Raw genomic sequence first — 115,343 nt, forward strand, 5'->3', positions numbered from 1 at the left:
GCAGCTTATCTCACAAATATCCATCTGCTGAAAACAAATGCCAATACAAAAAGCGAAGCAACTTGTTGGCTACATCGTCGTAAAACCATTAAGAGAAAAGTAAAACAGACAGAAAAAAGCCAAGTGTGCGCCTATGGGGGTCAGCAACAACACTTGGCTTGTTTATAAGAAAGCTTGTGGTCAGCTCAACTGGTGAGCATCAATTCTGGATAATTCCTTAAGGTTTTACCGCAAAGAATCGTCCTTGTAGTGGCGACATCAGAATCTGATATTGACCATTGCTCGGAGTAATTTTTTCATTCGTGAGCAAATCCACCAACTCACCAGTACCAACACTCTCCTGAGTAAGAGTAACGCTTCTAGCGCTCTCTAAGGTATTTAGCGCAAACAAGACTTTGTCCGAACCAGATTGTTTCAAGTCCACATAACTGCCGTTACTCGCAACTAAATTCGTGCGTGACCCCTGATAAAGTGCAGGATGCGCATCGCGCATTGTCATCAGCGATGTCACATAAGATTTGAGATCGGCTTGGTTTGCATCAAGCGTCGCCGTCACGCCTTCAATTTTCGCACTGCTGCGCGCAACGTGATCATCGCACAAACCTTGAATGGCGCAGGTGCTGTTGTCTTCTTTTGCGGCAAAACCATCCACTTGATCCCCGATTTCATCACCGTAGTACAACGTGATTGGCCCGGTGTACGCCGCTTGGAAAGCAAACGCGGCTTTATGGCGTAACCAATATTCTGCATCATTCACATCCGCCAAGTTTCCGCGCTGTAACAAGTCACCAAAGCGCACTAAATCATGGTTGCCGATCATCAAATTCGGCTGCGCATGTGTTGGATATTGGTTGTGTGTGCTGTAGCCGTTGTCTAACCAATCCGCACCGCGACCACCCACGCCGCTCTCATTCACGGCCAAAGTTTCAACGATGCGATATCGCATAGGGAAGTCAAACGCAGAGCACAATGCTGGATCGCTGTTCGATCCATACGCCTCATTCGCGATTTCAGACTCCCCTTTCCAAATCTCTGCCACCATATAGCCCAACGGATTCACTTGTTCGCCTTTGCTATTGGTGTACGTCACACTTTGTGAGGCTTCATCGACGGCTTTACGAAGTTGTGTCCAAGCGTCTGTCGGAACTTGATAGGCTTGATCTAAACGCCAGCCGTCAATCTTCAGTTCTTTGATCCAATAGGTTGCCACTTCTTTGTAGAAATCGAGACTGGCCGGGTAATCAACGGGATTGCTCGATCCCGATGGCAACAAACCGGAGGGAGATGGTTTGATCAAACCATCTTTGTGATGACCAAATACACCATCAAAAAACACGTATAAGCCGCGTTTGTGTGCTTCCTCGACCAAGGTTCTCGCCGTTTCTAAATCACCAAAACGTGGATCAATGGTGAAGTAATCCGTTGCAAAGTAGCCCGTGGCATCCAGACGATCGGCCCAGTGTTCTTGGCCCACTATCGCTTCCGATTCAAAAACTGGCGTCAACCAAATCGCGTTCATCCCTAAATCTTGGATGTAATCGAGTGAATCAATCACTCCTTGCAAATCGCCGTTATGATGGCTGGTGCCATAACCTGTACCGTGACCAATGCTCGCATCACCATCCACAAAACTCTCTACCATGATTTGATAAGTACGAAGTTGGTTACTTTGCGCCATGACATTGGCTTGGCAAGCATAACTGGTATCCGGTAGCGGAGTGCTGCTATTAGTGTCGCCACCACCAGAAGAATTACACGCAGATAAAGCACCAATCACACTTAACGCAAGCAACGATCGAGACAGGCGATGGTTACGTAGGATATTACGCATTTTATTCTCCCTAACTTACTCAAATAAACTACGGAAATTTGAGTAATAAAATTAACCCCGACATGTGTTTCATGCAGGGGTTAATAAATAAAAATAGATTTTAAATAACTGAATGGAATATTATTGGCACTTATTTACCATGACATGAACAGGTTTGCCTTTTCCTTCAAACTGAAGACTCCATACATATTTACCATCTTCTTTAATATCAACCGAAGTATCCGTACCGTAACCACCAAATGTTAATGGTGTTAATTCACCAACGTTCATTCTATTACCTTTTGCGGTAAATTGTGGGAACCACAACTCGGTCGCGTACTGCATTTTGTAGGAGCCTACTTTTTCTTGAACCACGGCTTGGTAGAAATTATTCCCTTTGTAGGTGTATTGACGCTGAGGCACGTGTTTCCAATCGGAATCCGCAAACGTACCCACCACAAATAGTGGTTTAGAAATAGGACCTTTCGCTGTGCTATCTGGGTTGTCACACGCTTTCATGAAAGCAACCACTTCGTCTTGAGACATATTAACAACAGGCTCTGCGGCCGCTTCTGGTTCTGCAGTCGATTGACAACCCACTAAGGCAGCAAGTAGAGCAGCAGCAAGAGAGGTCTTCATCATGTTCATTTCACGTAATTCCTTTTTAGTATATCCAAAGTAAAATAAACTCAACGGTTAAAAGAAGTATTAATCGTTATTAAAATGGAAATATCAAACGACAAATAAATATCGTCAGATTGTGAATTTAAATCACTTCGAGAAGTTTGTTTATTTCCTAAGTACAAAAAATAAATTAGGAACTGCCATTAATTATTGATCCAACCTATATAAAAAACAAAGTAATAAAAATAATTATGTGAATAAGGTAACTCTATGTAGGGGTATTTTTATTAGTTTATTTTCTATGAAAAAGGTCAGCATTTCGCTGACCTTTTTTTATCTGATTATTTTCTATTTACGGCTTTCACAAACACTTGTTGTGCACCTTCAATACCTAGCTCTTTTGCTTCATCAAGCAAAGTGAGCGCTTTCGGAATATCATTCGCTGCGACTGCCGCTTCAATTGAGCTGTAGTAGTAGCTAGTAAGGTCCGTACCTTGGGGAATGTTGTCGTTTTTCGCAACAATCTTAGTATTCACAATATCATTCGCGGATACCGAAAAGCGGAACTGACCGAGTGGGCTATGTTTCGCTAGAGGGTCTGCAATATCTGGCGGCTGAGTGTGACGCGCCATGGCGAAGGCTTTTGCAGGGTGTAAAACTTGTGTACTTCCTTTTAGATCGGCGGAAGTCGTGTAAACCAACACATGCAGATCGTTACCTGTCATGTCTGGAATCACATTGAGATCAAGTACGAATTTATCGTTGTCCAACAGTTTTGCTGGTTCGTACTTAAACTTTGAAAAATCTGCTTGGTAAATGGTTTCTCCTGCCGAGTTCATCACTGCGACATTAGGAGCATAAAATTGAAGTTCTTTACTTACGAATGTCTCTAATTTGATATCGAGACTGCCACGGTTACCTGGAAGAGCAAACGCTGCAATAGCGCCAGCACTGTTACCATCCAACAACATTTGGCTTTTATCAGTCAAAGCGAATTCAGTAACCACAGGCACGTTAAGCGGTACCCATTGAATATCACCCGATTGCGTGATCACTTGTTGCTGACCTTTTGGACTCATCTCTACTTGTTCTACAGACGCACAACCAGTAGCCAACATGCCCAGCAGTACGGGAGCAAGCCATTTTTTCATTACTGTCTACCTCGACTCTTTATTGTTTTTTAAATAAATACAGCCAGATAAGTTCTGGCTGTATCATTCTAGGACAATTTAGGACTTAGTGGTTAGATGATTACCACCAAGCTTCAGCTTGTACACCGAATTGGAACGTATCGTCTGAACGACCGTTGTCAAATGTGTTTGAGTTGTCTTCTTTGTCAGCCGTTAGGTAAGAAGCGTAAACACGGATTTCAGGACGAGCCCAGAAGCTAGAACCAGCAGACCATGCTTGAGCAACAGTTAGCTTACCGTATTTGTTTTCTTCGCCGTCGTTATCGTCGATAGCGTAACCAGCTTCGAAAATAGTTTTGTGGTTGTCATCCCATTTGTACATTGGACGAACAACAACAGACATTGTTTCCCACTTGTCTTGGCCAGCCCACATGTCTTCACCAACACCGTACACTAACTGGTGACCCATTTCCCAGCTGTCGCCCATGCCGATTACACCCCAGTTGATTAGGCGGTAACCAGATGCACCGTTGTCAGCTTCTGCGCCGTACCAGCTACCGTCGCCGTAGAATGCCATTGTTTTAGAGTAACCTTCAGTACCGTACTGAAGCACTGTTTTGTTGAAACCAGCGTCTAAACCTTGAGTCAATTCAGCTGTGAACATTACGCCGTTTTTCGCATCTTTAGTGCCGTTTGGCGCAGCGTCAGTTTCGTTAAGAATTGCGTAGTTCAAGCCCATTTCTAGAGAACCGTTGTCCCATAGAGGAAGACCTGCGTAACGTACGTCTAGAGTGTTTACGTTTGTTGCGCCACCATCGTTGCCTGGGTCTGCGATATCGCCGCGGTCGTTACGAACCCAAGCGAAAGAAACTTTACCAGGACCAGCTTCGATACCTTCAACACCCGCGCCCGCGCCAGAGATGTTCCAGTAGTAGAAGTCAGAGATATGAATGTCGTGACGTTGGTAGTAGCGTTTACCTGCCCAAAGCGTTGCTTCAGGAGCAAAGTTTAGTAGGCCTTTAGCTTGAACGTTGAACTGACGTAGTGCGAATTGTGCATCGTCTACACATTTCACTTCGCCGTTATCCAAACCACAGTTAGCAGAAGTGCTTTCCCAGTCGTTTGAACCGTTAGAAGTCATTGCAACCATAGAGTCTACGTAGAACGTTTTGCCGTTGTTGTTGTAAACTTCTTTACCTAGTTGAATCTCGCCGTAGATATCGCTTTCATTACCTAGACGACCGATCTTGTTCTTTTCGAATGTTAATTGTTGACCACCGTCAGCGTTCACGCCAACGCCAGCACGCATGTAACCGTGGAAATCCACTGCGAATGCAGAACCAGCAGCTAAAGTTGCAGCTACAGCAGCAGCAATTGCACTTACTTTTTTCATTCTTAACTCCATTAAGGGTATTTATAATTCTGTCTTCCCTGCTCACTCTTTTAGGTGAATATAGGCAGTAAAAACACACCTAAAGAAAGAGAGGTAAGATGGGAACGAATCCCCGTTTGTTTCAACAGTTGTGAGATTACCCGAGGCGTACAAGGATGACTTCCTCCGCCCCAAACTAATTTAAGGGGGATGAGAAGGGAGTAGAAAATTTACCGAATGGTGTTTTTTCGAGTCAGATCACCAATCTAGGGAGGAATTAGTAAGTTTGTTCGGTTTTGAGCCGCTACAAAGTGATAGCCATTTCATATTTTTGACTCTAAGCCGTCACATAAAGTAATTAAATTACACGAATATTTTTATATTTAGGGTGGTTGACCTTAGTAAGACAAAGTTTTTAACTTATAGTTTCCTAAAGGTAGCAATAAATATTAAATAAAGTATCTCCGATGACACGACTTCTCTCTCGCCCCTACCCCCTGGGCGCAACATTGAATAAAGAAGGCTGTAACTTCTCTATTCATGCTCCGGGCGTAAAAGACATTCAACTGGCATTGTTTGCAGACGATGGCAGCTACGAGCTTCACGGTTTACCGAATGAATACGCTGGCATACGTCATACTTTTATTCCAGATATTAAGCCAGGGCAAAAATACGGTTATCTTGTCTCCCACAAGGACGAGCCACTGTTAATTTCTGATCCGTACGCAAAATCAATAGATAAAGCCCTCCACTATCATCCTCCCTACTCTCCAGCCAAAAGTTTCGATATGCCGAAGTGCGTCGTTATCGAAGATGATTTTGACTGGCAAAACACCGATCACCCGCGTATACCCAGAGAAGAGATGGTGTTGTTTGAGACGCACGTCAAAGGGCTTACCCAACGCCATCCTGAGGTTGAGGACAAGCTGAAGGGGCGCTATTTAGGTCTTGCATCACCTGAAATGCTGGCCTTTTACAAACAGCAAAACATCAACACGCTGCAATTGCTACCTGTCGCAGCATGCATGCATGAGCCTCACCTACTAGAGATGGAAAAGGTCAATTATTGGGGATACAACCCTTATCTCTTTATGGTGCCCGATCCGCGCTACGCAGAACAAGACGCCGTTACGGAATTAAAAACAACAATTCGCGAATTGCATAAAAACGGCATCGAAGTGATTCTCGACGTGGTTTACAACCACACTGCTGAAGGTGGTGAAGGGCCTACAATTTTCAACCTGAAAGCCCTCGACTCCTGTTTTTACATCAAACATGGCAACCACTTCGCCAATTACACTGGCTGCGGAAATACAGTGGATCTCACCTACCAACCAGCCTTAAACCTTGTGATGGATACATTGCGCTACTGGGTTAGCGAATTTAAAGTCGATGGCTTCCGTTTTGACTTGGCTGCAACGTTAGGTCGACAGGGCGATGATTACAACCCAGAAGCAGCTTTCTTTAAAGCCGTTGCGCAAGACCCAATTTTGCGTGAAACCAAATTGATTGCCGAGCCTTGGGATATTGGTCCAAATGGCTACCAAGTGGGTAACTTTCCATTTGGTTGGAACGAATGTAATGACAAACTGCGTGATATTTCTCGCAGTTTTTGGCGCGGTGATCAAGGCTATTTAAAAGAGTTTGCCACTCGATTAATGGGCTCTCGTGACATTTATAGTGCAGCGAACTGGCCATACAAACTCACCGTAAATTACATCACGTATCACGATGGCTTCACACTGCAAGATTTAGTGTCTTACAAGCACAAACATAACGAAGCCAATGGCGAAGAAAATCGCGACGGTCACGGCGACAATCGTTCAGAAAACTACGGTGTTGAAGGCGAGACCGAAAATCTGATGATCATCGCCACGCGTGAGAAGCAAAAACGCAACCTTATTGCTAGCTTGCTGTTTGCCTTCGGTATCCCACACATTCTCACTGCTGATGTTCTGTCTCACACCCAAGGCGGTAACAATAATGCCTATTGCCAAGACAACGAAACCAGTTGGCTGAACTGGGAAGAGACAGAACGTAAGCAACATTTCAAAGCATGGATGTCACAAATGGTCGCCAACCGAAATCAATACATGGTGCCATTTATCCGAGCTTTCAGTGGCGAAAACCGCAATAACAACCGCATTTTCTGGCGCCGAACAGACGGTCGCTTAATGGAGCACGATGATTGGAACCGTTTAAGCTCTGTCGCACTTCACCTTGGTATCGGTAAAGAAGGACAAGAGTTGGTCTACCTCATCAACCAAACTAACGCCACAGCGCGCTTTAAGCTCCCCAATGAGCGAAAGCAAGAATGGGTGACGATCTGTGATACAAACGTACGTAACCTCAACCCAGGACATGCTGAAGGCGAAGTCTTGCTGTCACCCACCTCGATGGTGATTTTGCACTATCAACCAAACCAAAGCACACCAAAAGGTGAGCAAACGCATAGCTAAGTTATAAACGCTCCAAAAAAGGAAAGCCGATGCATCTCAGTGCTTCGGCTTTTTTGTTGGTTAGATTTGCCTAACTCATTATTCGCAAGGCGGCGCTAGGTGAATCAAAGCTAACCCACCCAGTGACGTCTCACGGTATTTCTTGTTCATGTCTTTGCCCGTTTGGTACATGGTTTCAATTACCTTATCCAACGAGATCAAACATTTACTGTTACGCTTTAATGCCATGCGAGATGCATTGATCGCTTTCATTGCGCCCATTGCATTACGCTCAATACACGGTACTTGCACTAAGCCACCTATTGGGTCACAGGTCATGCCTAGTGAGTGCTCCATGGCAATCTCAGCCGCAATACAAATTTGCTCATTGCTGCCACCACGTAGCGCGGTCAAGCCAGCTGCCGCCATAGAGGAAGATACACCGACTTCGCCCTGACAACCCACTTCGGCACCCGAGATAGACGCATTGGTTTTGTACAAGATGCCAATCGCACCGGATACAGCAAGGAAGTCTTTAAGCTGTTTAGTATCGAGCTCTTTGATGAAGCGATGGTAGTACATCAATACCGCCGGAATCACACCCGCCGCACCATTAGTTGGCGACGTTACGACTTGTCCACCAGCCGCGTTTTCTTCACTCACAGCAAAAGCAAACAGGTTAATCCAATCCATGATTTCCATCGGATCGTTTTCGATTGCTGCATTTGCTTCAAGCTTCTTCAGCAAGTTTGGCGCACGGCGGGTCACGTTCAAGCCGCCATCCAAGATACCTTCTGTCTCGAAACCGCGCTCCATGCAACGCGTCATCACACGCCAGATCTGCTCTGCGCGTTGATTGATGGCTTCCATATCCTGAAACGCTTGTTCGTTTTTCAGAATCATGCCGCCAAGGCTCATGCCATTCTTCTCTGCCTGTGCCAACATTTCGTCCGCACTGGAGAATGGGAACTCAACTTCTACGGGCGCAGTCGCGCTGCCATTTTGCAGTTCATCCGCCGTTGCGATGAAACCGCCACCGATAGAGTAGTAAGTTTCAAACCCAACCTGATTGCCGTGCGCATCTAACGCAGTAATCGTCATTCCATTCTCATGCAGAGGAAGGTTCTCTTCATGGAACAACATGTCCGTTTTGTAGTTGAATTCGATTTCATGACGGCCATCGACAGACATCATGCCCTCTTCAATCGCCTTGCGCATCGCTTTGTTCGCAGAAGCGATTTTGATGGTATCTGGTTTGTTACCCAACAGACCCAAAATGGTTGCACGGTCAGTATGGTGACCAATCCCCGTTAACGAGAGTGAGCCGTATAAATCGACTTGAATACGAACCACTTTTGCCAAGTTCGATTCAATCAAACGAGTGAAGTGGTAACCCGCGATCATTGGACCATTGGTGTGAGAGCTAGAAGGACCCACACCAATCTTGTAAATATCAAAGATGGACAGCATAAACTTACCTATTACGACAATGCAGCATAAAGCCAATCAGGGAGAACCATACAAGCAGCGATGGTCGCCACAGCGAACACCAACAGCCCATAATGGCTTGCGGTTGGCTTTGCAAAAAGATGTTTTTGATTATTGATAAAGATTTGTTGCTCGGCAGTCACAGCGCCCCAACGACGGCTCACTAACACACCAAACAAAAGGAAGACGAACGTACCAATTGGCGCGAACCACGGCCAAGCCACGTCGAGATACATCGCAGTAAACACCGCAATCACACTCATGATACTGCCAACGATCACGCCTTTCTCATTGGCTTTCACCCAGAATAAACCAAGCACGAATGAACCCAAACGGATACCAACAAAGATAGAAGTCAGACTAGCGATGGTTTTGAGTACCGATTCATTCGATACCGCCAGAAGAGCTGGCACTACCACCATAGCCGCAGCGAGCAAACTCATCTTTCTTGCGACTTTTTCGTAGTGCTCATCATCGGCACTCTTGCGAACGAAACGCTTGTAGATATCGAACGTTGCGACGGTCGCCATTGAGTTGTAGGTAGAATCCAAGGTCGACATTGCGGCCGCCGCCAATGCGGAAATGATCAAACCAACGACGATTGGGTTAGTGTGGTTGAAGACGAAATCCAAAATCACTTCGTTGCTGTTTTCAAACGATTGATCTTGATAGAAAACACTCAAAAGAACACCGAGTACCGCGAAGAATAAGTACACAAAAAATGCACCGTAACCACACAACAGCATCGACTTCTGCGCCGTCTTTTCACATCTCGTCGCTAACGTGCGTTGGATGATCAATTGGTTGGTGCCGTACACACTCAAATGCAAAAAACTCACGGCAACCACGCCAGCCCAGAGTGTGGTATCTACGCCTAAATCAAAGTCTAAGTTGATGATATTCAGGTGATTACGAGAAAGGTAATCTGCCGCATTAATCTCTGTCATTAGAATGGCAAAGATAGCGATGCTGCCTGCTACCAATACTGCAGATTGCAACATATCGGTCCAGATAACCGTGGAAATTCCGCCCGCATAGGTATAGCAAGCGGTGAAAATACTAATGTAGATAATGGCTTCAGAAATACTGATAGGCAGAACTTGCACTAAGATCAGCGCCACGGCATACAAAATCACACCCGCAGAGATACATTGAACCACAATGAACACAATCGAGTTGATGGTTCTTGCATACACCCCAAAGCGGTGCTCAAGGTATTCATAAATCGAAGTCAAGCCCAGCTTATAGAAGACAGGCACAAAGAAAATGACGGTGAAAAAGATAACGATGGGATAGTTAAGGTGAATACTCATCGCTTCCATGCCAGAGCTATAAACCCAACCAGGCATCCCTACAAACGTCATCGCACTAATGTAAGTCGCAAGTATCGAAACACCCGCCGTAAACCAGCCAAATTGCTTTCCACCCGTAGAAAAGTCGCCACCATTGCTGTAGCGCTTATTCACTAAATAGCTGATTAATATGGTGATTAACACGTATAACGCAATCACCACAAAACTTGAGTACGTAACCATTTCAGGGTTTCCATAATTCTGGGTGCTAATTATTTGTGCTTGGATATTACTTTAAAAAAGCATATCTAAACGATAATCCCGCCATAACTGTGACTATAATCACCAATATAGACGGTTATATATTCAAAAATGCCAAAAAGACCGATTTAATGAGACTCCCATCACTAAAAACCACTAATTGGGTACGCATTCATTTTAAAATTGATATTGATCACGGATCTAATGACCTTAAAAAAACTATGATTCACCACGACACGAAATCGAAGATGATCCCAATAAGATCGTGTTCTTTAAGTTTGAATAGCAACAAATCCTAAGTGAAATAGAGGTTTATCGGTCATGAATGCCAAAAGACACATGAGCGAAGTTCCTATGATTCAAAGGGTAGCTGCCTATCTAGCGATACTGGTTGGTTACTTTTTCTATTGTTATAACTTTGTAATTATTGACTACGTACGCCCATACATCGTTGAAGCGTATGATGGTATTAGCCTGTCAGACACTGCCCAGTTCTATACATGGCAGTCGGTTGGTGCACTTATCGGTGCATTGAGCTGTGCTTGGTTCGCAACAAAATTTGGTAAGAAATCCACTCTTATTACCATCACAGCCCTAAACGGTGGCGCAACGATCATCAATATGATGTTCACCGACTACACAACATGGGCAGCAATGCGTTTCATCATTGGTTTGTCACTGGGTGGTTACTTCACCGTGGCAGTAAGCCTAATGATCGGCCTATTTACGCCAACGGTACGTGGTAAGTTGACGGCATTCGCGTCTTCTATGTTCTCTGTAGCACTGATGGTAATGGGTGCGTATGCAGCATTTATTGCAAGCATCGATGCACCATGGGAAAGCCTAATGCTTGTCGGTGGTATCCCACCATTGGCAGCCGCTGTTGTCATGATCTTTGTACTACCTAGCGACAGCAAAGTAATCGCTTACGGTGAAGAAGAGCAAGCAAAAGCAGAAGAATCAGATGCACCAGCGAAAAAAGGCTCTTGGGGCGAAATGCTAAGCAAGCCTTACCGTAAGATCACACTAACGTGTCTATTACTGGCTGGCCTTAACTTCTACGGTTTCCAATTCTTTGGTGGCTTCGTAACCACTTACCTACGTGATGTACGTATGTTCGACGGTGCAACCATCGGTCTCATCTTCTCTATCTCAGCATTTGGTTCACTGTTTGGTGCGTGGTTCTGGGGTTGGGTAGCTGACAAATTCGGTCGTAAGGTGAACGCATTTGGCTTCATCCTAGCGGGCATCATGGTTTCAATCTTCTTTGTTGCACCTGGCGACATGGTGATTGGCGGCCTAAACATGCTGGCTCTACTTGGTCTGATTTACAACTTCGGTCTGTCTTCTTCAGCGGTATGGGGTGGTTACTTCTCAGAACTGTTCCCAGCACACCTACGTAGCTACGGCGCAGCGCTATTCCACGGCGGTCGTATCCTCGGTATGTGGGCACCAATGGTACTTATCTTCATCCAAGAGCGTACCGACCTACAAACCGCAATGTGGGGTTCACCAATCGTATGGATCCTTGCTGGTCTTCTATGGCTATCACTGCCAGAGACACTAAAAGGCGGCGTGTTCAATAAGAGCAAAAAAGCCGAAGCAGCAAAAGCGTAACTGAATTTCAAAAACTCCGGCTGGCTCCCCGGCCGGATGAAAAAACTTAATTTCGAGTCCTGTTCCCAAAGCCGACTCGACAGCAAATAAGAGAGTTTATTATGTCTAAATATCGAGAAGCGAAACACGTTGTACGTGAATACTTCAGCGCAATGGAAAACGCAACTCACGAGAACGTGGCAGAAGTACTAAAAGCACACACTTCAGAAGATTACCTATGGCGTGGTGTTTACCCATTCCGTGAGCAACAAGGCGCTCAAGCAGCGGCTGACGTTTTCTGGGCTCCTTTGATGAAATCAATGACTCGCATGCAGCGTCGTCAAGACATCTTCATCGGTGGTGAGAACGAAGTAACATCAGGTGAAATCTGGGTAATGAGCATGGGTCACTTCATGGGTCTATTCGACGCTGAATACCTAGGCATGCGCCCAACTGGCAAGATCATGAACATCCGTTACGCAGAATTTAACTGTGTTGAAAACGGCAAGATCACTAAGACTGGCCTATTCCTAGACCTTCTAGGTGCAATGGACCAAGCGGGTTGTTACCCACTACCACCATCAACAGGTAAGCACTTCGTATACCCTGGTCCTCGTAACCACGACGGCCTACTGTTCGAAGACGCAGCACCAGAAGAAGGCGTAGCAACACTAGCACTAGTGAACAAGATGGTTGATGACCTATCTGCACTAAACGACAGCGGCGCTATGGGTTGCCCACCAGAAGTTCTTGAAAAGAGCTGGTCTAAAGACATGATCTGGTACGGTCCATGTGGTATCGGTGCGTCTTACACAATCCCTCGTTACCAACAGCAGCACCAATTGCCGTTCCGTAACAACCTGAAAGACAAGAAGTTTAATGGCCACGTATGTCGTTTCGCAGAAGGTAACTTCTCTTGTTTCTTCGGCTGGCCAAACCTATCTAACACGCCAATCGGTGGTTTCCTAGGTATGACAGGTGGTGAAGTACGTGCAGACATGCAAGTGGTTGACGTTTACTACCGTGACGGCGACAAGCTATCTGAGAACTGGGTACTGATCGACCTACCTTACTGGCTAAAACAGCAAGGTCTAGACGTATTCGAGCGTACTCAACAGATCCTAAACCCTTCTCTATAAGAAGTCCTAGGGGCGGATTGTCAACCCGCCTTTATGTTGCCTGAATCCCCTCTCGGTTCAGGCGACATGCTCCCAACTCGTGCCTCAAGGATGGGGCACAACCTCAAGATAGAACCCTTATTCAAAACGGGCATGAACGCACGGTGGCTTTCTGCGCCCTGAATAATGAGATTGATGATGAAAAAGTCGACCCTTTCTGCAGTGATTTTAGCAGCGCTTACTTCTAGCTCAGCCTTTGCTGCACACACTTTTGTTAATGACGCTGGCGACAGCCTAACCATCGATGGCCGTTTCGATCTTCGCTACCAAGACCGTGGCGGTGATGACAACGGCGAATGGAACAGCGGCAGCTCACGTTTCGGTTTGAAAGGCCAAATGGGTCTGGATAACGGCTGGACTGGTTTCGGTCACGCGGAATGGGGCTACAACTCTGGCGCGAACGGTGACAACATTTACGACCGCTTGCTATACGCAGGTGTTGATCACGAAAAATACGGCAAGATTGCTGCAGGTACTAAGCAGTGGTCTACCTTCTACGACGTAGCATGGTACACCGATTTAGGTCGTGTATTCGGTACTCGTGGCTCAGGTGTTTATAACCTAGCTGACTGGGGTATCGCATCCGGCGCGGGTCGTGCAGAAAACTCAATTACGTACCGTAATTCAATCAATGAAAAAGTGAGCTACGGCTTTACTTACCAAACCACGCGTGAAGGTGTTGCTCTAGCAAATAATGCGACAGCCTCACTGAAAAACGGCATAGGTGCGTCTATCACTTACAAACCCGTTGATGGCGTAACACTGGGTGCGGCTTACCATCAAAATGAAGTTGCGGATCTAGACGCAAGCGTGGTTGGCGTAGAAAACGGCGACAACATGCGCATCATGCTATTGGGCGCAAACTACAGCAACGGTGGCTTCTACGCGGGTGCGACTTTCCACGTTGGCGAAAACTGGGAAGCAGTGAGCCAAGGCGGTACGGACGTAATGTTCGATACCCTAGGTGGCGAAATCTACACTTACTACCACTTCGATAACGGCCTACGCCCAACGTTGAACTACAACTACATGGAAGATCGCGGTGACGAGACACAAGGCTACGAGCGTAACTTGCTGATTCCTGGTCTTGAATACCACTTCCAGAAGAACAAATTCCTAGTTTGGACTGAATACCAGTTCGACCTAGGTAAAGATCAGTACGATGGCAGCAAATTCGAAAACCGTGATGATCAATTCGCGGCAGGTATTCGCTACTACTTCTGATAATACTCATCGCTCACCACCTATACCCAAGTAACCTTAAGGTGGTGAGTGATGAAGTTCTTATCAACACTAAGCAAAGTTATCTTGAAGCCAAGTAGTCATCACTTCACTAATAATTAAAGGCTGCTCAAGCGTAGATAGATGCCCACACTCAGGGATAACATGAAGTGTGACGTTTGGGATGCATCTCTCCATGAGCAGATGATTGTCTAGCGGACAAAGCTTATCTTCTTTACCTGTTATCACCAACGTAGGAGCTTGAATGTCCGCCAATAAAGGTCGAGCATCCGGGCGAGTTGCTAACGCTTTAGCATGTGCTTCAAATGCCTCCAAACCTACATTAACCGCCATGCCTTCGATACGCTCAGTTAACGCTTTGTCTTGCAAACGGCTTGGATGAATCAGCACAGGCATCAGAGTGTCAGCTGTAATGCGTTCAAACTCACCACTTAACGCACGGCTAACCAGTGCATCACGCTTTTGTGTCACCTCTGGCTTTTCATCTGCTGCATTGGTATCCATGAGGATCAAGCCTTTGACTCTGTTTGGCGCTTGACGGTACACCTCAAAGGCAAGAATCCCACCCATTGATAAGCCCCCCAAGACAAACTCCCGCGGTGCGTCTTGCAACACTCTATGCGCCAGCTGTTCCATTGACGGCAATGAAGCCAGCGTCGGGCATGTAGGCTCAACCCAACTTGGCAACGCTCGGTTGATATCCTCAAACAATGTGCCATCACAAAGTAGTCCGGGTAGCCAAACTAACGAGGTGGGTTGCGTCATTTTATTCTCCTGCCAGCGGCTTTGGTTGATCAGAGCCAAGAATGCAATACGTCAAACTATTACCACGCAAGTTCGTCAGTGAGTATGACGCACCTTCTGGAACATTCAGCACATCACCGCGCGTTAAAACAACACTCGCTTGTTCGCCTTGATGCGTGAGGACCACTTCAGTATCGCCATCAAAGTTGATAAGCACTTGTTTTTCTTCTCGCCAGTGTTGAGGAATCGAGCCACCTTCAGAAAGCTCATAAGCCATGATGCTCACTTCATCTTCACTCTTTACTTGGAAGTCATAACTCGCCAAAGGATGACCCGTTAAGGCGTATTGTTTCACGCTGCTTCCGCCGAAATCGCCTTTGATTTCACGATAATCTTTTTGCAGAGCGACAAATGGCATCATCTCTTCTGCGGTGTAGGTATCGAAGGTCGCGAGCTCTTCTTCGGTAAGCAGCGGCATCAATTCTGATTCTTGTGGCACCGGGTCGCCATTAATAGTGTCCACGAGTGTGCCATCGGCTTTGAGGTATAAACCATAACCTTGACTGTCTTTAATAACGTTTGGATGCCAAATAACGCCGCCACCTGAATCGTCGCCGCCAAGTACCGAGAACATAAAGCCGTAATCGCGGCCAACCACTTCAAATCCACGGAAGAGATTGGTTGGAATCGAGATGACGTCACCGTGAGACAACACCGCCTCATGCTCTCCATCGTTCCCCCAATAAAAACGGAACTGACCTTTGAACACCAAGAAAAGCTCGGCGGTACGATGAGAGTGCAACGAATTTTTGATGCCCGGCGGTTGGCCTGCGGCACCAATGTTAAAGCCCGCCGTATCGCGAATATGAACATGTTGACGACTGCTTTCTGCCACCCCAGCACCGATAATGCAGAAGTTATCTTTCAGATCACTGCCTGGCGTGCGCGCATCAATAAACGCACTCGTACCCGGAATCAGTTCCATGTAGCGGACCAGATTATTATTCATTTTAGATTGTAGAGTCATTGTAAATCCTTGTTGTCCTTGTTTGGACCTAGCCTTTGAATTGTTAGTTACAAACCGAAAGTGTGTTACAGACCTAAAGGTCGCCCACCATCAACCGCGATGGTATTGCCTGTCGAGAAGGTCAGAAGATCTGCCGCGGCGTACACGGCTTGAGCGACTTCTTCATCATTGGCTAAACGCTTAAGCGGTGTGGATTGTTCTTGTTGATTACGCCATGCGTCATCCAAGCCTTTGACAAACTCAGTGTCGACAAGCCCTGGAGCAACAGCCAGAACTCGAACCTCGGGAGACAGAGCGCGAGCTAAAGAACGGGTCATGTTTTCTGCGGCAGATTTACTCGCGCAATAAGCAATGTTACTGCCCATCGCAGTCTGTGCCGCGATAGAAGTAATGTTCACCACACAACCATTGGCTTGCTTGAGCCAAGGCTCAAACGCTCGAACCATGGCAAAAGGCGCACGGACGTTCACTTGGAAAATTTGGTCAAACAGCTGGTCATCTAAACTTTGCAAATCAGAGTGCGCGACGAATTTCGTCATCCCCGCACAGTTGACCAACAAATCCAGCTTGTCGCTTATTTCACTGACTTGATGTTTAAGCTGTTCAATCGCACTAGAATCTGCCACGTTCAATTTGAATGCTAGATGCTCGTTACGTGGCAGCGAGGAAAGCACATCCTCGGCCGCTTTCTGATTACTGTTGTAAGTCAGAATTACGCGATATCCCGATTCAGCTAGCTTGCGACAAATGGCGGCACCCAGTCCGCCACTGCCGCCTGTGACTAAGGCAAGTTTCGACATATTACGCCTCTTCCACTTTGCCTTTGTAACGGCGCACACGAATATCCGCTTGCTCTTTGTGGCCAGCAAAACCTTCTAGTGCACACAAGCGAGAGCAGTACTCACCGACTTTTAGGGATGCCGCTTCCGTTACACGCTGGTAAGTACAAGTCTTAATGAACTTACCTACCCAAAGACCACCGGTGTATCGCGCCGCTTTCTTCGTTGGCAGTGTATGGTTGGTACCAATACATTTATCGCCGTAAGAAACGTTGGTTTCACGACCTAGGAATAAGGCACCGTAGTTGGTCATGTTATCCAGGAAGTACTTAGGATCTTCCGTCATCACTTGAACGTGTTCAGAAGCGATATCGTCTGCCACTTCCACCATTTCTTCGTAGCTATCGCATACGATCACTTGCCCGTAATCTGCCCACGCTTTACCCGCAACTTCCGCCGTTGGGAGAATGGTTAACTGACGTTCAATCTCTTTGATGGTCTCTTGTGCAAATGTCTCGCTGTTAGTCAACAAGACAGCTGGAGAGTTGTAACCGTGCTCGGCCTGACCAAGCAAGTCCGCCGCTGCCAATTCCGGGTCACAGCCTTTCTCATCGGCAATGACTAGGGTTTCCGTTGGGCCTGCAAACAAATCGATACCGACGCGACCAAACAACTGACGTTTTGCCTCTGCTACAAATGCGTTACCCGGCCCTACAATCATATCGACCGGTGCAATAGTCTCCGTCCCCAGAGCCATTGCACCTACCGCCTGAACACCACCGAAGCAATAGATTTCATCCGCACCCGCCATTGCCATCGCAGCGACAATCGCCACATTCGGCTGGCCATTAAACGGTGGCGCACAAGCAATAACACGTTTTACGCCCGCGACTTTCGCCGTCAGTACACTCATGTGAGCGGATGCAACCAATGGGTATTTACCGCCAGGGATGTAACAACCCACGCTGTTTACTGGAATATTCTTATGCCCCAGTACCACACCAGGCATGGTTTCTACTTCGACGTCTTTCATTGAGTCACGTTGAATTTGAGCAAAGTTTCGAACTTGTTGCTGAGCGAACTCGATATCATGACGAGTCGATTCATCAAGCGCATCCACACAGGCTTGGATTTGCTCTTCTGACAGGCGGAATTGCTCCGGCGACCAGTTATCAAACTTTTCAGACAACTCACGTACAGCGCTATCACCTTTCGATTCAATATCAGCAAGAATGTTTTCAACAATCTGACGCACTTTTGCGTCGTTTGATGCTGATGCTTCTTCAGTGATTCCGTTTTTTAAAATGCGTGCCATTGGTTTTCTCCTTGAACATTGAGGCTGACGAACGGTTATTTTTATGCTTTTGGATACGAATGCAAAATCAGATTAAACACTTAATTAACATTTGACAAGTTAAGTCAACAAACCACAAAAACCACCCTTAAGCCTTTGTATTAATTAATTTAAACAAATAAAAGCAAGTAATAAGGACCTTGATTGAGTTTAATTTTTAATCAAAAATGAGTTTTAGATCACATCATTTTTACTCATCATTTACATTTCTCCGTGTTAGTTTTTGCATACCTTTGCAAAGGAGATAATCATGAGCAATTTTAAGCAACGTCTGACTAAAGAAACGCTATTAGGTACATTTGTTAAAACCCCTCACCCTCACATTATCGAGGTATTGGCACTGGCAGAGTTGCCTTTTGTGGTACTGGATGCAGAGCACGCACCTTTCGATCGTTCCTCGCTTGATCTGTGCATCATGGCGGCCAGAGCGAATGACCTCGCGTGCGTGGTACGAGTACAAGACAGCGCTCCTTCAACCATTTTGAACGCGCTTGACTGTGGCGCGGCGGGTGTACAAATTCCCCATGTTTGTACTGCTGAGCAAGCGACGCAACTGGCGAAAATCTGCCATTACGGCGAAGGTGGCCGAGGGTATGCTGGTTCCAGTCGAGCAGCGCAATACGCCACTAAGCCCATGGTTGAACACTTAAAAGACAGCCGTGCGAATACGATTGTCATTGCACAAATTGAAGACCCTCAAGGGGTCGAAAATGTTGAAGCGATTGCCAATGTTGAAGGTATTGATGCGCTCTTCATTGGCCAAGTTGATCTCACTGTCGCTTATGGTACTGATAGCGTTCATGATGAGAAAGTCGCACAAGCAAGTATGCGAGTAATCGAAGCGGCCAGAGCCGCCAATAAACCTGTTGGCATGTTTGTCGCAACGGCTCAACAAGCTCGGGAATGGCGTGAACTCGGCGTTAGCTTCTTTTGTGTTGGGTCTGAACACAAAATGATCATTGATGCCTTCAAACAAGAGAGAAATGTGATGAATTCTTGAGTTTTCTCTGATATTTACGCCTTATCAATGTAATGCTCTAGACACAGAAATCCCCTAGCCCATACACTCAGCACGTATGAGCAGGTTCAATGGCCTTAAATAAGGAGTATCACCATTAAAGCGAAAGTAACTTCGATCGACGTCGCGAAGATGCTCGGCGTCTCTCAATCGACGGTATCTAGAGCATTCAGCCCGACTGCGAGTATTAGCGAGAAGAAACGCAAAATGGTGATGGATGCCGCAGCTAAGCTCGGATACACACCGAATGCCATCGCCCGAGGTCTGATTTCGAATCGTTCAGGCTTAGTGGCGATTGCGTTAGATAGCGAATCAAACCCAATGTACGACATGCAATCTCGTGCTTTGGCTGTCGAAATTCAAAAGCGTGGCGGACAAGTTGTGCTTTGCCCTATCGACAAGGACGACCTCGATCTCGCCATTTCACGCGCCATTGAATACCAAGTGGACGGACTCGTTATCGCCACCAGCCGTTTAACTTCACGCGCGTTTGCCCAATGCGAAAAGTTTGGCGTTCATTTAAGCTTGATCAACCGCTACGCCGAGGGTATTAATGCCAACAGCTCTGGTATTGATAACCGCTTGGCGGGCCAACAAGCAGCCGAGTATTTAACGCAGAAAGGCGCAAAACAGTGTGCTTATATCAGTGGCGATGCTGGCTCCATGACCAGTGAAGAGCGTTGGCTGGGTTTCTCTTCAAAATTGCAAGAACTCGGCTCCCCGTCACCAACCTTTATCCAAGCCAAGTACAGCTTTGAAGCAGGCTTAGAAGCGGCGAAAGCGATCTTGTCGCACACTAGCAAACCCGATGCAATTTTTTGTGCAAACGACATCCTCGCCATGGGTGTGATGGATGGCTTGCGACAAGCCGGAGCAAAGATCCCCCAAGACTTCTCTGTGATGGGTGTAGATAACATTCCGATGTCTGCATGGCCGAGCTATGATTTGACCACCATTGCTCAACCAGTCGACAAAATTGTTAAACGAGCGGTTGAAGACTTGATGAATCGAATCAACGGCAACCTGGATGCAACTGGCGAATACCTTTTCGAGCAAGGCACCTTGATCGAACGTAGTAGCACCATTTAATAAATCCATTTTTATTCATTCTTCATAAAACAAAATGCCTTGCTTTCGAGTAAGGCATTTTCTGTGATCACGATTAAATTTTCACCAATCGTTATTTAATACCTCATCAATTCATCAATCTTGTTATTGACTTGTTACTTTAATGTTTTATTTTGGATTCGTATGCAAAATGGATATGAATTGCTCAACTAATTTATAAAAACATAAAAAGTTGTGTGACTTGCCGACGAATGCCCATGGCAGGTCATACCAGAAACAAGGAAGAACGATGAAGAAAGCAATCCTTACTTCACTTACCGCACTGGGGCTTGCATTTAGCAGTATGAATACGTTTGCAACCAGTGTTATTCGTCTTGCTCATGACAGTCAAGAAACCTCTCCCGTACACAAAGCAATGCTCTATTTCGAACAAGAAGTGGAAGCTCGCTCAAACGGTGAGATAGAAGTTGAAATCTATCCGGCAAGACAACTAGGCGATGTGCGTGAGACGACTGAACTCGTGCAGCAAGGCAACTTACAAATGACGTTTGGTGCGTCAGTTTTACTCTCTCCCTACGTCCCAGAGTTTAACGTGCTCGACGTGTTCTACCTTTTTGATAGCGAAGAGCAAGCACACAAAGCGCTCGACAGTGAGAAGATCGGACAACCATTGTTGAATGCTATGGAATCAAAAGGCTTTCATGGACTTGGCTTTATGGAGGTCGGCTTTCGTAGCGTAACCAACAACAAACAGCCAATTGATAGTATTGAGGATCTGAAAGGGCTAAAGATTCGCTCGGCATCTAACCCCACTCAAATAAGCGCGTGGAAATCTATTGGTACTGCACCAACACCTCTGTCTTGGGGAGAAATTTTCACCTCGTTACAACAAGGCCTGATTAACGCTCAAGAAAGTGCTATCTACTCTATTTATGCCGAACGTTTTTACGAGGCACAAAAGTACCTCTCTTTAACTAACCATATATACACCAACTACGTGTTGTTCATGAACAAATCGTTTTGGGATTCACTGCCGGCCGCACAACAAGCGCTGATCAGTGAAGTAAGCAAAGAAACCATCGTAAAACAGCGTGAGCTCGCCGCTAAGCAAAACCAAGAAGTAATCAAAGAGCTCGAAGCAAAAGGCATGACGGTTAACATCGTCCCAGACGAGGTACGCAGCATCATGAAAGAGAAAATGAATGCGGCCGTGTACCAGGACTTGCGCAGTAAAACGGGTAAAGACTTGTTTGACAACGTGATGGCCGAGATAGAACGCCTATAACTCCCACTCTTTTTCACGATCTGGCAACAGGTCGTGCTTTCTCGTTTTGGAGGTGAACATGAAGTGGTTTCGCTTACTAGGCAAATACCTAGAACCAACCCTTATCGTTATCGCGATCTCAACGATGACAACTTTACTGTGCTTGCAAATCGCCCTACGCCTGTTCGATGCAACGATCGCGTGGGCTGAAGAGCTGGCTCGTTATTTATTCGTATGGGCGATGTACCTGAGTATCAGCTATTGTATCCGAGATGATCGGCACATCCGCATTCGTGTGTTCATCGATAAACTTCCGGGCAATTGGACGCAATTCAGTTTGATTGTTTCTGATCTTATCTACCTTGCCTTTAGTGCAACTGTCGCCTGGTTTGGATTTAAGGTTATAAACCGCAGCCTGCAACTCGGTCAGATTGCACCCGCAATGGAAATTCCTATTGCGTGTTTGTATGCCTCTGTTTTAGTTTGCGCACTATTAAGCTGCGCGCGCCTAGTGACAAGCATTTATCAACGTGTGAACGCGTGCTCCACCAGCAATGAACGAGTTCGCTTTTCTCGCCAACGCTATCGCCATATCAAAGCAAAGTATCGTACTTCTAACCGACTATTGGAGTTTAACGCATGACGTCTGCACTTTTGTTTGGCAGCTTTGGTCTGCTTCTGCTCATTGGCGTTCCGGTCGGTATTGCTCTGGCGGCAGCCAGTATGGTCGCGATATTAAGCCTGCCATTCCTTAACATCGAGTTTTTAGTACAAGGCTTGGTGACAGGGCTCGACTCCTTCCCTCTCCTCGCCGTCGTTCTTTTTACCTTAGCAGGTAACCTTATGAGCCAAGGAGGGATCTCAAAACGATTATTGCATGTGGCGGAGGTCTTCTTTGGCCACTTTACTGGCGGGCTTGGTATCGTGGCCATTGTGGCGTGTATGTTCTTCGCATCCATCTCTGGAACAGGGTCTGCCACTGTTGCCGCTATCGGCCTGACGATGATTCCTTCGATGGTGAAGAAAGGCTACGACCGCAGCTTTGCAGGTGCTTTAATCGCGTCCTCCGGCGGAATTGGCGTCATTATTCCACCCTCTGTGGTGATGATCGTCTACGCGATCACTGCTGAAGTCTCCGTCACTAAGATGTTCATGGCGGGCATCATTCCTGGCTTGGTCGTCGGTATGGTTTTGATCGGCTATTGTCTAATTGTCTCAAAATTGCGGGGCTACACAGGTAACGAGCGCAAAGCGACCTGGGCAGAGCGTCTTGATGCGCTAAAAGAAGCCAGTTGGGCAATGCTACTCCCCGTGATCATTCTCGGCGGTATCTATTCCGGTATCTTCACACCTACCGAATCAGCCGCCATTGGTGTGCTCTATGGCTTATTCTTTGGCATGTTTGTTTATAAAGAGCTCAAACCAGCGCAAGTTGTGAAAATCATTCTAGAGTCGTCACTGTTAGTTGGCGCAGTACTCGTCATTGTGGGTGCGTCCGTGACGTTTGGCCGCATATTGACCCTAGAACGTCTACCGACCGAGATTGCTCAGTTCATTCTATCGATTACTGAAAACAAACTTCTGATACTGCTTTGCATCAATGTCCTGTTGTTGCTTGTCGGTACCTTTATGGAAACGCTGGCAGCCATTGTTATTCTCACGCCAATTCTGTTACCCATTACGTCAGCACTCGGCATGGATCCCGTTCATTTTGGGATCGTGATGATCGTGAACTTGGCCATTGGCTTTGTTACGCCTCCTCTGGGTGCCAACCTGTTTATGGCAAGTCAGGTAGGCAAAGTACCGATAGAGTCGCTCTCTAAAGCCATCATGGGTTGGATTGGTGCAATGATAGTGGCCTTGATGTTGATTACCTTCATCCCTGCCATCTCGCTATCATTACCTGCGCTTTTATCCTGATCGTTGCACTCATAGAGCGCTTATGACTGTTATAGCCACTAGATAAACACCTTTCTAGTGGCTTATTCGTTATCTACTTCCGATTTAATAAAAAAGCCTTTAAGCATTCGTATGCAAAGGGAAAATCTGAAAGATATTAGGATAATTGACACCAAAATAGCTGAATATTAGCGATAAAGTCTATTTGGGTGCCTTGATCTGCATGATTATCAGTTTTGGCTTAATCATTTGTTTCCATTCAAACAGATCAAAATAAATTAAGCGATTAAAAAACAATAAGATACTAGAAAATTCATACAAAAAACTTTGACCTCCTTTCTTATTAACACGTCTCGATAAGAGATAGCTTCCATCTCGCCTGTACTTTTTTAGTTTATTTTCCGCTCAATTGTTAAAAATCTGATCATCAGCACGCTATTTAAACAACCGAAAAACAATCCGTTGACAAAATGGCAACATGATATATTTTGAATACGTAATCAAAACATAATTATTCAATTACGGAGGTGATTTATGGCCATGGTTGGCTTCGATGAAAAGTGGCGTGATTTTCCCGACTACATTCTTGGTATCACAAAAGAGATTTGGGAAGACCGAGGTTTAAACACCTTAGAACACTACTACTCTCCCGACATTGTTGTGCGTACTCCACTCTCTATCGTTCAAGGAAACGAAGGGGTGATCAGTGCAACAATGGCGACACTGGCCGAGTTTCCCGATCGCACGCTATATGGCGAAGACGTCATTTGGTCAGGCACCCCGGAACAAGGCATGCTTTCTTCTCATCGAATCATCTCTACTGCAACACACAGTGGCAACGGCTTCTACGGGCAAGCCTCGAACCGCAAAATTCGTTTCCGTATTATCGCAGATTGCCACGCTATCAATAACCAAATCAATGACGAATGGTTGGTTCGCGATCAAGCCGATATCGCGAAACAACTGGGTATGACGTCAGAAGAGTTTGCACGCCAACAAATCGAATTTGAAGGTGGCGTGGAATCAAGCCCATTTCCGTTCACACCTGAAGTCGACATTCCTGGACCTTATTTGGGCGTAGGCAACGACAACGAATATGGTCAGCGATACGAAGCAATTCTCAGAAGCCTTATGAATGCCGAGTTCTCTATAGTACCGAAAGAGTACGACCGCGCTTGCATCGGCGAATACAGTGGCGGTCAAACTGCCCTATCACACTCGGAAGTCGATCATTTTTGGATGGCACTTCGTGCGTCTTTCCCAAATGCTCAATTTACCGTTCACCATCGTATTGGCCGAGATGACGACATGATGTCACCACGCGCGGCAATTCGATGGTCTTTGCACGGTAAGCATGAGGGATACGGGATGTTTGGTAAGCCTTCAGGAAAAGAGGTTTACATCATGGGGATCAGCCACGCTGAGTTTGGCCCTTGGGGTCTTCGTCGCGAATTCACTTTGTTTGACGAGACCGCAATCTGGAAGCAAATCCTGCTACAACAAGGCTAACGGCTGACTAAACACTATTTATTAAAATCACAGACAGTAAGGAAGCAACATGTCACTCAACATCATCGAACAGTTCTACCAGAACTACTTCAAAGCCGCAGACATCGAGCAAAAACAGGCCGCTCTGCAAACTTTGAACCCTGACGTAAAATGGTGCGTGGCGCACCCTGTGAACGATCTTAATGGCCCAGATGCAACCCACGAATCTTTCCTCTCACCACTTGTGAATGCTTTGCCTGACGCCGAGCGCCGACCAATAATTGTGATGCACGGCGAATACGAAGGCCGCACTTGGTACAACTCTACCGGCTACTTTATCGGTACATTTGAACAACCACTGTTTGGCATCCCAGCAACAGGGAAAACACTCTACTTGCGTTACACCGAAATGGTGTGTGTGGAGAACGACCAAATCACCGAATCATACATGATTCCAGACTTCATCGATGCGATGAATCAAGCAGGCTGCAACCCTCTTCGTAAAAGCTTAGGTCACGATGGCTTGGTTCCTTCTCCTGCAACTTCTAACGGTATTCAACAATCTATTGTGTCTTTGGAAGAAAGTGAAAAGAGCGCCCAGCTGGTTGAAGATATGCTGTCTTGCTTGGGTCGTTTTGATGGCAAAGATCTTTTCTCGATGGATTTAGAAAACTACTGGCACAATGACTTCATGTGGTACGGCCCTGCTGGTATTGGTACTACACGCGGTATCAAAGGTTTCCGTAACCACCATCAAGCGCCATTTGTGTTTGCCTTCCCTGACCGAAGTGTCGATATTGAGGTCAATTTTTTGGCCAAAAATGACTACGTATCCACAGGTGGTTGGCCACATATGCATGGTACTCACACTGGTCACAGTGGATGGCTCGGTCTTGCCCCAACCGGAAAACACATCGAACTTCGCGTTATGGACATTTGGCGACGCGAAGGCGATTTACTGAAAGAAAACTGGGTGGCGATCGACATCGTTCATATCCTGCTGCAACTTGGCTATGACGTGTTTGCACAAATGAAAGAACAGTTAGAAGGACCTAATTATGCATGAGTTTGGCGCACTTAACTGGAGCATCCTTGGTGGATACATAGCCCTAACGCTAGTATTGGGTGCGGTGATTGGTAAGCGAGTAACTTCAGCTAGCCAATTCGCCTTGGGTGATAAGAACATCCCTTGGTGGGCGATCGGTATTTCAGTCGTTTGTACTTACGTCAGTGCCATGTCGTTCCTTGGCGGGCCAGCTTGGTCTTACAAAGAAGGCCTGTCGGTTATCGCGATTCACCTCAATTATCCGCTGGTGATCTTCTTCATCGTGGCTGTGTTTATGCCGTTTTTCTACAACAACGGTTTAACCTCTATCTACGAGTATCAAGAACGACGCTTCGGTAAGGCTTCACGACTGACTTTGTCGTTTATCTTCCTTATCAAACAAGCATTGAGCTCGGCAGCCGTACTCTACGCGACAGCAATGATTTTAGAGTTCATTACTGGTATCGACGTGATGTACTGCATCATGATCGTCACTGCAATTGCCCTCATCTACACCGTAATGGGCGGTATAGCGGCTGTCATTTGGACCGATGTTATTCAAGCAGTAATCTTATTTATTGGCGCATTCATCATCATCGAAGCCGTGTGGAATGGCATGCCTGCCCCGATGACGGAGGTCATGGCAGAACTCAAAGCGAAAGGAATGACAGATGCCCTACAAACAAGTTTTGACCTAAGCCAAGTAACGACGGTATGGGCCGGCGTTATCGCAATGACGATGTTCCACACCACCGTGTATGGCGGTAACCAGATGATGGTACAACGCTGTATGGCCGCGAAAAACATGGGCGATGCGAAAAAGGCAATGTTGATGATGGGCTACGTGGCCTTCTTTATTTACTTTGTCTTTATCTTGCTTGGCGTCCTGTTCAACGCTTATTACGACGGTAAAGAGTTTGAAAACGGCAATACCATCATTCTTCATTATGCGAGTGAATATGGAATGCCAGGCTTGATGGGCATCATTGCCGCAGCGATTCTGGCGGCAAGTATGTCGAGTCTCGATTCCGCATTTAACTCAATGGCGACCGTTTCTGTGGCTGACTTTTACAAACGCTTCTACAAGCAAAACGAGTCGGAAGAGCATTACTTGAAGGTATCGCGTTTCTTCACGGTGGCGTGGGCGATTTTGGTCATCATTCCAGCGATCATGTTTGCCACCAGCACAGGCTCGGTACTGGAAGTGCTGAGTAAGGCAGGCTCTTACTTTGTCGGTGCAAGCTTCTGTATGTTTGTCCTTGGGTTCTACTCAAAACACATTACGGAAAAAGGCTTGTTGATTGGCGTTGCTGCTAGCTTCTTGGTGATTTGGTATGTAGCCGTTGCGACCGATATTGCGTGGCCTTGGTATTGCGTGATTGGCGTCCTTGTGAATGCCGTTGTCGCTTACATTGCTAGCCTTCTCCTGACGGGTAAACAAGATGAAATGCATCTTTACACAGTGAAAGGCCAGCAAGCGGAATATGCTCGTCTAAATAAACCAATCAAGGAAGATGGTTGGTATGTCGTTCCCGGCAAAATCGATGCTCCATGTTATGGCTTACTAGTGATGTTTGTATTCTCGATCGTGATGCTTTGGGGGATCAACGCGTTTACCGACAACGCTCCTATGCTGATTAACTTTATGCGTGGCTGCTCTATTCTTGTCGCTACCGCTTGCATCGGATACATGGGGTATTCACTCCTCTCCCCAAAACGTAAAGTTGCAGTCAAACAAGCAAATTAATGTTCTTTACGTAGATACTGTACGTCCAACAAACGGACAGTATCTACGCTCTAGATCTAGTGCTAGCTCAAAGCAAACCAAATGGGTTAACCCACATTTTGCTTTTTAACACTCCAAAGCCATTATTCTACTTAGGATACCCCGTCAGAACATTTATGAATACGTACCTATTTATGCTAGTCTTATGACCTCAATTACTGGCAACTAAGTTTTATTCATGAAATCAATTAAACACGTAGTCACATCAAAAGATGTGGCAAAGATGGCAGGCGTCTCTCAATCTACTGTATCGCGCGTGTTTGTTCCGGGTAGCTCAGTATCCGAAAAGACCAAGCAAAAAGTCTTTGAAGCGGCTAAAGCCCTTAACTACCGCCCTAACGCCTTTGCACGTAGCCTGACCACAAACGAATCGAAATTGATAGGTTTGGTGTTTCCTGATGCGGATTACCCTATCCATATGAAAACACTGCAATTAATTTCCAGTGAGTTACAGAAAAAAGGTTATTCTGCCGTATTGATTCCATGGCAAGTGGATGAAGAAGAGGGCCACTCAATCCCAAATATCTTCCAGTATCGCGTCGATGGTGTCATTGCTGCTTCCGCAACCTTCAATAAGTCCCTTTATGAAGAATGTGAAGAGTTTAATATCCCAATTGTTCAATACGCACGAGTTGTTGAAGGTACTAGGAGTAGCTACGTTATCAGTGACAACTACGAAGCAGGCCAACAAGCTGCGCAACTTCTGCACAAAAGTGGCGTGAAGAACGCGGTTTATTTGACGGGAGAAGTGCCAACCTTTACGAATGACGAACGTCAAAGCGGCTTCTGCTCTGAATTTGAAGACCTAACCGGCAAGACGCCACGCATCATTGAAGCCAGCTATGACTACGCGAGCTCACTTGATAAAGTCCGTGCCATACTGGCAGACAAAAATCGGCCTGAAGCGGTGTTCTGTGCAACCGATAACCTTGCGATGGCGGTCATGGATATCGCCCGTATAGAATGCGGGTTGAGGATTCCTCAGGACTTACAAGTCATTGGTTTTGATAATATTCCTCAGACAGAATGGTTAAGCTATCAATTAACCACGTTCCGCCAGGATTTCCGTCGCCTCGCTCGCGAGTGCGTGAAGATCATTGTTGATCAAATTAATACGAAAAACGGCAGCCTAGTAAAAATGATGGTGCCAGTGAAGTTAATCGAGCGCCAGACAACAAAAGCTTAAATAGCTATAGCCAGCCATTCGGTTGGCTTTTTTATTTGCCTCTGACTCCCAAACGGCTCATTTAGTGTTGTAAGCATTAATGAACCCATGTATATTTATGAGCCATTACACTATATGAACCAAACAAAAAGAGGCTCATAATCCTTATGACCACGTATCTTTACACTCGTTATTCGCCAAAAAATCGAGCTTACCAAGAGCACCTTAATACTCTAAAAGCTTTTGCGCCCGAAGCTCAGCATTTTGAGGATAAGGTTCGTGGTTGCATGCCTCCAACCGAGAGAGAGGCATTCTTACGACTGCTCGATTCCGTCAGAGCTGGGGATACGATTGTGCTCTGGTGGCTGACCGCATTTGGTCGCGACTTTAGTCAAGCATTGAACACGATAAAAATGCTACTCGATAAAGGGGTAACATTGAAAACTGCATGTGAATCAATAACTTTTGAGCCAGGTTCTGTTCAGACTCAAACACTACTCACAGTGTTATCTGGATATGGGAAAGTGCAGACTGAACATCGCCTGTTTGCCGCAGAGCAAGGGCGACAGGCCATTAAAGAGCAGCCAGAATTATGGAAACAGAAGTTTCGCGGCCGCCCCGCAAACAAAACCAAACACCAACAGATCGCAACGTTACTGCTAGAAGGCTACACATTGCAAAACGTAGCAGAGCAATGCGAAGTCAGTCTATCGACTGTGAAGCGGGTCAAAGCAAAGCTAAATGAAGTGGATGACGAAGGCGGCTTAAGCTCACGACGCCAAAAAGGTTGTTTGAATGGAGACCAGTCATGAGTCGCCCAATCAACTTTCATACTATACTACTCGCCTGTCTTATTATTAGCGTTGGCCAGTTGAGCATGGGGCTAGTTATGCCCTCTTTGCCATGGATAGCAAAAGACTTTTCCATCTCCCTCGACCAAGCTCAACTGCTTGTGAGTATTTATTTGCTCGGCTTCGGCCCCTCTCAATTTATCTACGGGCCAGTGTCAGATGCTTTAGGACGAAAAAGAGTATTACTTACCGGTTTACTCATCGCGATGTCTGGTCTGCTGATAATTATTTTCTTCAGTGACACATTTACAGGGATGGTGATGGGGCGCTTTTTACAAGGGTTAGGTACAGGATGCTGCGCGGTACTCGCGAGGGCGTCGACTCGAGATAGATTTAGCGGGGATGAACTCCCAGTGGCAATGTCTTACATCGCCATGGCGGCTTCAATCACGCCACTTATTGCACCTGTGATTGGCGGCTTTATCAACTTCCACTTCGGTTGGAGTATGGTGTTTATTTCTCTGTTGGGCTATGTCTCGCTGGCTTGGGTAATCATCGCCTTTAAGTTCACAGAAACCATCACAAAACGTTCTGTCATTCCGTCACCCCGAAAAATGTTACTCCAATACAAGAGCTTACTTACGTCTCGTTACTTTATGAGTTTCGCCAGTATCAGTTGGTTAAACTTCAGCTTAATGATTACGACAGTCTCTGTGATGCCATTTATCATGCAAGATCAAATTGGCATGACCTCCGCTCAATACGCGATGTGGGCGCTCATTCCCGCTTTGGGTATGTTATGTGGTACCACGATTTGTAACCGAGTAAGGCCAATTATTGGCAATAAAAAAATGCTGCTCTGCACCCCATTTCTTCACCTCGCTGCCGCAATATGGTTATTTTTCTGTCCTGTTGAGCCTCTATTTCTGATGCTAGGACAGCTATTAATGATCTTGGGTAATGGTATTGCCCTACCTTGTGCACAAGCGATGGTAATGCAACCTTATAAAAAGCAAGCAGGTGCCGCAGCGGCAATGTCTGGTGGTGGACAAATGGTCGTCTCCTCATTGGTCAGCTTAACTCTGGTGCAGCTTGGATTGAGTCAAGCATGGCATCTAGCGATCGTTATCGTAATATTTGCATCGCTTACCTTCACCAACATTCAACGTGGCTTCAGTGCAGAGCAACCTTCAGAACGATAACAAAAAACATACTATTGTCCTTATAGTTACGACAAATCGTATAAACTTAAATTTAGGAAAAGTTGGCGGATACTAACATGATGTTGCATTTAAGAATGGGCGCCTTAACACTCGCCACATTGATATCCGCTGGCACTGATGCGAGCGCCAACGAGAACTGGCAGTTCGAGAGTGACAAGAATGGAATCACAATTTACTCCCGAGAACATAGTGACGGTTTAGTTGAGATCCGTGCCCGGATGTTCACACCCACCAGCTATGGTGCATTTTTAACGCTACTGGAAGACAGTGACAATATCCCGAACTGGATTGACAATGCCAGTCATAGCCGGGTTTTAAATCAGATATCGGCCACCGAGAACATCGTTTACACCCAGTTTAAAGCACCATGGCCTGCCAAAAATCGGGATATGGTCACCTACTCAAAGTACTGGGTCGATGAGCTGGGATTCACGATAGAAATCAAAAGCGCACCTGACTCATATCTTGCTGAACAAAATGGTTATGTTCGAATTCGCTCGGTTGATGCGACTTGGGAGTTACAAAAACTCACAAACGATACAACACTCGTGGAATACAAGGCGTTTGCTGACCCCGGAGGTCTATTGCCAAACTGGCTGATCAACAAACTCTCAAAAGAAAGTGCATGGGCGACATTTAGTAATTTAAGAAAAGAGTTACCTGAATATCAGCAATACTCTCATCCTCAAATAGATGAGTAAGCGTCGCTCTTCCCACTCGCTTTTTAATACGGTACATAATAACAAAAGGCGGCTTCAAGCCGCCTTTTTCTACGCAATGTGTTACTGCTGTGCAACCGTTACAGGTTTAGTTGCACCGCGGTAATCAAACTCAAAACCAATACCTTGGTCTGTCACGTCCATCGTCATACCACCAACAAGCTCGCCTTGTAAGCTTTTGACAACATCATCCGGAACCGGCTCCCCTGTGATTGACGACGCACTCTCTAACACTTCCAAAATACGCTCTGAATCAAAATCAAAGCTGAACAAGCCATTTGGAGAAAGTGATTGCGCCATCACTTCTTTGCTTGCTTCCGCAGCACTATCACCACTGTAAAGGGTGAAATGGTTTTCGTTTAGACGAGCAAACACGTCCACCTTCATGCCAGTATGCATTTCTAATAGGTCACTGACATTAACAGGTTGGTTATCCGGTTGAATTTGCAATTGAGCAAGTTCAGGAACGAACATTTGCGCAGTTTGAATAAGCATCATTGGATCATTGGCAGAAAGAGACAACATACCATCTAGCTGGCTAAATACTTCACCATGCTGAGCATTAGTATCTACTTTGATATCAAACATTTGCAGGCTTAACCCTTTAAGGCCATTAACCATGCCTGACCCCATGCTTACAGCGGCTGCTGGATTCTGGCCGCCCATCTCTTGCTGCATTTGTGTCAATAAAGAGCATTGATATTGAGGCTGGGTCAAGTCAGCCCAAATCTGACCAATCGATGGCGCTAGAGTATTAATGTCTAAACCAAGCGCCATACTAAAGAAACTCTTATCACTTTTAGACTCAGCCAATACACCACGAATCGACTTGAGCGCATCTAGAATCACTTTATTGTTGGACTCAACAACAAAAGAACCTTTAATGAACGCCTGATCGCCTTTCATCTTGTATTCTGCAAACGCGACGGACTGAGGCCAGTTTTCTGCAACTTGAGTAAGCTCAGTATGGCAGGCTGGTGAACGCATTTCCTCAATCGTTGGTTCAGGATCTATTGCATCCAACGTGCTGATTTGACGAGCAAACATATTGCCATCTTTCGTCGTCAAACCTTTAATCACTTCGCGATGATCAAAGTAACCAAAAGAGTTGTTGTTTTCACCGTATTTGGCTTGCAACGCCTCAAGGCGTCCACTGTCAGCAATATTTTGACTTGGTGCTTCAAGCCCTAATGCCATTTTAATCGGGTTTTGAACGCCCAGTTGCGGAACATCAACCGTTAACGTAAGCACGTTATCAACCACGGCTACAACCAAGCCAATACCGTCCTGCGGGTCAATTGAATCAGTCATCTCGTAACGACGATACTCGACTTCACCAAGCTTAACCAACTCATGCTTAGCGCCGCTCATCTGCTCTTCATGATCCAGTGTTTTCCATAACGCGGCAGGGTCTTCAATATCCACTTTGTACACCGGTACCATACCAATTGTGTACAACACAGGATTAATGTTTTCCCCGGTGCCCAAATAAGCTTTTAATGTTTCTGGCGACGCAGCACTCTCTAGGTATCCATCGAATAAGTTAACTGCAAACTGCTGTTGTGGAGACAGTGGTTCATCGGCAAAAAGTTCTGCAATCGAGCCTTGATTCGCCGTACCGAATGCGTTCATGTATTTATAATGGTTAAAAGGTTCTGTCTGATACGTCACCATAAGTGAATCTGCAGGAACTTGCGTTAACAGTGAGCCTGCATCACTCGCGGTAGTATTGTTTTGGTACAGGTAGCCAGCGCCCCCTGCTGCTGCGACCACTGCTGTAGCCAATAGTAGTTTTTTCACGACCAACTCCGTTGTCATAGTTATGTGTTCCTAAACGAAATGTAACGCTTAGGTTTAAAGCCAATGAATAGTGCTTTATATCAACCGCTATCATAAACAAGTTATCGATGTAATGAATGTCGGTTTGATAAATTATCCAACATTTATAAGGCAAACCGTGAAGTAAGTTGAATTGCGTGCGGATGCTATTGGCAATATTCACAATCCAATTTCTCGGATAACCGCCTTAAAAATCATAATATTCAGTTAAATGAAGCGATTTGGAGTAATTACGACCAAAATCAGCAGAATATTAAATCTTTATTGAGTCTTTTATCTAATATCTGAAAACGCCTCACGACCTGACACTTCTTTCCAATTTGCCTCTGGCGGTCCCTACTCGTTTTCCTTACATTCCTACTAACTCAGTGACGAGACGTATACCAAATACGAGCAATAGAAGACGATGAAAGACCAGTTGACGATCTCTATATCAACTATCAATGGCTCAAGACATTGGTACTTCAGTAAAAGGATGCAACGCAACATAAAAACGTTTTTCGTTTTTTTTGTTGTTGCTCTGGCCGCGACCGTAATCTTAATTCATCACTTGTACACTCGCGTTGATAATGCAGCGTTAAAACAAGCTGAATTGACAGAGCATTCACGCACCATGGGTGAAGAGCTCAGCACACTGAAAACACTTAAATCAGAGCTAGAAAATGACCTTTCAGAACGGGAAGAACGGGTACAACTTGTTTCGGAACGTTTGGGTGAATTAGAGAAAGTGCTTGGGGTTGGAGAACATACCTCGACAAATAACTTGGATGCTAGGCTCGATGCAGCGGCGATAACCTCAAACGTTCGCATGGTGTTATTAAACCAAATACCAAGTGGCTCTCCAGTCGGCAACGTACGACTATCTTCCGGATTCGGTAAGCGTATCCATCCGGTGACAAAAGTTGCCAAGATGCATCGTGGGCTCGATTTTGCCGTAAATATCGGCACCAAAATTTATGCCCCTGCCGATGGGGTAGTGGAAGTCACCCGCCGCAGTAATAAAGGCTCTGGTAACTTCCTCAGGCTGCAACATTCTTTCGGTTTTTCGAGTTCTTATTCGCACTTGAAAGCGTTCAAAGTAAAAAGTGGTCAGTTCGTCAAAAAAGGGCAGCTGATTGCAATTTCCGGCAACAGTGGGCTCTCTTCTGGCCCTCACCTGCATTACGAGGTGCGATTTGTTGGGCGAGCACTGAATCCGAAACCATTTGTCGATTGGAGCCTTAATGATTTCGAAGACATTTTTACTAAGGAGCGAAGAATACGATGGGAATCTTTAATCAAAACAGTGGAACAACGAGTAGCTCAGCAGCTTCAACTCTCATCGCCAAAGGCTGTTCTCTTAGCGGAGAACTCAAAGTAGAAAACGATGTCCAGATTGATGGCATCGTCGATGGTCAAATTAACGTGGAAGGCACTCTCGTTGTCGCAGAAAGCGGGCGAGTAAACGGTGAAATTTACGCTAAACAGCTGATCATTAACGGCATGATGGACGGAAACTGTCACGCAGAACACATTCAAGTGCTTGCCAAGGGACGCGTAAGCGGTAGGATCTGGAGCAATAACCTCAGCATTGAACCTGGTGGCAAATTCTTTGGTGAAGCAGCCGAATTACCTGAAAAGGAAGTGGTAACGTTAAAGGGTAAGGCTCAAGACAGTGCGATCACAAAAGAAAACAACACCAACAATGAAAAGCGACTTGCGCGTAAATCAGCATAAAACGCTTTGATTAAAGTGCTTAAAAAAGACGGCTTTCACGCCGTCTTTTTTATTACTATTGCCACGATTTTCGTCAGAAACTACGTGATTATTCAGCCGGATTTAAAACCATCACCGAGCGTTTTGCTTGTGGACCAAAAGCTGATTTTGCATGCGCTTTCACTTCATCTAACGTCACACTCTTAGCCACTTTCTCAACGTCAAGCAACACATCGACGCCGTAATCATGCACCAAATAACGAGTATATGCCCATGATCTCTGTGCTGGATTGTCATCCAATCCTTGCATCGCGACTGCCAGTTGTTTCGCGGCCGTATCCACTTCTTTTTGGGTAATATTTGACGCTAAACCATCAAACACTTTGCCCAGTTTACTCTCTAAAAGTGCCACCTCTTCGGGCTCGACTTGAGACTCCAAGAGCCAATCAGAGATGGGTTCGCGATCTTGTGTCATGGTGTAAATGCTCGGGCTGTAATCAAGGCTAGACTCTTCTCGCACAATATCCAAAACACGTGCATTACTAATACGTTGCAAAATATCTTCGATAACCGTGTCTCTTGCCGTACGTTGGTAATCGCTCGTATTAGTCAAACGCATTACATACAACGATGAAGGTTCATGCCCATCCGCAACCACAGTTCGCTCCGGTACTTCCGGGTTAAACGCAACGTGATAATCAATCGAACGACTCGGTTTCATTTCGATAGAGGCCACATATTTACGCAAAAGTGGTGTAATTTCTTCCGGCTCTACGTTTGCAACAATAACCATCTTAAAACCATCATTGGTTTTGAAAAGTTGCTCATGCACCGCTAGTATCTGCTCGGAAGTCACTTGTTCAACATCATCACTGGACACTATACGATGACGACTACCCGGCAAATAAGAATTGCCGTTTGCTTTTTGAATCAGTTTTCCCATCGGTGATTCAAAAAAAGCGCCGCTCTGCTGTTTAAACTCTTGCTTCGCTGCCGCCATCTGGCGCTCGTCGACTTTAATCTCCGTCGCTAGGTTGTATAGTCCATTCAAAGCATCAGTTAGGTGCGTATTTGGCGCCGTAATTTGCGCTCCGTGACTGGTCGCATCAAGCATCGCGCCAAGCGCAATGTTGTTTTTGCGTAAGTAGCTATCTAGCTCTGAACCAGAAAATGCCCCTAACCCACTGCGTATTGCCGTTGTTGCTGCGATTTCATAAGCGGCATACAACGTCGGATCAACAGCGGCTTTACCACCTTGACTCGCATAATAAATATACGCTCGACCACCCGCTTTAGTATCTTTTTGGAACCACACTTCGACACCGTTTGATAGCGTATAGACTTGAAAACCACCCGCTTCCTGACGCATGCTCGTGATGCTGCCTTCCTGGGTAGGCTTTAAGAATCCATCCACTTTGTCATACATCTCTAACGGTTTTTCGCCAGTTTGAAGATAGGCACTGTTTAGAGCGGCAAATACACCATTGAACTGTTCTGACGTTTCGCTTTTCCCCAAACCAATAAAAAAGCTTGGCTGCTGAGATAACAAGGCATCCAATTGTGTGTTAATGCTCTCTAAATTCTCGTTGTTGATGAATTCTGCCAAACTCTGGGCATAATTCTCTTTTGATTGGCTGACACTGTCTTGTCCAATTTGAAAAACACGTGCTTCTGCGTAACTGTTTGGCTTACGCTGACTCCAATCTGAATCAATATTTGCAAGTTCACCTTGCCAATTTGACATAACGCTATCTAACTCGGATTGAGTCGCACCATAATCTCTCAACGACGCCAAGGTACGAATGAAAGTCTGGTGCATTTGTTCGCGGCGATCTGGTGCAAACGAAATCCCTGCCGACATCATACGCTGATAGTTAGAGTAATAGGGCTCTGCATAAGCGTATTGAAAAGGTTCAGCGGCATCACTGAGTACACGGATCAAACGCTGTTGAATGAGTTGTGTTGCGACTTCATCACGCCACACTTCATGTTGTTGCTCAATCGTCGTACCGCCACTTAGACCACGCTCAATCACTAAATGAAGACTTGGTGATTCCATCGTGTTACTTGGCAAGATTCTGTTTTCGTTGTTCACTCGAATATCACGGCGCTTCTCTATTACCGTATCCGAGGTACTTTCCCAGTTCGAGAACTTGCTTTTGATAATCTTGGACAGTGAATCTATGTCGATATTACCGGTCACAATCAACTCGGCATTTTGTGGCTGGTACCACTTGTCGTAAAACGCCTTTAACTTACTCGAGGAAGCGTTTTGAATCGCTTCGCGAGTACCAATTGGGTCATGCTCACCATACATAGTGCCTTCAATCGAGGCTTGGTAAGCATGCATAGAAAAGGACTTATCATCCGGATTAGCACGTCGCCATTCCCCGAGAATCACCCCTTTTTCTTTCTCTACTTGCTCAGGAGCAAACTCAAGTCCGTTACCGATATCTCTCATCCACTTCAGGGCATCTTCTAGCTTCGTATTATTCGCAAGGTCAAGTTGGTAAGACGTTTGCTGATAACTGGTAAAAGCGTTGATATCAGCGCCAAAGCTACCACCAGATTGCTCGAAAAGTTTGACAACGTCGTTACCGGTAAAATGCTCACTACCATTAAACGCCATATGCTCAACAAAGTGAGCGTAACCCTTTTGAGAAGATGTTTCTTGGAATGAGCCGATGTTCATCACCAAACGGACCGAGACTTCTTGGTCTTCTGTTGGATAAAGATGGTATTTCATACCGTTCGATAACTGGTCCACGTGCCAGTTGGCGTCAGGTTGAATCGGCGTCGACTGTTGTATCAGAGCACACCCTGACACTAATAACGCGGGGACTAACAATATACTGCGCATAACGATTGCCCATAACAATGATTAAGCTAATCAATATATATCCGGTGCTATAACCTTCACATTTTTAATGGATTATCAGACACGCAAATGTGATAAAGATCACCATTTATTGAAATCAATTCTCATTTACAAAAATCGACAAATCCTTACTTTACAAATACATAATTAATATCGTTCCAAATCCTTTTGCTTATTTGATGTAAAACTCAAATTCGCGACATGGAGTCAGTATTTATTTTGAGCAATAAAATATAATTATTGAACAGATTCGAATCTGACTTTCTGCTGCATATTCAACAGCGCAGAGAGCACTGATGAGAATAAAAACACAACAACTATTATTCAAAGATCTATTATTCGCTTTATGTTCAAAAATCTATCATTAAAAAACAAACTGGCAATCTCTGCCAGTGCCGCCATCATTCTCGGGGGAGTGCTGGTAGAGGGGCTGTCTTTTCGAGATTCATTAAACAGGCTCGATGTCGAAGTCGCACAGCGACTAGAAAGCACTAGCGCATCTTACAATCAATACGTAAAGGACTGGCTACTCTCTAAAGAGCGCGCACTGACTTCACTCTCTTCTGATTCAGAGAAACGTTCTCTGGTTACGCATTTGAAACAAGTCCGAGACTCTGGCGCGTTCGATAACGTTTTCCTCGCTTACCCGGACGGGTCACAAGACAACGCTAATGGGGTGGTTTTGCCACCAGGTAATAACGATCCTCGTAAGTGGGGTTGGTATACCAATGCAATCGCCAACCCATCGAAAGTCTTTATGGATAACCCGACCGTTGCTGCTGCAACTGGTGCGAATGTGGTGTCGCTCGGTAAAGCCCTGCAATTGCATGGTCAAACCGTCGTTCTGGGTGCTGACGTAGAGATCGGTGATATCCTGAACAGTCTGAACCAAGTGATCCTACCGGGTGAAGGTTATATGTTTATTGCCAATGAACAGGGCAATATTTTCACTCATAACAACGGTAAACTGCTGAATCAACCGGTTAGCAAGCTAGGCCTCAACAACAACGACATTACGTCAGCCGCACGTTCAGGTACAGAACGTCGCGTCTCTATTAACGGCATCGAATATGTGATTTACGCGCGCCACATAGAGGGTACCAAACTCACAACGGTCACAGTGTTAGATCAAAACTCGTTGGTTGCCCCACTTTACGATGCAGTTTGGGATCAAATCATCGCAACCACTATCGTCGTCGTTATCTGTGTGGCTTTGTTTAACCTGCTATGTAACATCTTGTTCCGTCCGCTCTACAATGTTTCGAATGCGCTTGCGCAAATCGCCAACGGTAGCGGCGACCTAACTCAACGCATCAAAGTAGAAAACCGTGACGAAGTTGGTGAGCTGGCTGAAAACTTCAACCAGTTCGTTGAAAGTTTGCAGCAACTTATTGGTCACATTCGTCACCAAGCGGAAGAACTGAGCCAACAATCGGAGCTGAGCACGAATCGCGCGAATCAATCGGTTTCTGATCTGAACCATCAGCAACAAGAAATCACTATGGTGGCGACCGCTGTGACCGAAATGGCATCGGCAACGCAAGAGATTGCAGCACATGCAGAGCAGACGGCTAAAGCCGCTCAAGACTCTTCAGCGAGCACACAAAATGGTCATGAGTTGGTGATCAATTCCAAATCGTCCATCAATAATTTGTCTTCTGAAGTCAACCAAGCGAGCGTTGTCATCGGCGAGCTCAACCAGCACGCGCAAGACATCTCAACCGTACTATCAACGATTCGAGACATCGCAGAACAAACCAACTTACTGGCTCTGAATGCGGCGATTGAAGCGGCGCGTGCAGGTGAACAAGGTCGCGGTTTTGCCGTTGTTGCAGACGAGGTTCGCGTACTATCACAACGCACACACACCTCAACCGAAGAGATTCGCTCGACGATCGAGACTTTGCAGCAAACCACACAACGCGCTGTGACCATCATGGATACAAGCTCTCAACTTGCCCAAGGTTCGGTGGAAGATGCCGATCGCGCAGCACTGGCTCTGGATGAAATCAACGCGGCCGTTGCGTTGATCAGCGATATGGCAACGCAAATTGCAACCGCAGCCGAAGAGCAAACGCACGTAACCAATGAAATCACGCAAAACGTCACGTCAATTAAAGATGTGACCGATCACTTGGTGGTTGGTGCCGAAGAATCGATGAATCAATCTGCTGAGCTGAAATCACAAGCCGAGGATCTCAACTCGAAAGTAGCGACGTTTAAACTGGCTTAAACGCCACGTTAGGAACGCACTTAAAAACAACAAACCCCGCTAGCAAATGTATAACTAGCGGGGTTTATTTTTATGGCTCGACGCTTTTATTGCAGATAGCTTTCGAAAGACGTAAGACCTACACCGCCACACACATCGGCGTGCCTGAGATTGGGTCGTTAAATACTCTCGCTTGTAAATCAAACACCGATGCCAACATACCTTCTGTCAGTACCTCTTGCGGTGTTCCCTGCGTGACTAACTGACCTTTTTCCAACACCACCAAATGATCGCAATAACGGCACGCTTGGTTTAGATCGTGCAGTACTACCACCACAGTTTTGCCTTTGTCGTTCATCTGCCTCATGAGTTTCATCAGCTCAACTTGGTGAGAAAGATCCAAGTAAGTGGTTGGCTCATCAAGCATCACTACGTCGGTATCTTGCGCCATTACCATCGCAATCCACGCTCTTTGCCTTTGACCGCCAGACAGCGATTCAACTGGCTTGTCAGCAAACTCAATCACGCCAGTATCTTGCATTGCTTGCTCGACTAAGGTCTTGTCTTGTTGACTTAACCGGCCCCAATGAGAGAGATAAGGCGAGCGGCCATATTCGACCAGTTTTCTGACGGTAATACCTTCAGGACTGACAAGAATCTGCGGCAGCAAAGACAACGAACGCGCCAAGCGTTTATCACCGTAGCTGTTTAGTGGTTTGTCGCCATACAACACTTGGCCAGAAGCTGGTTTATTGATGCGTACCAAGGTTTTTAATAGTGTCGACTTACCGCAACCATTTGGGCCAACAAGCGCGGTAATTTTACCTTGAGGAATCGACAAAGAGAGATCTGGAATGATGGTCTGTTTGCCGTACGCGACGGATAAGTTCTGCGTTCGTAACATGCTTACCAACCTCTATAACGATACAAAAGAAAAATGAAATATGGTGCGCCAATAACAGATGTCAGCACTCCCGCTGGTAGCTCAATTGGTGGCTGTAAGCCTCTCGCTAAACCATCGGCGCAAATCACCAACAAAGCGCCAAGGGTTGCAGCGGCTGGAATCAACAACTTGTGGTTGTGGCCAAACAGCAAACGCGCAAGATGCGGCGCAAGCAGGCCAACAAAGCTGATCGTGCCTGCCACAGACACACTGATACTCGCCAATAGCACGGCAGCAATCAACGCAAGAATTTGGATCTGTCTTGGTTTCGTGCCAAGTGTAGTGGCGCTTTCTTCTCCCAGTCCCATAACATCTAGCCGCCAAGCCAGCCAAAACGCCAATGGTAGTAGCAGCAATAGAGCACTCCAAATAAACGGCACTTGTTGCCAATTTCGTCCCCACAAACTGCCGGTTAGCCATACCATCGCCGTGTTGATTTCGATAGGGTGCACAATCAGAAGAAAATCGATACCGCTGGCTAAAAATGCGCTGACAGCAACACCAATCAGCGCCAAACGTGCTGGTGTTGGTTTCGACCAGTAAGCCAGCACAGCAATAAAGCCAGCAGCAAGCAAGCCTCCCGCCATGGCGACCATCGGCAACATTGCCACTGGCGCATTCGGATACAGCACCAAACAAGCGGTAGCGGCCAGTCCTGCTCCGGCGCTTATCCCCATTAAATCTGGTGAGGCAAGTGGATTACGGATGACGCCTTGAACTAAAACGCCTGACAGCCCCAACCCAGCGCCCACGCCAATGGCGAGCAACATTCTCGGTAATCGATATTGGTGAATCACAAAGTCCGAGTCAGAGAAAGAAAACAGTAATGCAAAAACCTGTTGAGCCGACATGTTCGCCGCACCAACAAACAGCGTGAGAGAAGACGCAATCAGCAACAATCCAACTAATGCAAACAGTTTGGTTTGATTCATCATGATGATTTCCTCATTGCAATCGCGATAAAGCAAGGTGTGCCCAACAGCGCGGTAATCACGCCCACTGGCGTTTCAGCCGGAAAAGCAATCGCTCGTGATAAAGCATCTGACCACGTCACCAATGCCGCGCCACACAAGGCGGAAACCGGAATGAGAATGTGATAGTTGTGACCAACAATCGGGCGTACCAAGTGCGGCACTAACAACCCGACAAAGCCAATTGGCCCAGCAATCGCTACGCTAGTTCCTGCCAACAGCACAACCGCTAAACCACTGATAAATCGCGTAAGACGAATGTTACCACCTAGCCCAACAGCAACTTCGTCCCCCAACGCGAGTAAATTTAAGTTTCGCGCTAAGCCCATGGCGAGCACCAAACCTAAAGTCGCAAAAGGCCACAGTTGCTGCCACTGTTCAGAATCTACCGCGGAGAGTGAACCCGTTAACCAATGCAACACGCTGTAAGCCATGTCATCCGCCAAAATTACCGACGCACGAGTTAACCCTATCAGCAGTGCACTGATGGCAATGCCCGCTAGCACTAAACGCAATGGGTGAGAACGCGCGGAAAAAAAACCGCCCAACAACATGACCGCACCACCACTTAGTAGCGCGCCGAGTACTGCGTTGATGATTGGGTTCAATTGACTAAAGAATGGTACGCCGATGGACGCCAAGGCCATAAAACACGCCGCACCGGCATTAATGCCGAGAATGGATGGCGACGCCAAAGGGTTACGAGTTAATCCTTGCATCAGCACTCCGGATACCGCAAGCGAAGCGCCAATTAATAACCCAGCATAGGCACGAGGCGCACGCAACGTCGCGAGGATTTGATGCAGCATATTGCCCTCATCAAACGCAAACCAATAGCTTGTCAGGTCATTAACGCTCAAAGAAAAGTTAGACCAGCCAATCATTGAGGCGGTATAGCCTGACAGCGTACACAACGCCATAGCACAGACAAACAAGCTCGCTTTCCAATGCGGTTTTCTAACCGAAGTCGGGCTTTCTGAGATTATCGACGCACTCATGAGCGCTCCAATAACGCTTCAAGATTACGGGCAATTTCTTCCGCAGCCAACATGCCGCGATTTAACGACCACAGCTCAGGAGAGACCTCAACAAGTTGCTGTTTTTTCGCAGCGGTTAGCAGCTTAAATAATGGGGTTTTGCGCCACTCATCCACAATATTTGGTTGAGAGTAAAGTCCAACTAACAACCAATCAGGGTTGGTTTTTAGTAAAAGTTCGAAACTGGTTGGGATATACGCTTTTTGCTCAGATGGAGCCAGCGGGCTTTGGATGCCCAGCGTACTCAAAACGCCCCCAGCGTAAGAAACCGGGCTATGCAGCCACATCCCTTTGTCAGAAACCACACCAAACTGAATGGTTTCTTGTGTCGCAAAATGCTGTTTGAACTCCGCCATTGTCTGTTTGTGCTGCTCAATTCGTTGTGTCATTTTCGCTTGTTTGCCAATTGCCACGCCGATTTTGTGTGCGGATTCGAGATTTTCTTGATATGTCTCACCACGGCTTTTTAGCAGCAAGGTTGGCGCAATTCGCTGCAAATCTTGATAAATCGCACGATGACGTTCTGCATCAGCAATGATCAAATCCGGCTTGAGCACCGCAATCGCCTCTAAACTCGGTTGTGAGCGCATGCCGACCGATTGCCAAGGTTCAATCTTGGCTCGAACAGCAGGGATAACTCGTGTGGCATCGTTGTCATCGGCAACGCCTACCGGTGAGACATCGACTGCCGCTAATGCATCGACAAACGAAAATTCTAAAACCACAATACGTTGAGGTATCGCTTCTAGCTCAAAAGTGCCTTGCTCATCTTGCACGCTACGCACCTGAGCACTTGCGGAAAATGACATAAAAACTGAGCTCAACAGCATCAGCAAAACGGTTGAAAAGTGTTTGATCGTAAATTGTTTTTTATTTTTCATCTTGCTTTTTTCCAGTGCTAAGTGTTTTCCAGTACCTAAGATCGGCAAAGTCGCCAAGGTAAATTGGCGACTTTTCTTTTCAAACTCGGTGAACGAAACGCTTAAAACTGATAGTTCAGATCCAGTGTGTAAGAGCGTCCCGGAGCTGGGTACCGACCAACTGGGCTTGTATCAATCCCGCGGAAGTAATACTCCTCGTCAAACAAGTTGTTCACCGCAACATTCATGCGTAACTTGCCTTTGTCGTCTTTGTATAAATCCGTCCCCAAATTGAAATTCCACACCATGTAAGATGGTACTTTACCCGTTGCGCCTGTTGCATCTTCGGCACTGGTGTTGGCGTTATCGGTATACGAGTCACTGAAGTAGAAGCCCGATAGCGTGGTGTCCATGCCGTAAAATGCGTAGGTTGCATCCCAACCAAGCTGATGCTTAGAGGTGTAAGGCAGTTGATTACCTTTATTCGCGCCTTCTTCTTCAAGCGTAGCGTCTAGATAGTTGTAGCTTGCGCCTAAACTCAGTGCAGGTAGTGCTTCAGGCACGTAACGAGCAGAAAGCTCTATGCCTTGGTGAAGTGTTTTTCCGATGTTATCGAAGGTCTGCGTTGAACTTTGCCATTGCAATTGATCCTCAAAGTCGATGCGATAAAGTGCAGCGTTAAAGCTGGTCGCATCTTGGGTGTAACGCGCGCCGACTTCGTAGTTCCAAGCCAGTTCGCTACCTTCTTCACCCAAACCTCGGATGTAGGCAATTTGTGGCGCACGAAGTGATTTTTGCGCGTTCGCATACGTCACCCACTGGTCAGTTAAGTTGTATGCCACCGTCAAACCTGGCAACCATTCCGTCACGGTGTTGTCTGCCGTTTGTTTTTTACCACGATCGGTAAACGTCATTCGAACCGACTCAACACGCAACCCAGGCGTTACCTTCAATGTATCATTGAACAAACCAATTTCGTTGCTAACGTATCCAGCAAACGCGTCCGTATCTAAATGCCAATCACGCGGAACGCTGGTTGCACCACCGGCGATTGGAGTCTGAGTGAGTTTGTAGTCGATGTCTTCGTTAACATAACGGGTACCCACGATCCAGTTTTGAGTAACGGATTTACCTTCGCCAAAGTACATCGCCATTTTTGGCTCTATACCATACACGGTAAATTCACGTGGAGAGGTACGAACGTCCGTCGCTGGCAGAGCCGGATCCGCCCAATGGCCACCCGCGCTGTTAAAGCCCCACTTGAAAAGACGCTCTGACTTATGGCCAAACGTTAGCACTTCTAGCTCAGCACTGTCGGCAAATGGCAAATCGTGGATGTACTTAACACTCCAGCGCGTCGACTTACCTTCATAATCATCGTAAGGACGTTTCGATTGGTGACGATCTTGCTCGTAATCTTGTGGCGAAAGTGCGCCCGGCATTTGCGTTTCAGCATCGTAACGTTGCAGGAATGCTTGAATCTCTTGAGTGTCACTCAGTAGCCACTGTGCTTTGGCTTGGAAGTTCTTCACGTCCGTATCGGAATTTTCACGGAAGCTTTCACCTTTTAGGAAGTTACCTTCCAACTGTAGTGCAAATGTGTCGCTTAACCAGCCGCCCGTGCGTAGGTAAAAATCATTCAGCGGCGCATCACCGCCATCAAACACGGTAAGGCGGTTACTGATTTCAGTTTGCCACGTGTGTGGAATCGGTTTGGTCACTAAGTTGATCACACCACCGACGTTGTTTGGGCCGTACTGTACTGCAGCACCACCGCGTACAATGTCAATACGATCAAGCATCGACAGTGTTGCTGGGAAGATAGACTGACCAGTGTGACCATATGGCGCAAGTGTTAGCGGTACACCATCCATCAAGAACTGAGCATGACCACTACGGCTTGCTTTCAAACCACGTACGGAAATGTTGGGCAATACGCCCGTTCCGCTTTCATCCTGAACTTTAATACCCGGCACGCGCTGTAGCGCGTTATCAATCGAGCCTGCGGCGGTTTTCTCGATTTGATCGCGGGTAATGACGGTACGAGCACCTGGGTACTCTTTGACGTCTTCAATTTCAGATTTACCAATCACGCTACCAGTGACAACGACGGTTTCCATCGCGGTAGTTTGTTCTGTTTTAGCAGGAGCGGCAACCGCGCTCATGGATGTGGCAGAAGCGATTGCAATCGCAAGCACACTGTAAGTGGTAGACAAACCAGCACGTACACGCACTTTACCATCCAAATTCTGGTAAGACATTAAGATCTCCTTTGCGAGAAATTGAGCCTCGGGCAGAATACATCCCGTAAGCTCTCGGGGCTAAACATCCTCAATATGAGGTAAAAATTGGCTAACAGGCGCTAACTACGCACAAAAAGCCTAGAACTGATATCCGTAGCTGAGCATAAACTCGGCTGGTGCGCCGTAGCCAATCTGGTTTAAGCCAGACGTGCCGTTTGTTGCGCCAAGAATGTATTTCTCATCCAAAATGTTGTAAGCGTTCGCTTGGATTTTATGACGACCAGTGGTGTACGCCGCCATCAAATCCACCGTTGTGTAATCGCCAAGTGCGACAGCTTCGTCGTTACCTGCGTAACGGTCGCCCACGTACTTCACACCACCGCCTAAACGCCAGTTGTCATCCAATTGGTAAGTGCTCCAAAGAGAGAACAAGTGGTCTGATACATCGTTCGGCTTTTTGCCTGTGGCTTTGTCTTCCGCGTCCAAGTAGCTGTAACCCACAGAGATGTCCCACTGTTTGGTGATTTGACCGCGAGCCTCTAATTCAATACCTTGGTGACGCACTTCAATTTTATCGATCACATCGCCGTCCACGTTAGTTTGTGGTTGCTCTTGATCAATCTGGAACAGTGCCGCATTCAACATTAATGCGTTATCCAAAAGGTACGCTTTCGCACCCACCTCTTTTAAGTCGGTGTGGAAGAATTCCGCCAATTTTGGATTGATGTAGATACCAGCGTACGGTAACTGCCAAGAGCGCGCTAAACTGGCGTATACGGATGTGTCGGAATTGATGCGGTATACCAAACCAGCACGGTAGCTGACTTTGTCATCATCCAATTTTTCCTTATCTGAGCCCGCTTTTTGTTGTTCTAGCTCCATCGAGTCGTAACGCACGTTACCGATCAAAGAAAGGTCACCCCACGTATAGACGTCTTGCACATACAAACCTGTCGTGGTGGTGGTATTGTCACGAAATGGCTTAAAGCCCGGATCAGGCGTTGGACCAACGACTGGGTCGTAGATATTTTGCGGAGGAAGCGTTTTGTCACTTGCCAACGTTAGGTCGATATCGATCTGGTTGAAATCTGCACCCACCATCAATTGATTGTCCCTGGTTTCCCAAACCAACTCAGATTGTAAAGTGGTCGTAGTACGTGGATCGTAACCAAAGTTGTTAACGGTTTGAGACACTTCATTACCCGTCACTTTGCCCTGACGCGTGCCTTTTTGCTCAAGTTCGATATGGTTGAACGCCGCTCGGTTGTTCCATACCCATTGATCATTCAGACGCCATTCGTAATCCACCGCAATACGGAGACTGTCTGACTCCTGATAGTCGTTTGTGCCGCCAAAGTAAGTGCTTACTGGCAAATCAACTGGCTTGCCATTTTTTGATGGCACACCACGATACGGCACTAGTTCTTGATGGGCGTATTCCACGTCAATATCAATGGTGTGACCTTCCGCTGGTAACACACGAATGGTCGGTGCAATGAAGAAATCGTTTGAATCAACATGATCAACGTACGAGTCGGCTTGACGGTATTCCAAGTTAATACGCCCGTTGACCTTATCTGTAAACGCCATTGAGCTGTCGACCTGACCAACATACTGGTTGTTGCTGCCTACACTACCGTTTACGTGAGTAAAATTCTCACCGTTAGCGCGTTTCGTCACCAAGTTGATGATGCCCCCAGCCGAACCACGGCCATACAAAGCACCCGCAGGGCCTTTCACAATTTCAACGCGTTCAACGTTCGCTAAGCTGCGGTAAGACTGCAACGTACCGTCATCTCGCAAGCCATCACGGTACATATCGTTGAGTGAATCAAAACCACGTATCATGAACTGATCGCGGCTGCCTTCGCCCAAGGTGTTATTGACCCCGGCTACCCCATCTAGCGCATCCACTAAGCGCACCGCGCCTCGGTCTTGCATTTCTGTTTTCGTTACTACGGATACCGCTTGTGGCACATCAAGCCATTCCACATCGGTTTTGGTGCCTGATTGAGGCATGTGTTCAGCATAACCTTCGTACTGATGACCGAAGACTTGAATCGTTTCAGTTGCTGATGGGGTTGAGTTCGTCTCTTCTGAAGCCACTGCGCTTGGTGCTACTAATGAAGAACCAATCGCGACCGCCAAGGGGGTCAGGGTCAATAATTTATTCATTCCATAATTCCGTTTAGTTGTTATAAAGCCAACGGATGGAAATAAGAACAAATATTATTTCTATTTGCAATATTAATTTTATGCTCTATATTTATTTACCCTAAAAACACAACTAACAACAAAAAAACCAAATATCATAACAATAAATACTAAAACTTCTGCCCTCCGTCTCGAGAGAGGCACATTGGAAGACGACCGTGAGCGACTTTATCAACGTTAGAAGAAAATGTTAGAAAATTAGGAAAGCTCATGAAATCTACGATGATTATCGTAAGTCATGTCGTTAACGATGCAGTCACTCACGGCTTTGTGCCTGCAGCTAAAGCGATGGACCTTCACGTCGTTCTTATCACCGACCATAAGCTCAGCCATTTAGAGTTGGCGAGTCATGATAGTCACTTTAATCCGGATACCATTCTAGAATGTGATGTCTTCAACCCATTAGAACTCATCGAAACCATCACGGAGCATGAATTAAAGCCAGACGCTATTTTCAGCAATAGTGATCACTTACAAACTTCCACCGCCATCTGCGCGCAATTTTTTGGCCTCCCATCCAAAGATTGGTCTGTCACGTTAAAGGCCAAAAACAAACACTTAACTCGACAAGTGTTAAATGAAAAATCCTTACCCAACACACAAAGCTGTTTGCTGCATCGCCATTCGAATGTGGCATTAGGCATGGCCTTCCCTGTCGTAGCAAAACCCAAAGAAGGCGTGGCAAGTTTAGATGTACAGCGCTGTGACTCCCAAAGCGAGCTCGATGCTTACTGCGAGGCGTTTTGGCAAAAGCACCCAAACGCCGCCATTCTGGTGGAGCAGTTTCTTCAAGGACCGTTGGTTACGCTCGAAACTTTAGGAGACGGTAACCAACTTATCGCCGTGGGCGGTTTTGATGTGTCGCTCTCTGAGCCGCCTTACTTTATCGAAACCGCCGCAGACTGGAACGGACCAAACGGCATTGCTCACCGAGAAGCTTGCTTGGCTCAACTGAAAGCGTTCGGCGTTGGTTTTGGAGTTTGCCACAGCGAATTTATTATTACGGAAAATGGCCCGGTTCTGGTGGAAATTAACTACCGCAGTATTGGAGATGGCCGCGAATTCTTGCTCAACAATCTCGCTCCCTTCGGTTGGTTTAGCACGATTTTGGGTCTGCATCTGGGTCGAAGATTGGACGGCGATTACCAAATTCATGGGTCAGCGCACGTGCACTACGTAGTTGCGGAACACAGTGGTGTTATTGACGGAGGTTCGACGTCGTTCATCCAACACGATGACGATATCATCACCCAGCAACAGGTACTAAAAACCGCTGGAGAACACTTCCAACAGAGTTATTCCAATAAGGATTATCTCGCCCGAATTTCGATTGTCTCACCATCAGGGCGAAATCTCGACCAAGCGCTGCAGAACGCGCTTAGCAATTTCGATCTAGCTCCGACTCGTGAGGTGGCAGCATGAATGACAACGCTTTGTATCTAACGCAACGATTGATCGACACTTGCTTGCGCGAAGACATGTTTGGCATTTTGTCGAAGGCCAAGTTCAGTAGAGACGCGCCAAAAGGGGTAATTGTTCCTCAAGACGAGCAAGTCTGGCTGATATTTGCCAACTCTGATTTCACGTTGTATTTACCTGTTGCGCCAACGTATTACATGCAGCACTGGCGCTACGGTCACGCCAATGACGAAACACCACCAGGTTGGTGGGTGGAGAAAAATGGCCAAGTCGAGCATCAACAGCATTACAAAGAGTGGATTGCGCTACTAACGACACTGGCGCACGAGAGCTCTCACGAGTTGCTGGCGGGATACCTTCAAGAACTGGAATGTGCAGAGAAACACAAAGCGCTGTGTGACCAAGCGTTTCATCATCATGCAGACCACATTTCTCAACCAATATCCGAGCTTGGTTCTTGGCATCAAAAACTGCTGCTAGCCGACCAGATCGCTTCTTACCTTGACCATCCGTACTATCCAACTGCGCGGGCGAAGTTTGGCCTGAGCGATGAAGACCTTGCTAAGTACGCGCCCGAGTTCGCACAAAGCTTTGCTCTGCATTGGATTGCGATTGAAAAATCACTGGTAACATTAACCAGCGGACAACCTGATTGCTGGCCAACCATGGAGCAAGTGGGGCTTCCTGCTGATTTTGCACTGAGCCACGTTCTGTTCCCTGCACATCCGCTCACCCTGCGATCTTTAGAAGCCTTACCCGAAGGTGTGATAGAAGCGCCTTTAACGTATCTAGACGTGACGCCGACGCTTTCCGTTCGTACTGTGGTCGTCAACGAGGCACCGCACATTCACATCAAGGTTCCGCTGATCATGCGATCGCTAGGCACGAAAAATATTCGCTTAATCAAGCCTTCAACACTGTATGACGGCCACTGGTTTGAACGCCTACTCAGCCACCTTGAACAAACGGACGCCGATTTAAACAGTCGCTTGTTCCATTGCAACGAAAAACACGGTGGACACATCGGCGAGGATAAAACCTTCGCGTACATCGTACGTGAGTACCCACTTACTCATTGCGAAGACAAAGCGTTAGTTCCGGTTGCAGCACTAGCAAGCCCAATGCCTGACGACCGCTTGTTCTTAGAACATTTGGCAGAACATTACTATCAACAAGATACGCTGGCGTGGTTCCAAGATTACGTCGATCTATTATTCCAAGTGCACCTCACCTTGTGGCTTCGTTATGGCATCGCATTGGAGTCCAACCAGCAAAACGCCATCATTGCATTTGATCAACAGGGCAAAATGACGCTCGCGATGAAAGACAACGACGCGGCGCGAATTTGGCCAGAGCGCTTCCACTTTGCAACAGAGCATGCAGCCCAAAAACACGGCGCAAAACTACTTCCAGTGGATTGCGATGAACTGCTCGACCAACGCATCAAAGTCGACAATGAATTGGCGCTCGGTCAGATGTTTACCACCATCACACTGCAACTGGATATCGCAGCGATTGTAGAATCTATGGCAGCGAAGGGCATTGCCTCTTCAGCATCGCTTTACGCCATCGTGGCCAAAAGCATTGCAGAGCAACTCAACCGATTGGAAGGCGAAGGGTTAGAGACAAAACTGGCACGCGAGTTACTGCAAGAGGCGCCTGATTTGTACGCCAAGTACTTGTTGAGCTCTGGCAGTTTGCTCTCGAAAGAAGCCTCCGGCGCGAGTGACATCAATAAGTTCTATGGTTTGTCGGCTCCGAACTTCTTGCTGCTTTCTAACGAAGAAGCGCAACGCGCCTACTTAGAAGCCATCAAAAAAAGCGTACGTTAAACGATTATGACCAAACTCATCTACAGTGTGTTGTTGTGCCACTTTATCGCTGCGTTTGCCGCGTTAGGTATGCCGCTATTTCTACCCGTCGTGTTGCCAACGTTAGGCGCAAGCATTGATGCGGACTGGGCAGGGGTATTGTTTATCCTACCTACGTTTTGTACTGCGTTGGCGGCGCGATTTTGGGGCAACTTTGCCGATCGCTACGGTCGCCGCCTCTCACTCTTGCGTGCGCAACTTGGCCTTGCAGCAGGGTTTGCGCTGTGCGGCTTGGCAGACAACCTCGCCATGTTTGTGTTTGGTCTTATTGTTCAAGGAACCTTTGGCGGCACCATGGCCGCCTCGAACAGCTACTTATCTAGTCAAATTAAAGAAGCCAAAACACTCGGCAAGTCACTCAATAAAACCCAACTATCTGCTCGCTTGGCGCTGATCGTTGCGCCCATTGGGCTCGGCTGGAGCTTGTCAGAGACCAACCCGCTCAACGCGTACCTGTGGTTATGCGTTTTGCCTTTAATTGCTATGGGCATCACGCTAACACTGCCAGCGGATAAACCCGCCGACCAAAACCTCGAAAAGCCAAACTCAGAACCTCAGCAAGAAAAACCGGTTGCACAGAAAAACGCAATGCATGCCATTCGTTGGATCTTCTTTGCTCAATTCGGGTTTGCGTTTTCTATGGTGGTGACCTTTCCTTACTTCTCGCCGTTTGTGCAGCAATATGGCATCACTAACCACGCATGGATCGGTTTTTTGTACGCACTGCCGCATGGCGTCTATCTGTTGCTGGCAGGAAAAATTCACGTGTTGTCAGATGGGTTGAATCGCCATCAACCGCTGCGCACGTTGTGGCTTGGGTTTGCATTGCTTGCCGTGAGCTCTGCCTTGCATTTGATTGCGTCCGAAACCGCACTCATTGCTGCGAGAATTATCTTCGGCATCGCGATGGTGTGTTGTTATCACGGATTGCATCAGCATCTTGCGAGCAATCTGGATCGCAAACTCAGTGGCAAAGTATTTTCTCGCTTTGATGCCATGTCCAAATGGGGTGGCGTGGCAGCGGGATTTTGCGCTTCTTTCATTTCTAGCTTGGGGCTACTTGAGGTTCCTTTCCTACTTTCTGCGATAGTCAGCGTAATCACCTTGATCGCGCTGGTTCTCCACTCAAAATTTGGAAATCAACATGTTACAAACTCAATCCTCTCAGACTAGCGAGTTGCGCGCACATGAGGTGCAGCTCAACCGTGAGAAAGCCCAACTCAACACGATAATGGGTGTTCTTAATTGTTACTTACGTGAATTTGCGCTACCGAATCAACAAGTGGAATGGCACTACCAATCGACATCGCTACCCCAAACGTTAAAACGCAACTATCCCGCTAAACAGCGGATAGCCGTTCATCTTTCTCAACAAAATGGCGTGCTGGTTTTGCCGATTCACTACGCGAGCAAACTGGGCAAAATCAAATTGGCAGAACTGCCTTGGGCGAAAATGCCGGGATCTGGTTGGGCGAAATTGGATGCCACGCAAACTCTTACGCTTTTGCTTAACTATCTCAAGCAGGTATTGGCGATCCCGTTTAACCATGAGCTGATCGAACAACTAGAAAATAGCGTGCTGGTTACCGAGCAGTTTCTCAACGTCGCGCCCAAATCGCATCACAACGAATTTATCGCTTCGGAACAATCTCTGATTTGGGGGCATACTTTCCATCCGACCCCGAAAAGTCGTTCGGGCGTCACCATGGATGATCTCTTGGCGTTTTCTCCAGAAGTCGGCGCGCAAGTCCCGTTGTACTGGTTTGAAGTGGATACGTCCTTACTTGATGTGCTGAGTTCCGACGGAGAAGCTAACCCTGCGCAGCGCATGCTACAACGGCTCGCGCCACAACACGCCACCAGCAATGGGAAGACCCTCTACCCTTGTCATCCTTGGGAAAGCTACACCATTTTGAGTAACCCAAGCGTGAAGCGCGCCATTGAACAAGGCAAGATCACGCCACTGGGTTTAGGTGGTGAAAAGATGCAGCCGACCTCTTCAGTTCGTACCCTCTACCACCCTGACATGGACTGGTTTGCGAAATTCTCCATCAACGTACGATTAACCAATTGCGTGCGCAAAAACGCGTGGTACGAACTCGACAGCGCCGTGCAACTCACGTCGATTCTCAAACCAATTAGAGAAAACGAACAGCTGCACAACCCCGTATTTAAAGTGATGACAGAGCCTTACGCCACCACGTTGAATCTAGAAAGTGTCGCTGAGCACAACTGGGACGACAACACCAAAGCACGCGAATCGTTTGGGATTTTGTATCGCGAAAATTTCTCGCTGAGCGAAGTCGACATCTTGAAACCAACCCTCGCTGGCGCTCTGTTTGCTTACGATAATAACGGCAACAGTCGCATTGCTCAACGCCTTAAAAACAAAGCGCGTACTACGCAAAATCGCTATTCCGACATCGCGACACTTTGGTTTGAACGCTATTTGCATTGCCTGATCCCGGGCGTATTTAATTACTACTTCAAACACGGGGTGGCGTTTGAGCCGCATTTGCAAAACACCCTGATTGGCTTTGAGCAAGAGATGCCGTGTTGTGTTTGGATTCGTGATTTGGAAGGCACTAAATTACTGCCGGAGTTCTGGCCAGCAGAAACATTAACTGACTTGTCTGAACGCGCACGACAATCGGTTTACTACAGTCGCGAACAAGGCTGGAATCGCATCGGATACTGCACCTTTATCAACAACATCAGCGAAGCGATTTTCTTCATCGCAGAAGGTGATGAGCCACTAGAGCAAACGCTGTGGAATGCGGTGCAAAGTGCCATTGTGCATTGGCAATCAGTGAATGGAAAACAACCGGAACTAGAAACGTTGCTAAATGGCGGTCACTTCCCAAGCAAAAATAATTTCACCACGCGTTTGATGCAAAAAGCCGATAAGGAGTCGGGCTATACCCAAGTCGCCGCGCCTTGGCAGCAACACGAAAAAGGATCGCAACATGTCTAATTCACTCTCTCTACCGACACACGTTTGCCAACAAGTTCACACGCTCGCACGGCAGCAAAGTCAACCCTTGTGCGCGTACGTGTATGACCTAAGCGCCTTAGAAGAACACATCAAACAACTGCGTCACGTTTTGCCGAAAAATGTCGAGCTATTTTACGCAGCTAAAGCCAATCCATCGGGCCCGATTCTCAAAACGCTCGCGCCGTATGTCGATGGTTTTGAAGCGGCATCTGGCGGGGAGTTGGCACACCTCCACCAGCAACAACTCGATAAACCATTGATCTTCGGTGGCCCAGGAAAAATGCCAAGTGAATTGCAACAAGCGATTGAACTTGATGTCGATGCGATTCACGTCGAAAGCCTCACTGAGCTGCAACGCATTGGTGCGCTAACCGAGCGCCTCAACCGCCCTGCTTCGATCTTTTTGCGTATGAACATCGATATTGGCGACATCACGCTCAGCAAGTTGGCAATGGGCGGCAAGCCGACTCCGTTTGGCTTGGACGAGTCCGAACTGAGCAATGCTTTGATGTTGCTGCGCGATTTCCCGCAAGTGTCACTCAAAGGCTTCCATTTTCACTTGATGTCGCATCAGCTTGATGTTGAACGCCACTTAGCGTTAATGCAGCGCTATTTCCAAGTCGTGAAGGCGTGGCAGCAGGAGTTCGAACTCGGTGAGCTAATGATCAACTTGGGCGGCGGCATGGGCATTAACTACCAAAACCCTGAGCAACACTTTCCGTGGATGGAGTTTTGCGACAAGTTGGAATTCCTCATCGCCAAAGAGCAAGCACAAGACTGGACACTGCGTTTTGAATGCGGACGTTTCATCACGGCGGCATGCGGTTATTACGTGATGGAAGTACTGGATATTAAGCAAAATCTTGGCGAAAACTTTGTCATCGCACGCGGGGGAACTCACCACTTCCGCACGCCAGCAGCGCAGAGTCATGACCATCCATTCGTCATCCTGAAAAGCGAGCAACACCATGAGATTTCTCACCCAATTCAGCATGCACAAGCGACCTTTGTCGGCCAGCTTTGTACGCCCAAAGATGTGCTGGCACGCAATCAACACGTCGCCCATGTCGATATTGGTGATTATGTTGTGTTTACCTTAGCAGGCGCCTATGCGTGGAACATCTCCCATCAAAACTTCTTGATGCATGAACCGCCGATCTTCCACTATTTTTAAACGGCATACTTCGCTTCATTCAAGCCCCAATCATTGGGGCTTTTTTATTCTTCAACATAACAAGCAGCCCTAATACTGCACCCTACTTCGCCGCCGCGTGGGTTAAATTGCCCAGCACGCCGCTGATTTTGTTCAATACCTCGTCACAGCCTTCAATATGATGGCGCTGCTTTAAATACATCGGATCGTTGTAAGCTAACCACGTTTTGCCTTCAGCATCTTCATACACCAACACTTTTTGGGGTAAATCGAGCGCCACCTCCTGCGCACAGATCATCAGTGGTGTGCCCACTTTAGGGTTTCCAAACACGATAACTTCAGTTGGTCGCAACGTCATATCGACTTTCGTGGCATTCTCTTGATGGTTAATGCGCGCAAAGACGTTCAACCCTTTTTCTTGCGCGATAGCGACAAATTTATCCGCCGTATCTTTTGCTGAATGTGTGCTCGCAACGGTTACCACGCCCTCACCAGCCAACGCACTCAATGACGTCAACGCCACGACCAACCCGATGATTACTTTTTTCATTTGTCGTCCCTTCCTCTCTCTGAGTCGAAAACTAGATATAGAAAAACCAAGTGTAGGAAAACTATAGAAGTCAGATTCCGCTATCGCGAATTGCACTCTACCCACTCAAGAGTCGACCGTGTAACACGGATAAATTGATTCAGATTAATAAAGCATTAACTAGCCGAGCATCAAAAGCGTGAAATACGTAACATTTGCAGCCTATTTTAGTAAGAAAGAGAAAAGTAGTGACACGCGATCAATTTGAGTTATTAGCACCCGGTGGTGATTTAGATTCCATCAAAGCCGCCATTGCCGCTGGCGCCGATGCAATTTACTGTGGGCTCGACCGCTTCAATGCTCGTAACCGAGCGACCAACCTCACCTTAGATAACTTAAATGGCGTGTTAACGTTGGCCCATCAGCACAGCTGTAAGATTTTCCTAACGTTGAATGTGCTGATTTTAGAAAGTGAAATTCCAGCGATTGTTCGCTTGCTCAGCCAACTGAACACCACCAAAATCGATGGCGTGATCGTACAAGATCTCGGTCTGGCCTACATTCTCAAACATCACTTTCCCGATTTGGATGTGCACGCTTCAACGCAACTGAACACGCATAACGAAGGCCAAATCCTCTTTCTCAACCAGCTCACCGCAAGCCGAGTAAACTTATCTCGCGAACTTAACATCAGTGAGATAAAACATCTGGCGCAATTTGGTCGCGAGCACAACGTAATGATGGAAGTGTTTGTCCACGGCTCATACTGCATCGGATTCTCCGGAATTTGCTACATCAGTTCCGCTCGCAATGGCGCATCAGGTAACCGTGGACGCTGTAGCCAACCTTGTCGCGAACAGTACGAAACGACCAAAACAGGCAACAACTACCCACTCAATATGAAAGACAACTCCGCCTTTGGGGACTTGGAAGCGCTTGCCGATGCTGGCGTGTATTCATTAAAAGTGGAAGGGCGAATCAAGAAATCGCACTACGTCTATACCGTGGTCGACAATTGGCGCCAGCAAATCGATCGCTTGTGCGAGGGTTTGGAACTCTCTGAAGACACCACAGAGTTATACACGGTGTTCAACCGTGATTTCTCCAACGCATTTTTGCAAGGTGATTTCGGCAAGGCGATGTACATCGACAACCCGCGCGACCATGCTGTAAAGCATTTTTCGAAGGTTTACCAATGCCAGTCTGCTGATGATGTACAAGCGGTGAAAAAGAAACTCTACGATGACAAAACCGCGATCATTGAGAAAGTGGCAGAGCAAACTAAGTCGTTCGATGTCACTTCAACACAAGTATCCGGCAGCAGCTTGAAAGGGTCGATTGATGTGCCAACTCTGCCAACGTTACCTCAACCAGAACCTCGCCAAGGTGCGCCAAAATTATCGGTTCTGATCTCGTCAGCACAAGAAGCCATGCTGTGCGAATACCACGACGTTGATGTTTACTATCAATTGCCAATGGGATTGTCTGGTGAACTGAGCGCGATGATTGAATTGTTCCAAGCCAACCCAATGCTCAAACCTTGGTTCCCAGCCATTTTGATTGGCGAAGACTACCACGCCGCGCGCGTATTTTTGGAAACCATCCAACCTGAGTTGTTGATCACCAACCACTCAGGTGTCGGCATGATCGCAAAAGAGCTCGGCTTAGGCTGGGTGGCAGGCCCACAACTGAACACGGTGAACTCATACGCGTTTAAATGCCTTCAAGACGAGTTCGCGGCAAGTGGCGCGTTTGTTTCTAACGAGCTGAATATGAAGCAGGTGCGTCACATAAAGCGTCCGAAAAACATGCGCAGCTTCTACAGCATTTATCACCCGAACACTCTACTCACGAGCCGCCAATGTTTGTTTCAACAAACCGAAGGATGCCGTAAGGTGAAGGTCAACAAAAGTTGTTTGAAACGCTGTGACAAACGCACGTCTATCATCAACTTAAAAGACAATCCTTACTTGGTGCAAAAACAAAAAGGCAGCCACAATTCAATCTACAGCGAGCACAACATCTTAAACCTGCAAGTGCTGCACGATCTGCCGCAATTGTTTACCGATGTGTTGATCGATCTGCGTGATATCCAGACCGAAACGAAAGTCTCAGCAAGCAAACCTGAGTTGATTGACGCGTTCTTAGCTCTACTTGAAGAACACAGCGAACAAACCGTCCAAACGCTGAATGCCATGATTCAACCAACAGCCAACGCGCAGTATTTAAAGGGGTTGTAGGAGTTACTTGAAAGTTAAACAACGCATCGACTCTCAACATATCTTGAACACACACAGTGCACTGACTACAATAGCGCACTTTTTACGGAATTTAGGTCACACAAAATGACAGACACAGCTAAACCAGCTCTACCAGATCGCCTAGCGGGTAACCCACGTAGCCCATTCTTCATCAAAGAATGCTTCGAGCACCAAATCGGTATTCGTATCAACGGCCAAGAGCGTACTGACGTAGAAGAATACTGCATCAGCGAAGGTTGGGTAAAAATTGCTTCTCCTAAAGCAAAAGACCGTTTCGGTAACCCAATGCTAATCAAACTTAAAGGCGAAGTTGAAGCGTACTACGTGTAAGCTGACCACGCTGAATGTATTTGAAAGCTCGAGTTTGACTCGGGCTTTTTTAATGCCTGTCATATCCCTCCTCATTTAATCTCTTCCCTCTTCTTTTCAGTACAAGTTATTAAGAAATCGATGTAAATCGCTGTTTTTATCTGATTGTTGTCTAAAGTTTCTAAAGAACGAACAGCAATAAGCATTGCCAAAAGAAACGACACCTTTTGAATACAGGGAGAGGAAATGGAAAGCCCACTTGTCACACTCAAACACGCCAGCAAAAGCTTTGTCGATGGCAAAGAGACACATCGCGTGTTGGAAGGCGTCGACTTCACGTTGAACACAGGAGCGAGTGTTGCGCTGACGGGCGCAAGTGGCAGCGGCAAAAGTACTTTGCTCAATGTCATCGCTGGCTTTGAGCCGCTTTCCGATGGTGAGTTGTGGTTAGATGGCGATAACACGGCGGCTTGGAAAGACCCACAATGGAGCCGATTTCGACATCAAAAACTCGGTGTTATCTTCCAGCAATTCAATCTATTAACGCCGCTCAACGTGCAGCAAAACATCGCCTTCCCTCTGCATTTGAATCAACAGAAATGGAACGACTGGTGCGATTATTTGGTCGAGACTCTAGGTATCAGCCAACTTCTCGACAGGCATGTTTCTGCCCTTTCCGGAGGTCAACAACAACGAGTCGCGATTGCGCGCGCATTGGCACACAAACCTAAGCTTCTACTCGCCGATGAACCCACAGGTAACCTCGACCAAAAAGCAGGCTTGGAAGTGATGAAACTACTCAGTGAAATCACCACCCAAGGCAATACCGCCGTGCTCTTGGTGACCCACAGCCATGAATGCGCTGAATTTATGAAAGCACGGCTGCGATTGGATAACAGTCAGCTACAGAACAGCCATCAAGTAAACAAACATGAGCTTCACCATGAAGCAAACTAAGCCATCAAACAACAGATTCACTCATACTCGACTCGCCCTGAATCTGTTTGCAGCGCACTATCGGCAGGCGCCACTGCAAGCCGCCGCGATTCTGATCGGTATCGTGTTGGCTGTGACCTTATTCGTTGCGGTGCAAGCCATCAACCTCAATGCCAAACGAAGTTATGCGGAATCTACCGAGCAGCTTAGCGCACAAGCTCAGAACTTAATTATTCCACCAGCAGGGCAAAACTATCTGCCCGAGTCTCTTTATTTCACCCTTAGACAAAACGGGCTCAGTGCAGCACTACCTGTAATCGAAGGGCGAGTGAGAGACGAACAAGGGCGTCGCTGGTCAGTGCAAGGTAGTGAGTTGATTGCCGCAATTTCCTCACGTTCGCGCTATTCGTCAGAAAACCAACAAAACGTGTCTTTGTTCGACAGTGCTTTACCTTTACCTGAGCTTTTGGCCGGTAAGCCGATCGTGATGATGAGCCAATCTCAACATCAAAACTTAGGGGAAGTAGAAACCCTAACTCTGGATGACATTCCAACCCAAGTGGTGGTGCTACCAGACGAATGGCAGTTAGGTAGCCGAATGTTGATGGACATTGGCTTTGCCCAGCAACTGCTCAATAAACAAGGGCAGCTCAGTTACATTGCAGTTTTCCATTCGGGTGATAAAGGGGATAAAGACACGCAGGCAAATTGGCAGAAGCTGATTAGCGATCAAGGGCAATGGATTTCCAATAACCAAAGTACAGACCTTGGTTCGCTGACCGACAGCTTTCACCTCAACCTCACCGCAATGAGCTTACTCGCGTTTTTAGTCGGGCTGTTCATCGCTTACAACGGCGTAAAGTACAGCTTGCTGAAACGCAATCGGCTGTTAGTGCAAATTCAACAAGCGGGTGTTGCGCCGAGCATTGTGTTCTCTGCGCTGTTAGTTGAGCTCACTCTTCTCGTTACCATCGGCGCTTCCCTCGGTTTTGTATTGGGCATGCAGCTTAGCCACTGGTTACATCCGACCGTGGCACTGACTCTAAAGCAACTTTATGGCGCGACACTGCTGCCCGGAACTTGGCAGTGGCAATGGTGGGCACAAGCATTGCTACTCACGTTAGTCGCCACCCTGTTGGCATGTTGGCAGCACTTTAAACAGCGAGTGCGCCAGCCGCTTTCCTCTCATGGCGGATTTTATCAAGCGCCGGAAGCCTCTAACGAAAACCAATTGTTCGTGATAGGTGCTTCGTTGACGGCTCTCGCACTCGCAGGGTTATGGTTGAGTGAGCATCACCGCTTCACCATGGCGTGGCTCGGCGTGCTTGTGGTGTCGATTCCTTTATATCTACCCAAAACACTCAGCGTCTTAGCCAATTGGTGTGAAAAACGCACCAATTCCGGTTTGATGCAGTATCTTTTTGCTGAGTTGCGCGAGCTGATTTCTCCGCTTTCTCTCGCCATGATGGCACTGCTACTCGCCGTTACAGCCAATATGGGGATGAATACGTTAGTGGGCAGTTTTGAATCCACCTTAAAACAGTGGTTAGAACAAAGGCTACACGCCGATATTTACGTCAGCCCTGCCCAAGGAGAAATCGCTGATGTAGAGCGCGCGTTAGGGCAGTTCAATAATGTTGAGACCGTCTACAAGCAATACTACGTCGACGATAACCTGCAAGGCTTACCGATTTTGCTTGGTACCAAAGACAAAGACACCTTAGAACAAACCATGGTGTTCAAATCGCATTTGGAGAACTTCTGGTCACGCTTTTACCAAGGTGAGTTGGTCGCTATCAGTGAACCAACCGCGGTCAAACTGGGTTTATCACTGGGTAGCGCGCTCACGCTTGATGCCGTTCCAAATAAGAACCTGCTTGTGGGTGCGGTATTCCACGATTACGGCTCACCCAACGGTGAAGTGTTATTGGCACCCAAATTATGGCAAGAGAGTGGCTTTACCGACCTGCCAACAAGCCTTGGCATTAAAGTATCAGGAGACCCACAAATCGTATACGAGCAACTGCGCGAGCAATTGAATCTGCATCCAAGTCAGCTCTACGATCAGGCGCAAATCAAATCCATCGCGTTGGATATTTTCTCGCAGACCTTCGCCATTACACGCGCACTCAACGGCGTGACGTTGATGGTCGCGGTGATTGGTTTGTTCAGTGCTTGTTTTATGTTGCTCGACGCGCGCAAAGCCGCCATTGCAAGGCTGTATGCACTTGGCGTCAGCCGTCGTAAATTAATGACCATGGTGGTCGGGCAGATCGTCGCTTTGGTCAGTTTTACGCTGGTCATTGCCCTGCCCCTCGGTGCGATGGTGGGTTATGTACTGACAGACATCGTCACCTTACGAGCTTTTGGTTGGAGCTTAAATTATCTGTGGAATTGGAGTGATGCGCTGAGCATTGCGGCAATCACCATCTTGGTGGCAGTGATCGCAACCTTGATTCCGCTGTGGCGATTGGTCAGTAAGCCTGTCGTCTCCAGTTTGCAAAGCGAGGTCTTGTGATGGTTCGATTGGCAAGCAAGCTTACTCTACTCATAAGCAGCTTATTCCTATTCGGTTGTGAAGATGCGCAGCAACAAAATATGGGAACTTTTCTGGGCAGTGGAGATATGCAAAGCGAAAGCAACCTATTCACACCCGTAGAAAAAGGGGTTGAACTCACCTTTCCTACCGTTCATCAAGCGCACCCAAACTTTCGTCATGAATGGTGGTACTTAACCGCTAACTTAATTGATGAAGAAGGCAACCCACTTGGCGTTCAATGGACACAATTTCGCTTTGCTGCTGCGCCGCCAACGGGCGAAGATGACGTGAAGAAAACCGAGTGGCAAACTCAGCAAATCTACATGGCGCACAGCGCAGTCACGACAACCGACAAACACTATGCAGATGAAAAATGGTCACGCGCTCAAGCGTCCTTAGCCGGCGTCGATAGCTCTCCATTTCGTGTTTACCTCGATGATTGGCAGTGGACCTCTTCAACCAACGACCTCTTCCCTGCCACGCTAAATGCCAATTCAGAGCAGTTTGGCTACTCACTAAAACTGACCAGCAGCGCACCTTATCAAAAGCAAGGCGAGCAAGGTTACAGCACCAAAAGTGCCGATGGTCAGGTGGCTTCGTATTACTACAGCCAACCGTTTATTGATGTCTCCGGTGAAGTCACCATCGACGGCGAAACTCATCAAGTGTCGGGTGAAGGCTGGATAGATCGAGAGTGGAGCTCGCAATTCTTACTCGACTCACAACAAGGCTGGGACTGGTTTGCTCTGAGGTTGAGTGACAAAACCAGCTTGGTGGTGTTCCAGTTGCGGGATTCCAAAACCGGACAAGCTAGTTACGCCAGCGCAAAGCTGATGCAGCAAGATGGCTCTGGCATCGCCATTTCTCAAAAAGACATTCGCTTAATAGCAACCAAGCAAACAGAAATCCAAGGGCGAAAGTATCCAACCCAGTGGCAAGTGTCGATTCCAAATCAGCAAATTGAGCTTACCGTTTCTGCTCTCAACCCGAACGCGAAAATGCCGCTTTCGGTACCTTATTGGGAAGGCCCAGTACGTATTGAGGGCTCTCATTCTGGGACTGGTTACATGGAGCTAACGGGGTATTGAAATGTTGAGCGGGAGCCCCAATTATTCTACTAGAACAAATACTGGCAACCAAGTCATACACTGATTGAAAGGAAATATGATGAACCCAATTATCGCCTTGCTGAAAGAGAACAACATCAGCGATGAGCAAATCAACGAGATTTTTCAGACTCTGACGCAAAACCCTCTAGCGGCAATGGCAACAATCAGCCAACTAGGTTTGCCACAAGACAAGCTACAAATGCTGATGGCGCAAGTGATGCAAAACCCTGCGCTAATCAAAGAAGCCGTAGACGAGTTGGGATTGGATTTCTCAAAGGTTGAAGAAGCAAAAGAGAAGCTTCAAAGCCAAAACCAAGGCAACTAAGTCTTAGCCATTTAGCGCTGAATATAGAAAAGGCCGTTAACCCGAGCATGTGGGTTAACGGCCTTTTTTGTTCGCTACGTTGTTGTTAGCTACTTTTTTGTCGGCTAATTATTAGCGATTTAAAGACGCGAATTGCTCTGCGGTCATACCGTAGTAGAGCTTGTCGTCAAAGCCTTGCTCTAGTTTATAGTAGTCTTTCTGACGGCCTTCTTGAGTAAAACCATTTTTCTCTAACGTCTTGTAAGAACCAGCATTAGAAGCGTAGCAATCGGCACTGACTTTATGGGCGTTTAACTCAGTAAATCCAATCTCGGTCATCATTTGGCAAGCGCGAGTCGCGACGCCTTTGCCCCATGCGCAAGTAGGTAACTGATAACCCACTTCGTAGTTGCCAGTTAAGAACATCACTGCGGTCACCGCACACATTCCCATGTACTGACCTTGCTGGTCACGAATCACGAACGTTGGGCTATCTGACCAAACACCGTCTTTAATCGCTTGTGCCGTATTTTCAATAATAGGGCCAAAGAAGCCTTCATACAGGTTGTTATCAGCAGGTGCGAAGAACAGATACTGATTGACCTTATCGTCGTTCAGCATCTCGATAATATCTTGTAGATCAGAGCCTTGAATCAGTTGGATAGTCAACGATTCATTAAATGGAATGGCTTCGCCTTGTTTTAGTTTTTGATATGACATGTGTTACCTCGTTATCTGCTGAAAATAGTAGCCCAGCGGATAAGAGAAAAATTGGATTTTTGCGACAACTTTCGGGCTGATTAGCAATGTATTACGACTCAAAATCGCCATAGATATCGATGGTTAAGTCACGTTTTTTCAGGTATTTGCTCGGCGTTTTTCTTAGCTGATGTTTGAGGGTACGAATCAAATGCGATTGGTCACTGAAACCAAATTGTTGTGAGAAACTCGCCCAATCAATCGCTTCTTGTTGCTTGTAGAGAGTCAAAATCATCTGCTCCAGACGCGCCATTTGTTGATACTGCTTAACGCTCAACCCCACCACTTGTTTGAAACTGCGCTCAAGCGTTCTGCGAGAACAGGCGCACTGTTTGGCTATCTCATCAATATCCATCGCTAACTCAGGTGAACGTAGCGCTTGAGCGTCCATCACGGATACCGCTTTTTGTGACGCCAAAAACGGTTTGGTACGGCAAGGTTCGATATCTAACGCATCTAAATGTTGTTTGATGTAGTTCAGCAAACATTGCGATGAACCTTGCAACTCTAACTGCCATAAGCCTTGTTGAAAGCGCTCATCAAACGCCGCGTTAAGCCAATCAAACCATTCGCATTGGTTAATTGCACTAACTTGGGATGCATCACTAAACCGTGATTCAATGGCATAAAAACCCTCTGGGCGAAAGGTGATACCAATACGCTTGATGGGAGCCGTATCTTCCAACAACAGTAAATGTTCGTTAGCCATTAACAAGTGGCAGCCTTTGCCAGCAAGCTTTGTGTGTCCCGTGTCGTAGCTGTAGCCTTGCTCTGGTGGCGTAAAGAGTAAATGAGCACGCGGGTTTGGGATAAGGTGCGGCTTGGGGTCAATGACTTCACCCTCTGGCACTTCCAAGTACCAAACTTGATGAATGAGCCATTCGTACTCTGGCAGAGACTGTTTCCAAGCTATCATGATTGTCCTAGCGGTTAGTAAAGATAATGGGCGCAACGTTTTTGCTTAAACATCTGCTCGTTGAGTGTGACTGATTGACGCTCATCTCGCCACGCATTTCTCACGTTGCTCCCTTGCAAGCTTGTTGGATTGCGGTAGGCTTTGAGCAGAGAAAACAAGCTGAACAGAACAAGGAAATCCCCCGATGCGCGTCGACTACCACAAACGACTGGTTCCTGTGATTCGTTATTTAGAACAACACTTTAATGAACCACTCAATCTGCCAGAAGTGGCCGCGCTGGCGAACCTTTCTCCTTATCACTTTCATCGCACCTTCAAAGCCGTGCAAGGCGAGACATTAGCTGATTTCATTCGACGTTTGCGTCTAGAAGCCGCCGCCGATGACTTATTCAAATCCAAGCAACCGGTATTAAACATTGCCCTAGAGTACGGATTTTCTAGCTCACAGAGCTTAGCCAAAGCCTTCAAACAACATTATGGCGTTACACCTACGGCCTTTCGCGACTGCGAAAACTACCAGCAGTTTTCTGAATTAGCACGAAACAGCAAGATTGGACACACGTTGCGCAAGAATGGAAACGAAGTAACACCAAGCGATTCATATACTGGCTCTGAACTCACCAAATGGAGCATGACAATGGAAACGCAAAACTTTGAAAAAGCAAAACTGGCTTACATTCGCGTAAACGGCCCTTACGGCCAAGGCTATGAGGAGCCATCAGGTCGCTTGTATCAATGGGCAGGAATGAAAGGTTTGGCAGACAATACCTGCATCTTCATCTACCATGACAATCCAGAAATCACGCCAGACGAGAAGTGTCGCACTGATATCTGCTTGATGGTGCCAGAAGATACGGAAGTTCCAAAAGGCATTGAGCTGCAAGACTTCCCCGGTGGTCAATATGCGGTGATGCGCCAGCACATTACTGACCCGAGCCAATACTCAAAAGCATGGGATGATGTCATGAGCAAGGTAATTGAATCCGGTATTGAGAACGACGACCGTCCTTGCTTTGAGCTTTACCACAGCTTTGACCCACAAACGCACCATGCAGACGTTAGCTTCTGCACTGCCATCAAATAAACCAAAAGCCTGCATCGTTGCAGGCTTTTTCATTTCTTACTCTGGTTGCTTAAATTCGTTCTTCCAAACGCTGTTTATCTTTTAATCCAATTACTTAGAACACGAACGAATACCTCAATATTTTCGTGATCCTACTTCGCGTTTTGACCACGCGCGTTCATTCGCTCGGCTGAGTTGGGATTCATTTCACAGATTATTCATGAAGCGAACCTAGACTGAAAAAATTCTATCGACCCCGTTCGACCTACAACGCTAGGCACAATAAAAACTAGGTACTACAGCACCTCTAGGACATTCCATGAAGAAGAACTTACTTGCCATTGCTCTTGGTAGCGTGATTGCGCTGACTGCTGCCCCATACTCTATCGCGGCTAACGATGCTGCCGTCCAATCTTCCGCCGATTACTCACAGATCGTCACCAAACGTCAGGTTGTCGACCAACTTCTCAACGACGCGGTACAGGCATTCAAATCCCCTGCGCGTATCTCGCATGCGGGTTTTACCGCCAAAATGCCGAGCAACATGGAGATTGTTACCGACCGCTTACTAGAGGCCTACAAACTTGAGCCGTACCGCACTGACCTGCTGATTTCTGCGGCAAATGCGCAGATCTACAACAAGAATGCAGACCGCGCGATTGAACTGTTCGAACAAGCCCTTTCGGTCGCACCAGACGATGTGGATTTGCACGCTTACTTAGCGGTATGGCAACGCTTTGAGGGCAACCAAGCGGAATCAGCGAAACACATGGCGACGCTCACGAAGCTCAATGCAGGTAAAGCGGCAGACATCCAACGCATCTTCGACACCGTAGACCGCGTACTTGCAACGCCACTAAAAGAGAAAGCCGACAAAGGCAAACTGGATGACAAAGGCGCAATCGTCACGTTGGGATACGCGCTAAACCCAGATGGTTCGATGCATCAAATCTTGGTTGAGCGTTTGGAAACCACGCTAGCCATGGCGAAAGCAAACCCTGACGCGTTGATCGTATTGACGGGTGGCGTACCGAAGAACCACAAAACGGAAGGCAAGTTAATGGCAGATTGGCTGATTGAAAAAGGCATCAGCAAAGATCGCATCATTGAAGAAAACTACGCCACCAGCACGGTAGGTAACGCCCTATTCAGCAGCTACGCATTGGCGCGTCATAACATCAAACACGCGACCATCATAAGCTCAGCGAGCCACGTGCGCCGTGGTCAAACATTGTTTAAAATCGCAAGCTGGCAAACTGGCCCGCAAGGCATCACTTTCGACACCGTAAGCTACCCAGACAAGCCACTGAAAGACTTAGCCAAAGCCAGCGATGGCGAATTGCTTGGTATCTACCGCGATGCACTGCGTACTTACGGCATGTGGAGCTACCGCTCTTACCCGCTCGAGTCGCGTTAATACACCAGAGCCAGAAAGCAAAAGAGACCGCGTTAATGCGGTCTCTCATAGAATCATTTGAACATGATGCAGTGGTCAATCAATGCGTTTTGTAGGTTTTGTTTGTCGCTCAGAATCACTAGAGCATAGATAGTATTTTTGTCACCAATTCGGTAAAGCAGCTTGAATCCATCAAAGCTGAATTGCCGGATGTCGTAAACACCGATGGTTGTCAGTTCATAACAAGGCGGATAGATAGACGGGTTATTCAAAACGTTGTGTTCAAACCTCTGCTGAACCGCAATTAATCTATCAATCACATCGTTGCGAGCGCTCCAGTTCGATAAATAGTTAATACTCTGAATAGCCGTATTTTCAAAGGTTTGTGTATAGAGAACTTTTGCTTCCATGCTCGTATCAAACTCAATCTTTGAGTGCTGCTAACGTGCTCTTCATATCTTCTGATGACTTTACACGTTCATTCGCAACATCATTTTGAGCAAAGCTAACAAACTTCATTAAAGCAATGGCTTCATCACGCTTCTGACGTTCTTCATAAGACTCAACGACATAAATAGGCTTACCATTTTGCGTAATCGTCATTGGCTCATCCAGTTCAAGCTTCGCAGCATTCTTTTTTAGATAACTTACCGTTTCAGTGCTCATCACATGACTCCTATCGGCAACCCCGCTGGTGTAACAACAAGCGAAACCAGCCGAGCTATACTGCAGGTTTGACCGAAATATTTGAATCAATAGAAAGTGCTAATCACATTCTATTTTTCGTTTAGATTTTGACCTAATCTTGCCAACTATACCTGTGCATTTCGAACAAACCAAATTAAGTTTAAATTTAGACTCCTACTTCAAATATAGAAAAAGCCTGCGTACTTGCAGGCTTTCTTGTCTTTGTGCAGTGATAAGAACCGCTTAAATTGCTTCGCCGTTTACCGTTACTGCCACATCAATGTTGCCACGAACTGCGTTTGAGTATGGGCAAACTTGGTGTGCAATGCGCGTTAGCTCTAGCGCTTGTTCTTGTGGCATGTCTAGCTCTACCGCTAGGCTCACTGTTAGTGCAAAGCCACCGTTATCGTTCGGACCAATGCCTACTTCCGCTGTTACGGGTGCACTTTTCAGGTTTACTTTACCTTCACGTGCTACGTGCAAAATCGCGTTAGAAAAACACGCTGAATAACCCGCAGCAAAAAGCTGTTCTGGGTTAGTTGCTGCGCCTGTGCCGCCCATTTCCTTCGGGTATGACAGCTCTAGATCGAGAAGACCGTCATCAGTTTTTACTTGACCATTACGACCAGCCAAAGCGGTAGCTTGAGTTTTGTATAGAGTAGTCATGCGAGTGTCCTTCTTAGTTTAAGTTGCGCACAATTTAATTGCTTGCAATCTTATATCGAAGTAAAGATCGTTTGCAACTATATTGTGCACAATTTATTTTATAACTCTCTTTCTCTGTGATCAGGTAGGCAACGCCAATGAGCCAGTGTTACACCGACAACACCATGACCAACGACGATAAACTCTTACTCGAAAACCAAGTTTGCTTCCCGCTCTACAGCGCAGCAAATGCAGTGATCCGAGCGTACCGCCCGTTGTTGGATGAGCTTGATCTGACTTATTCGCAGTACTTAGTGATGATGGTGCTGTGGGAGAAAGACGGTGCCAGCGTAAAAGAATTGGGGTCACAACTGCATTTGGACTCAGGCACACTCACACCGCTGCTTAAACGCTTAGAAGCAAAAGTCTATGTAGAGCGTGGTCGCAGTGAAACCGATGAGCGCGTTCGCGTACTCAATCTAACCGAGCAAGGTCGTGCCCTTAAAGAGCAAGCTAAGTCAGTGCCAAACGCCATGATGTGCAAAATCACATTAGAGCTGGATGAAATGATCATGCTGAAGAAGCTGTGTGGCAAAGTGCTCGACAATCTGGGCTGACAAAATAGACGCATCCGCTTCCCCACTTCCTATTAGAAAGAGCCTGCCGAGATGCAGGCTCTTTCGATCTTAGCTAGAAGATCTACTCAAAGTAATCATCGGTATTCTCTATTGCTAATCTGCGTTCATCTTCAATAAAACCTATCAAAGCAAACTCACTTACATCGGATTTCCCTATCAAGTGAAATAGGAAATGGCTATCAATAGGATAGTTACAAGCGATTTTCCTTAAACACACTCCGATGAGAATATACTTTCCGAAAGCAACAACAGCTCAGCTTAAAACATTCAAAGGAAAGTAAATTATGATTAATACTCAAATCAAACCATTTGCAGCTACAGCGTACAAAAACGGCGAATTCGTTGAAGTAACAGAACAAGACGTTCTAGGTAAATGGGCAGTATTCTTCTTCTACCCAGCAGACTTTACGTTTGTATGTCCAACAGAACTGGGCGACCTAGCAGACCACTACGAAGAGCTACAAAAACGTGGCGTAGAAGTTTACTCAGTATCAACTGATACACACTTCACTCACAAAGCATGGCACGACAGCTCAGACACAATCGGTAAGATTCAGTACTACATGCTTGGCGACCAAACAGGCAACATCACAAACAACTTCGGTGTGATGCGTGAAGGTCAAGGTCTTGCAGACCGCGCTACGTTCCTAATCGACCCAGAAGGTACTATCCAAGCAATGGAAATCACTGCTGAAGGTATCGGTCGTGACGCAGAAGACCTACTACGCAAAGTGAAAGCAGCTCAATACGTAGCAGCACACCCAGGCGAAGTTTGCCCAGCTAAATGGAAAGAAGGTGAAGAGACACTAGCTCCATCACTAGACCTAGTTGGTAAAATCTAAGCCACTGAAATTTAAGTTCTAATCAGTTCCGATTTCCTTTTTCTGATTAGAACTGAATTAGAGAGCACTTCAGGTTAGATACCTTGACGACCTTCTGCCTGATTTGCTCTCTCCCCCTCAGGTTTTATCTACAGTAACCACTTTTTATTACCTATCTGAATAAGTAGGTGTGCAGTAATTGCGTAGAAAAAATCGTTTAGAACCAGGCATAGATTTTCGATAGCTAGTTACTCTAACTACAAAATCTATAACGCAGTTATCAACGATTTTAGCTAGCAAGAATGAACAAATACTTGTTTTGATTGGTAACTATTTAATTAAGGTAGTAACAACTATGTTAGACCAAGCGATCCAACAACAACTCAAACAATATCTGGCTAATGTAAAAGAAGAAGTTCGTTTAGTGGTTAGTCTAGATGAAAGCAAAGCATCGAATGACATTTTGTCTCTAGCGAACCAAATCGCAGAGATGAGCGACCTAATCACGGTTGAACGTGACGACAACGCAAGCGCACGTAAACCAGTGATGGCGGTAACTAACCCAGCTAAAGGCACAGCACTACGCTTTGCAGGCTTGCCAATGGGTCACGAATTTACCTCTCTAGTATTGGCACTGCTTCATTCTGGCGGTCACCCAATCAAACTAGAACCAGAAGTGATTGAGCAAATCGCAGCACTAGACAAAGATCTAGACGTAGAAATCTTCATTTCATTGTCGTGTCAAAACTGTCCGGACGTGGTTCAAGCGTTCAACATGATGGCGGCGATCAACCCGAAAGTAAAAGCAACCATGATCGACGGTGGTTTGTTCCAAGATGAAGTGAAACAACGCGACATCATGGCAGTACCAAGTGTATTCGTGAACGGTGAGCTATTCGGTCAAGGCCGTATGTCTCTGACTGAAATCCTAAACAAAGTGGATGACGGCGCGAGCGAGAAAGCGGCGAAAGCACTGAGCGAAAAAGACCCATACGACGTGCTTGTTGTCGGCGGTGGTCCTGGTGGTAGCGCAGCTGCACTATACGCTGCTCGTAAAGGTATTCGTACTGGCGTTGTTGCTAAGCGTTTTGGTGGTCAGGTTATGGACACCATGGCAATCGAGAACTTCATTTCGGTAAAACGTACTGAAGGTCCAAAACTAGCAACTGACCTAGCAGAACACCTAAAAGAATACGACGTAGACGTCGTGACTGAGCAACAAGCTGAGAAGCTAATGGGCGCAGCACATACAGAAGATGGTTTGATTCACATCCAACTTGAAAGCGGCGCAACGCTGAAGAGTAAGAGTGTCATCTTAAGCCCTGGTGCACGCTGGCGTGAAATGAACGTTCCGGGTGAGCAAGAGTACCGCAACAAAGGTGTCGCGTACTGCCCACACTGTGACGGCCCACTGTTCAAAGGCAAGAAAACCGCAGTTATCGGTGGTGGTAACTCAGGCATCGAAGCTGCTATCGACCTTGCTGGTATTGTAGAACATGTAACGGTTCTTGAATTTGCAGACGTACTTCGTGCAGACCAAGTGCTTATCGACAAAGCGAACTCACTACCAAACGTAGACATCATCACGATGGCGCAAACAACAGAAGTAGTGGGTGACGGTACTCGCGTAACAAGCTTGAAGTACAAAGATCGCAACACAGATGAGATCAAAGAGATTGAATTGTCAGGTATCTTTGTTCAAATCGGTCTAGTACCAAACACAGAATGGCTAAAAGATTCAGAAGTAGCCCTATCTGAGCGCGGCGAGATTGAAGTCGGTAGCCGTGGCGATACTAGCTTAGAAGGTGTGTTCGCAGCGGGTGACGCAACAACCGTTCCTTACAAGCAGATCATCATTGCGATGGGTGAAGGTGCAAAAGCAAGCTTAGGCGCATTTGACTACCTAATCCGTAAGCAAGGCTAATCTCCAAATTTCTTGGACACAAAGCGCACGGTGCTGTGTTTTCTTCCCCGGAAAACCAATCGGGGCACCGTGACAGCGATGAGTAACAAGAAATAAAATCAAAAAACCTAGAAGCCCAAAGACTTTGCCAGCAGGTATTAACTGCTGGCTTTTTTTGTTTGGGGAGAGGTGTAAGCAAATCCCTCAGCGCTCCGAGTTCAAACTGGAGGGAATGGCTCTACAATCACGGATAATTCAGTTCACTCCACCAGCATCACAACGCGCTGCGAATAGATTCTGAATACTCGCTTAGGCTCCTTCAGAATGACGCTGTTCGTTAGCGTTCTCTTCCCGTCATTCCCGCGAACCTAGGTGAGACTGGGAATCTACTCACCGTAAACTCGATCGAAAATGAGTAGCACGAACAAACAAAAGGTGAAACAAGGTTGCAAGCACCTTACCCAACATTCAACCTCAAACCAGCAACCCCACCTAACCTCCCCTTGTATCAAACTCCGAAGCTCTCAACACGCAGAGCTCAAAAGGGAGGAACTGGTTCTGTGCTCGCGGATAATTCAATTCACAACGCAACATAACAACACACTGAAAGTAGATTCTGAATACTCGCTTAGGCTCCTTCAGAATGACGCTGTTCGTTAGCGTTCTCTTCCCGTCATTCCCGCGAACCTAGGTGAGACTGGGAATCTACTCACCGTAAACTCGATCGAAAATGAGTAGCACGAACAAACAAAAGTTGAAACAAGGTTGCAAGCACCTTACCCAACATTCAACCACCAATCCCACCTAACCTTCGCTTATATCAAACTCTTAAGATCTCAGCATTCCGAGTGCAGGTGGCAAGTTTTACAGTCACAGATAATTCAATTCACTCCACCGGCATCAAAACGCGCTGCAAATAGATTCTGAATACTCGCTTAGGCTCTTTCAGAATGACGCTCTTCGTTTAGCACTATCTTTCCGTCATTCCCGCGAACCTAGGTGAGACTGGGAATCTACTCACCACAAACTCGCTCGAAAATGAGTAGCACGAATAAATAAAAGGTGAAACAAGGTTGCAAGCCCCTAACCCAGCTCTCAGATTCAAAGCACCAAACCCACCGAATCTCTCAATGTATCCAGATCCAAAGATATCAATCCTAAAAAATTTTAAAAAAGCCCTTTACCTCAACTTTACTTGAGGTTTTAGCATATTCATCGTTGGCTAGAAAATGACAAAAAGGAGCACCTCATGATCCAACTAGAACATATTAACTTAGTCGTGAAAGATATCCCTGAAATGCTGAAGTTTTACCAAACTGCATTTCCACATTGGTACGTGCGTGATGAAGGTAAAGGCGAATGGAGTGGCAAACCAAGAAACTGGCTACATTTTGGCGACGAGTATCAATACATAGCCATGAGTGACCATGGCGAAGGAGAAAACCGCGAGTTGAGCGGGCACCAAGTTGGGCTAGCGCATTTTGCTTATGTGACCAACAACGTCGATGCAATCATCAAAAGACTAACCGATGCAGGTTATCCGATTGCCCAACCTGGCGCTGATGAACCATACCGCAAGAATGTGTATTTTGTTGACCCTGCAGGTTTTGAGATTGAATTTGTTGAATACCTGGTGGATGACCCAAAACTTCGTAACCTGACAAGCTAAAAGAGATGTAAATAATAAAACGCCAGCAGATAGTGACTGCTGGCGTTTTATTTTATCTATCAGGCTTCTTTATCGCATTAGCGCTGTTTGGCAAAAACCTGAGTCCAGTAATATCCGTAGCGTGCAGAGTGATTTTCGACAAGCGACGCGCCCATCTGATCAAAATCCGCACTCATGATATTAAGGCAGTGACCTTCACTCGATAACCAAGCATTCACGACGGCGTTAATGGTGCTTTGCCCTACGGCGACATTCTCACCAATGGCGCTCCAAGCATAACCCGTTGCGTTAACTCGATCTGACATTTTGCTGCCATCAGAGCCTGTGTGGCTCATGAAATCGCTGTTCGCCATATCGCTTGAATGTCGATAAGCGGCGCTTTCCAAATCGTAGCTCCAAGTCAGGGCCCCAACAGGTGGCATGGTGGTTGCGCCACACTGTTGTGTAGTAGAGCGGGCGCTGTTGACCGCTGCAAGCATCTGCTCGGCAAATGTGCCTTGTGACGATGTGGAACCTGTGTTTTGTGAGCCGCTTTCTGCTGGGGCTGACGACTCCCCATCGCCGCCACATGCGCTGAGAAGTAGGGCCAAAGCAGGCACTAAGATCTTAGTTGGCATTGTCTTTCCTTTATGAGTGACGAAGAGCAAACTGCGCTTTTCGATAATAACGCCCAATAAACTAACAAAAACCAATAAAAGCACCATATAGCTTAGGGGGTTTTAACCAAAGACTCACATGAAGTTTTCAATCGCCTTGGTTCGGTCGATAAATCGGCAACGTTTCAGCCCAAGTATGGAATGGCGTTTCATCCATATCCTGTATTGCTTGAGTGATAAAATCGATGAACACCCTAACTCGTGCAGGCACATATTCCCGGTTGGCATAGAGAAGATACACGCCATTTCCTGCTTGGCGCATGCTCGGAAATATCGGCACTAAACGCCCCGATTTAAGCCAGTCTCTTGCGATAAAATGAGGGATCTGAGTTAATCCTAAGCCTTCTGCGCAAAGCTCTGCCATGGATTCACCGTCATTTACAATATAGTTTCTTTCGGGGTCATATTCACTCGCACCGTCTGGTTCTGGCATCCGAATCGGCAACAGTTTCCCCGTTTGTTTAAAACGAAAACGAACCCAAGAATGGTCATTGAATACATCCGGGCCACTCGGAACACCATGGCGCGCTAAGTAATCCTGACTGGCACAAATGATAAAATCGATAGGGCTCAGCTGACGCACAATCAATTGACTATCGTGAACGACACCAGAGCGAATCGACACATCAATACCTTGCTCAATAATATCAACGTAGGCGTCATCGTAATGAATATCGATAGTGATGTTAGGGTAGCGGCGACAAAACTCTTTTAATAAAGGACGAATATAGAGGCGACCGTACGAGACTGGCACATTAATCTTAAGCTGCCCTGAAAGCGCATCATTGTGACTTTTTAATGAATCCTCACATGCCGCCAGCTCCTCCAGTACAAACCTAGCAGTATTTGCGTACCTACGACCAGCTTCTGTCAGGCGGCTCTGTCGCGTAGAACGTTGAAAAAGCTGTATACCCAAATCGCTTTCAAGACGATGTATGGCTTTACTCACGGTCGAAGGGTCAGTGCCATACACTTTGGCAGCCGCAGCAAAACTACCGCCATCTAAAGTGGCAATAAAAAATCGTAGGGACCGTATCTTATCCATATAACCAATGAACTCTATTCATGAATTTTATTCACTTTAGTAAAGACCAAGTGGCTCTTCAATCACTAATTAGCCTAAATATAATGAACCTCAATAACTTGATGCTCTGTTAGCGAGGAAAAAACCATGGGTAAAAACGGATTGAAGAATGCACTACAACTATTGATAGCGACACTAGTCCTATTCTTTGGGGTGCTTCAAACAGCACATGCCGCAGATAAACGAATTGGTATTCTGGTTTACGATGGCGTACTGACCTCTGATGTTACTGCGCCTTTAGAGGTCTTTGGCGTCGCAAGTCGTCTCACTTGGTTTAGTGATTATGACGTGCTCACCATTTCCGTCTCAGATCAGAAAACCATCACCACTGAAGAAGGATTAAAAATTGGTGTGGATGCTTGGATTGGTGATCTGCCGGAACTCGACGTATTGGTTTTAACATCCAGCTATGACATGGATGCACTAATCGAAAATAAAGATCTCATTCACTTTATTAAAACGACATCAAAGGCGGCAGATTGGATGGCAAGTAATTGCTCTGGCGCGTATTTGTTAGCCGAAGCTGGCCTTTTAAACGGCAAAAAAGCAACAACTTGGGCCGGAGGTGAAAACGGCTTTCAAAGAGATTACCCAGCAGTCAAAGTACAAGTCGACCAGAATTTTGTCATTGATGATGGCGTTATCACTTCGAACGGTAGCCTAGTTAGCTATCAAGCTGCTCTTAAGCTACTTCACCTTATGACTTCAGAGTCTAAAGCTCAGGAAGTCGCAGATGCCATCCAGTACTCACGCTTTTCCAACCAACCATTTTAAGCGTGTAAGAAAGAAATCAGAGTCACCCTTCGATATTTGGAAGGTTAACTCTTCGAATTTGTCTTCCTAGTCGAACAACCCTTTTTATCACTGTAAAAGCGATAAAAAGGGTTGTCGTTCATCTGGCAGACACAACGTGCTCTCCAAACTTTTTATCTTAATGCTATGGAAAAACGTAAACGTTACGAAGCACTGACGAAAGAGCGATACCAAGAGATCTACCGTCTCGCATATTGGTTATGCAAAGATCACCACCTTGCTCAAGATTTAGCGCAAGAAACCTTTCTGAAAGCGTGGCGATTCTTTGATAAATTAAATGACCCCAACGCCGCGAAGTCTTGGCTCATTACTATTTTGCGTCGTGAGAATGCTCGGCGCTTTGATAGAAAACAGTACGATTTTGTCGACATTGATGAGTGTGCAATACAGACAAAAACCTACCCTGGCAGTGACTACGACATGGCCCAAGATTGGCTTCAAAAACAAATGATGATTCTCGAACCCAAATACCGAGAGCCGTTGCTCTTGAGCTTAGTGGCTGGGTTGAATCATGATGAAATTGCCCAAGCCTTGAGGCTCAACCACAACACAGTGGCGACTCGATTATTCAGAGCGCGTAATCAGATCATCGCACAGAAGGAGAGTCATTAAGACACAAAAAGTAGTCAACCATGTAAACTAACTGGCTATGCTCCGGTCTATTTCATAAGTCGTTACACAACTCGACGCTTTAACGCTTTACATCAAGCGCGACTAGATGAACACTTCTTGTCAAAGTACAATAACAGCCGACATAGAGTAGAGTCAGTAAAACATTATGAGTAACACGACGGCGAAAAAGCCGAATCCCTTATTTGAAATCCTTTTCAACGTATTTATCCCTTCCTTCATTTTGATGAAGTTTAGTGGCGATGAGCATCTAGGGACAGCAATGGCGCTGGTTGTCGCTTTGCTATTTCCTATCATTTATGGCGGTATGGACCTTGTCCGTAACAAGAAATTTAACTTTATTTCTGCTCTGGGCTTTATCAGTGTTCTACTAACTGGTGGCATCGGCTTGTTAGAGCTTGATACACGCTGGTTAGCACTAAAAGAAGCCCTGATTCCTGGCCTGATCGGTTTAGCGGTTTTGGGTTCAACGTTTACCCGCTACCCACTGATGCAGAAGTTAGTACTGAATGACACAGTGTTGAATCTCGCGTTGATTAACCAACGTTTAAAAGAAAATGGTAAAACCGATGCGTTCGAACGTTGCCTTATGTCTTCTAACTACTTGTTTGCAAGTACTTTTGCGTTCTCATCTGCAATGAACTACTTCCTTGCGACTTGGATTGTGACTAGCCCTTCTGGTACTGCTGCCTTTAACGAAGAGTTAGGGAAAATGACGCTGTACAGTTACCCAATGATTGCCATCCCAAGTATGTTGATGATGTTCGGTATTTTTTATTACATTTGGCGTCAAGTACGTGCGATGACATCGCTCGAAACAGAGCAAATCTTCCATCTAAAATAGCCCAATCATTACAAGTAAACCCATAAAAAAGGGAGGATTTTATCCTCCCTTTTCTCAACAGGCTCACTGTAATTCACAGCGTCAAAATGATTTTTCCTGACACTGCTGACGAGCGTCGCTCAACCATTTCAATCGCTGTTTGAAAGTCCTCTAACGACAGATCATATGCAACGTTTAACTTTATGTCGCTGCTAATAAAGTGTTCTAACATTTCAGCGAACACCGTCTTTCTCCCGCCTTTACCTACCGATTCTTCCCAATACCGCAAAAAGAATGTACTAAAGTCGATGTTGTTGGCCTTCATCGATTCAAAAAACTCAGGCGTATAAGGCGTTAACGACAATGTTCCGTAGTTGATGTATTGGCCGTTTTCTTTCAAGGTACGAATGAGATCCGTGCCAGCCTCACCACCTATCGCGTCCAGAGCGACCGTTGGTTGTGGCAGTTGGCGCGTTTGCAGCTGCGCTTGTAAGTCTTTCTTTGCGTCCAACACTGGAATGGTATCGTACGGATACTCGTCTCGCTTTGAGGTCACAGCAATCAGTGCAAAACCCAGTGAATGGGCGAGCTGGGCAAATATCTTACCGATCGCTGACCCTGCTGCATTGATGATCACCACATCGTCTTTGTTCAACTTAGCTACTTTAGTGGTGATCACCCACGCGGTTAACGCGTTGATGTACAACTGACAGGCATAGCCGTTCTCCAAACTCTCAGGTAGCGGAAAAAGATTCTCAGGCGAGGCATCTATGTAGTATTGCCAAGTACCACTCATCGCCACCAACACCTTTTGCCCAACTTGAAGGTCAGTTTGACCAACTGCACTGACTTCCACCACACGCCCAACCGCTTCAAACCCCGGCACGCGAGGTGGTACGTGAACGCGGCGGTATTGCCCAACACCATGAATGGAAAGCAAGTCACTTGGGTTAATGTTTGTAGCTTCCAGTCTCACCCGAACCTTGCCCTGAGCAAGCGGATTGAGGGGCTCTTTTTCCAACGACAGCGATGTTTTGGGTTGACCAAAACAGAATTGATTCACTCGAGTATTTATCGTTGGTGCCATTGTTATTCATACCATGTAATTGAAATTCAAAAAGAAAGTTTCGTAACTTCTACTCAAAAACATTAAGTGAAGTCGAAGCTCTGTATTTCTACCTGCGCGATACGCCGTTCACTCTAAACTGTTGTGGCGTCATATCAAAATAGGCTTTAAATGCTTTGATGTAGGATGAGTCGTTTTGATAACCCACTAGGTCTGCAATGGCTTGGATTGACAACGATTCATCTAACAAAGAAAGCGAGTAAATTAGCCGAATTTGTTGCCGCCAAAGCAGAAATGAAGTGTTGAATTCCTTGGCGAACAACCGTGATAAAGTACGCTCCGATGCCCCAATTTTCTCCCCCCACTCTTTTAGCGAACAGCTCAACGCTGGCTCGTCAGTCAGTCGCTCGAAAATCAGTTTTAGTCGTCTGTCTTGTGGCAGCAATAACTGAAATGTCTGCACGTTGCGTTTCAAAATTTGATCATGCAGTACCGCCAGCAAATGCAACACTTCTTCGTGGCTTGTCTCACCTTCACACTGTCTGCGGATCTCTTGTAAAAGCTCATTTAAAAACGACGTTAAAGCAATGGTTCTCACTTGTGGCTCGTACGTCGCACCAAACTCAGGGTTGAGGTAAATACCAACAAATATCGTATTGCTTAGAGCAATCGACTCGTGTTGAACACCCGCAGGAACAAATAACGCAGAGGTGTGCGGAACCAAGTGCTGATAATGCTCAGTTTGTGTTTGCAATAACCCTTTGATAGGAAAGATGATTTGATGCCAAGTGTGTTGATGCAGCGCATCAATGTAACCTTTTGGCATGTCGATGGTTTTCACTAAAACAGGAGAATGGGGATTCGCGTCCATCATCTTATTGGAGGTGACGACGCCTGACTTCGAATCAACTTGGCGAGTTAGCATTGTTAGTTGTCTTTTCATCCCTACACCGACACAAGTTTACTAGGCTATCATGCTCCGCATTGCGAATGAAGGTAAACACTTTATCTCTCATTCAAATAATAAGGAGGTTACATGAAGAAAATCGGCGTCGTAAAAGCTGTGCTAGCAGGGAAAACCGTCCCTTATGCTCATGGTGCGCAAAGCGCAATCAACAAACAAGTGCTGCCTGAGCGCCAGCATGCAACAGAGCTCGGTTTTATCAGTGATGAGCAAGGTGATCCGCGCTTTCATGGTGGCATTCAAAAAGCGCTTCATATTTACCCAAGCGAACACTACCCAATCTGGCAACAAGAATTAGGCGAAAGACCAATTTTCCAATCCGCAGGCGGCTTTGGCGAAAACATCAGCTCCGAAGGCGTCACCGAATCCACGATTTGCTTGAAAGATAAAATTCGCATCGGCTCAACACTACTGGAAGTGTCGCAAGGTCGCATGCCTTGTTGGAAACTTAACGTACGCTTTGACCAACACGACATGGCGAGAAGACTGCAAGATACGCTTCGAACAGGCTGGTATTTCCGAGTGCTGGAAGAAGGCGATATCGGTGCAGGTGACGAGATTATTCTGTGCGAAAGACCTTATCCAGAATGGCCATTGGCTCGTATCATGGGTGCGGTTTTCACTGGCTGTTTAGATAGAAAAGAACTCACTAAGCTGTCTGAGCTGCCGTTAGTCGAGTCTTGGGGCAAGCTGGTCGAGCGCCGTCTAGAAACTGGTGAAGTCGAAGATTGGGAAATGCGCTTAATTGGCCCAACTGCCGTTAATACTCAAAAGTAAAATTTGTAAGCCATGCTCTGAACCGACTATGCCGTCAAGAGCGTGTTTTTTGTTTTACTTCGCACTCGGGGCTGGGCGTTTCGACTTACCTTGAAACTGCTTAATGCTCTTCTTAGCATGAGTTCGACGGTTGGCTTTTTTATCGCGTGGCGCGCGTTTGCTCTCGCCAGTTGATGGCTTATCCGTTACTGGAAAACCTGCCAGATCTTGCACTGGTAATGCACGTTGAGTCAGGTGACGAATCGCGCTTAGTGCGTCCATTTCACCATGACAAACCAATGACACCGCCACACCTTGTTCGCCTGCGCGAGCGGTGCGCCCTACTCGGTGAACATAGGTTTCTGCATGCATTGGCAGTTCAAAGTTGATCACTACAGGCAATTGCTCAATGTGAATGCCGCGCGCTAGTAGATCGGTGGCAATCAACACCTGAATTTGCCCAGATTTAAACTGCGCCAGTGCTTCTTCTCGCTCATCTTGACTCTTATTGCCATGCAGCGCATTGGTTGAGATGCCCGCTTTATTCAGCTTCTTCGCTAAGCCATCGGCGTTCTCTTTCGCACCAATAAAGACTAATGCCTGAGTCCACGCGTTTTTTTGAATCAGTTCAATCAATGCCTTGGTTTTACTGCCTTTGTTAACGAGGTACAGCGTTTCAGCAATATCTTGGTTGGTGCTGTTTTCTTGATGCGCTGCAACTTGCTTTGGTGCCGGCATAAGCAGCTTCGCTTTACCCTTCAACTCATCTGAAAACGTTGCCGAGAACATCGCGGTTTGACGCTGGTTTGAAATAAGCCCCGCAATATTTTGTACGTCAGGCCAAAAGCCCATATCCAACAGACGATCCGCCTCATCCAATACTAGATAATGAACATTGCTCAAATCCAAGCCATTATTTGCTGGGTCAACCAAACGACCTGTCGTCGCGACAAGGATATGAGGATTTGTCGCTAGCGCCTGCTGTTGTTGCTCTTTATCAACGCCGCCACACAAACACACTGCGTTGAGTTCAAGAACTTGACCAACTTGGTTAATTGCTTCACTCACTTGCATTGCCAGCTCACGAGTTGGCACAAGAATCAGCGCTTTTTGCTCTGGATTGACACCCAGCTTTTCCAACAAAGGCAAACCATAAGCAAGGGTTTTGCCGCTGCCTGTATTTGCCAAAGCCAATAGATCTTGACCAGCCAACAGCTCAGGAATGGCCAACGCTTGAATATAAGTCGGCTTCTTGAAGTCTTTTGGCAGTGCATGAATCAGCTCAGAACTCAATGAGAGAGTAGAAAATGGCATTAACGAAAACCTTGTACTTTGGGTTGAAGAAGCAATGAAAATAATGAAGATGCGGTAAAACGCAGGCGCGGACTTTACCACAATCTGCTAGGTGAACCATCCTATTTTAGGCGCTTAAACCAAGCGTCGCCTACGCAAATCGTCAGAAAACTAAAAAGCGCAAAAAAGCCGTTAGTCTGTACTGCCACAGAGCTAACGGCTAAAAACCCTTGAAGAGAACGCTTCGTCAGCCTTTCACTGCGGCTGAAAAGAAATGTGCAGTTTATTAAAGCACAGCTTTACGATTCGGTAAGAACACTTCACCCAACATGCAACGAACCGAACCACCACCAATAGATTCTATGGTAGAAACGTCGAATGGCAGCAATTTACCGTGCGTCGCCAATTGGTTTCTTTGTGCTGGTGAGAATGCATCGTACGCCGATTGCGACATCGCAATCACCTTGTCGCCGTTGATCGTTTCCAGTTGCAGAATGTTACCGCAGAACTGGTTCATCTGTTCAAGCGAAATTGAGATGACTTGCTTGTCTTTGGCGAGTGACTTCATTACAAAACGACGCTCAAATTCTGGGATCACTTCGTCACAAATCACGCAAAACTGTTCGCCAACCGCCATCATCACATTGGTGTGATAAATCGGCGCACCAGACGGCAAACGAGTTTGGAAAGAAATCACTCGTTCATAGCCAATACGATCGGCGTAATCTTCTAAAACCAGACGATCACAACGTTGTGAGAGTGCGGCATAGACCGTTTTATTTAGGTGGTCAAACACCATCACACCCGTGCTTTCTAAATACGCTTGCTCGTCAAGATATTCAGTTAGACTGCTGCGTCGATGAACTTCTCGCCCTGCTTGCGCTAGTGCTGCCACAAGCGCATCGGGACGTACTTCTTTTTGACGGTTTTCACAGGCCATTGGAAAGGTGTACAACGTGCCATCTGGCGTAGTGCTAAACCAATTGTTTGGAAATACCGCGTCTGGCGTCGCAACATCTGAAGTTGGATAATCAAACTCAACAACTTGAACGCCCTCTTGACGCAGCGTTGCAACCATACTCGCGAACTCGGCCATTACTCGACGTGAGACTTCTTCTTGGCTGAGTGACACTTTATGTTGGAACTCATTATCTTGTGCGGTTTCTTCATTAAAACGAAACTCTTTCGGTGGCACCATCACTACGCAGTTTGCGGTTTGGCGCTGAGCACTTTGCGTGCTTTCTTCTTTCCCATTAGCAAATTGGGTCACTGATTCGTGTAATAGCATCCAATATATTCCTTATCACTAGAATGAGGAGATTGTAAATTTATTGTTAACTTCAGTTTTGCTGTTTTGACAATTAATTTAATTGCACAAAAGTAATTTTTGCTGCATTAAGTTCATTTTTCCTTAAATTTTATTGTCACTTTGCAGGTTTAAGCTTTTATGGCACCACGATGAACATGATAAGAATTCATCATAAGAATCAGAACCATAGACAATCACACTCATAACCAACTAGTTACATTTAAGACACAATCGGTTAGACTATTTTTTCGCCCCTCTCGTCAATCGGTCTGCTTTATCGAGGAGCAGGCAAAAAACTCTCATACACGCGGTTTCGTCCAAAGCAGCGTGAATCGATGGATTTAGCCACCCCAAATGGCACTGTTTTAACTTTAGGATGAGTTATGTTTAAACGATTTGAAGGCTTTACAGAGCCGTTCCCCAAATCTACACCGGATCAGCCTCCTTCAGGGATGTTCGCTTTTCTGCGTTATTACACTCGTGGTTATGAAAAGCCTTTGATCATCATGTCTTTGATGGCCACAATTGTGGCTGTTGTTGAGGTAATGTTGTTTGGCGCGATGGGACAATTGGTTGATTGGTTGTCTACCAGCAATCCAGAAACGTTCTTACAAGACAACAAATCGGATTTGATTTTCTACGGAGCCTTATTGCTGGTTGTCATGCCTATATTGGTGATCTTGTACTCGTTGCTCGTTCATCAAACGTTATTGGGCAACTACCCAATGTCTATCCGCTGGCTTGCACACCGGTATTTGCTCAATCAAAGCTTGAACTTCTATCAAGATGATTTTGCAGGTCGAGTCGCAACGAAAGTCATGCAAACCTCATTAGCTGTGCGCGAAACCGTAATGAAAGCTATGGATGTGTTTGTTTACGTTACGGTTTACTTCACCAGCATGATCATTATGTTAGCGACGGCAGACTGGCGTTTGATGATCCCAATGATCGTCTGGTTACTCGCTTACATCGCTATCCAAATCTATTTTGTCCCTAAGCTCAAAGACGTCGCTTCAGCGCAGGCCGATGCACGTTCGACAATGACAGGGCGCATCGTCGACAGTTATACCAATATTCAAACCGTCAAACTGTTTTCTCATAGCCAGCGCGAAACCCAATATGCCGAGCAAGGCATGAAAGGATTTTTGAATACGGTCTATCGTCAAATGCGCCTAGTGACCGGCTTCGACGTCGCTGTAGAGATCTCAAACTATATTTTGGTGTTTTCCGTTGCTGCTTTATCGATTTACCTGTGGTTGGATAGTGCCATTAGCGTTGGCGCGATTGCGATTGCTGTTAGTCTTGCATTGCGCGTAAACGGTATGTCGATGTGGATAATGTGGGAAGTTGGCGCCCTCTTTGAAAACATGGGAACCGTTGTCGATGGAATGAAAACGCTCTCTAAGCCTATTGATATTAAAGATAAACCAGGTGCAAAAGACTTGGTTGTCACTGAAGGAGGCATTCACTTTGATAACGTCAGCTTCCATTACGGTGAGAACAAAGGCGTAATTAGCCATCTCGATCTCAACATCAAACCAGGAGAGAAAGTCGGCTTGGTTGGGCGCTCCGGCGCCGGAAAATCAACTCTGGTGAACTTGTTACTTCGTTTCCACGATGTCGAAGACGGCAGCATTAAGATCGATGGACAGAACATCTCAGAAGTCACACAAGACTCTTTGCGTTCAAAGATCGGTATGGTGACCCAAGATACTTCTCTGCTACACCGTTCAATTCGAGACAATATTTTGTATGGCAATCCAGATGCGACAGAAGAAGATTTGCTGAAAGCCACTAAGCAAGCGCATGCCCATGAGTTTATCGAAACTCTGACCGACCCATTTGGTAATGTCGGATACGATGCGCAAGTTGGTGAACGTGGTGTGAAACTGTCTGGCGGCCAACGTCAGCGTATCGCAATATCTCGTGTGCTACTCAAAGATGCACCATTGCTGGTATTGGATGAAGCAACATCGGCTCTAGATTCAGAAGTCGAAGCAGCGATTCAGGAAAGCTTGAATGAATTAATGCAAGGGAAAACGGTTATTGCTATCGCTCACCGATTATCGACCATCGCACAAATGGATCGACTCATCGTGCTAGATAAAGGCAGCATCGTTGAACAAGGTTCTCATCAAGAACTCATTGCGAATAACGGCATTTACGCCCAGCTTTGGGCGCATCAAACTGGCGGATTTATCGCTGAAGAACTAGACAATCAACACGCTTCTTAACGAGTGATAAGCTCAATAAAAACGGCGCTTTAAGCGCCGTTTTTTATTTTAATCCATGGCTAGACGCTCATATAGCCATTGTGGTTTCTCATATATGAAACACTCTCCATGATAAAGCTCACACTTTTTCTGCTAATATACCGCCTCGTTGCGTATCCATTGCAATGAACACAATACAGAGTATTGAGCCGTCTTCATTTGTCATTTCACTTTTTGAGAAACAGCTATACTCAATAGATGGCTTAGTTATTATATTAACAATAAGGTAATTAGCTTATGTGTAAATGTGGTTCAATGCAGATCGTACAACTCAAACCAAGTTGGGCTGACAAGCTATTTGGCTACTCAGAAAGATGGAAATGCCAACTTTGTTGTAAGATCTACCGCATCTAAAATTAAAAATAGAATCTTAGTTTTTCTAAGAAAAAGCAGTGGCCCGACAATGATTGTCGGGTTTTGTTTTTCTGAACATTCATTTTTTGTCCCTTCTCCACAAGACTACTCATCACGGCAAAACCTAGCATCTTAATGTGACTTAGGTATAGAATCAGGCCCACTTATTCTTTCCGATATTCATATATAACTGGTCACTATGAACAAAAGTTTGCTAACGAATGTCCTCGCTATCGCTTTGATGGCTGGAGGTCATCAATTACAAAACGACTATCTTTGGTATGCAGGGCTGTTTGCGTTCTCAGGCGCCATCACCAACTGGCTTGCCATCCATATGCTGTTTGAGAAAGTGCCTGGATTATACGGTTCTGGCGTGATCCCCGCGCGATTTGAAGAGTTTAAACTGGCTATCAAAAACCTGATGATGGAACAGTTTTTTACTGAAGCGAACATTGACCGATTCTTGAATAAAGAAATGGCGGGCGGTGTGAACATCGATCTTCAACCAGTAATTGAGAAAGTAGATTTAAATCCAGCATTTGATTCCCTAGTGGAAGTAATTGAAGGCTCTCAGTTTGGTGGCATGCTAGCGATGTTTGGCGGCTCGGAAGCGCTACAACCCATGCGCCAACCTTTCGTCGAAAAGATGCAAGAATCCATCATTGAGTTGAGCAAGAGCGATAACATCAAAGAAGCACTGAAAGAGCAATTCGAATCTCCTGCAATGATGGATGAGATAAAGCAGAACATTGAAGGTATCATCGATCAACGTTTAAGCGAATTAACACCGGCATTAGTTAAAGAAATGGTGCAAAAGATGATCAAAGAACACCTTGGCTGGCTAGTCGTTTGGGGCGGTGTTTTTGGTGGTTTAATTGGCGTTATCAGTACCTTTATCGGGGCATAATCGCTCACCGATTTATTAAAAAAGGAGCTTCGGCTCCTTTTTTAATCGAGAAAAAGTAATATACCAAACCACGCTAAATAAGGAGGCTCAACACATGCCTCGCCTAACCAAGGAGCTCGGGATTAACACCAAATCCCGTTTTATGTTCTTCTATGACCACTTCACTACGAGTTTGAATCACGCCCGGAAGCGTGCCTAACTTACTCGACATAAACTCCTGATACGCTTTCATGCTCTTAACACGAACTTTTATCATGGTATCGAAATCTCCAGAGAGCGAGTAGCACTCTTCAATTTCAGGCATCAATTCCACCGCTTTCGCAAACTTTTCAAAAATAGAAAAACTGGTTTGGTCTAAACGAATATGGATGAATACTTGCACATCCAGCCCCAACTTTTCCGCATTCAACTCTGCATGGTAACCATTGATATACCCTTCTTTTTCTAGCCGCTTTACACGGTCAGAACATGGAGAAGTCGTTAAGTTAATCAGCTTTGCTAGTTCTACAACCGGAATTCTGCCTCTCGAATGAAGCACTCTCAAAATATGTAAATCAATCCGGTCCAATTGATAACTCATTAACCCACTTCCTTGTAACCACTTAGAAAGCATCACATTAATCGTTGCTCAAACAATTGCAAACCATCAAATGCACAGCATGTGAAATTCAGCAGAGAATAACCAGAAAACAACGAAGGAGGGAAAGAGCTATGATTATTGCCGCTCACTTAGTAACCGTGATATGAAGAGAAAAAGCAACCTAGCGGCTCCCGCGGAGTCGCAAATTTGAAAGCGCATGACACGCCTGTATAGATATGTCGTTCGGGCAACGCCGCCCTATTTAGCCATTAATCATGGCTATCACTCAGAGTTAGAGTGCGGCCGATGTATGCCGTGCAGGATGTGGAACAACCTCTCCAATTGCACGATGATTACAACAACGGCAGTAGTATTGAGGCTCCATCTCGTAATAATGTTCACCTGATACAAATTTCGCCATCAGCTGTGTAAAACTCACCATTTTGCCTGTTAACGAGTCAACAGACTGAGGCTCGCAACGCTTCATAATCACTTTATGTTGCGTTGATTTTCTACAAGCTGCGCAATATATATCCGGCATTTCTCTTCTCCCTACTTTTTCGTCCTACTGACAATTGACATATTTTGTTCAAAATAATTCCACAATTAAAAAGCTCCTTTAATTTTTTGTGCCCTATCTTCAAAAAATTGAACGAAAGTATCAAAAAACTGAGACATTGGTCAGACCTCAACTTTTGTACCATCAATATGAGCAAACGTGCTTATGTGTGTAATAATACGACACATTACACATAAGCAATTGTTCGGGCTTATTATTTAGTAAGGCGCATGACAACTTTACAGCTGGCTAGATCGAGCTTTCGAGACGCCTTGTTATCTCGATTTACCCCGCAAACCAGTTGCTAGCAGCTATAGCCGTCTCATCAAGGAAGAAATGCATGACGATACAACCGATTCTCACTACCGAAAGACTCGTCCTCCGGCCATTCAATATCGATGACTGCCAACAAGTGGCTTTACTCGCTGGAGATAAGCGAATTGCCGACATGACAGCAAACATCCCTCATCCTTATGAGCGACCGATGGCGCAAGCATGGATAGATAGGCACGATCCGATGTATCAGCAGCATCAAGGCGTGGCGTACGCTATTACCTTGCGAAACACTGGGGAGTTACTTGGTGCAGTGAGTTTACCGCGTATCGAAGAGGGCTACGGTACATTAGGCTACTGGGTTGGCGTGCCACATTGGGGGAAAGGCTATGCATTCGAGGCCTCCAAAGCCTTACTCGAATTTGCTCGAATGCACTTTGAGTTAAACGGAATAACCGTGATGCATTTGGTGGACAATCAGCGTTCTAAATCGGTGATCCAAAAACTAAATATCCCTTACATCGGTGACAAAACATTGCGCATGCAAGGCAAAGAACGAAAGGTTTGTGTCTACCAACTCACGTTCGTCGCTTCTGAATAAAGTCGAGGAATATGTCGGATGATCATCCATGAAACTTCACAAAATCTGCCCAAGAACAACCCTTTCTTGCTAGGAACTGTATTGTTGTCGCTGTTCTATTTTTCCTACCTAGCAGACAAGATCGTCGAGTTTGGACTCGTAGCACTCACAATAATAGGATTGAAACTGCTCTCAACGTACTTCACGCGCCGCGCGTTCAATCCTAAAACGCTAGATATCGATGCAAGCACCAACACCTTGAAGTACCGCCAGGGCTCAACGGTTTACTTCCGTCTACCTCTTGATGACATTGTCAAAGTCCAAATACAGAAAGAGTTCTTCTCTAGCAAAAGTTTGATGCTCTACACAGTCAACGACGCTTACCAAGTGCCGAATTCAGACAATTTCGATTCTCTGCAGTTAAAAGATTTAATGAAACAACTTGAAAAGAGGCTTGATGATCAACGTCGTTAAAGCAAAAAGAGAGGATATTCCAGAAGTTTCCAATTTGGTCTCTAAATAGAAAGACAAAAAAGCCAGCAATTACGCTGGCTTTTCTCTGTGTTAGTCTTGTGCGACTTTCACGCGAATTTTGCTTTTTTCTACGTTCGTCAAATTCAGTGCTTCAAGAGCAGAAATGGCTTCTGCTTCGTCCGGCATGATGACAAAACCGAAGCCTTTCGACAAACCCGTGTCTTGATCAAGCACTAGCGAACACAGTTCTACTTTGCCGTACGCTGAGAATAATTTGCGGATATCTTGCTCGGTCATGTGACGAGCCAAGTTTCTTACTAAAAGTTTCATAATGAACCTAGTTGGTTTGATAACGGTTCGATTCTCTCAGTTTCTCTCTGGCAAACCAAGTGAATAATATGACGGCGTTGACTAGATCATTCTAAGTACATCTGTTTAAATGATTTTCCGTTCATTTTTCACCCATAGGAGAGTCGGCATGGAAACGAAACGTCTCAAACTCATCCCTGCTTGTTTAGAACGAGCCGAAGAGGCGCATCAAGCTGTCGTTCGCAGCCAAAAGACTCTCGAAGTCTATCTGCCGTGGGTGCCTCATGTGCTGACATTAGAAGCGATGATAGAAGGGACAGAGAAAGCCATCGCAAACTTTGAAAACTTCGAAGAAGAGCTGCGTTACTACATCATTGAAAAGGAAAGCGATCGCTTACTGGGTGCGGTCGGCTTGATGATTCGAGATCCCGACGTACCATCCTTTGAGATAGGTTATTGGTTAGATAATGCTGCCGTTGGCAATGGTTATGTTGCCGAGGCTGTGCTCGAAGTTGAGCGCTATGCGTTTGATGACTTGGGCGCCAAGAGAATCGCAATTCATGCTGATAGCACCAACCAAAAGAGCCGGGCTGTAGCCGAGCGCTGTGGTTATGAGTTCGAAGGAGAGCTCAGAAACGAACGTCTGACTACATCGGGAGAGCTGAGTAACACCGTTATTTACGCCAAAATTCATCGCGACTAACACTCCAATCTAACCGAGCAATGCTAAGCTCTGATCTCAAGCTACCGCCATTAACGTTAATTAAGTTTCAGATAAAACAAAGCCCGCTAAAATAGCGGGCTTTGTGTTCATATACGGGAAGTTACTAGTCTAGTTCAACCAGTTTTTTCTCGAACGACTGGTGTTGGTCTAACACGTCTTGCGCAGCACCACCCGTTGCTTTACTTACCACAATGATGGCAAGCGTAGAGAAGATGATGCCCGGTACGATTTCGTACACATCAAACCAACCGCCAGTTAGCTGCTTCCAAACTACGATAGTGATACCACCAACAAGAATACCTGCTAACGCGCCGTTACGGTTCATACCGCTCCAGTAAAGGCTAAGTACAACCGCAGGACCAAATGCCGCACCAAAACCAGCCCAAGCGTAAGATACAAGACCGAGTACTGAGCTATCAGGCGTCATCGCTAGGAATAGCGCAACAAGCGAAATAACGATAACACCGATACGACCAATCATTACGATTTCTTCAGAAGACGCTTCTGGCTTGAATACTTGCTTGTAGAAATCTTCTGCAAGCGCTGAAGATGAAACAAGGAGCTGTGAGTCAGCGGTACTCATTACCGCCGCTAGGATTGCTGCTAACAACATACCCGCAACGACAGGGTGGAATACTGCGTTAACCAATAGCATGAAGATCTTCTCACCGTCCTCTAGTTGAGTACCCGGATGACCCGTAACCCAAACCAGACCAACAAGACCAACAAGCATTGCACCGACCATAGATAGTGCCGTCCAAATCACTGCGATACGACGTGCAGTCGTTAGATCTTTGTTTGAACGAGACGCTTTAAAACGCGCTAGGATGTGTGGCTGACCAAAGTAACCAAGGCCCCACGCCGCTAGAGAGATAATGGCAATCGCAGACAATGGTTCGCCTTTCGCGTCATTCCATAGCGTTGCAAGTTCTGGGTTGATGTCATGTAGATCAGAACTTAGCTGACCTAAACCACCGTCCATTACCGCTATAGGAACAATCATTAGCGCAGCCGCCATTAGCAGACCTTGCACTAAGTCAGTCCAAGATACCGCTAGGAAACCACCGAATAGTGTGTAAGAAACGACACACACCGTACCGATGATAACAGCGTAGGTGTAATCTAGACCGAATACCGTCTCAAACAGTTTGCCCCCTGCGACCAAACCTGAGCTGGTGTAGAAAAGGAAAAATAGAAGAATGAAAAACGCAGAGATTGTCTGAATCAGTTTCGACTTATCGTTGAAGCGACGTGACAGGAACTCTGGCAACGTTAGCGCGTCAGTTTGGATACTGTAGGTACGGAGGCGTTTTGCACTGATGAGCCAGTTTGCCCATGTACCAAGAAGTAGACCGCCGGCTAACCAGAAGGCCTCGATACCCGCAGCGTACGCATAGCCAGGCAAACCTAGCAGCAACCAACCACTCATGTCTGAAGCACCTGCAGATAATGCAGCAGGCCACGGACCTAGGCTACGGCCACCTAGGAAGTAGTCAGATGAATTGGAAGTCCTCTTATACGCGTAAACGCCAATAGCAACCATAATCAGTAAATACGCCACAAAAGTGGACGTGATAGCAAAGCTATTTTCTATCATTAGATAGTCCTCGTTATAATTATTTCCTTCCTTGCCTGCCCTGATATTTTACCGTCTCAGCAATACATCAGAGTATAAAAAACCAATCTGGACCGGCTCTCAGTCCAGTTACTCCAGATTGGCATTACAAGTCAGGTTAGTGAGTTTCGTTCCCCAACTCGAGTAGAGTTGCGTTACCACCCACCGCGGTAATATTTATCGTTCGAGTGCGCTCAGTAATGAAGCGCAACGAGAGATGAGGATCATGAGCCAATTTCGGTGACTCTAAATCCGTTTCAGAAACTAAGCCGACGATTGCACCGTCACGCTTAGCTAGTTGAAGATTGAGCGCATGCTCAACCTGTGAACGCCCAACATAACCCACACTACGTACATCGCTCTCAAGCAACGGGGCAGACGCATCGTACGCAACAACCTGGACTAAGTTAGATGGGAAGTTTGCCAACGCTACAGCTTGCTTAACCAGTTGGTTTAGCTCTGCATTGTCACTGCAAACGACCACACTGTTGCCTGCAATTAAGGCACAGGTGATCATCGCAAAAGCACTGTATAACGCATTATCAGCAGGCTCGATGTTGTTTTCACAAATCACCAAAGCCACACCGCGTCCTGCGGCATACAGTTCGTTAGTTTCCCCTGTAGGGCCAACTAACTGGTGAGTTTCTGCAAGAAGAGCTGATGCTTGTTGCAAGTGGTAAGAAACCACTTTGGCAACGGTAGACTGCTGCCCTTCTAGTGCAGATTTAAATGCCAGAACATGCTCGCATTTGTAATCAAAATCAGTCAGATTCCACTGCTCCCACGCAGAGAATGCATCTTTAAAATAGGTGATCTGATGAACCATAATGCGACTCCTTATGCGTTTTCTGCTTGAGCAAGAAGATGTTGAGTAAAGCGGAATAGGTAGTGTGGACCACCAGCTTTCGGGCCAGTACCCGACAAGCCTTGACCACCAAACGGCTGTACACCAACCACAGCGCCAACTTGGTCTCGGTTGATGTAGCAGTTACCTACTCGAGCATGTTTCTCAATCCAACGGTACGTGGTTTCGTTACGGCTATGGATGCCCATCGTCAAGCCAAAACCCGTTTTGTTGATCTGCGCAACCACGTTCGGTAATTCAGACGCTTTAAAGCGAATAATGTGCAAGATTGGACCAAATTGTTCTTCTTTCAGCACATCGATGCCCGAGATTTCAAACGCACTTGGTGAGACAAAGTCACCATGCTGGCACGATTCATCCAGCTGTAGCTGAGCGACTTTAGTCTGTGTTTTGCTCATTTGCTCAAGGTGAGCGAGGAGTTTTTGTTTTGCATTGCTGTCGATAACCGGACCAACATCTGTTTTGTGTAGGTAAGGTAAACCAACATGCAGTTCATTCATCGCACCCTGAATCAGGTTGATCATACGGTCTGCTACATCTTCTTGTACAAATAGAACACGAAGGGCAGAACAACGCTGACCAGCAGATGCAAACGCCGAACGAATCACATCACGCACCACCTGCTCTGGCAATGCAGTACTGTCCACAATCATTGCGTTTTGGCCACCTGTTTCCGCAATAAACGGAACTGGTTTCGCGCTGCGCTCCGCGAGCGTGACGTTAATGCGTTGCGCCGTTGCCGTTGAGCCAGTGAATGCCACACCAACAATAGCATCATGAGAAGTCAGTGCATGACCGATCTCAGCGCCGCGACCAGTAAGTAACTGAATCACACCTGCAGGGAAGCCAGCATCCAGCATTAGTTCAATAGCGCGAGCGGCAATTAAGCTTGTTTGCTCAGCAGGTTTTGCAACCACTGTGTTACCCGCAATCAGTGCTGCCGTCACCTGACCAAGGAAGATAGCCAACGGGAAGTTCCAAGGGCTGATACACACAAACACACCAAGACCTTCACGGCTAGAAATGCGTTTCACACCGTCAAAGCCTTCTAGCTCAAATGGCTGTAGGTTTTGCGCTTGTTTCGCGTAATAACGACAGAAATCCACTGCTTCACGAACTTCATCAATACTATCGTGAATCGTTTTACCCGCTTCTTTGTGACAAATCGCCACCAGCTCAGCCAGATTTTCTTCCATTAAGTCAGCAAGCTTTTCTAAACAAGCCGCTTTTTGCTCAACAGGAACACCTTTCCAATCAGAGAAAGCACTTTGCGCCGCATCAATTGCAGCGGAAACGTGATCAAGAGTTGCAAATGCCACTTTGCCGACTTCAATTCGGCGATCGTATGGTGCGGTGATGATCTCAGCCGCATTTTCCTTGATCATGCTTTCGGCAAAGCGTTCACCATTGATCATCGGGCCTGCAACCCACTGGTTGTCCATGAAGCTTTCGACCTGAGCTTCAAATGGCTTCGCTTCACTGTCGATGTCAATGTTGACGCCATATGAGTTCTTACGCTCAGGGAAAATATCGGCAGGCAATGGAATTTTGTCGTTGTGTAGCGTGTCAAAACCCGTCAACACATCCACAGGGTGATGGGTCAACTCATAAATCGGACAACGCGCATCAACTAGACGGTGTACAAACGAGCTGTTCGCACCATTTTCAAGCAGACGACGAACCAAGTACGGAAGAAGATCAGCATGGCTACCGACAGGAGCATAAATACGTACTGGCTGACCGTACATTTTCATAACATGGTTATACAGTGAATCACCCATACCATGCAGGCGCTGGAACTCGTATTCTTTGTGCTCCGCCATGACAGCAATTGCCGTAACTGTGTGAGCATTGTGGCTTGCAAATTGTGGGTAGATATTACCGCGAACACCTTCGCTAAGTAGGAAACGAGCACAAGCTAGGTATGCAACGTCCGTCGCTTCTTTGCGAGTGTATACTGGGTAATTTGCATAACCCGCTTGTTGAGACCACTTGATTTCGCTGTCCCAGTACGCGCCTTTAACCAAACGCAGAGGAATAACGTCACCTTGCTCTTTTGCGAGTGCATTTAGCCACACCAAGACTGGTAGCGCACGTTTTGAGTAGGCTTGAATAACCAAACCAAACTTGCCCCAACCTTTCACAAGATCGCTACGGTACACTTTCTCAAATAGCTTCAGAGAAAGCTCAAGGCGATCCGCTTCTTCTGCATCGATTGTGATTGCAACGTCGACTTCAATTGCACGTTTCAATAGCTGCATTAGTGAGTCATACAACTCTGTCATTACACGTTCTTCATTTGCGACTTCGTAGCGCGGGTGTAATGCAGAAAGCTTGATGGAAATCGAAGGCGCAGGGCTGGTGTCGTTACCGTAAGTCTCGCGACCCACCGCTTCGATCGCCATTAGGTAATCTTTGAAGTACTTGTTCGCGTCCGCTGTAGTTAACGCCGCCTCACCTAACATATCAAATGAGTAGGTGAAACCTTTGTCGCGCATTGGACGACCGTTCTTTTGCGCTTCTTCGATCGTACGACCACGAACAAACTGGTGACCCATGATCTTCATTGCCTGATACATGGCTTTACGAATCACAGGCTCAGAGAATTTATTTACCAGACGGTTTACAGCCTGACCTGGGCTCTGGGTGCCTTGCTCACCAAGACCAACCACTTTACCTGTTAGCATGAGGCCCCATGTTGATGCGTTAACAAACACAGAGTCAGAGTTTTTCAGGTGAGATTTCCAGTCTGCGACACTCAACTTATCTTTAATCAAAGAATCTGCTGTCGCGGCATCTGGGATGCGCATTAATGCTTCTGCAAGACACATCAGCAAGATACCTTCTTGAGTATCTAAGCTGTATTCCAGCAATAAAGCATCAATCATCTGGATTGACTTCTTATCGGCACGAATGGCTTCGATAAGGTGGGTCGTTTGGGTAGTGATCGCCGATTTTTCATCCTCTGTCGGCGTCGCTAGTGGCAATAGTTGCTCTAGCCATTGAGACTCGTCCACCATATATAATGGCGAGATCAGTGACCACAACTTATCAAGCGGCTGCCCGATAAATTCCGGTGTCAACACGTTCGTAGCTGTAAACATGTGTGTTCCTCAATCTCACTCCTCGAAAACCGCTTCGAGGATTATCAATGGCTGGCAGTGTATTTTGAGGCCGATAAGAATACTTGTCAAAAACTACGACATTTTTGCCAAAAACTCGCTTTTATAACAAAACATCCACATAGTCACATTCAAATAGGTAATATTTTGTGTTGTAAATTTTAATTTTTTCATTGCATTCACAACAAAATATCAAGAATATCAATAAGATTTTTGTGAAGAGCTCGTTCTAAGAGAAAATGTAGGATCAAGTGGCATATCAGCCACTGCAAAGAACAGAGAATTTAAAAAAACGAGAGATAGGTCACGTGAATAAAACATAAAAAAACCATGCATAGTGCATGGCTTTATTCTAATTGATGATTATTTGACCTAAAAAACGCATTGTTATCCAACTTGTTTTTTATAACGGGAAGGTGATATTCCCTGTAAGCGAGTAAAAGTATGAGTAAAAGTACTCTGGCTTGAGAAGCCAGTAAACTCGGCAATTTGCCCTAAAGAAAGGTGCCCTTGCTCGATTAATTCACGAGCCATGTCGATTCGCTTTCCGAGAACATATTGATGAGGTGTAATCCCCATCTGCTCTTTAAACAAGCAATGGAACTGACTTTCCCCAAGAAACACTCGCCCGGCCAATTGAGCCACACTAATCTTATGACTCAGGTGCTGCTCAATGTAACGATCAATCGCCTCCAAATCAAAGCGCGACTCTTTTCGACTGGTCTCAAATGCCGAGATATGGCGCTGCATTAACGCAATCACAGTGTCGTTACACGCACGACTTAACAGCAGGTCATCCGGATGGTTTCGCATTTCCTGAACCAACATCTGTATCAGCTTCTGAATTTGACTATCTAACTGGAAGTAGACATGGTCTCTCTCCAGGTTATTGATTTTTTGAAGCATTTCGGGATCATCATTTGTCGGTTTGGGCATATTCAGCACCAAAATATCCGATTGATTGATGACGCCACCGAAAGCATGATCAGAGCATGCGGTGACCACACAACCTTGACCAGGGCCGACAAGATTACCTCGCCCGCGCACTTCAAATTCGGCTTGCCCTTTTAAACCAATCACGATCTGCGTATAAGAATGATCGTGGCAATCCATATAAGACGGAAGTGTGATCAGCTCCGCCGGCTTTGGCAGCATAATCTCTTGATATGAAAGGATTTTTTGGTTATCTGAGTCACTCATTTTAAACAGTCGTCTTTACACGGTCAGCTTACGTCTTCGCATCATATACCTTCTTTGTTGGGTTGCAACTTTTACCCAACTCAATCGACAAGATCAAATCAGCATGATCAAGTTCATTTACATGATCATAGTTCCGGAACGATGATCATGCGAGGTTAATTTACGGTCAGTGAGCAACCAATTTTATTAACAAAAACGGATAGATAGGCAACACCTTACGTATACATAACCAATCAATGTAAAGATCCTTATTACCGAACAATCTGTTATTTTGTAAAACACCGTGCTCCATATTAGATAAGTCGTCCCTGAAACGGATCGAAACCCACTCTTAAGCTCAACATAGAGGGATTTCCCCCCTTACTAATATGCCTCTGATTCAATACATTAGTTATCGAGCTTTAAGATGCATACGATCTAAAGCTCTCGGTATCTCATTGATACCTCTAACTTACTTAGCAGACCCTCGCTAGGTAATTTAGAACCTCTTCTACACGTCGACAAGATTATATCTTGTGTTGCCAGCCCGTCTTCAGGCTGGCTTTTTTTTCGCTTCTCAACAATGAAAACAATGGCATAAGCTGATATCATAGCTTTTGTCTCACTGTCCCTCTCATATGCTTAGGTGCTGCTCTTTCGCTCACAAGTGATATGAACGTCAACCACATTACAACTGAGTTGTAGGAAGCATGATCAAGGACGATACGAGTTGTAAGCCGAACATTAGGCGGACATCCGTGAGCGCACATATCTGTAATGAAACAGACCATTTTCCCAATTAAACTCTTCGTTCCATTTCGTCGTTGTCTATGACTACCTGACGAAAACATCGAACACCTTGAATTTAATTGGATTGAGCGCCAATCAACGAACGTGTTCTAGCAACGTAACTGCCTACTTGGCAACATCAATACGAGCCATGTAACACGGACGTCTCTGTATTGGTAAAAGCAGTATGTAGTGAGTCCTTTTGTGAATATTTCAGTCGATACCATAGAACAATCCCTCCTTAAACAGCTACCAGGTTGTTGGGGATGCAAAGATAAAGATTCGGTATTCCTATACGTAAACCAGGAATACGCAGAACTGTTAGGGCACACGTCGCCCGAGGAGTGCTTGGGTAAAACTGATTTTGATATGGCCAGCCCAACCACTGAATGCGCGCAAGAATTTCAACGCCAAGATAAACATGTTCTCGAAACTGGCGAGTCACTAAAAATTCTGGATATCCACCCTTATCCAGATGGCCGCTGGCGAGCACATATATTTACTAAAACACCGTGGCGAGATGACAAAGGCGACATCGTAGGCACCATTTTCTACGGAAGGGAACTCACCGACACCGCCGTGATTGAAGTCGGGTATTGGGTTTGTCGTGCAATCAGTACCAACCCAAATCAACAATCCATCTTTCGTTTTTCTGACTTACAACCAAAACCAGAGAAGCTCACATGCCGCGAGCAAGAAACGCTTTTCCTCTTGCTCTATGGCAAAAAGCCTCAATTTATCTCTCAGGTCATGGGCATATCAACAAAAACCGTTGAAGGTCACGTCGCACGCTTACGTAATAAGTTTGCAGCGAACAGCAAGAACGAGCTAATAGATAAAGCAATGGAAGCAGGCTACGGCTCTGTTGTACCCAAAACGCTGCTTAAGCATCAATTATCGGTTGTGTTGAATGGAGAGCGATAATTCGCATCGCTTCTACCTACAAAAACACCGCCCCAATTCTTATATACAGTAACTTAATGGGTGTATAATGTGTACTAAGGCAGAGAAATCTGCCTTTTTATTGCTCAGTTATATTTGTAGGTATATAGTGTTTACTGTGTATGGTGTGTATGAGGGAAGTATAATTTGTCATCAGTTAAAGTCAGGGCGACTATTGTAGAAGACAACACGGGCATCAAAAGCCAACTCCCTATCTTGCTGACAGAGCAAGGAGAATTGGGTGCGGTAACGGACTACCTGCTCAAGTTAGAGGTGGAGGGTGTGAGTAACTCTGTTATGGATGGCTTTCTTCAAGCCGTGTCTTTGCTGTTGGATTACATGGAAGCAAATAGAGGGTTGTTCGACGATCCGAAGTTGCTTTTTCAGACCTTTTCTAAGCGTTTATATACTGGAACGATTGGTGAAGATGGGCTTGACCCGTCTGGTTTGTACTGGGTACCAAGTTCAACCAGTAACGTAAATAAGCATATTCATCGATTGACGGCATTCACCGATTGGTTGGCAGAAAAGCAAGGCACTGTGCCAATGAATCCCTTGCGTAATGCCACACCTCATGAGCAACGACTCAATTACGCTGCATGGTATCGCAAAAACCAGAACGACTTTCTTGGTCATATCGAAGATAAGACCGTCAACAAAACCATCCGCAAGGCACGAACTATTAAAGGTCGAACACCACTCGTTAAAACCGAAGATGACGCTATTTCCTTTCCTGAAAAACATTGGGAAGATTTTTACATGAATGGCATTGGTGGTGCGAAAGACCCGCGAGTGGCGCTCAGAGATAAATTAATTCTCCTGCTCATGCATGGCGGTGGATTGCGAGAAAGTGAGGCATTAGTGCTTTGGGTGACAGATGTATTTGAAGATCCCTATAACCCTGATAGCGCTGTCGTCCGAATTTACAATGAAATAGATGGGAAAGCTCCTGAAGGCTGGCGTAGTCGTTCTGGTACTCCCAGCAGAGAAGCATATCTAAAGGAGCAATACGCTCGGATTCCTCGCCAACGAATGAAAGGTACGGGTCATCTTGGTTGGAAAAACCGTGTAGTTGACCATAAAGATAACTACATACAGGTTCAGTGGTTCCCTACCGACTATGGCAAAGTGTTTATGTCACTTTGGAAAAACTATCAAAAGTACCGCGCCAGTATCGATTGTCACCACCCATATGCGTTTATTTCTTTTCAGCACAGCGCTCTCGGCAATCCTTACACAATATCCGCTTTCCATGACAACTACGCCAACGGATTAAAGCGCATTGGCTTAGCTCCGAGTAAAGCTGAAGGTTTAGATCCCCACGGACATCGACACAATTACGGCAGACGTTTAGAACGTTCAGGACTGAGTCCCTTGGTGATTCGCCGTTGTATGCACCACAAGTCCCTAGACTCACAAATTCCCTATACAGGCAAAGGTCAGCAAGAAATCTCTGACGAACTCACCCAAGCCACCTTGCAACTGGCAAACCCTGAATCCAAAGTCAAAGCACTCGATTGGAAAGCTCTGGTTGAACACGGCTTTGACGATATCGACCCACAGGGTTACTTCACGGGAAAACATCCAAAACTGAGAGGTAAATAATGGCGAAAAAACGTAGAAAACATGATGGACGCACATCGGATTTAACCTTCTCATGGGTGCTTACTACGCTTGGAGCAGAATGGCAGCAATGGCAAGAACTAGCTGCTGAGTGGATGGCGACACAAACTAATGGGATTGACACTAAACAACTGGCTTTATCACGTTTTTTTGAATCTTATCTTTTTGAATACGCATCTTACGCAGTCGATTTACCGTTATTTTTTAAGGGTTATAAAGGGCATCTGTGCTCTAGCGAAGAGTTGGAGAAAGTTACTCGATTAAAAGTAAGTAGCCCTGATAAAGTTCAAAAATATGTCAATCACCCCACTAATTTCATTGATTTTGTTATTGAAAAGATCTTCTCCGAAGAAGATGACGACGGCCACATTGTACGACTAGTTCAAAACCCACTAAGTAAAATATCAAGACAAGATAGTTCAACAGAAACAGTCCGAAACCTTTTGCCATATCGCTACATTCAGGACTTACGCAATATTCTCTGCCCCTTACCTGATAAAACCGAACTCGCCGTCATCGAGCAAAACCTCAAGCAAGGTGAGACTCTGCTTCCTGCTTATCACTACCGCCACTTCAGGCATTGGGCATGGGCGCAGCAGAAGACAGTGCATGGAAATCAAAGTGGTGACTGGTTCGAAATAGAGCCAGATCTGATTGATAAATCCGACCCAGATTGTGTTTGGCGCACCAAAGAAGTGACTCGCAAAGACAATAAAATCACCCTTCACCAAATCTGGTCGCCTGTCAAATCGATGATGATTTTCATAAAGCTGCATTTGCCGCTGCGTACCTATCAAGTTCGTATGTTAGACAGTGGAGAAGCCGATACATGGCGCTATGAGCGAGGTCAATGGGTACTAAATACCCAACATGACTTCGCACTTGGCAGCGAAAAACGCCCGTTCGGAAAAGGCGTCTTCCGCCGCATTCGCGATCCCTTGACAGGAATATATTCGACAGGGCTTTACATCAACACCAACAAGACCGCAGATCAAAACAAAGACGAACTGGAGCGTGGCTACATCATCCCTTGGCAAAATGAGGAAGTGCTTTATTGGCTGGAAAAACTGCGTAACTGGCAAGAAAAGTATAATCCGATAACAAAGCCCACCGATTGCACCACACTGCTTGCCAAGCACACTAAACACAAGAAGTCGGATAAACAACTAGAGAGTATGGGTGAGATTGCTTTCTTGTTTCGTGATGCGCCAGCGAAAGGTGAGGATAAAGGCAAACCAATTCAAGACAGGTCTATTTCTCCTTTCTGGTATTACCTCCTACTTGAAATGGAAAACCGACTGGCAGAGCGAGGCAACACACTGGATAACGGTGAGCGTTTGAAACTGGTTGTGGACTACCCAGAGAATACACCAAGGGGAAACAAGATTTCGACACAATTTCCATTGCACAGCTTGCGTGTCTCGCTCATCACCGCTTATACGATGGATACGCAACTGCCATTGCCTGTGATTTCTAAACTACTTGCAGGTCATACGCGCCTGTTGATGACCATCTATTACAACAAAATCACTCCATCCGTCATGGCAGAAAAAATGGATGAAGCACATGATGCGCTGGATGAAAAATCCAAACAATCGGTACAGAACTTCCTCAAAGATGCCTCGATGGAGCAAATTCAATGCAAGATGGTGTATCACAACGAAGATAGCGTTCAGGCAGCACTGATTAATCGCAATCCAATCGGTTGGGAAGAGCGTTCGTGTGGTCTGTGTTTGGTCGGTGGCAACACTGTAAAATCGGATGAAGTCAGCACCCTTGGCGGGTGCTGGAACGGTGGAGAGTTGATTAAGGATTCAAAAGTCGCTGCCAGCCGCGTTTATGCCAGCGTGCCACATGGCGCTGAAAACTGTATTCGCTGCCGCTGGTTTATTACCGAAGCACGATACCTTCCTGCTCTAAATGCCCACTTCAATCAACTGAGCTACAAAGCACATCAGGCGGCTAACCTCGCTGTGGAGATTGAGGGCGAGCTGGAAGCTCTGAAAGACGAGCAGTTCTTTTGTGAAGAGCAAGGCAAGCCATTTATCAAGTACGATGAGCTGCAATCGCTACAACGCCGTTGGGAAAAGCAACGAGTCGAGGCAAGTGAATACGCTGAAGACTGGATAACGTGCTTTGAACTTATCAACAAAATCATTCGTGTCGAAGAAGCCAGAGTCGAGGGCGACACCAAAGACAAACTGATTGCGGTAGGTGCTGAGCAAGATATCACTCATGCCTTGAAGTTTGTTGAAACTGACTCTGAGTTACTGCACCTATCGCTACTCTGTGATGATGCTGAGTTCTACCCTGATTTGCAGGACGAACTTCGCAAAACACCTGCAATAGAAAAGCGTTCACGCAAGCTCAGCCGTGTGCTGATGAAAAAAGGCTTCGAGCCGATTTTTATGGAGATGGACGACAAGCAGCAACTTATCGCTGCCAATGCCATGCTGCGTCAAATGGCGAAAATCGCTGACCCTGACGATAAGCTCGAAGGCTACCGCAAAGTGGCTAATTACATCGAAGCGGGTGAATACCTGACTGATAACAAACTGTTCTCTGAGGGTATTCATGCTCTGACTGACAAAGCCATTAATCTAGATGGCATAGCATTACCGAACTTATTGGAGGACTAATGGAACTGGATATTGATGTCATTCTGGCTGACTTAAAAGAAGGCAAAGTGCCTCGCACTCAGCAAAACCTCGATAAGCTCAACGACACGCTGAAAGCCTATGCGGAATCAGGTCAACGTGACTTCTCCATCACGCAAATTGGTCGAGTTTCCGCTGAAAATGGTGGGCTTGCCTATGAAGCCATACGAGCGACCCGTAACAAGCACTATCGCACCCTCATCGAAGCGTGGGCAGCGAAGTGCAACACCAACACAAAAAAACCGTTATCCAACACCTCACGGTCTAAATCTGTCCCTGCGGATAATAAGCTGTTGGAGCGCATTCCAGACCCTGCGGTACGCGCCTTGTTTGGTCAAATCATTGCTGAGCGTAACCGCTACCGCAAAGAGGTTAATTTGCTCAAGCAACACGCCAATATCACCATCGACAAACGCCCTGTGCGCCAGTTTGATACCACAGCCGAGCCAAGCGTGGAAGTGCCGCCATCCCTATCAGGCATACTCACCGAATCAGAGAAAAAAGCCTTAGCGTATGCCATTTCTGATGAATGCATGGACAAGAACGACTGGCAGTATACTCAGGCGGGTCAGGTGAAAGACATGGAATACAATAGCGAAGTATTCCCTAGAGGCTTTGTCACAGGGCTTCGCAAGCTATTGGGTGAGGTAGATAACTAATGGCAAGTGGGCAGCAAAAAGCGCAACAAAACCTTGAGGCATTTGAGGTCTGGAAAGCCACACAGACGGACGATGACTTTAAACAAATCGTGTTCAGAGGTCAGCTTAATCGAATCGAAGTGGCAAAGGGTATCGGTTGTGGAAAATCTGCTTTAAACCAAAATCCTGCCCTCAAAAAAGCACTCAAAGCATTAGAAGGTGAACTGCGCGGTAAAGGCGTCCTTCCACCGTTGACCGACGCTGCCAAGAAGAATGCGGATAAACCCAAAGCCTACGATAATACAGCGAATCGTAAGCTACTCGATTCAAAGCGAGTGTCTTCATTAGAGGCTGAAAACATTGAATTGAAAGCTAAGGTCAAGGAGCTTGAAAAGCGACTTGAGCGCTTCGGTGAACTGTCTGAAACCTTATCTGAAATGGGGTTGATGCCACGATGAATGTCGCTTTGTATGAAGACCAAATGCGTGTAACCAGTATCCCTTACCGCTCGACCCAAATGGTGATATTCAGCGGTGTGCCGCTGGCGAAAGACTCCTACAAAACCAATAGTGGGAAGTATTACGTTACCATCAAAGCCGACCCCGATAGCATCCCTGTGCAACCCACGTTGGGTCAGTGTTGGTCAGTCAAAGGCGCTCGCCAGATAGAAAACATGGAGGCTGGGGATTATGTAATGCAGCAGCACACCTATGAATCACCCAAGCATGTTGAATGCACCTTGCCCGAAACAGGTGAGCAACTGATACGCTTTATCGCCAAAGAAAGTGACTTCAAGGGTATTGGCGAAAGCAAAGCTAGGGCGCTCTGGCAGCTCTTAGGTAATGACTTCCATACGACATTGAGAAATGACACGCCTGAATCCAGAAAGCGCCTGACATCGATTCTGAGTAACGATTCAGTAGAAGCGCTCTTTAAAGGATACGCCAAATACAAAAATCTGGCGTATTGCAACTGGATGAGTGAGTACAAAATTCCCGCCAGTGTGCAGCAACGGCTGCTCAAGCATCACGGCGAAGCCTCCATCGATGTTATCAAGGGTAATCCTTATGCTCTGATGGGCTTTGGTCTTTCATTCAGTGCCATTGAAGATATTATCAAGGTAACGGATTTTAAGACCGATGTTGCACAGGATGACCCAAGAAGGCTCAGCGCTGCTCTAGAAATGTCGATTCGAAAGGAGATTGAAAAAGGTCACACCTATACCGAATCAACTTGAAGATGCAGGCTTGAGAACCTGAAAATTATCATTAATTCGAGATGCCAAAGAGCCTGCGATCTCTGGAAGAGTCACAGTAAAAAATTGGTCTATTGCTGCCTTGAAGTCCCGTTTACTTTTGAAGTAAACGTTGTTCCTCGACTTCTCATTCATTACTTTCCAAAGCCGCTCTATTGGATTGAGGTTTGGGCTGTAAGGTGGAAGATAATGCAGCTCGATATTAAGGACAAATGCCGCATCTCTGACCAAGTCACTACGGTGATATCCCGCACCATCTAAAATGATATGAAGCTTATGAGCTAACGGATAACTCTCTCTTAACTTACAGAAAAAGCGAACTATCGTTTCACTGTTAATGCTCTCATAATCATCAATAATAGTAGCTCCGATATCTGACAGGTTCAGTGCGCCAAGAATGTTCAATCGACTGCGATTTCCCGTTGTTTCAATCACTTTATCTTGACCAGTTCGTATCCAGCCATGAGATATTTTTGTTGATAGGGTTGGGTGAACAGCATCGATAAAGACTATCGATTCATCCTCGTCACAACTTGCCTTTAGCGCTTCGTAAGCATCTATGAAAGCTTGTTGTTTTGCTTCATCAAACTTATGTGGAACGCCTTTCGGTTGCTTGTAGCTAAAACCGTTATGGTGAAGCCATTTGTTCATACCAGAGACAGTGTAATCAAGTCCAAAAGTCTCTTTAACGTAGGCGACAATTTGATGAGTATGAGGATAGGTTCTCTCAGTCAAATGCTCGATTAGGTGCATGGTTTGAGTTGCAGAAAGCTTGCTTTGACTTCCGCCATTTTCAGGCTTAAGTTTTTCAGAAAGAACGTAGTCGCTAAGGTGACGTGCAACGGTGGATTCATGAATCCGAAGAGCTTGTGAAATCATGGTCTGACTCCAGCCTTCAGAAGCCAGCAAAATAGCCTTAATACGGTCGCAAACTCGACTATCACGTTCAATATCGTGCATTTGTTCGAGTTGCAGTTTCTGTTGAGGAGTCAGTGTAATTTTCATGGTTCGTAGCATGATCCTGATTCTAAAAAAATCAAGCATCTTCAATGATCACGGGTATAGGTTAATCCACCTACATGATGTAAAATGCGCTTTTTTTTAGTAAGCTAATATGCACACGGATGCTTTCTATGCGCAAAAACCTCCCTGTTACATCTAACGAAATAACTTTCCCATCGTCTGTGAAGCTAATTTCAGTTACGGATAAAAACGGCAATATTGTTGATTGTAATGACGCTTTCGTTGAGGTAAGCGGATTTTCCAGGTCGGAGTTAATTGGCCAGCCACATAATATTGTTCGACACCCCGATATGCCAGCGATGGCTTTCAAAGTAATGTGGTCACATCTAAAAGAAGGTAAAGCATGGATGGGGTTGGTTAAGAACCGTTGTAAGAACGGTGACTTTTACTGGGTAGACGCTTATGTAACACCCGTGACCGCTAATGGACAAGTTATTGGGTACGAATCTGTTCGTTCAAGCCCAAGAGCAGAAGATGTACAAAGAGCAGACAGAGTATACCGCCGCTTGAGTTCGGGAAGTAATTTACCTAAACCGTTACCTATATCGCTGCCTAACATTTTTTTAATGGTGTCTGTCGCTATCGCGCTTGCGACATTCTTTCTTGGTTACAAAGAGTTATCAGAGAGTTTGTTGCTCGCCGTCATTGCGATCTATGCAATTTGGGTCAATGTGAAAGACCACGCCAGAGCGTCTGACTTAAAGAAATTACTAAGCCGTTCTTTCTCGCATGAACTCGCAGTTCTCACCTACACCAATAAGTCCGGATTTACTGGCGCATTAGAAGTCTCTGTATTGAGCCAGCAAGCTCACCTGACAACTATTATCAACCGCATTGATGATGCCGCGAAAAGAGTATCGCGCGAAACACTTTCCTCATTTGACTTGGTTAAACAATCTAAGCAGGTTATTGATCACCAGCAATCTGAAACGATTCAGGTTGCTACAGCGATGAATGAGATGACGACAACTATTTCAGAGGTATCGCATCATGTTTCCAATACCGCTTCACAAGCTGATAAAGCATTTAATCTGGCCGAAACCGGTGGAGGACTCTCCAAAACAACAAGCGCCTCTATTGAAAAACTTAGAGCAACTGTCCAGACCATTTCGAAATCCGTTGTTGATGTAGAGCTACAAACGACGAAAATTGCCCAAGCAGCTCAAATAATTGAACAGATTGCTGAACAGACCAACTTACTTGCGCTAAATGCTGCTATCGAGGCAGCGCGTGCCGGCGAGCAAGGCCGAGGTTTTGCCGTGGTTGCTGAAGAGGTGCGTAATCTTGCAAAACGTACCCAAGATTCTACGAAAGAAATATACGAGATTGTCAGAGCTCTCTCACTAAAATCCAGCGAGGCCGTTAAAGTAGCTGAATCAGGTGCTTCTGACGCTGACGAGGGGGTGTCAAAAGTCATTGAGAGTGGAGATATGCTGCAAGGAATCGTTGCCTCAGTCGGGCATATATCCGATATGACGACACAGATGGCAGCAGCTGTAGAGGAGCAAGCTCATGTGGCTGAAGATATCAATCGCCAGGTTGTAAGTATTTCAACATTGGCCGATGAAAGCGCCAATTCTGCTGATAAAACAGCAAGCTCTCTAGAGCACCTTAATAAAATATCTGAAGAGCTACACGAGCTGGTGGTGCGTTTTAAATGAATATGTTAATGAAGTCTATTGACCAAAGGACAAATCTGGCAGGTCAAAATCGCTTTGAAATACTCCTCTTTAGCCTGAATGGTCATCAGCGTTTTGGAATCAACGTCTTTAAGGTTCGGGAAGTAATTCGTGTACCTGAGCTCATTGAAATGCCAGGAGCCCACCCTTTTATAAAGGGCATTGCGCAGCTTCGTGGCAATCCAGTTATCGTTATCGACCTGAGTGAAGCTACGACAGGTAAGCCGATAGGTTATCCCGAACAGGCTTTTGTGATTGTGACGGAATACAACCGCTATATCCAAGGCTTTCTAGTTTCGGCAGTTGATCGCATCGTTAATCTGAACTGGAGTCAAATTCAACCTCCACCTCAAGGAGCAGGGCAAAGTCATTACCTAACTGCAGTGACAGAGATTGAAGGCAAGCTCATTCAAGTCATAGATGTTGAAAAAGTGTTCTCGGAGATCATGCCCAACGACCATGAAATTGAAGCTGAAACGGCGCAACAGCTTAAAGGGTTCAACACCTCTGAGATTGAAGTGTTGGTTGCGGATGATTCAGCAGTTGCCAGAAATCAGATTAAACGCGTATTAGACAGCGTAAATATCCCGTCTAAACTGGTTAATGATGGCCAATCTGCGCTTCAATTTTTACAAGACATGGCAGTTAAGCATAAAGGCGTCCTTTCCGAGAAGATACCTTTGGTTATCTCCGATATTGAGATGCCAATTATGGATGGCTATACGCTCACTTCTGCGATCAAATCTGAACCACTTTTAAAAGATATTCACGTCGTTTTGCACTCATCACTAAGCGGTGTGTTCAACGAGTCAATGGTTAAGAAAGTCGGCGCAGACCAATTTATCGCTAAGTTTCATCCCGATGAATTATTACAAGCAATCAATCACTGGTTGTTAACGAAGTAAAGACAGGTGCGCTATTAGAGTGGAAGAAGTATTAAAGCGATTAAACATCAACCCCGTTTCTTTTGATGAGCGTAAAGCTCTTATTAATCTTTCAACTACCGAAATTAAATTGCTCGAAGCCATTCATAAACCACTTTATGCCTATGAGAATGAGCTTATTCATGCTTTTTATCAGCATCTTTTAAAGTTTGACCATGCATCGAAGATGCTGCATGACGTTAACCTGATGAGCAAACTTCAAGAAACACAAAAACTGTACTTTAGGAAATTAACTGCCGGCGATTATGGATTCGACTACGCCCAAGATCGTATTAGAGTGGGCATTGCGCACCAAAGGGTTGGTTTGACGCCGCAATGGTATATTGGCGCTTACGGTGTTTACTTAGATCTCGTTTGTAAATTCGTCAGTGTGATTTTGAATAGCGATACGGGGAGTATCGAGCCAACGTTAACTGCGCTCTATAAAGTGGCGCTACTGGATATCACCCTCGCCTTTGACGCCTACATGTACGCTAGCCACCAGACACTTGAGCAGTCCAGGCAGCAGATTTCTGACAAATACGATTTTCAAATTCGTACCAGCAATGCCATCGCTAAGATTCAGCGCGCTTTTATACTTAATGAGTCGTATGACAGTGCACTTAGCCTTTTACTTAATGAACTCATCGCTCTGACAGATAGTCAGTTCGGTTTGATTGGTGAGGTGCGGGAAGACTCGCAACTACGACCGTATCTGAAGGTCAGCGTCTTGACAAATATCAGCTGGGATCATGAAACCCGTGAGCTATATGAAAGAAGTAAGGCGGATGGCTTAGAGTTCCATAATCATCACAATTTACTGGGTGAAGTATTAACAACCGGCCAAGCTGTTATCTCAAACAATCCTCAGGATGATTCTCGTGCTGGTGGCACACCACATGGTCATCCCAAGCTCTCCTCCTTCCTTGGATTACCAATTAAACATAATGGTAAGTTGATTGGCATGGTCGGTCTGGCTAACGCAGCCAACGGCTATGAACAATCTGAAGTTGAGAAACTGAATCCCATCCTAGAAACCTTGGAATCGCTATCTGAAGCAAGAGAGATTAAAAATAAACTTGCTCTGACACTGGAAGAGAACGCCCGCCTTGCATTAGTTGCTACACAGACTGTGAACGGGGTAATGATCTTAGATTGTGATTACAACATCACTTGGTGTAATGCCGGCTTCGAACGAATCTCTGGTTATTCTTTGGAGGAGCTTGCGGGTCAATCGCCGTGGGCAACATTAACTGGGCCACAGACTAACAGCTTTGACCTTTTGAAGTTACAAAAAGCAGTCGCAAAGAGAAAGTCTATTGAAATTGAATTACTTAAATATCGAAAGAGTGGAGAGACCTTTTGGAGTCGCATCAGTTGCAACCCTTCGTTTAATGAGCTTGGAGAACACTCGGGATATATTTCGGTTGAACTGGATATAACTCAAGAGCGCTTGAGGCAGGACGAACTGACCAGCTTTAAAAGTGTTGTTGATCAAATCGCTGATGCCGTCTTATTTTTTGATGCCGAAACGTTGGACATTTTATATGCCAACCTCGCTGCACAGCATCAACTTGGGCGGAGTTGGGCGATGTTACAAATTATGAAGCCCTACGAATTTAAGCCGAGCTACGATGCACAATCGTTCGATCGGCTTTTGAAGCCGCTCAAAATGGGTGAGGTGGAGCTGCTGCATTTTGTTACCCAACATCGCAAAGGGGATGGCAACATCTATCATGCAGAAATTAGTATGCAGATTGTACAAACCGCGTTTAACCAAAAAGTCGTTGTCTATATAATTCGTGACATCTCAGCGCAGCTTGATTATGAAAGACTCAAAAGTGAAAACGAAAAGCGCTTGGTGAATTTGCTGCATAAATCAGAGGATGCGATGGGCATAATCAGCCCAGATTTTGTGATTACTGATTGTAATGATGCAGCCGCAAAACTTTTTGGCTTGTCTGACCGCAAAGCGCTGATTGGTTTGTCGCCTATTCAATTCTCACCACTGAACCAAGGTAAAAACAACAGCAAAGAGCTCGCCAAAGTTCTTTTAAATAAAGCCTCAACAGAGGGTTACCAGCGTTTTGAATGGCTTCATGTCACTAAAAAAGGTCAGCATATACCGATAGAGGTAAGGCTCACTCCAATCATCTACCTTGGACAAAACGCTATCCTGGTAATTTGGCGCGATTTAAGGGACATTAAAGCCAAAGAGCACCGCATCAAGCAATTGGCATTTTTTGATGAGCTAACAGGACTGGCTAATAAAAATTTATTCTCTGACCGAGTTAAATACCTTCTTAAAATTGCAGAGAGATATCAATATACCATCGCGATTGTATATATCGACCTGGTTAATCTTGAAGATATTAACGAAACAATGGGATACGAAGCGGGTGATGCAGTCATCCAAGCGGTCGGTCGCAGATTAGCAAAAACCATCCGCGGTGCAGATACTTTAGTGCGTTGTATCTTTGAGAACGAGGACTGCCAGACTTTACCTGTCGTCAATGACATAGATCGAGAGTTTGACTCCTTAGCCCGTTTAAATTCTGATATTTTTGCGCTTGCAGCCGTTTTATCTAATCCCGATGCGGCATCAATAATGGTCAACAGGTTACAACAAGCTCTCGCTGAGCCGCTCGAAACCCTAGAGGGTGAAGTCAGTATCAATGCAAGAGCTGGAATTGCTTTATATCCTCAGGATGCGGATACCTTTGATGCAATAACACGAGGTGCCAATATAGCACTTAATATGGCCAAAGAGTCCGGTTTACCCAGTTGCTATTTTAATATTGAAGAGGGTGAAAGGATTCAGAAAAAATCAATTATCTCAAAGCAACTTGAGAGAACCTTACTCTCCTATCCTGATAATCTGCGAATCGTCATTCAACCTCAAGTTTGTTTAAAAACACATAAGTTAGTCGGTGCTGAGGTTCTGGTGCGCTGGAGAGACGAAGAGCTTGGCGAAGTTTCGCCAGGATCCTTTATTCCAATTGCTGAAGAGCGAGGGTTAATCAATAAGTTGACGCATCTCGTATTAGAACGTGTTATTGAACTGAAACGCAGTTGGCAGAAAAAAGAAGTGTTCTCGCAAGAAAATTTGCGCTTCAAACTTGCGGTTAATATTTCAGCGAAAAGCTTTGATGATGAGTCTGTAATTAATGGTTTTTTATCTTTGATAGAGCAAGCGGGGTTAGAGCCAAATGATTTTGAGCTTGAGCTTACCGAAACTGGGATTATGCGTGATCCCGATAAAGCAATATCAACTTTAAATACGATACGAAGTAAAGGTTTTGCGATTGCCATTGATGACTTTGGTATGGGGCATTCTTCATTAAGTTATCTAAAAAACATCAATGCGGATGTGCTGAAAATTGATATGCACTTTATCAAGTCAATACTTGAAGATGAGAAAAACCTCGCCATTGTTAAAACCATTATTTCAACAGCAAAGATTTTTGGCTTGAAAACTCTTGCTGAGGGAATTGAAACTCAAGAAATTGCGACGCTACTGGCAGAACTGGGTTGTGATTGGGGGCAAGGTTACTACTTCGATAAACCTCTCTCTGTTGAGCAGTTTGAAAAATTACTTTTGAGCTATAAAAGAGAATACTGATTATGTTCGACTTTCTAAAGAAAACACCCGCTTTAACAGAACCACTAAAAGTTTCTGATGAAAAACTCCTCTTTAATGCCATGTTAAACGCTACCGCGATGGTGATTTTTAATCATTCAGGCGAAATACTTGAAGTGAGTCAGAAGTTTGCTGACATTATGGGGTACAGTAAACAGGAACTTCTGGGCCAGCATCACCGCATTTTGTTTGAGACTGCCTATACATCGAGGCCCGAGTATATAACCTTCTGGCGAAATCTCCTTGAGGACAAACCGCAGCGAGATACCTTTAAATATATAAAGAAGAATAGAGAAACTATCTTTGTCGGCGCACGTTATGTGCCAATTAAGGATGAACAAGGTAAGGTGTATCGTGTTGTTAAATTGGCTTTTGATGTCACCGCGCAGCATAACGAATCTGCGTCGCAGAATGCTGTTTTTACGGCACTTAACCGCTCACAGGCTGTAATTGAATTCACCCCGGATGGCACAATCACCAATGCTAACCAGAATTTTCTTAATGCTATGGATTGCAAACTGGAACAGATAAAGGGTAAACACCACAAAATTTTCTGTGATGAAAACTTTTATCGTGATAACCCAAACTTCTGGCGCAACTTGGCCAACGGTAACTATCAGACAGGTCGATTTCTAAGAAGAAGTCTGTCTGGCAGGAGCGTCTGGCTTGAAGCAACTTACAACCCCATTCTTGATGGGCAAGGTAAAGTCTATAAAGTGATAAAATTTGCGTCAGATATTTCTGAGCGCGTCAATAATGCCATTAATACAGTGAACCTCGCGGCGCAAACATCCGAAAAGACATCGGCGTTAACAACAACGGCAATGCGAGAGCTGGATAACAGCGTGAATACCAGTGTTCAAATCGCATCACAGGTTGAAAATACTGCACAAGTTGGTCAAGAGCTAAATCTGAAATCAAAGAATATTCAGGAAATAGTAACCACCATACGTTCTATTGCAGATCAGACAAACTTATTGGCACTTAATGCGGCGATTGAAGCTGCAAGAGCCGGAGATTCCGGCAGAGGGTTCGCAGTTGTTGCAGACGAAGTAAGAAAGCTTGCCGCCAGATCGGCTTCCGCAACCTCCGACATTGCGGAGGTCGTAAAGGAGAACGCGGGGCTCATTGATAAAATTGACACCGGTTTAAAAGAGATAAATGTGATCGCGAAAAAAGGTCATGAATCTATCGAGCATGTCGAAAAAGCTATCGAGAGTGTGAATGTGAGTATCAGTGAACTCGTGTCAATGGTTGAAGCATTGAAACTCTAATTTTTATACCAACAATCCTTTATTTATTGGATTTGTTACCAGAGCGCTCCTGATTTGTTGGAAGGTGTTTTACTTCTTCATCAGGTAGCGCTATTAACGATGAATGAAAAATGGACAGCTCGCATCAAAACAAAAATCTAACAATAAAAAAACAATGCGTTTAAATAAAAATTTTTAACCTAACCATCCGCATAATTACCAGAGACTAAATAGAAAGCGTTCTTTTTCTTTTTTGCGATATACATAGCCTGGTCAGCTTTATTAATAATCTCATCTGAACTAAGTTTTTCGCCTTTATGAATGTAGGCTCCAATACTTGAAGTACAAATATAAGGTTCGGCCCCTAGATCGTAAGGATAACTTAGTCGTTCTCTTATTTTTTTGCCTATTTTTTTAACCCAAGCATCAGAAGAGAAAATTTGGTTGCGTCCAGAGAGCATAATTAAAAACTCGTCACCTCCAAACCGGCAAACCGTATCGCTATCACGAACAGATTCTATTAATCGATTTGATATGGCTTTAAGTAAATGATCTCCTGCCTCATGACCTTGAGTATCATTTAGTAACTTGAAATCGTCGAGATCTATATACATCAATGCAATAGGAAATTTATCTCTTTTAGCTGATAGTAGTAGTTGCCCTAATCGTTCTTGCAACAATCTTCTATTAGCAAGACCTGTTAACGAATCATAGAATGCAAGGCGCTTAATTTCTGCCTCTGCCGCAACAGCGGCACTAATATCTCTCGCTATTTTGGAAGCACCTATTACCTGCCCCTCAGAATTATATATCGGCGAAATACTCACTGATAAATCTATTAGTTGCCCATTTTTGTGTTTGCGTTGCGTGACAAAATGATCTACTTTCTGTCCACTTGAAATTTTATTTAGAATTTCAGCCTCTTCATATGACCTCTCACTTGGAATTATCAATGTCATTGATTGACCGATTATCTCCTCCTCTGAGTAGCCAAAAATCTTTTCAGCCCCTCTATTCCAACTTGCAATAATTCCATGACTATTCTTACTGATAATCGCATCGTCAGAAGATTCAACTATGGCTTTGAAATACGCAAGG

General features: G+C 45.9%; 94 protein-coding genes (1 of these 94 cut by a window edge). 55 read left to right on the forward strand and 39 right to left on the reverse strand.

Annotated features, from left to right (window positions below; all coding sequences use genetic code 11):
* Window positions 1-217: 217 nt before the first annotated feature.
* The 4 genes from R7R24_RS04940 to R7R24_RS04955 form a co-directional block, all read right to left on the reverse strand.
* Window positions 218-1,831: an alpha-amylase family glycosyl hydrolase gene (locus R7R24_RS04940; RefSeq protein ID WP_054578621.1), complete on the reverse strand. Its 1,614-nt coding sequence runs from the start codon at window positions 1,829-1,831 to the stop codon at window positions 218-220.
* A gap of 120 nt (window positions 1,832-1,951) precedes the next feature.
* Window positions 1,952-2,458, reverse strand: a complete 507-nt coding sequence (locus R7R24_RS04945; protein WP_054578620.1) for a hypothetical protein — start codon at window positions 2,456-2,458, stop codon at window positions 1,952-1,954.
* A gap of 317 nt (window positions 2,459-2,775) precedes the next feature.
* Complete coding sequence (locus tag R7R24_RS04950; protein WP_005374786.1) at window positions 2,776-3,585, reverse strand: MalM family protein; 810 nt, start codon at window positions 3,583-3,585, stop codon at window positions 2,776-2,778.
* A gap of 100 nt (window positions 3,586-3,685) precedes the next feature.
* Window positions 3,686-4,957 (reverse strand): maltoporin, encoded by a 1,272-nt coding sequence (locus R7R24_RS04955; RefSeq protein ID WP_005374784.1) that lies wholly within the window; start codon window positions 4,955-4,957, stop codon window positions 3,686-3,688.
* Window positions 4,958-5,403: 446 nt separating this feature from the next.
* On the opposite strand from R7R24_RS04955, the gene glgX reads away from it, so the two are divergent.
* Window positions 5,404-7,395 (forward strand): glycogen debranching protein GlgX, encoded by a 1,992-nt coding sequence (glgX, locus tag R7R24_RS04960; protein WP_033906651.1) that lies wholly within the window; start codon window positions 5,404-5,406, stop codon window positions 7,393-7,395.
* 78 nt (window positions 7,396-7,473) lie between these two features.
* Here the strand turns inward: glgX and R7R24_RS04965 are convergent, their stop codons facing one another.
* Both R7R24_RS04965 and R7R24_RS04970 read right to left on the reverse strand, forming a co-directional pair.
* Window positions 7,474-8,844, reverse strand: coding sequence for an L-serine ammonia-lyase (locus R7R24_RS04965; RefSeq protein WP_005383410.1), 1,371 nt, complete (start codon window positions 8,842-8,844; stop codon window positions 7,474-7,476).
* A gap of 11 nt (window positions 8,845-8,855) precedes the next feature.
* Complete coding sequence (locus R7R24_RS04970) at window positions 8,856-10,397, reverse strand: sodium:solute symporter (RefSeq protein WP_054578619.1); 1,542 nt, start codon at window positions 10,395-10,397, stop codon at window positions 8,856-8,858.
* A 339-nt stretch (window positions 10,398-10,736) separates the two neighbouring features.
* Here R7R24_RS04970 and R7R24_RS04975 point away from each other — a divergent pair, with 339 nt between their 5' ends.
* From R7R24_RS04975 to R7R24_RS04985, 3 genes are all read left to right on the forward strand, one after another.
* Window positions 10,737-12,032: an MFS transporter gene (locus R7R24_RS04975; protein ID WP_033906648.1), complete on the forward strand. Its 1,296-nt coding sequence runs from the start codon at window positions 10,737-10,739 to the stop codon at window positions 12,030-12,032.
* Window positions 12,033-12,133: 101 nt separating this feature from the next.
* Window positions 12,134-13,150, forward strand: a complete 1,017-nt coding sequence (locus tag R7R24_RS04980; protein ID WP_054578618.1) for a nuclear transport factor 2 family protein — start codon at window positions 12,134-12,136, stop codon at window positions 13,148-13,150.
* 177 nt (window positions 13,151-13,327) lie between these two features.
* Entirely contained in the window at window positions 13,328-14,413 is a 1,086-nt protein-coding gene (locus R7R24_RS04985) for a porin (protein ID WP_054578617.1), read from the forward strand.
* Between the two features lie 69 nt (window positions 14,414-14,482).
* On the opposite strand, the gene R7R24_RS04990 is transcribed toward R7R24_RS04985, so the two are convergent.
* The 4 genes from R7R24_RS04990 to hisD all read right to left on the reverse strand — a co-directional run bounded on the left by R7R24_RS04990 (window position 14,483) and on the right by hisD (window position 18,296).
* Window positions 14,483-15,196 carry an alpha/beta fold hydrolase gene (locus R7R24_RS04990; RefSeq protein ID WP_054578616.1) on the reverse strand — a complete coding sequence of 238 codons (714 nt, stop codon included), beginning with the start codon at window positions 15,194-15,196 and terminating at the stop codon, window positions 14,483-14,485.
* A 1-nt stretch (window position 15,197) separates the two neighbouring features.
* The gene (locus tag R7R24_RS04995; RefSeq protein ID WP_054578615.1) at window positions 15,198-16,202 is read right to left on the reverse strand and encodes a cupin; all 1,005 of its coding nucleotides are present in this window, start codon (window positions 16,200-16,202) and stop codon (window positions 15,198-15,200) included.
* Window positions 16,203-16,267: 65 nt separating this feature from the next.
* On the reverse strand, window positions 16,268-17,002 hold the full coding sequence (locus R7R24_RS05000) for an SDR family NAD(P)-dependent oxidoreductase (protein WP_025768659.1): 735 nt from the start codon (window positions 17,000-17,002) through the stop codon (window positions 16,268-16,270).
* 1 nt (window position 17,003) lies between these two features.
* The gene (hisD, locus tag R7R24_RS05005) at window positions 17,004-18,296 is read right to left on the reverse strand and encodes a histidinol dehydrogenase (protein ID WP_005374756.1); all 1,293 of its coding nucleotides are present in this window, start codon (window positions 18,294-18,296) and stop codon (window positions 17,004-17,006) included.
* 289 nt (window positions 18,297-18,585) lie between these two features.
* Between hisD and R7R24_RS05010 the strand changes: the two genes are divergently transcribed.
* From R7R24_RS05010 to R7R24_RS05065, 12 genes are all read left to right on the forward strand, one after another.
* Window positions 18,586-19,335 (forward strand): HpcH/HpaI aldolase family protein, encoded by a 750-nt coding sequence (locus R7R24_RS05010; protein WP_191116123.1) that lies wholly within the window; start codon window positions 18,586-18,588, stop codon window positions 19,333-19,335.
* A 150-nt stretch (window positions 19,336-19,485) separates the two neighbouring features.
* On the forward strand, window positions 19,486-20,442 hold the full coding sequence (locus R7R24_RS05015; protein WP_025768661.1) for a LacI family DNA-binding transcriptional regulator: 957 nt from the start codon (window positions 19,486-19,488) through the stop codon (window positions 20,440-20,442).
* Between the two features lie 268 nt (window positions 20,443-20,710).
* Window positions 20,711-21,706 (forward strand): TRAP transporter substrate-binding protein, encoded by a 996-nt coding sequence (locus tag R7R24_RS05020; protein ID WP_054578613.1) that lies wholly within the window; start codon window positions 20,711-20,713, stop codon window positions 21,704-21,706.
* A 58-nt stretch (window positions 21,707-21,764) separates the two neighbouring features.
* On the forward strand, window positions 21,765-22,328 hold the full coding sequence (locus tag R7R24_RS05025) for a TRAP transporter small permease (RefSeq protein WP_054574865.1): 564 nt from the start codon (window positions 21,765-21,767) through the stop codon (window positions 22,326-22,328).
* Window positions 22,325-23,605 carry a TRAP transporter large permease gene (locus tag R7R24_RS05030; RefSeq protein ID WP_054578612.1) on the forward strand — a complete coding sequence of 427 codons (1,281 nt, stop codon included), beginning with the start codon at window positions 22,325-22,327 and terminating at the stop codon, window positions 23,603-23,605. Before R7R24_RS05025 ends, R7R24_RS05030 begins: the two co-directional genes overlap by 4 nt.
* Window positions 23,606-24,118: 513 nt before the next feature.
* Window positions 24,119-25,093, forward strand: coding sequence for an ester cyclase (locus R7R24_RS05035; RefSeq protein WP_053307979.1), 975 nt, complete (start codon window positions 24,119-24,121; stop codon window positions 25,091-25,093).
* Window positions 25,094-25,142: 49 nt separating this feature from the next.
* Entirely contained in the window at window positions 25,143-26,138 is a 996-nt protein-coding gene (locus R7R24_RS05040; protein WP_054578611.1) for an ester cyclase, read from the forward strand.
* Window positions 26,131-27,864 (forward strand): sodium:solute symporter family transporter, encoded by a 1,734-nt coding sequence (locus R7R24_RS05045; RefSeq protein WP_054578610.1) that lies wholly within the window; start codon window positions 26,131-26,133, stop codon window positions 27,862-27,864. The genes R7R24_RS05040 and R7R24_RS05045 overlap by 8 nt, the downstream gene beginning before the upstream one ends.
* 217 nt (window positions 27,865-28,081) lie before the next feature.
* Window positions 28,082-29,089 (forward strand): LacI family DNA-binding transcriptional regulator, encoded by a 1,008-nt coding sequence (locus R7R24_RS05050; RefSeq protein ID WP_017820101.1) that lies wholly within the window; start codon window positions 28,082-28,084, stop codon window positions 29,087-29,089.
* Window positions 29,090-29,235: 146 nt separating this feature from the next.
* Window positions 29,236-29,880: a recombinase family protein gene (locus R7R24_RS05055; protein ID WP_054578609.1), complete on the forward strand. Its 645-nt coding sequence runs from the start codon at window positions 29,236-29,238 to the stop codon at window positions 29,878-29,880.
* Window positions 29,877-31,061, forward strand: coding sequence for a multidrug effflux MFS transporter (locus tag R7R24_RS05060; protein ID WP_017820099.1), 1,185 nt, complete (start codon window positions 29,877-29,879; stop codon window positions 31,059-31,061). Before R7R24_RS05055 ends, R7R24_RS05060 begins: the two co-directional genes overlap by 4 nt.
* Window positions 31,062-31,138: 77 nt before the next feature.
* Window positions 31,139-31,783 carry an START domain-containing protein gene (locus R7R24_RS05065; protein WP_017820098.1) on the forward strand — a complete coding sequence of 215 codons (645 nt, stop codon included), beginning with the start codon at window positions 31,139-31,141 and terminating at the stop codon, window positions 31,781-31,783.
* 81 nt (window positions 31,784-31,864) lie between these two features.
* Here R7R24_RS05065 and R7R24_RS05070 read toward each other — a convergent pair whose 3' ends face one another.
* Window positions 31,865-33,619, reverse strand: coding sequence for a hypothetical protein (locus R7R24_RS05070; protein WP_017634495.1), 1,755 nt, complete (start codon window positions 33,617-33,619; stop codon window positions 31,865-31,867).
* Between the two features lie 427 nt (window positions 33,620-34,046).
* On the opposite strand from R7R24_RS05070, the gene R7R24_RS05075 reads away from it, so the two are divergent.
* Window positions 34,047-35,000 carry a M23 family metallopeptidase gene (locus R7R24_RS05075; protein WP_005374721.1) on the forward strand — a complete coding sequence of 318 codons (954 nt, stop codon included), beginning with the start codon at window positions 34,047-34,049 and terminating at the stop codon, window positions 34,998-35,000.
* On the forward strand, window positions 34,904-35,356 hold the full coding sequence (locus tag R7R24_RS05080) for a bactofilin family protein (protein ID WP_080773744.1): 453 nt from the start codon (window positions 34,904-34,906) through the stop codon (window positions 35,354-35,356). The genes R7R24_RS05075 and R7R24_RS05080 overlap by 97 nt, the downstream gene beginning before the upstream one ends.
* Window positions 35,357-35,444: 88 nt before the next feature.
* On the opposite strand, the gene R7R24_RS05085 is transcribed toward R7R24_RS05080, so the two are convergent.
* On the reverse strand, window positions 35,445-38,195 hold the full coding sequence (locus tag R7R24_RS05085) for a M16 family metallopeptidase (protein ID WP_054578608.1): 2,751 nt from the start codon (window positions 38,193-38,195) through the stop codon (window positions 35,445-35,447).
* A 364-nt stretch (window positions 38,196-38,559) separates the two neighbouring features.
* On the opposite strand from R7R24_RS05085, the gene R7R24_RS05090 reads away from it, so the two are divergent.
* The gene (locus R7R24_RS05090; protein ID WP_054578607.1) at window positions 38,560-40,446 is read left to right on the forward strand and encodes a methyl-accepting chemotaxis protein; all 1,887 of its coding nucleotides are present in this window, start codon (window positions 38,560-38,562) and stop codon (window positions 40,444-40,446) included.
* A 118-nt stretch (window positions 40,447-40,564) separates the two neighbouring features.
* Here R7R24_RS05090 and fecE read toward each other — a convergent pair whose 3' ends face one another.
* The 6 genes from fecE to R7R24_RS05120 form a co-directional block, all read right to left on the reverse strand.
* Window positions 40,565-41,329 (reverse strand): Fe(3+) dicitrate ABC transporter ATP-binding protein FecE, encoded by a 765-nt coding sequence (gene fecE, locus R7R24_RS05095; protein WP_054578606.1) that lies wholly within the window; start codon window positions 41,327-41,329, stop codon window positions 40,565-40,567.
* A 2-nt stretch (window positions 41,330-41,331) separates the two neighbouring features.
* Window positions 41,332-42,303 carry a FecCD family ABC transporter permease gene (locus tag R7R24_RS05100; protein WP_005383459.1) on the reverse strand — a complete coding sequence of 324 codons (972 nt, stop codon included), beginning with the start codon at window positions 42,301-42,303 and terminating at the stop codon, window positions 41,332-41,334.
* Entirely contained in the window at window positions 42,300-43,259 is a 960-nt protein-coding gene (locus tag R7R24_RS05105; protein WP_372430187.1) for a FecCD family ABC transporter permease, read from the reverse strand. Before R7R24_RS05105 ends, R7R24_RS05100 begins: the two co-directional genes overlap by 4 nt.
* Window positions 43,260-43,333: 74 nt before the next feature.
* On the reverse strand, window positions 43,334-44,257 hold the full coding sequence (locus R7R24_RS05110; RefSeq protein WP_054578604.1) for a Fe(3+) dicitrate ABC transporter substrate-binding protein FecB: 924 nt from the start codon (window positions 44,255-44,257) through the stop codon (window positions 43,334-43,336).
* Between the two features lie 101 nt (window positions 44,258-44,358).
* Window positions 44,359-46,497, reverse strand: a complete 2,139-nt coding sequence (gene pvuA / locus R7R24_RS05115; RefSeq protein ID WP_054578603.1) for a TonB-dependent siderophore vibrioferrin receptor PvuA — start codon at window positions 46,495-46,497, stop codon at window positions 44,359-44,361.
* 120 nt (window positions 46,498-46,617) lie between these two features.
* Window positions 46,618-48,654, reverse strand: coding sequence for a TonB-dependent receptor (locus tag R7R24_RS05120; protein WP_005383467.1), 2,037 nt, complete (start codon window positions 48,652-48,654; stop codon window positions 46,618-46,620).
* Between the two features lie 249 nt (window positions 48,655-48,903).
* Here R7R24_RS05120 and R7R24_RS05125 point away from each other — a divergent pair, with 249 nt between their 5' ends.
* Genes R7R24_RS05125 through R7R24_RS05145 form a run of 5 tightly spaced genes read left to right on the forward strand, consistent with a single transcriptional unit; the run spans window position 48,904 to window position 56,152 of the window.
* On the forward strand, window positions 48,904-50,115 hold the full coding sequence (locus R7R24_RS05125; RefSeq protein ID WP_005383468.1) for an ATP-grasp domain-containing protein: 1,212 nt from the start codon (window positions 48,904-48,906) through the stop codon (window positions 50,113-50,115).
* Window positions 50,112-51,944, forward strand: coding sequence for a siderophore biosynthesis protein PsvB (locus tag R7R24_RS05130; protein WP_005383472.1), 1,833 nt, complete (start codon window positions 50,112-50,114; stop codon window positions 51,942-51,944). The genes R7R24_RS05125 and R7R24_RS05130 overlap by 4 nt, the downstream gene beginning before the upstream one ends.
* A 6-nt stretch (window positions 51,945-51,950) precedes the next feature.
* Entirely contained in the window at window positions 51,951-53,156 is a 1,206-nt protein-coding gene (locus R7R24_RS05135; protein ID WP_005374702.1) for an MFS transporter, read from the forward strand.
* Complete coding sequence (locus R7R24_RS05140; RefSeq protein ID WP_054578600.1) at window positions 53,128-54,957, forward strand: IucA/IucC family protein; 1,830 nt, start codon at window positions 53,128-53,130, stop codon at window positions 54,955-54,957. The genes R7R24_RS05135 and R7R24_RS05140 overlap by 29 nt, the downstream gene beginning before the upstream one ends.
* Window positions 54,950-56,152, forward strand: a complete 1,203-nt coding sequence (locus tag R7R24_RS05145) for a type III PLP-dependent enzyme (RefSeq protein ID WP_054576551.1) — start codon at window positions 54,950-54,952, stop codon at window positions 56,150-56,152. The genes R7R24_RS05140 and R7R24_RS05145 overlap by 8 nt, the downstream gene beginning before the upstream one ends.
* Window positions 56,153-56,234: 82 nt before the next feature.
* On the opposite strand, the gene R7R24_RS05150 is transcribed toward R7R24_RS05145, so the two are convergent.
* A complete protein-coding gene (locus tag R7R24_RS05150; protein WP_017634511.1) occupies window positions 56,235-56,681 on the reverse strand; it encodes a DUF302 domain-containing protein in 447 nt (148 codons plus the stop codon).
* Window positions 56,682-56,908: 227 nt separating this feature from the next.
* On the opposite strand from R7R24_RS05150, the gene R7R24_RS05155 reads away from it, so the two are divergent.
* The 6 genes from R7R24_RS05155 (at window position 56,909) to R7R24_RS05180 (ending at window position 64,139) form a co-directional block, all read left to right on the forward strand.
* On the forward strand, window positions 56,909-58,900 hold the full coding sequence (locus tag R7R24_RS05155; RefSeq protein WP_054578599.1) for a peptidase U32 family protein: 1,992 nt from the start codon (window positions 56,909-56,911) through the stop codon (window positions 58,898-58,900).
* 105 nt (window positions 58,901-59,005) lie between these two features.
* Complete coding sequence (locus tag R7R24_RS05160; RefSeq protein ID WP_005374689.1) at window positions 59,006-59,251, forward strand: DUF3297 family protein; 246 nt, start codon at window positions 59,006-59,008, stop codon at window positions 59,249-59,251.
* A 225-nt stretch (window positions 59,252-59,476) separates the two neighbouring features.
* Window positions 59,477-60,187, forward strand: a complete 711-nt coding sequence (locus tag R7R24_RS05165) for an ABC transporter ATP-binding protein (RefSeq protein ID WP_017820083.1) — start codon at window positions 59,477-59,479, stop codon at window positions 60,185-60,187.
* Window positions 60,174-62,684 carry an ABC transporter permease gene (locus R7R24_RS05170; protein ID WP_054578598.1) on the forward strand — a complete coding sequence of 837 codons (2,511 nt, stop codon included), beginning with the start codon at window positions 60,174-60,176 and terminating at the stop codon, window positions 62,682-62,684. The genes R7R24_RS05165 and R7R24_RS05170 overlap by 14 nt, the downstream gene beginning before the upstream one ends.
* A complete protein-coding gene (locus R7R24_RS05175; protein ID WP_054578597.1) occupies window positions 62,684-63,793 on the forward strand; it encodes a lipocalin-like domain-containing protein in 1,110 nt (369 codons plus the stop codon). Before R7R24_RS05170 ends, R7R24_RS05175 begins: the two co-directional genes overlap by 1 nt.
* Before the next feature lie 79 nt (window positions 63,794-63,872).
* The gene (locus R7R24_RS05180) at window positions 63,873-64,139 is read left to right on the forward strand and encodes a DUF2999 family protein (RefSeq protein ID WP_004746427.1); all 267 of its coding nucleotides are present in this window, start codon (window positions 63,873-63,875) and stop codon (window positions 64,137-64,139) included.
* Between the two features lie 111 nt (window positions 64,140-64,250).
* Here R7R24_RS05180 and R7R24_RS05185 read toward each other — a convergent pair whose 3' ends face one another.
* Together R7R24_RS05185 and R7R24_RS05190 are read right to left on the reverse strand one after the other, a co-directional pair.
* A complete protein-coding gene (locus R7R24_RS05185; protein WP_017820080.1) occupies window positions 64,251-64,838 on the reverse strand; it encodes a GNAT family N-acetyltransferase in 588 nt (195 codons plus the stop codon).
* Between the two features lie 91 nt (window positions 64,839-64,929).
* Complete coding sequence (locus tag R7R24_RS05190) at window positions 64,930-65,793, reverse strand: helix-turn-helix domain-containing protein (RefSeq protein WP_017820079.1); 864 nt, start codon at window positions 65,791-65,793, stop codon at window positions 64,930-64,932.
* A 184-nt stretch (window positions 65,794-65,977) separates the two neighbouring features.
* Here R7R24_RS05190 and R7R24_RS05195 point away from each other — a divergent pair, with 184 nt between their 5' ends.
* Complete coding sequence (locus R7R24_RS05195) at window positions 65,978-66,877, forward strand: AraC family transcriptional regulator (RefSeq protein WP_054578596.1); 900 nt, start codon at window positions 65,978-65,980, stop codon at window positions 66,875-66,877.
* 298 nt (window positions 66,878-67,175) lie between these two features.
* Window positions 67,176-68,273 (forward strand): YdcF family protein, encoded by a 1,098-nt coding sequence (locus tag R7R24_RS05200; RefSeq protein WP_054578595.1) that lies wholly within the window; start codon window positions 67,176-67,178, stop codon window positions 68,271-68,273.
* Window positions 68,274-68,326: 53 nt separating this feature from the next.
* Here R7R24_RS05200 and R7R24_RS05205 read toward each other — a convergent pair whose 3' ends face one another.
* The 3 genes from R7R24_RS05205 to R7R24_RS05215 all read right to left on the reverse strand — a co-directional run bounded on the left by R7R24_RS05205 (window position 68,327) and on the right by R7R24_RS05215 (window position 69,605).
* Window positions 68,327-68,662: a type II toxin-antitoxin system RelE/ParE family toxin gene (locus R7R24_RS05205; protein ID WP_020195558.1), complete on the reverse strand. Its 336-nt coding sequence runs from the start codon at window positions 68,660-68,662 to the stop codon at window positions 68,327-68,329.
* Between the two features lie 13 nt (window positions 68,663-68,675).
* On the reverse strand, window positions 68,676-68,918 hold the full coding sequence (locus tag R7R24_RS05210) for a type II toxin-antitoxin system Phd/YefM family antitoxin (RefSeq protein ID WP_005383516.1): 243 nt from the start codon (window positions 68,916-68,918) through the stop codon (window positions 68,676-68,678).
* A gap of 264 nt (window positions 68,919-69,182) precedes the next feature.
* Window positions 69,183-69,605, reverse strand: coding sequence for an organic hydroperoxide resistance protein (locus R7R24_RS05215; RefSeq protein WP_005374640.1), 423 nt, complete (start codon window positions 69,603-69,605; stop codon window positions 69,183-69,185).
* 137 nt (window positions 69,606-69,742) lie between these two features.
* On the opposite strand from R7R24_RS05215, the gene R7R24_RS05220 reads away from it, so the two are divergent.
* The 4 genes from R7R24_RS05220 to R7R24_RS05235 all read left to right on the forward strand — a co-directional run bounded on the left by R7R24_RS05220 (window position 69,743) and on the right by R7R24_RS05235 (window position 74,615).
* Window positions 69,743-70,201 (forward strand): MarR family transcriptional regulator, encoded by a 459-nt coding sequence (locus tag R7R24_RS05220; protein WP_318119457.1) that lies wholly within the window; start codon window positions 69,743-69,745, stop codon window positions 70,199-70,201.
* 305 nt (window positions 70,202-70,506) lie between these two features.
* Entirely contained in the window at window positions 70,507-71,064 is a 558-nt protein-coding gene (gene ahpC, locus R7R24_RS05225) for an alkyl hydroperoxide reductase subunit C (RefSeq protein WP_005374632.1), read from the forward strand.
* 334 nt (window positions 71,065-71,398) lie between these two features.
* On the forward strand, window positions 71,399-72,967 hold the full coding sequence (gene ahpF / locus R7R24_RS05230; RefSeq protein WP_005374617.1) for an alkyl hydroperoxide reductase subunit F: 1,569 nt from the start codon (window positions 71,399-71,401) through the stop codon (window positions 72,965-72,967).
* 1,228 nt (window positions 72,968-74,195) lie between these two features.
* On the forward strand, window positions 74,196-74,615 hold the full coding sequence (locus R7R24_RS05235) for a VOC family protein (RefSeq protein WP_054578593.1): 420 nt from the start codon (window positions 74,196-74,198) through the stop codon (window positions 74,613-74,615).
* A 77-nt stretch (window positions 74,616-74,692) separates the two neighbouring features.
* On the opposite strand, the gene R7R24_RS05240 is transcribed toward R7R24_RS05235, so the two are convergent.
* Both R7R24_RS05240 and R7R24_RS05245 read right to left on the reverse strand, forming a co-directional pair.
* Complete coding sequence (locus tag R7R24_RS05240; RefSeq protein WP_005398264.1) at window positions 74,693-75,232, reverse strand: CAP domain-containing protein; 540 nt, start codon at window positions 75,230-75,232, stop codon at window positions 74,693-74,695.
* A 127-nt stretch (window positions 75,233-75,359) separates the two neighbouring features.
* Complete coding sequence (locus R7R24_RS05245; RefSeq protein WP_042522258.1) at window positions 75,360-76,316, reverse strand: LysR family transcriptional regulator; 957 nt, start codon at window positions 76,314-76,316, stop codon at window positions 75,360-75,362.
* Between the two features lie 126 nt (window positions 76,317-76,442).
* Here R7R24_RS05245 and R7R24_RS05250 point away from each other — a divergent pair, with 126 nt between their 5' ends.
* From R7R24_RS05250 to R7R24_RS05260, 3 genes are all read left to right on the forward strand, one after another.
* A complete protein-coding gene (locus tag R7R24_RS05250; protein WP_005374612.1) occupies window positions 76,443-77,129 on the forward strand; it encodes a DJ-1/PfpI family protein in 687 nt (228 codons plus the stop codon).
* Window positions 77,130-77,249: 120 nt separating this feature from the next.
* Window positions 77,250-77,780, forward strand: coding sequence for a sigma-70 family RNA polymerase sigma factor (locus R7R24_RS05255; protein WP_254901941.1), 531 nt, complete (start codon window positions 77,250-77,252; stop codon window positions 77,778-77,780).
* Window positions 77,781-77,946: 166 nt separating this feature from the next.
* Complete coding sequence (locus R7R24_RS05260; protein WP_005383527.1) at window positions 77,947-78,642, forward strand: VC0807 family protein; 696 nt, start codon at window positions 77,947-77,949, stop codon at window positions 78,640-78,642.
* Between the two features lie 73 nt (window positions 78,643-78,715).
* Here R7R24_RS05260 and R7R24_RS05265 read toward each other — a convergent pair whose 3' ends face one another.
* Entirely contained in the window at window positions 78,716-79,708 is a 993-nt protein-coding gene (locus tag R7R24_RS05265) for a zinc-dependent alcohol dehydrogenase family protein (RefSeq protein WP_054578591.1), read from the reverse strand.
* 88 nt (window positions 79,709-79,796) lie between these two features.
* On the reverse strand, window positions 79,797-80,612 hold the full coding sequence (locus R7R24_RS05270) for an AraC family transcriptional regulator (RefSeq protein WP_054578590.1): 816 nt from the start codon (window positions 80,610-80,612) through the stop codon (window positions 79,797-79,799).
* Between the two features lie 111 nt (window positions 80,613-80,723).
* On the opposite strand from R7R24_RS05270, the gene R7R24_RS05275 reads away from it, so the two are divergent.
* Entirely contained in the window at window positions 80,724-81,428 is a 705-nt protein-coding gene (locus R7R24_RS05275) for an MOSC domain-containing protein (RefSeq protein WP_054578589.1), read from the forward strand.
* A gap of 54 nt (window positions 81,429-81,482) precedes the next feature.
* On the opposite strand, the gene R7R24_RS05280 is transcribed toward R7R24_RS05275, so the two are convergent.
* Window positions 81,483-82,721 (reverse strand): DEAD/DEAH box helicase, encoded by a 1,239-nt coding sequence (locus R7R24_RS05280; protein ID WP_054578588.1) that lies wholly within the window; start codon window positions 82,719-82,721, stop codon window positions 81,483-81,485.
* 265 nt (window positions 82,722-82,986) lie between these two features.
* Window positions 82,987-83,988, reverse strand: a complete 1,002-nt coding sequence (locus R7R24_RS05285) for an arginine deiminase-related protein (RefSeq protein WP_005383547.1) — start codon at window positions 83,986-83,988, stop codon at window positions 82,987-82,989.
* A gap of 404 nt (window positions 83,989-84,392) precedes the next feature.
* On the opposite strand from R7R24_RS05285, the gene R7R24_RS05290 reads away from it, so the two are divergent.
* Both R7R24_RS05290 and R7R24_RS05295 read left to right on the forward strand, forming a co-directional pair.
* Window positions 84,393-86,243, forward strand: a complete 1,851-nt coding sequence (locus R7R24_RS05290) for an ABC transporter ATP-binding protein (protein ID WP_005374597.1) — start codon at window positions 84,393-84,395, stop codon at window positions 86,241-86,243.
* Window positions 86,244-86,835: 592 nt separating this feature from the next.
* Window positions 86,836-87,543, forward strand: a complete 708-nt coding sequence (locus R7R24_RS05295; protein WP_005374596.1) for a DUF445 domain-containing protein — start codon at window positions 86,836-86,838, stop codon at window positions 87,541-87,543.
* 103 nt (window positions 87,544-87,646) lie between these two features.
* On the opposite strand, the gene R7R24_RS05300 is transcribed toward R7R24_RS05295, so the two are convergent.
* Together R7R24_RS05300 and R7R24_RS05305 are read right to left on the reverse strand one after the other, a co-directional pair.
* Window positions 87,647-88,123, reverse strand: coding sequence for an Lrp/AsnC family transcriptional regulator (locus tag R7R24_RS05300; protein ID WP_005374595.1), 477 nt, complete (start codon window positions 88,121-88,123; stop codon window positions 87,647-87,649).
* Window positions 88,124-88,415: 292 nt separating this feature from the next.
* Window positions 88,416-88,664: a hypothetical protein gene (locus R7R24_RS05305; RefSeq protein ID WP_081007959.1), complete on the reverse strand. Its 249-nt coding sequence runs from the start codon at window positions 88,662-88,664 to the stop codon at window positions 88,416-88,418.
* Between the two features lie 358 nt (window positions 88,665-89,022).
* Between R7R24_RS05305 and R7R24_RS05310 the strand changes: the two genes are divergently transcribed.
* Complete coding sequence (locus R7R24_RS05310; protein ID WP_085569453.1) at window positions 89,023-89,556, forward strand: GNAT family N-acetyltransferase; 534 nt, start codon at window positions 89,023-89,025, stop codon at window positions 89,554-89,556.
* An 18-nt stretch (window positions 89,557-89,574) separates the two neighbouring features.
* Window positions 89,575-90,009: a hypothetical protein gene (locus R7R24_RS05315; protein ID WP_130545662.1), complete on the forward strand. Its 435-nt coding sequence runs from the start codon at window positions 89,575-89,577 to the stop codon at window positions 90,007-90,009.
* 90 nt (window positions 90,010-90,099) lie between these two features.
* On the opposite strand, the gene R7R24_RS05320 is transcribed toward R7R24_RS05315, so the two are convergent.
* A complete protein-coding gene (locus R7R24_RS05320) occupies window positions 90,100-90,339 on the reverse strand; it encodes an RNA recognition motif domain-containing protein (RefSeq protein ID WP_005374587.1) in 240 nt (79 codons plus the stop codon).
* 148 nt (window positions 90,340-90,487) lie between these two features.
* On the opposite strand from R7R24_RS05320, the gene R7R24_RS05325 reads away from it, so the two are divergent.
* Window positions 90,488-91,021, forward strand: a complete 534-nt coding sequence (locus tag R7R24_RS05325; protein ID WP_167415803.1) for a GNAT family N-acetyltransferase — start codon at window positions 90,488-90,490, stop codon at window positions 91,019-91,021.
* Window positions 91,022-91,145: 124 nt separating this feature from the next.
* Here the strand turns inward: R7R24_RS05325 and putP are convergent, their stop codons facing one another.
* The 4 genes from putP to R7R24_RS05345 form a co-directional block, all read right to left on the reverse strand.
* Window positions 91,146-92,639, reverse strand: a complete 1,494-nt coding sequence (gene putP / locus R7R24_RS05330) for a sodium/proline symporter PutP (RefSeq protein ID WP_005374582.1) — start codon at window positions 92,637-92,639, stop codon at window positions 91,146-91,148.
* Window positions 92,640-92,775: 136 nt separating this feature from the next.
* Window positions 92,776-93,483 carry a 1-pyrroline-5-carboxylate dehydrogenase gene (locus tag R7R24_RS05335; RefSeq protein WP_005383557.1) on the reverse strand — a complete coding sequence of 236 codons (708 nt, stop codon included), beginning with the start codon at window positions 93,481-93,483 and terminating at the stop codon, window positions 92,776-92,778.
* An 11-nt stretch (window positions 93,484-93,494) separates the two neighbouring features.
* Window positions 93,495-96,626, reverse strand: coding sequence for a bifunctional proline dehydrogenase/L-glutamate gamma-semialdehyde dehydrogenase PutA (gene putA / locus R7R24_RS05340; RefSeq protein ID WP_318119458.1), 3,132 nt, complete (start codon window positions 96,624-96,626; stop codon window positions 93,495-93,497).
* A 405-nt stretch (window positions 96,627-97,031) separates the two neighbouring features.
* The gene (locus tag R7R24_RS05345) at window positions 97,032-97,844 is read right to left on the reverse strand and encodes an AraC family transcriptional regulator (protein WP_025768702.1); all 813 of its coding nucleotides are present in this window, start codon (window positions 97,842-97,844) and stop codon (window positions 97,032-97,034) included.
* Window positions 97,845-98,816: 972 nt separating this feature from the next.
* Here R7R24_RS05345 and R7R24_RS05350 point away from each other — a divergent pair.
* The 6 genes from R7R24_RS05350 to R7R24_RS05375 all read left to right on the forward strand — a co-directional run bounded on the left by R7R24_RS05350 (window position 98,817) and on the right by R7R24_RS05375 (window position 105,709).
* Window positions 98,817-99,536, forward strand: a complete 720-nt coding sequence (locus R7R24_RS05350; protein ID WP_017820063.1) for a PAS domain-containing protein — start codon at window positions 98,817-98,819, stop codon at window positions 99,534-99,536.
* A 165-nt stretch (window positions 99,537-99,701) separates the two neighbouring features.
* Window positions 99,702-101,159, forward strand: a complete 1,458-nt coding sequence (gene gmtY, locus R7R24_RS05355) for a gamma-mobile-trio recombinase GmtY (protein WP_318119459.1) — start codon at window positions 99,702-99,704, stop codon at window positions 101,157-101,159.
* The gene (locus R7R24_RS05360; RefSeq protein ID WP_318119460.1) at window positions 101,159-103,816 is read left to right on the forward strand and encodes an integrase family protein; all 2,658 of its coding nucleotides are present in this window, start codon (window positions 101,159-101,161) and stop codon (window positions 103,814-103,816) included. Before gmtY ends, R7R24_RS05360 begins: the two co-directional genes overlap by 1 nt.
* Window positions 103,816-104,493: a gamma-mobile-trio protein GmtX gene (gene gmtX / locus R7R24_RS05365; RefSeq protein ID WP_318119461.1), complete on the forward strand. Its 678-nt coding sequence runs from the start codon at window positions 103,816-103,818 to the stop codon at window positions 104,491-104,493. The genes R7R24_RS05360 and gmtX overlap by 1 nt, the downstream gene beginning before the upstream one ends.
* The gene (locus tag R7R24_RS05370; protein ID WP_318119462.1) at window positions 104,493-104,930 is read left to right on the forward strand and encodes a VPA1267 family protein; all 438 of its coding nucleotides are present in this window, start codon (window positions 104,493-104,495) and stop codon (window positions 104,928-104,930) included. Before gmtX ends, R7R24_RS05370 begins: the two co-directional genes overlap by 1 nt.
* A gap of 23 nt (window positions 104,931-104,953) precedes the next feature.
* On the forward strand, window positions 104,954-105,709 hold the full coding sequence (locus tag R7R24_RS05375) for a helix-hairpin-helix domain-containing protein (protein ID WP_318119463.1): 756 nt from the start codon (window positions 104,954-104,956) through the stop codon (window positions 105,707-105,709).
* Here R7R24_RS05375 and R7R24_RS05380 read toward each other — a convergent pair.
* Window positions 105,701-106,732 (reverse strand): IS630 family transposase, encoded by a 1,032-nt coding sequence (locus R7R24_RS05380; RefSeq protein WP_213972059.1) that lies wholly within the window; start codon window positions 106,730-106,732, stop codon window positions 105,701-105,703. The two genes, R7R24_RS05375 and R7R24_RS05380, sit on opposite strands and share 9 nt — an antisense overlap.
* Before the next feature lie 128 nt (window positions 106,733-106,860).
* Between R7R24_RS05380 and R7R24_RS05385 the strand changes: the two genes are divergently transcribed.
* Genes R7R24_RS05385 through R7R24_RS05400 form a run of 4 tightly spaced genes read left to right on the forward strand, consistent with a single transcriptional unit; the run spans window position 106,861 to window position 114,266 of the window.
* Window positions 106,861-108,411: a methyl-accepting chemotaxis protein gene (locus R7R24_RS05385; protein WP_318119464.1), complete on the forward strand. Its 1,551-nt coding sequence runs from the start codon at window positions 106,861-106,863 to the stop codon at window positions 108,409-108,411.
* The gene (locus tag R7R24_RS05390; RefSeq protein ID WP_318119465.1) at window positions 108,408-109,334 is read left to right on the forward strand and encodes a chemotaxis protein; all 927 of its coding nucleotides are present in this window, start codon (window positions 108,408-108,410) and stop codon (window positions 109,332-109,334) included. The genes R7R24_RS05385 and R7R24_RS05390 overlap by 4 nt, the downstream gene beginning before the upstream one ends.
* Window positions 109,335-109,353: 19 nt before the next feature.
* Window positions 109,354-112,974, forward strand: coding sequence for an EAL domain-containing protein (locus R7R24_RS05395; RefSeq protein WP_318119466.1), 3,621 nt, complete (start codon window positions 109,354-109,356; stop codon window positions 112,972-112,974).
* 2 nt (window positions 112,975-112,976) lie between these two features.
* Window positions 112,977-114,266, forward strand: a complete 1,290-nt coding sequence (locus R7R24_RS05400; protein ID WP_318119467.1) for a PAS domain-containing methyl-accepting chemotaxis protein — start codon at window positions 112,977-112,979, stop codon at window positions 114,264-114,266.
* 179 nt (window positions 114,267-114,445) lie between these two features.
* Here R7R24_RS05400 and R7R24_RS05405 read toward each other — a convergent pair whose 3' ends face one another.
* Window positions 114,446-115,343, reverse strand: the 3' portion of a protein-coding gene (locus R7R24_RS05405) for a bifunctional diguanylate cyclase/phosphodiesterase (protein ID WP_318119468.1). Its footprint extends 890 nt past the window's final position; 898 of the gene's 1,788 nt are visible here — the last part of the coding sequence; its start codon lies off the right edge, out of view; it ends in the stop codon at window positions 114,446-114,448.

The sequence above is a fragment of the Vibrio sp. 704 genome (assembly GCF_033339295.1).

Excerpts from the sequence above, each read along its gene's own strand:
- R7R24_RS04940 (WP_054578621.1), bottom strand. The coding sequence starts at position 1,831 with ATGCGTAATATCCTACGTAACCATCGCCTGTCTCGATCGTTGCTTGCG.
- R7R24_RS04945 (WP_054578620.1), bottom strand. The coding sequence starts at position 2,458 with ATGAACATGATGAAGACCTCTCTTGCTGCTGCTCTACTTGCTGCCTTA.
- R7R24_RS04950 (WP_005374786.1), bottom strand. The coding sequence starts at position 3,585 with ATGAAAAAATGGCTTGCTCCCGTACTGCTGGGCATGTTGGCTACTGGT.
- R7R24_RS04955 (WP_005374784.1), bottom strand. The coding sequence starts at position 4,957 with ATGAAAAAAGTAAGTGCAATTGCTGCTGCTGTAGCTGCAACTTTAGCT.
- glgX (WP_033906651.1), top strand. The coding sequence starts at position 5,404 with ATGACACGACTTCTCTCTCGCCCCTACCCCCTGGGCGCAACATTGAAT.
- R7R24_RS04965 (WP_005383410.1), bottom strand. The coding sequence starts at position 8,844 with ATGCTGTCCATCTTTGATATTTACAAGATTGGTGTGGGTCCTTCTAGC.
- R7R24_RS04970 (WP_054578619.1), bottom strand. The coding sequence starts at position 10,397 with ATGGTTACGTACTCAAGTTTTGTGGTGATTGCGTTATACGTGTTAATC.
- R7R24_RS04975 (WP_033906648.1), top strand. The coding sequence starts at position 10,737 with ATGAATGCCAAAAGACACATGAGCGAAGTTCCTATGATTCAAAGGGTA.
- R7R24_RS04980 (WP_054578618.1), top strand. The coding sequence starts at position 12,134 with ATGTCTAAATATCGAGAAGCGAAACACGTTGTACGTGAATACTTCAGC.
- R7R24_RS04985 (WP_054578617.1), top strand. The coding sequence starts at position 13,328 with ATGAAAAAGTCGACCCTTTCTGCAGTGATTTTAGCAGCGCTTACTTCT.
- R7R24_RS04990 (WP_054578616.1), bottom strand. The coding sequence starts at position 15,196 with ATGACGCAACCCACCTCGTTAGTTTGGCTACCCGGACTACTTTGTGAT.
- R7R24_RS04995 (WP_054578615.1), bottom strand. The coding sequence starts at position 16,202 with ATGACTCTACAATCTAAAATGAATAATAATCTGGTCCGCTACATGGAA.
- R7R24_RS05000 (WP_025768659.1), bottom strand. The coding sequence starts at position 17,002 with ATGTCGAAACTTGCCTTAGTCACAGGCGGCAGTGGCGGACTGGGTGCC.
- hisD (WP_005374756.1), bottom strand. The coding sequence starts at position 18,296 with ATGGCACGCATTTTAAAAAACGGAATCACTGAAGAAGCATCAGCATCA.
- R7R24_RS05010 (WP_191116123.1), top strand. The coding sequence starts at position 18,586 with ATGAGCAATTTTAAGCAACGTCTGACTAAAGAAACGCTATTAGGTACA.
- R7R24_RS05015 (WP_025768661.1), top strand. The coding sequence starts at position 19,486 with ATGCTCGGCGTCTCTCAATCGACGGTATCTAGAGCATTCAGCCCGACT.
- R7R24_RS05020 (WP_054578613.1), top strand. The coding sequence starts at position 20,711 with ATGAAGAAAGCAATCCTTACTTCACTTACCGCACTGGGGCTTGCATTT.
- R7R24_RS05025 (WP_054574865.1), top strand. The coding sequence starts at position 21,765 with ATGAAGTGGTTTCGCTTACTAGGCAAATACCTAGAACCAACCCTTATC.
- R7R24_RS05030 (WP_054578612.1), top strand. The coding sequence starts at position 22,325 with ATGACGTCTGCACTTTTGTTTGGCAGCTTTGGTCTGCTTCTGCTCATT.
- R7R24_RS05035 (WP_053307979.1), top strand. The coding sequence starts at position 24,119 with ATGGCCATGGTTGGCTTCGATGAAAAGTGGCGTGATTTTCCCGACTAC.
- R7R24_RS05040 (WP_054578611.1), top strand. The coding sequence starts at position 25,143 with ATGTCACTCAACATCATCGAACAGTTCTACCAGAACTACTTCAAAGCC.
- R7R24_RS05045 (WP_054578610.1), top strand. The coding sequence starts at position 26,131 with ATGCATGAGTTTGGCGCACTTAACTGGAGCATCCTTGGTGGATACATA.
- R7R24_RS05050 (WP_017820101.1), top strand. The coding sequence starts at position 28,082 with ATGAAATCAATTAAACACGTAGTCACATCAAAAGATGTGGCAAAGATG.
- R7R24_RS05055 (WP_054578609.1), top strand. The coding sequence starts at position 29,236 with ATGACCACGTATCTTTACACTCGTTATTCGCCAAAAAATCGAGCTTAC.
- R7R24_RS05060 (WP_017820099.1), top strand. The coding sequence starts at position 29,877 with ATGAGTCGCCCAATCAACTTTCATACTATACTACTCGCCTGTCTTATT.
- R7R24_RS05065 (WP_017820098.1), top strand. The coding sequence starts at position 31,139 with ATGATGTTGCATTTAAGAATGGGCGCCTTAACACTCGCCACATTGATA.
- R7R24_RS05070 (WP_017634495.1), bottom strand. The coding sequence starts at position 33,619 with ATGACAACGGAGTTGGTCGTGAAAAAACTACTATTGGCTACAGCAGTG.
- R7R24_RS05075 (WP_005374721.1), top strand. The coding sequence starts at position 34,047 with ATGAAAGACCAGTTGACGATCTCTATATCAACTATCAATGGCTCAAGA.
- R7R24_RS05080 (WP_080773744.1), top strand. The coding sequence starts at position 34,904 with ATGGGAATCTTTAATCAAAACAGTGGAACAACGAGTAGCTCAGCAGCT.
- R7R24_RS05085 (WP_054578608.1), bottom strand. The coding sequence starts at position 38,195 with ATGCGCAGTATATTGTTAGTCCCCGCGTTATTAGTGTCAGGGTGTGCT.
- R7R24_RS05090 (WP_054578607.1), top strand. The coding sequence starts at position 38,560 with ATGTTCAAAAATCTATCATTAAAAAACAAACTGGCAATCTCTGCCAGT.
- fecE (WP_054578606.1), bottom strand. The coding sequence starts at position 41,329 with ATGTTACGAACGCAGAACTTATCCGTCGCGTACGGCAAACAGACCATC.
- R7R24_RS05100 (WP_005383459.1), bottom strand. The coding sequence starts at position 42,303 with ATGATGAATCAAACCAAACTGTTTGCATTAGTTGGATTGTTGCTGATT.
- R7R24_RS05105 (WP_372430187.1), bottom strand. The coding sequence starts at position 43,259 with ATGGCGTTGTGTACGCTGTCAGGCTATACCGCCTCAATGATTGGCTGG.
- R7R24_RS05110 (WP_054578604.1), bottom strand. The coding sequence starts at position 44,257 with ATGAAAAATAAAAAACAATTTACGATCAAACACTTTTCAACCGTTTTG.
- pvuA (WP_054578603.1), bottom strand. The coding sequence starts at position 46,497 with ATGTCTTACCAGAATTTGGATGGTAAAGTGCGTGTACGTGCTGGTTTG.
- R7R24_RS05120 (WP_005383467.1), bottom strand. The coding sequence starts at position 48,654 with ATGAATAAATTATTGACCCTGACCCCCTTGGCGGTCGCGATTGGTTCT.
- R7R24_RS05125 (WP_005383468.1), top strand. The coding sequence starts at position 48,904 with ATGAAATCTACGATGATTATCGTAAGTCATGTCGTTAACGATGCAGTC.
- R7R24_RS05130 (WP_005383472.1), top strand. The coding sequence starts at position 50,112 with ATGAATGACAACGCTTTGTATCTAACGCAACGATTGATCGACACTTGC.
- R7R24_RS05135 (WP_005374702.1), top strand. The coding sequence starts at position 51,951 with ATGACCAAACTCATCTACAGTGTGTTGTTGTGCCACTTTATCGCTGCG.
- R7R24_RS05140 (WP_054578600.1), top strand. The coding sequence starts at position 53,128 with ATGTTACAAACTCAATCCTCTCAGACTAGCGAGTTGCGCGCACATGAG.
- R7R24_RS05145 (WP_054576551.1), top strand. The coding sequence starts at position 54,950 with ATGTCTAATTCACTCTCTCTACCGACACACGTTTGCCAACAAGTTCAC.
- R7R24_RS05150 (WP_017634511.1), bottom strand. The coding sequence starts at position 56,681 with ATGAAAAAAGTAATCATCGGGTTGGTCGTGGCGTTGACGTCATTGAGT.
- R7R24_RS05160 (WP_005374689.1), top strand. The coding sequence starts at position 59,006 with ATGACAGACACAGCTAAACCAGCTCTACCAGATCGCCTAGCGGGTAAC.
- R7R24_RS05165 (WP_017820083.1), top strand. The coding sequence starts at position 59,477 with ATGGAAAGCCCACTTGTCACACTCAAACACGCCAGCAAAAGCTTTGTC.
- R7R24_RS05170 (WP_054578598.1), top strand. The coding sequence starts at position 60,174 with ATGAAGCAAACTAAGCCATCAAACAACAGATTCACTCATACTCGACTC.
- R7R24_RS05175 (WP_054578597.1), top strand. The coding sequence starts at position 62,684 with ATGGTTCGATTGGCAAGCAAGCTTACTCTACTCATAAGCAGCTTATTC.
- R7R24_RS05180 (WP_004746427.1), top strand. The coding sequence starts at position 63,873 with ATGAACCCAATTATCGCCTTGCTGAAAGAGAACAACATCAGCGATGAG.
- R7R24_RS05185 (WP_017820080.1), bottom strand. The coding sequence starts at position 64,838 with ATGTCATATCAAAAACTAAAACAAGGCGAAGCCATTCCATTTAATGAA.
- R7R24_RS05190 (WP_017820079.1), bottom strand. The coding sequence starts at position 65,793 with ATGATAGCTTGGAAACAGTCTCTGCCAGAGTACGAATGGCTCATTCAT.
- R7R24_RS05195 (WP_054578596.1), top strand. The coding sequence starts at position 65,978 with ATGCGCGTCGACTACCACAAACGACTGGTTCCTGTGATTCGTTATTTA.
- R7R24_RS05200 (WP_054578595.1), top strand. The coding sequence starts at position 67,176 with ATGAAGAAGAACTTACTTGCCATTGCTCTTGGTAGCGTGATTGCGCTG.
- R7R24_RS05205 (WP_020195558.1), bottom strand. The coding sequence starts at position 68,662 with ATGGAAGCAAAAGTTCTCTATACACAAACCTTTGAAAATACGGCTATT.
- R7R24_RS05210 (WP_005383516.1), bottom strand. The coding sequence starts at position 68,918 with ATGAGCACTGAAACGGTAAGTTATCTAAAAAAGAATGCTGCGAAGCTT.
- R7R24_RS05215 (WP_005374640.1), bottom strand. The coding sequence starts at position 69,605 with ATGACTACTCTATACAAAACTCAAGCTACCGCTTTGGCTGGTCGTAAT.
- R7R24_RS05220 (WP_318119457.1), top strand. The coding sequence starts at position 69,743 with ATGAGCCAGTGTTACACCGACAACACCATGACCAACGACGATAAACTC.
- ahpC (WP_005374632.1), top strand. The coding sequence starts at position 70,507 with ATGATTAATACTCAAATCAAACCATTTGCAGCTACAGCGTACAAAAAC.
- ahpF (WP_005374617.1), top strand. The coding sequence starts at position 71,399 with ATGTTAGACCAAGCGATCCAACAACAACTCAAACAATATCTGGCTAAT.
- R7R24_RS05235 (WP_054578593.1), top strand. The coding sequence starts at position 74,196 with ATGATCCAACTAGAACATATTAACTTAGTCGTGAAAGATATCCCTGAA.
- R7R24_RS05240 (WP_005398264.1), bottom strand. The coding sequence starts at position 75,232 with ATGCCAACTAAGATCTTAGTGCCTGCTTTGGCCCTACTTCTCAGCGCA.
- R7R24_RS05245 (WP_042522258.1), bottom strand. The coding sequence starts at position 76,316 with ATGGATAAGATACGGTCCCTACGATTTTTTATTGCCACTTTAGATGGC.
- R7R24_RS05250 (WP_005374612.1), top strand. The coding sequence starts at position 76,443 with ATGGGTAAAAACGGATTGAAGAATGCACTACAACTATTGATAGCGACA.
- R7R24_RS05260 (WP_005383527.1), top strand. The coding sequence starts at position 77,947 with ATGAGTAACACGACGGCGAAAAAGCCGAATCCCTTATTTGAAATCCTT.
- R7R24_RS05265 (WP_054578591.1), bottom strand. The coding sequence starts at position 79,708 with ATGGCACCAACGATAAATACTCGAGTGAATCAATTCTGTTTTGGTCAA.
- R7R24_RS05270 (WP_054578590.1), bottom strand. The coding sequence starts at position 80,612 with ATGCTAACTCGCCAAGTTGATTCGAAGTCAGGCGTCGTCACCTCCAAT.
- R7R24_RS05275 (WP_054578589.1), top strand. The coding sequence starts at position 80,724 with ATGAAGAAAATCGGCGTCGTAAAAGCTGTGCTAGCAGGGAAAACCGTC.
- R7R24_RS05280 (WP_054578588.1), bottom strand. The coding sequence starts at position 82,721 with ATGCCATTTTCTACTCTCTCATTGAGTTCTGAGCTGATTCATGCACTG.
- R7R24_RS05285 (WP_005383547.1), bottom strand. The coding sequence starts at position 83,988 with ATGCTATTACACGAATCAGTGACCCAATTTGCTAATGGGAAAGAAGAA.
- R7R24_RS05290 (WP_005374597.1), top strand. The coding sequence starts at position 84,393 with ATGTTTAAACGATTTGAAGGCTTTACAGAGCCGTTCCCCAAATCTACA.
- R7R24_RS05295 (WP_005374596.1), top strand. The coding sequence starts at position 86,836 with ATGAACAAAAGTTTGCTAACGAATGTCCTCGCTATCGCTTTGATGGCT.
- R7R24_RS05300 (WP_005374595.1), bottom strand. The coding sequence starts at position 88,123 with ATGAGTTATCAATTGGACCGGATTGATTTACATATTTTGAGAGTGCTT.
- R7R24_RS05305 (WP_081007959.1), bottom strand. The coding sequence starts at position 88,664 with ATGCCGGATATATATTGCGCAGCTTGTAGAAAATCAACGCAACATAAA.
- R7R24_RS05310 (WP_085569453.1), top strand. The coding sequence starts at position 89,023 with ATGACGATACAACCGATTCTCACTACCGAAAGACTCGTCCTCCGGCCA.
- R7R24_RS05315 (WP_130545662.1), top strand. The coding sequence starts at position 89,575 with ATGATCATCCATGAAACTTCACAAAATCTGCCCAAGAACAACCCTTTC.
- R7R24_RS05320 (WP_005374587.1), bottom strand. The coding sequence starts at position 90,339 with ATGAAACTTTTAGTAAGAAACTTGGCTCGTCACATGACCGAGCAAGAT.
- R7R24_RS05325 (WP_167415803.1), top strand. The coding sequence starts at position 90,488 with ATGGAAACGAAACGTCTCAAACTCATCCCTGCTTGTTTAGAACGAGCC.
- putP (WP_005374582.1), bottom strand. The coding sequence starts at position 92,639 with ATGATAGAAAATAGCTTTGCTATCACGTCCACTTTTGTGGCGTATTTA.
- R7R24_RS05335 (WP_005383557.1), bottom strand. The coding sequence starts at position 93,483 with ATGGTTCATCAGATCACCTATTTTAAAGATGCATTCTCTGCGTGGGAG.
- putA (WP_318119458.1), bottom strand. The coding sequence starts at position 96,626 with ATGTTTACAGCTACGAACGTGTTGACACCGGAATTTATCGGGCAGCCG.
- R7R24_RS05345 (WP_025768702.1), bottom strand. The coding sequence starts at position 97,844 with ATGAGTGACTCAGATAACCAAAAAATCCTTTCATATCAAGAGATTATG.
- R7R24_RS05360 (WP_318119460.1), top strand. The coding sequence starts at position 101,159 with ATGGCGAAAAAACGTAGAAAACATGATGGACGCACATCGGATTTAACC.
- gmtX (WP_318119461.1), top strand. The coding sequence starts at position 103,816 with ATGGAACTGGATATTGATGTCATTCTGGCTGACTTAAAAGAAGGCAAA.
- R7R24_RS05370 (WP_318119462.1), top strand. The coding sequence starts at position 104,493 with ATGGCAAGTGGGCAGCAAAAAGCGCAACAAAACCTTGAGGCATTTGAG.
- R7R24_RS05375 (WP_318119463.1), top strand. The coding sequence starts at position 104,954 with ATGCGTGTAACCAGTATCCCTTACCGCTCGACCCAAATGGTGATATTC.
- R7R24_RS05380 (WP_213972059.1), bottom strand. The coding sequence starts at position 106,732 with ATGAAAATTACACTGACTCCTCAACAGAAACTGCAACTCGAACAAATG.
- R7R24_RS05385 (WP_318119464.1), top strand. The coding sequence starts at position 106,861 with ATGCGCAAAAACCTCCCTGTTACATCTAACGAAATAACTTTCCCATCG.
- R7R24_RS05390 (WP_318119465.1), top strand. The coding sequence starts at position 108,408 with ATGAATATGTTAATGAAGTCTATTGACCAAAGGACAAATCTGGCAGGT.
- R7R24_RS05400 (WP_318119467.1), top strand. The coding sequence starts at position 112,977 with ATGTTCGACTTTCTAAAGAAAACACCCGCTTTAACAGAACCACTAAAA.